The sequence below is a fragment of the Nonomuraea sp. NPDC051191 genome, from assembly GCF_044455665.1.
GTDB lineage: Bacteria > Actinomycetota > Actinomycetes > Streptosporangiales > Streptosporangiaceae > Nonomuraea.
This window is the reverse complement of the sequence record NZ_JBITEZ010000011.1, coordinates 57,151-165,816: the sequence shown is the minus strand read 5'-3', so window position 1 is coordinate 165,816 and position 108,666 is coordinate 57,151. Positions and strand designations below refer to the sequence as shown.

Sequence of the window (108,666 nt, the reverse complement as noted above, 5' to 3'; positions counted from 1 at the left end):
GCAACGATTCCAACTGGGACGCGGCCGGCGGGGGCTTCGTCAATGCCGCCAACAGGGCCGTGTCCGTCCTCAACGACGGCGCCACCGATTCCAGCGGACTCACCGTGGTCGCGTTCTACGACAAGATCAACTATGACTACGTGTACGGCTACCGCTGCCTCGACAGGGGCGACTGGGTCCCCGACCTGTCGGGGCTGGTCTACTACCGGGCGGACCACCTCACGCCCGCCCTGGTGAAGAACACGATCTCGTCCCACCTGTGGGTGACGCGCGGCCAGTGCGCCGACGCGTCCATGATGGGCTGAGAGCTCGACCCGCGGGAGCCGGGACGTGCCGGGGCCGTTCCGGCTCTCTTCTTGATCACGCATCTGCTGTTTCCGACATACTTCGTGGAATGGATTTCGGGGTGCTTGGCCCAGTGACGGTTCAGGGCCATCCGATGGCGTCGGGCAAGCAGATGATCTTATTGGCGTCGTTGCTGTGTCACGCCAACGAGCCGGTTACGGGCGACGCCCTGACGGACGCGGCGTGGCCGCTCGCGCCGCCGTCGCCGAGCACCTTCCGCTGGCACCTGCATCGCCTGCGTGGCGTCGTCGGAGAACGGCTGATCCGCAGGGGCGACAGCCACCTGCTGGCGGTGGAGGACGGCGAACTGGACGCCGCCCGTTTCGAGGAGCTGGTGCGGCGCGCGGCAGCCGAGCCGCCCGAGCGCGCGTTGTCGTTGCTGGACAGCGCCATGGCCCTGTGGCGGGGCGAGCCCTACGAGGGGCTGCTCGATCTGGCGGTCGTCCGGGCGGAGGCCGCCCGGCTGGCGGAAGCCCGGCTGCTGGCCGTCGAGGCACGCGCACGTGTGCTGATGGAGCTCGGGCGCCCGGCCGAATGCGTGAGCGACCTGGCCGCCGCCGTGTCCGCCCATCCGCTGCGCGAATCGCTCGTCGAGTTACGGCTGCGGGCCCTGGCCGCCACCGGACGCCGTGGAGAGGCCCTTCGCATGTTCGACCAGACGCGCCGGCGCCTGCGGGACGAACTCGGCGTCGACCCCTCCGGCCCGCTGCGCCGCCTGCATGAGGACCTGCTCCACCACGATCCCGCGCCCCGGCTCCTGCCACCGGACATCCACGCCTTCACCGGCCGTACGGCGGAGCTGGCCGTCCTGGACGGCCTCCTGGACCGCCCCTGCGGCGTCGCCGTGATCAGCGGGGTCGGCGGAGTGGGCAAATCCGGGCTCGCCCTGCATTGGGCGCATCGCTCCCGTGACCGGTTCCCCGACGGGCAGCTCTACGCCAATCTCGGCGAGGACACCCCCGTCGAGGTGCTGAGCCGGTTCCTGCACGCCCTCGGAGCCGCGGTCGTCCCCGTCGAGCAGCACGCTCAGATCGCGCTCTATCGTCAGATGCTCGCGCACCGGAGGGTGCTGGTCATCCTCGACAACGCGCCGGATTCCGCGCGGGCGAGACCGCTGCTGCCCGGCGCGCCCGGGTGCGTGACGGTGGTCACCGGGCGGAGCAGGTTCGAAAGCCTGGTGGCCGACGTGGGCGCCCTGCCGATGCGGCTTGAGGAGATGCCTCTCGCCGACGCGGCGCTGCTGCTGTCCCGGATCGCCCGCATCGAGGTGTCCAAGGCGGCGCCGCTGGCCGAGCTGTGCGCCCAGCTCCCGCTGGCTCTGCGGGTGGCCGGAGCCAGGCTGCTGACCAGGCCGGGCTGGGGCGTCGAGACCCTGGCCGCCCGGCTGGCCGGTGAGCGTCGATTGAACGAGTTGCGCGCCGGTGAGCTGGACGTGCGGGCCACGCTGGAGGCCGGGTACGACGATTTGCCACCCGCCGAACGCACCCTGTTCGAACGGCTGGGGCTGCTGCGGGTGCCCACCTTCACCGCCTGGATGGGCGCCGCCCTTCTCGACGTGCCCGTGGCCGTCGCCGGTGACCTCCTGGAACGGCTGGCAGAGCGCCAGCTCCTGCAGCCGGACGGGTTCGACGGCGCCGGCCAGGAGCGTTATTGGTGCCATGACCTGATCCGGCTGCTGGCTCGTGAGCGCGCCGGAACCGGATCCGCGCAGGACACGATCGTGCGGCGATTCCTGTCCTGTCTGCTCTGGCTGTCACGGGAGGCGTACCTGCGCGAATACCGGGGCAGGTTCCGCCTCATCGAGAGCGACAGCCCGCTGTGGCAACCCAGCGGTGAGGTGGTGCCGGCCGACCCGATGTCCTGGATGGCCGCCGAGCGCGCCACCTTGTCGGCCGGCGTCCGCCAGGCCGCCGACCTCGGCCAGGCGAATCTCAGCTGGGGCCTGGCGCTGGCCGCCGTGCGGTTGTACGAGATCCACGGCCACCTCCTCGACTGGGTGCAGAGCTCGCAGGTGGCGTTGCGGTCCTGCCTGGACAACGGCGACGACCGTGGCGCGGCGGTGATGACCATGTCGCTCGGGACGGTCGCGGTGTTCCAGAAGCACCACGCCCAAGGCGTCACCCTGCTGACCCAGGCGCTGCCGTCGCTGGACGACGACGCCTTCCGGGCGCTGACACTCAGCAACCTCGCCATCGCCGAGCTGGCCCTGGGGCGGACCGAGGACGCGATCACCCACCTCACGGCAGCCGCAGAGCTGGCCCGCGCGGCGGGCGACGAGGTCATCGAGGCCGTCGCCCTCGCGCGCCTGGCCTTCCACCACGACGATCCGCGCCCGCTCCTGGACCGGGCCGGTGACCTCGCCGCAGGTCATCGGCGGGTGTCGCTGATGGTCCTGCTCTGCGATCTCCGCGTGACGCTGCGAACCCGCTGCCACACGCACGCGGACGTGCTGTCGAACCGCCTTCTGGCCGAGGTCCGGCTCTACGGTGATCGGGTGCTGGAACGGGAGGCACTGTGCCTGCGCGCCGACAGCCTCACAGCGCTGGGCCGTGCCGGTGAGGCCGCCGACTGCCTGCGCCGCGCCCACGAACTGGCCCTCGCCCAGCACGTCCTCCCCGAGGCCCGGCGGATCGCAGGACTCCTGGGCCGCTGACGCGCCTGCCCCGCGAACGGGGCGGACTGTGGTGCTACGGCAGGGCCCACTGATCGGTCCGGTTCGGGCCAGGCGGCTTGGCAGGAGCAGGATGAGGCTGTCGGAACAGGTCGGCGTGGAGGTGGGCGGAGAACTTCTCGCCGTCGAGGGGGCCGCCGGTGCCGCAGCGTGACGGCCTCGGCGAGGCGATCGCTTACCTGCCGGACGGCGACTCTTGGTCAACCGGCGGGTACGCCCGGTGGCGACAGTCCGGGACGCCTGGGGGAGCACTCATGACCACGATCACCTTCGACCACACAGCCACCGGCTACACCCTGGCCCAGGCCCGCCGCCTGGCCCACGCCGCCGCCCTGGCCTACAAGGACGAGCCCGAGGTCCGGGCCACCGTCAACAGCTGGGGCTTCGACCGCGTCAGGAGCTTCCGTGTCCCGCACGCCGCGCCGTTCCCGTTGGAGGACACCCAGGCGTATGTCGCCGCCGGCGACCACATGATCATCGTCGCCTTCCGCGGCACCCAGCCCGAGGAACTGCGCGACTGGCTCTCGGACGCCGACACCCTGCTCACCCCGTACACCGCCGCCGACGGCAACATCCACGCCGGCTTCTACCGCGCCTTGGACGTCGTGCATCCCGCCCTGCTGCGGACCCTGGAGGAATGGCACACCCCCGGCCACTCCCTCTGGTTCACCGGGCACAGCCTCGGCGGCGCGCTGGCCATGCTCGCCGCCGCCCGTACCCACTTCGAGGACCCCACGCTGCTGGCCGACGGCGTCTACACCTACGGCCAGCCCCGCACCTGCTGCCCCAAGCTGGCCGCCGCCTACGACCAGGCCTTCCGCGGCCGCACCTTCCGCTTCGTGAACAACAACGACATCGTCGCCCAGCTCCCGCCCGCCCCGCTGTTCGGCCACGTCGCCGAAGAACGCTACTTCGACGCCCACGGCAAGCTGCACGACAAGATGGCCCCGGTGGCGGGCCTGCTCGACCGGCTCGGCGGCGCCACCGCCGACCTGCTGGCCCCGGGCACCGACGGCATCCGCGACCACTTCATCAACGCCTACCTGACCAGGTTCGACGCCGCGGACCGGGAGGCGGCCTCAGGCCGGAAGCGCAAGACTCCCCTGCTGTCGGATTGAGCCCGTCAGCAGGGGAGCGGTTCGTGACGTACGCCAGGCGCCACCGAGCCTGCGGGTCAGCCGTGCCGGTGGGCCGTGGTCGATGTGCCCGTAGCGAGGCCTTTGGCCAGCAGCCACAGGGCGAAGACGACGGTCTGCAGGCCCAGTGGCGCGTTCATGGCCAGGTAGAGCGGCGTGACCACGTCGGTCAGGCCGAGCAGCACCGAGAAGCTCGCCAACATGGCCAGGGCGATTCCCAGGAATCCCCACCCGGACAACCACCGAGGGACGGATCTCGACCGCCACAGAATGCGGAACAACAGGAGGTCTCCGAGGCCCAGCGAGATGATCAACGCGACGTGGTTGACCAGGTCGCGTGCCGTCCGAAGCAACTCGTCCAGGAGCTCAAGGCCGGCCGCGTCCGAGGCGGCGGCCCGGGTGAACGCATGGCCCAGCACGAGGAACAAGGGCAGGATGATCACGCCCAAGAAGTGGAACGTCGCTGCGATCAGCCTGAACCCCAGGAAGCCCAGACTGAGCGTTTCGTTCTCCGCTCTCAACGCCGGATAAAGGCAGAGCGCGAACCCGACATAGGCGGGGATCATGATGGCCTGGGCGACCGCGCCGACGACGACCTGGCTCTCGTGCTCGGAAATGAGAGCGAGATGGCGTGGCTCCTCGATGACGGGAACGATGCTCAGCGCTCCGGCGATCATGCCGACGATGACCAGTGTTCCCGCAATCGCGGTTGCCCGCCTGTTTGTGTGCACGATGTTCGTCCTGTGATGTCGCGGTGACGCCGGCCGGGGTCAGCCTGTGGGCAGGTCCATGCGGAGGAACTCGGTGATGCGGAACAGCTGCGGTGGGCGTGCCACCTCGTCGGGAAGGGCCCGGAACGCCTCCTCCTTCCCGACGAGGCGTGGGGCGGTGAGTTCCACCTCTCGCCCGTCGACCCGGAGTCGCGCGCCTCTGGCCGCCAGGACGTTCCGCACCCAGTCGGAGCGCGATCCGTACACCAGGACGAACAGGTAGCCGCCCTCGACGGGATGCGCATCGAGCGGCGTGCGGTACGTGGCGCCGGACGTGCGGCCGACGTGAATCAGGACGGGCCATTTCCCGCCGGCTATCGCGCGGGGGTTGAACACCCTTTTGTTCACCTGCCCCCACCACCTCGGCATCGGCATCGAAATCCCCTTTCCGGCGGACGCGAACCCAGACAGCCTTACGCCAGTAAGGCTCCTTACGGGTGTAAGGTTGACTTACGCTCGTAAGGCTGTCAACCCGCTCACACTCCGGAGCCGTCGTGCCGCCACCACCGCAACCGCTCAGCAGAGGCCTCGTGCTGGAAGCCGCGATCCGGGTCGCGGATCGCGGCGGCGTGGAGGCGATCACGATGCGCCGGGTGGCGCAGGAACTGGGCGTGGAGGCGATGTCGCTCTACCACCACGTGCCGAACAAGGACGCCATCCTCGACGGCGTGGTCAACACGGTGTTCGCGGCGATCGAGCTGCCCGGGGCCGAACGCGGCGATTGGCGCGATGCGATCCGTACGCGTGCCTTCTCCGCACGCGCGGTCCTGTCGCAGCACAGCTGGGCTCTCGGGCTCATGGACTCCCGTCGCGATCCGGGGCCGGCGACGCTGCGTCATCACGACGCCGTCCTGGGCGTCCTGCGGGAGGCGGGGTTCACGCTGGCGATGGCCGCGCACGCCGTCTCGCTCGTCGACAGCTACGTCTACGGGTTCGTCCTGCAGGAGGCGAGCCTGCCGGTGACGACGCCGGACGATGTCGAGGAAGTGGCCGGCGGCATCCTGCGGCGGCTGCCGGCGGAGGAGCTGCCGTACCTCGCCGAGATGATCCGCGACCACGCCCTGCGTCCGGGCTACGACTACACCGGCGAGTTCGGCTACGGCCTGGACCTGATCCTGGACGCCCTCGAAGCCCGGAGGGCCCCTCACCCGGGTGCACGCGACACGGCGTGCGCGGAAGGATCCACGATGTGAGATCCAGGGGCAGCGGTCGAGGGCCTCGGAGCACGGTGGGATCCGTCCTCCGCGGCCCTGCGGACCTTCGGTCAGTTGTTGGCGATGAAGTCGGCGACCAGCCGGTTGAACTCGTCGGCGTGCTCGATCATCGCCCAGTGCCCGCAGCGGTTGAGCAGCACCAGCCGGCTGTTCGGGATGTTGGCCAGCAGGTACAGCGAGGTCTCGAACGACACGACGCGGTCGTCGCGGCCGTGGATGAGCAGGGTCGGCACCTGGATCGAGGGCAGCAGGTCGGGCTTGACCCACTTCGGCAGCGGGGCGCCCTTCGGCAGGCCGTCCACGTAGTTGCGCAGGTGGTCGGGGCGGGCGAGGGCGGCGTCCGAGCGCGCCTGGCACAGTTCGGGGGTGGCGAACCGGGCCTTGTCGTAGACCATGATCTCGACGAGCCGGCGCATGTTCTCCGGGCTCGCGTCCCGGTAGGCCTCGATCAGCACCTTCAGGCCCTCGGACGGGCCGTCGCCGGCGCCGAAGAGCGTGGGGATCCGGCCGACCGGCGGGCCCATGGTGATCAGGTGCGAGATGCGATCGGGGTGCTCGGTGGCCAGCCGCAGCGAGGTCTGCCCGCCCATCGAGTTGCCGACGAACGCGGCCTTGTCGATGCCGAGGGCGTCCAGGAACTGGATCGCCGCCTCCACGTGGTCGAGCCGGTCCACGGTCGCCGGGTCCGACTCGCCCCAGCCGGGCATGTCGACGGCGTACACGTGGAAGTGCTCGGCCAGCGCCTCGATGTTGCCGGCGAAGTTGCTCCAGCCCGTCGCGCCCGGTCCGCTGCCGTGCAGCAGCACGACCGGATGGCCGGAGCCGGCCTCGTAGTAGCGCAGCTCCCAGTCGGCGGTGCGGACGGTGCGCGCGATGTCCTTGGCGTCGAGTGCCATCAGTGGTCCTCCCCGTTCGGTGTGGGCGCGTCGGCCAGCAGCCCGGCGACGACGCCCGGGGGACGGTGGCCCCAGCTGTGCAGCTTGTCGAGCGTCTTCACCTCCCACGTCTCGTCGTCGATGATCAGCCCGCCCCAGCCGTACTCGACACTGAAGCCCGAGGGGGTGAAGACGTAGAAGCTGAACATGTGGTCGTTCGGGTGCATCCCGAGGGTCATCTCGAACGGCTGCCCGGCGTCCATGCAGCGGTCGTAGGCCAGGCCGACGTCGCGGATGTCGGTCACCTCGACCATGAAGTGGTGGCTCTTCTTCGGCGAGGGCAGCTCGCCGAAGGCCACGGTGTGGTGGCGGCCGTTGCAGTGCAGGAAGATCAGGTCGGCGACCACGCCGGGGGCGAGCTCCTCGACGATGATGTCGCTGATCTTGAAGCCGAGCAGGTCGATGTAGAAGTGCAGGTAGGTCTCGCGGGTGACGCCGTGCGCCAGGAGGACCTGGTGGCCCGCGCCGCCGGCGCCCGTCACGAACCCGCCGAGCAGCTTCGCCGACTCGAACGGCGTGGCGGCGTCGGCCAGCCCGGTGACCAGCTCGACCCGGTTGCCCATGGGGTCGGCGGTGACGAGGACGCGCTCCACCTTGCGGGCCGCGGCCAGGGCGTCGTCGCCCTCGGTGACCTCGACGCCGGCCGCGCGCAGCTTCTCGACCAGCGCGTCGAGCGCGGCGGCGTCGGAGACCTCGTAGCCGGTGGCCACCAGGTCGTCGGCGGGGCCGCCGGTGACGATCCAGCGGTGGGCCTTCTCGTCGGTGCGCAGGGTGAACCCGCCGTCGATCTTCTCCCCGACCTGCATCCCCAGCAGCTCGACGGCGAAGTGCTCCCAGTCGGCCAGGTCGCCGACCTCGTAGACGACGTAACCGAGTTCCTTGACTCCGGACATGTCTTCCTCTCCTCAGGTGGACGATTCAGGCGGGTACGGCCAGGCCGCTGACGTCGGCCGCGGCGACGAACTTGTCGGGACGGACCGCCACGGCGCGGACGCCGTACCTGCGCAGCCACGGCAGCAGGACCTCGTCGAGGTCGACCAGCTCGTCCGGGCCCTGCGTGTAGGCGGTCTTCGGCCGTACGGCGAGGTAGCGCGCGCCGAGCGCGTCCCATCCGGCCTTCTCCTGCGCCGTCAGCAGCGTCGAGGGGTCGACGTCGTCGCCGAGCAGCACGAACCCGTCGCCGAGCAGGTCGTCCAGCCGCGCCATCCGGCCGGTGGTGTCACCGGCGACCGGCTGGGGGACCATGCGGCCGACGATGCTGGCGTCGCCCAGCGGCCCCCTGATCCATCCGCCCGCCAGCACCGGCGGCGCGGTGAGCGGCGGCTCGTACGGGGTGACCGTGTCCTGCGGGACCGCGTTCATCGCGGCCTGCTCCTCCTCCGACAGCTCCTGCTTGATGACCCGTCCGAGCTGGACCGCGAGCCCGGTGTAGAAGGCGGTGTTCGGACGCCGTTCGGCCTCGTAGGTGTCCAGCCAGCTGTCGGGCAGCTCGCCCTTGAGCACACGGGCGAGCTTCCAGCCCAGGTTGTGGGCGTCGCGCATGCCGGACTGCATGCCGGCGCCGGCCCACGGCGGCATCAGGTGGGCCGCGTCCCCGGCCAGGAACACCCGGCCCGTGCGCCAGGTGTCGCACATCCGGACGTGGTGCTTGTAGAAGGCGTGCCGGTGGATCTCGACGTCGTCCTCGGTGACGCCCAGGGCCTTCAGCAGCGGCCAGACCTCGGCGCTGGTCGGGTAGTTCGCGGGGGTCTCGTCCGGCTTGAGGGGGATCTCCCAGCGGTGGTTGCCGGCGGACAGTGCGATGTCGACGACCGGCCGCTCCTTGTCGGACCAGAAGGTCAGGAAGTCGCGGTCGGGCCACCAGCGCTTGACGCGGCAGTCGATGACGACCCAGGTGACGTCGTTGGTGTCGCCCACCAGGCGGCAGCCCAGCTCGCCGCGGGTCGTGCTGCCGCCGCCGTCGGCGGCGATCGCGTAGCGGGCGCGGGTGGTGCGCGTGCGGCCGGTCGCGGTGTCGGTCGAGGTGACGGTGACGCCGTCGGCGTCCTGGGCGACGCCGGTGACCTCGGTGCCGTAGTGGACGGTGATGCGGTCGCCGTGGTCCTGCGCGGCCGCGCGCAGCTCGGTCTCCATGGTCGGCTGGTAGATGTTGTAGAAGCGCGCCTTGCGGCCCAGGGTCGAGGGCGGATGCTCGATCCGCATGATCTCCCGGCCGTCGTAGGTGACCCAGCGCAGGGCCCGCTGGGGATCGATCTTCTTCTCGATCCGCTCGTCGATGCCGAGGTCCTGGAAGATCCGCATCGTCCAGTCGTTGACGGTCACGGCCCGTGCCCGGGGGTGGATGTCCGTGTCACGTTCCAGGGCGACGGCGGACACGCCGTACCTGGCCAGGGTGAGGGCGGCGATCACGCCGGTCGGGCCGTACCCGATGATCGCGACGTCCGCGTCGTAGCTGTCGGTCATGCGCTGACTCCGTTCTCGGCCGCACATGCTCGATGCGGCACTTTTGGACCAAACGTTCGGTCCAATTGTGAGGAGACTAACAACGACCTGCGGCAACGTGTCAAGAGGTGGCCCGAACGAGTTCTGATCCGGCCCTGACCGGCGGATGGACGAGCCTCCCTCCCGGGGTCCCTAGACTTCGGCAGGTGGAGAAGAGCACGCAGGTGGCGCAGGCCGGAAACAGCCGCGGCCGCCGGTCCCGGCAGGAGATCCTCGACGCGGCCGCCCGGGTGATGTCCGTACGCGGCTACGCCGGCACGTCGATCTCGACGCTCGTCAAGGAGACGGGCCTGCCCAAGAGCGCCTTCTACCACCACTTCGAGTCCAAGGCGGGGCTGCTGTCGGCCGTCATGGCCCAGGGGGCGCAGGGCTTCTTCGACGCCATGCGCGACGCCCACCGCGACCCGCCGCCCGGCGGCACCCCCCGCGAGCGGCTGGGCTGGTACCTGCGCAGGACCGGCGAGGTCTTCGTGCACCGGGAGGAGTTCCTGCGCCTGCTGCTCGTGCTGGTGATGAGCAACGAGGCCGCCGAGGCGCCGGAGGCGACGCAGACCGTGATCGAGGTCCGCGAAGAGGGCCGCGACCTCATGCGGCACATGATCCGATCGTCGTTCGCCGGGGAGGGGGAGGACGCCGCGAACGCGGTCGCGGACGCCCTCGCCCACTTCGGCATGGCCGGCTTCGACGGCGCGTTCGTCTCCCTCCAGTCCGGGGACGGCAAGCCGATCGCGGAGTTCATGGAGCAACTCGCCGACGCCATCGTGGCGATGGGCCAGGCACTGCTCGCCGGCCGCTGAGGTCTCCCTGTGCGGCCGGGCGCGAGCGTCAGGCGGACCGCTGGTCCCGCTCGCTGACGAGCGTGAGGGCGATGTCGACGATCATGTCCTCCTGCCCGCCGACCAGCCGGCGGCGACCGCACTCCATGAGGATGTCGCGGACGTCCACGCCGTACCGCGCGGCGGCCGACTCGGCGTGGCGGAGGAAGGACGAGTAGACGCCGGCGTACCCCAGCGTGAGGGTCTCCCGGTCGACCCGCACCGGACGGTCCTGCAACGGGCGGACGATGTCGTCGGCGGCGTCCTGGAGCTGGAACAGGTCGCACCGGTGCTCGAAGTCCGACAGGTCCGCGACCGCGATGAACGCCTCCAGCGGGCAGTTCCCCGCCCCGGCGCCGTGACCGGCCAGCGAGGCGTCCACGCGGCGCACGCCGTTCTCGACCGCGACGACGGAGTTGGCGACCGACAGCGAGAGGTTCTCGTGGGCGTGGATGCCGATCTCCGTCCCCGGGTCGAGGACGTCGCGGTACGCCCGCACCCGCGCGGCCACGTCGTTCATGGTGAGCCGGCCGCCGGAGTCGGTGACGTAGACACAGTGGGCGCCGTAGGACTCCATGAGCTTGGCCTGCCGGGCCAGCTCCTCCGGCGGGGCCATGTGGGAGAGCATCAGGAAGCCGGACACGTCCATGCCGATCTCGCGCGCCGCGGCGATGTGCTGGGCGGAGATGTCGGCCTCGGTGCAGTGCGTGGCCACCCGGACGGATCGCACGCCGAGCTCGTGGGCGCGCTTCAGCTCGTGGACGGTGCCCACCCCGGGCAGCAGCAGCGTGGTGAGGCGGGCGTTGACCAGCACCGACGCCGCCGCCTCGATCCACTCCCAGTCCGTGTGCGAGCCGGGACCGTAGTTGAGCGAGCCGCCGGCCAGGCCGTCGCCGTGCGCGACCTCGATCGCGTCGACGCCTGCCCGGTCGAGCGCCGTGATGATGCGCTTGACGTCCTCCAGGCCGATCCGGTGGCGAACGGCGTGCATGCCGTCGCGAAGCGTGACGTCCTGGACGAAGATCGGGGTGCCCATCAGAGGTCCGCCTTCCCTGCCGCGATGCGTTCCGCCACCCGCAGGGCGGCGGAGGTCATGATGTCGAGGTTGCCGGCGTAGGCCGGAAGGTAGTGCGCGGCCCCCTCGACTTCGAGGAAGACCGACACCTGGTGGGTGGGCCGCGCGGCCCCGGCGGCCAGGAGCGTCCCGACCGGCTGTTCGGCGGGGATCTCGGTGATCTGCACCTGCTGCTTGAGCCGGTAGCCGGGCACGTAGGCGGCCACGTCGGCGACCATCTTCTCCACCGACCGGCCGATCTCCTCGCGCGCGGCCGGGTCCGGCGCGGCGACGAGACACAGGACCGTGTCCCGCATGATCAGCGGCGGGTCGGCGGGGTTGAGGATGATGATCGCCTTGCCGCGGCGCGCCCCGCCGATCTGCTCGATGGCGGCCGAGGTGGTCTCGGTGAACTCGTCGATGTTGGCCCGGGTGCCCGGACCGGCCGACTTCGACGCGATGGACGCGACGATCTCGGCGTACTCGACGGGCGCCACCCGGTTGACGGCGGCGACGATCGGGATCGTGGCCTGACCGCCGCAGGTGACCATGTTCACGTTCGGCGCGTCGAGGTGCTCGTCGAGGTTGACGGCGGGGACGACGTAGGGGCCGATCGCCGCCGGGGTCAGGTCGATCAGCCGCTTCCCGAACGGGGTCAGCCGGGCGGCGTTCACCTCGTGCGCCTTGGCCGAGGTCGCGTCGAAGACGATCTCGATCTCCTCGAAGCCCGGCAGCGCGATCAGCCCGTCCACGCCCTCGTGGGTCGTCGGGACGCCGAGCCGGGCGGCGCGGGCCAGGCCGTCCGAGGCGGCTTCGATGCCGACCATGGCCCCCATCTCCAGATGGCGGGCCCCGCGCAGAACCTTGATCATCAGGTCGGTGCCGATGTTGCCCGAGCCGATGATCGCGACCTTCGTCCTGCTCATGATGCTGCTCCTTCGGTGAAGCCGGCCGTCACCGTGCCGAGGCCGGACAGGGTGGCGGTGACGGTGTCGCCGGCGGTGACCGGCCGCATGGGGCCGAGCGCGCCGGACAGGACGACCTGCCCGGCGCGCAGCGGCTCGCCGAGGTCGCGGGCGGTGCGCGCCAGCCACACGACCGCCTCGATCGGGTCGCCCAGACAGGCCGCGCCGGTGCCGGTGGAGACCTCCTGGCCGCCGATGCTCATGGACATCACGACGTCCACCGGTTCGAACTCCTCCAGGGTGCGGCGCTCGGTCCCGAGCACGTAGGCGCCCGCGGAGGCGTTGTCGGCGACCGTGTCGCCGAAGGAGATGTCCCATCCGGCGATCCGGCTGCCGCAGATCTCCAGCGCGGCGACGCCGTACTCGACGGCGTCCCGGACCTGCCGGGCGTCGAGGGGGCCGTCGGCCAGGTCGGAGCCGAGCACGAACGCGATCTCCGCCTCCGCCCTCGGCTGGAGGACCCGTCCGGCCGGGATCACGGCGCCGTCGGCGTAGGCCATGTCCTCGAACAGGACGCCGAAGTCCGGCTGGTCGACGCCGAGCTGCCGTTGCACCGCCTCGGACGTCAGGCCGATCTTGCGGCCGGTGATCCGGGCGCCGGCGGCGAGGCGGGCCGCGGTGAGCGCGGCCTGCACGGCGTACGCGGCGGCCAGGTCGTCACGGCCGATCAGATCCCGCACGGGAGCGCACGGCACGCCGGACGCGGCCGCCCGCGTGAGCCGCCCGGCCGCGGCGGCTATGTCGGACGGCCCGGCGGCTGCCGCTCCGATGGTTTCGTTCATACCCCCACTGTGCAGGCAGGACGGCACCGCAACCAGCACATCGTCTCGCTCAGCGATACGCTGTGCGGGTGACGGAAAGGGCGGATCTCGACACCGTGCTGGGCAAGGCGGTGACGATCCTGCGCGCCTTCCGGCCCGAGGACCGGGTCGTCGGGCTCGCCGAGCTGGTACGGCGTACCGGCCTGCACAAGGCGACCGTCCACCGGCTGGCCGGAGATCTGGTCGCCAACCGGCTGCTCGACCGCGCCGACGGCGGCTACCGGCTCAGTGGCGGCCTGTTCGAGCTCGGCATGCTCGCCTCGCTGGAGCGCAGCCTGCTCGAACTGGCGATGCCGTTCCTCCAGGATCTCTACGAACGCACCCACGAGACCGTCCACCTCGGGGTGCGGGAGGGCCACGACGTCGTCTACGTGGCCAAGATCGGCGGCCACCGCCAGGCCAGGGCCCCCTCGCGCACCGGCGGCCGCATGCCGCTCCACTGCACCGCGATCGGCAAGGCGCTGCTCGCCTACGCCGACCCCGGCCTGCGGCGCGACGTGCTGACCGGCCCGCTCGAACGACGTACCCCGCACACCGTCGTCGCGCCGAGCATCCTGCGCGCCCAGTTGCGGCGCGTCGCGGAGACCGGCGTCGCGTTCGAGGCGGAGGAGTCGGCCGTCGGGCTGCTGTGCGTCGCCGCGCCGGTGCTGGGCCGCGGCGACGAGCCGCTGGCCGCGATCAGCGTGGCCGGGCCGACCGGCAGGTTCCGGCCCGAGGGCCACGCCACCGCGGTACGCGCGGCGGCGGCCGCGCTCGCCAGCACCCTCAGCCGCCGCGACCTCCTCCGGTGACCCGGCGGACCCTGCGGTGACCCGGCGCCCCGAAAGCGCACGGGCTCAGAGGGCGTAGGTGATCGAGTCCGCCGCGGCCGTGAGCGCGGCGACGAGCGGCTTGATCTGCTTGGGGGAGTAGCGGACGCTGGGCATCGAGACCGACAGCGCCGCCCAGGTCGCGCCGTCGCGGCCCTTCACCGGGCATCCGACGGCGACCACCCCCCGCTCGGTGCGTTCGAGGTTGAGCGCGACCCCGCTGCGCCGCACGGACCGCAGGTCGCGCCGCAGCCGCACAAGATCCGGCAGCTCCTCGGCCGGATCGCCGCGATCGTCGGCGGCATAGAGGAGCTCCAGCTCCTCGTCCGACAGCGCCGCCAGCGTCACCAGGCCGCCGGTGGCCTGGTGGGCCGGGAAGACCATCCCCTCGCGGCTGCCCACCCGCAGCGCCTGCCCGCACTCGACCGAGGCGATGAAGCGCACGTTGCGGCCGGTGCGGATGCTGAGGTTCACCGTCTCGTCGATGCGGTCCACCAGCGCCCGCATCGCCCCCAGGGCCGCCGCGCGCAGCGCGCCGACGTCGGACCGGGCGCGCTCGGCCAGAGCCAGGACGGGGCCCACCCGGTAGCTGCGGTCTTCGTTCTGCACCGCGAAATCGCGGTACACCAGCGCGGTCAGCAGCCGGTGGGCCGTCGAGCGGGCCACGCCCAGGCGCTCGGCCGCGGCCGAGACCGTCACCACGCCGTCGAGCTGGAGGATCTGCGCCAGCTGGAGGGCATGGTCGACGCTGCTCGGCGCGTAGGCGGGCGGGGTCTTCATGGGCTTCGCCATGGGACCGATCCTCGCACACAATTCCGTCCTGCAGAATCCTCTTTTCCGGATCCGTCATCTCCACGGATAGTCGGGGCCATGCCCCATGTGAACGCAGGCAGGTCGCCGGTCAGGCTCGCCGCTGTGGACCGGCCGGACCAGCCCTCCCTCAGCCCCGACCTGGAGGACCTCTACCGAGGCTTCGAAGAGGCGCTGCTCGTCCCGTTGTGGACCGAGATCGGAGACCTGATGCCGCCGCACCCGCGCTCCAGCGCGCAGTCGCACCGGTGGGACTGGAACACGCTGCTGGGCCTCGCCGGCCGCGCCGGGGAACTGGTCCCGGTCGGCCGCGGCGGCGAGCGCCGGGCGATCGCGCTGGCCAACCCGAGCCTGGGCGGCAAGCCCTACGCGACGCCGACCCTGTGGGCCGCGATCCAGTACCTGATGCCGGGCGAGAACGCCCCCGAGCACCGGCACACGCAGAACGCCTTCCGCTTCGTCGTCGAGGGCGAAGGGGTGTGGACGGTGGTCGAGCGCGACCCGGTGCCGATGCGCAGGGGCGACTTCCTGCCCCAGCCCGGCCTGCACTGGCACGCCCACCGCAACGCGGCCGACACCCCGATGGCCTGGATCGACGGTCTCGACATCCCCTTCCAGTACGGCGTCGAGGCGCAGTTCTTCGACTTCGGCCGGGACACCCTCAGCGAGGAGGAGCACGCCACCCCCGACCGCTCCCGCTCGCAACGCCTGTGGGGACACCCCGGCCTGGCGCCGGTCTCGCAGCTGCGCCGGCACGAGGGCACGCCCCTGCTCTGCTACCGCTGGACCGACACCGACGCCGCGCTGGCCGACCAGCTCGCGCTGGAGCGGGAGGGACACCCCGGCACGATCGAACCCGGCCACGCCCTGGTCCGCTACACCGACCCGACGACCGCGGGCGACGTGCTCCCGACGATCCGGGCGCAGTTCCACCGGATCGTGCCGGGCGTGGAGACCGCGCCGTACCGGGAGACCGGCTCGTCGGTCTACCAGGTCTTCGACGGGTCCGGCCAGGTCACCGTCGGCGACGTGTCCTGGCAGGTCACCCGCGGGGACCTCTTCGTCGTGCCGTCCTGGCAACCGCTGTCGATCCGCTCGGAGGCGTCGGGCTCCGACTCCGACTCCGGCGCGCTCGACCTGTTCCAGTTCAGCGACGCCCCGATCTTCACCAAACTCAACCTGTTCCGCAGCCACACCGAGGAGGGCGGCCGATGAAGCTCGCCACCGTCCGTCTGGACGACCACCGCACCGCCGCCGTCCGCGTCGAGGGAGACCAGCTCGTCGAGGTGGGGCACCCCGACGTCGGCGCGGTGCTGGCCGCGCCCGGCGGTCTCCGGGCCGCCGCGACCGCCGACGGCCCCCGGCACGCGCTGGACGGAGCCGACCTCGCCCCGGTCGTGCCGCGGCCGAGCAAGGTCGTCTGCGTCGGGCTGAACTACCAGAACCACATCAAGGAGATGGGCCGCGACCTGCCCGAGTACCCGACGCTCTTCTCCAAGTTCGCCGACACCCTCATCGGCGCCACGGACGAGATCCGGCGTCCGGCCGAGACCGGGCAGTTCGACTGGGAGGCCGAGCTCGCCGTCGTCATCGGCCGGCAGACGCGCCGCGCGGACGAGGAGCAGGCGGTCGCCGCGATCGCCGGGTTCACCGTGCTCAACGACATCACCTGCCGGGACTGGCAGTTCCGGACCCGGGAATGGTTGCAGGGCAAGAACTGGGACTCCACCACCCCGCTCGGCCCGTTCCTCGTCACCGCGGACGAGACCGGCCCGCGTCCGGCGCTCGACATCCGATGCGAGGTCGACGGCCAGGTGATGCAGTCGGACAACACCGGCGACCTGCTCTTCGACCCGGTCGCCCTGGTCCGCTACGTCTCGACGATCGTCCGGCTCAACCCGGGCGACGTGATCGCGACCGGCACGCCGGGCGGCGTCGGCCACGCGCGCAAGCCCCCGGTCTTCCTGAAGGGCGGCGAGGTCGTCGTGACCGAGATCGAGTCGCTGGGCAGGCTGGAGAACCGCGTCGTGCGAGAGGGCGACTGATGCCGCGCGACCTGGCCGCCACGCTCGCCTGGGCCGACGCCGGGACCGCGCTGTGCGCCTCGGCGATCGCCGGCCTGTCGGAGGAGGAGTACGGCGCCGCGTCGGCTCTGCCGGGCTGGACGCGCAGGCACGTCGTGGCCCACCTGGCGGCGAACGCCGAGGCGATCGGCAACCTGGTCCGGTGGGCGCGCACCGGCGAGGAGAGCCCGATGTACGCCTCGCCGCAGGAGCGCGCCGCCGGGATCGAGCGAGGCGCCCTGCTCGGCGCCGGCGAGCTGACCCGGTGGTTCACCGAGTCCGCCGCGACCCTGGGCGCCGCGATGGCGGCACTGCCCGAGCAGGCGTGGCGGGCCGAGGTGGTGACCGCCCAGGGGCGGACCGTGCCGGCGAGCGAGACCCCGTGGATGCGCGCCCGGGAGGTCATGGTGCACACGGTGGACCTCGCGACCGGGCTCACCTTCGCCGACCTGCCCGGCGACTTCCTGCGGGAGCTGCGGGACGACATCCGCGCCAAGCGGGGCCACGACGCCGTGCCCGACGTCCGGGGATCGCTGGCCGACGTGACCGCCTACCTGGCCGGACGCCCGGCGAGCGGCGTGACCGCCGCCGACGGCGGCCCCCCACCGACCCTGCCTCCATGGCTGTGACGAAAGAGGACCCCATGGACAGCTTCCCCTCCACCCGCGCCGACGTGATCGTCGTCGGGGGCGGCATCGGCGGCCTGTCCGCCGCGCTCGCCCTGGTCCGCCAGGGGCTGCGGGTCAGGGTGTACGAGGCGGCCTCCGCGTTCGGCGAGGTCGGCGCGGGACTCCAGCTCGCCCCGAACTGCACCCGCATCCTGGATCGTTTCGGGCTGCTGGAGGAGGCGGCCGCCCTCGGCGTGCTGCCCGAGACCATGGTCATGAAGGACGCCGTGGACGCCGGCGAGCTGACCCGGCTCGACCTCCGCGACGTCGAACGCCGCTACGGCTACCCGTACCTGGTGATGCACCGCAGCGACCTGCACGGCATCCTGCTGCGCGCCTGCGAACGCGCGGGCGTCGAGCTGCTCACCGACGCCCGCTGCACGTGGTACGGCAACCTCGACGGCGGCGCCCGCCTGCGCTTCGCCGACGGCCGCGCGGACGAGGCGGACGTGGTGATCGCCGCCGACGGGCTGCACTCGGTCGCCCGCGAACTGCTGGTCCAGGACGAGCCGGTGAGCTCCGGGTACGTCGCCTACCGCTGCGCCGTGCCGTACGAGCAGGTGGCCGGCAACGACGTCCACGACAAGGACGTCGTGGTGTACATCGGCCCGCGCTGCCACTTCGTGCAGTACCCCCTGCGGGGCGCGCGGACGTTCAACCAGGTCGCGGTGTTCGAGTCGCCCAAGGCGCTGGCCGGCGAGGACGACTGGGGAACCCCCGACGAGCTGGACGCGGCGTTCGCGGGCACCTGCGACCAGGTCCAGAAGGGGTTGCCGCTGATGTGGCGCGACCGCTGGTGGCGGATGTTCGACCGCGACCCGATCATGTCCTGGGTCACCGGCCGCATCGCGCTGCTCGGCGACGCCGCGCACCCGCCCCTGCAGTACATGGCACAGGGCGCGATCATGGCGATCGAGGACGGCTGGGTGCTCGGCGAGCACGTCGCCGCCCAGCGCGCCGAGGGCGGCCCGGACGTGGACTGGGACCGGACGCTCGCCGCCTACCAGGCGGTACGGCCCGAGCACTGCCGCCGCGTGGTGACCACCGCGCGGGCGTGGGGCGCCTTGTGGCACCTCGACGGCCTTGCCAGGCTGCAGCGCAACGCCCTGCTGCGGGACCGCGACGTCCTCGACTACTCGTTCGTCGACTGGATCTTCGGTCCGACGGCGTTGACCCCCGAGGACGAGCCGCAGATGTTCCGCCCGATCCCGCTCGACACCGCCGTTCTGTGACCGCCGCCCGGTGACCGACCTCGTGCGGGAGGTCGATGACCCGGGCGGCTGTCTCAGCGCAGGTCGGGTCGCTTGCCCGGTCTCACCGTTTCGGCCGGAAGTAGTGCCTGACCATGTAGGCGGTGACCTGGGCGCCGATCCTGGCGCCCTGCACGTCCGCCGTACGGGTGTGGATGCCACCCCAGATGCGGGCCTCGACGACCTCGGCCAGGGCGTGGGAGAAGCCGCGGAAGTTCCTGGTGGTGCCCGAATCGGCGCTGTATCCGCTGAAGGGGATGTCGTCCCTGCCGAAGAAGGCGGTCAGCGCCGACATGCTGGCCGCCGTGAAGCAGGTGTGCCCGGAGGTGTAGTCGGGGTGCGGCGGGGTGACGAGCAGCGGCGTCCAGTCCGGGTCGGCCACGGTGGTGGGGTTGCCGTCGGTGTCGCCCAGGCGGATCGCGGTGATCGGCCGCCAGAAGGCCCACGCCGCCTTCTCGTTGTAACAGGCGGTCGTGGCGTCGGCCTCGGACAGGTCGACCATCGCGAACATCCGGGCCGCCTGAAGGGTGTTCAGCCGCCGCGTCGTGGCGAGCTGGCGTTTGATCTCCCATTCGGCCAGGCGCCGGTCGTGCCAGTAGATCGCGGCCTCCGTCTGGTCCTGCGTCCTGACCGTGCTGCCGGCCGCGCCGATCCGCTTGAGCTCGTTGAAGTCCCTGGCGTAGCGGGCGCTGGTGAGCGCGGGCGGGCCCGACGTGCGGAACATCGACGCGCTGGGGATGAGGAACGGCTTGAGCTCGCCGACCCAGGCCCCGTCCGAGGCGTTCGTGGGCGGCGTCGGCCGCCACCGGCCGGGCTCGGTGCCGGTGGGCCAGGTCTGGTCGCCGAACGCCCCGTCGTTCTCCCTGGCGGCGATCATCGCGGCCGCCGCCTGGTCGCCCACGGCGATGCCGCGTCGTCTCGCGCGGCCGTCGGCGATCGTGGCCAGGTATTCGTCGTACTGGGTCGTCAGTCGTGCCTGCTGGGCCGGGAAGAGCTTGTTCAGCACGCGGAAGGCGGCGGTGGCGACGGCGGCCTCCGCCGACTCCCCGCCGTCGGCCCGGGGAGCGATCAGGTACGGCTGGTAGGGGGTGCCGGCGATCGCGTTCACCGCGTCGTAGACGGCTCCGTGGACCATGGCGAAGCTGCGGGCCTGGACCTGCGGTTGCTGGCCGGCGACGTCCCAGATGGCGGTCTGGGCGTTGCGGTCCCAGACGATGACGGCGTTCGGCGGCGGTTGGGTGACCGACGCGTACGCGGTTGATGAGCCCGTTCCCGCCGGGATGCCGGCGGCGATGACGAGGACGGCCAGCCATCGTACGATGACCGGCCGTCGCCTACCACGTGATTGAGGCATTCGAGCAAATTACTATGCCCCTCGACGCCGGTTAAGTGACGCGATGAGCGAAAACTCGATAACGACACATCCGAAACGCCGGCGCAGCTCACTCGCGGGGCGCCAGGCCGTTCCTGAAGGCGTAGGTGACCGCCTGGGCCCGGTCGCGTACGCCGATCTTGGCGAACAAGTTGTTGATGTGGCTCTTCACGGTGGCCTCGGAGATGAACAGGCGGGCCGCGATCTCGGCGTTGGAGCAGCCTGCCGCGATCAGCTCCAGCACCCCGCCCTCCCGCTGGGTGAGCCCGTCGGGGAGGGGACGGGAGCCGCCCCCACACCGATCCGGCGGCAGCGATGGGGCCGGGGCCCGGCCCGCGCTGTACCCGCGGCGAGAACGGCGTCCGCCCCCCTGCCACCCCGCACACGGCCTGGGCCAGGGACTCGGCGTCGGTGTCCTTGGTGAGATAGCCCCGGGCGCCGGCGCTCAGGGCGGCGAACACCAGCTCGTCGTCGCAGTACGTCGACAACACCACGACCTCGGTGGCGGGCCGCGCGGCACGGATGCGGCGGGTCGCCTCGACGCCGTCGAGCAGCGGCATCCGTAGATCCATCAGCACCACGTCGGGCAGCAGTTCGGCCGCCATGCGCACCGCCTGCAGGCCGTCGCCGGCCGTGCCGACGACCTGGACCCGGGGCACGAGCTCAAGCAGCACCAGCCCCTCGCGCACCACCGTCTGGTCGTCGACCACCAGCACCCGAACGCTCATGACGGCACCCGCAGCAGCACGGTGAACCCGTCCTCCTGGGCGTGGGTGGTGAGCGTGCCGCCGATGAGCGCGGCCCGTTCGCGCATGCCTGCTCCCATGCGTCCGCCGGGGCCGTTGCCGGAGGCTGGCGACCATGACAGTCATCCGCGTCGAGCACGTCAGCAAGTCGTACGGGAAGGTCGCCGCCGTCGACGACCTGTCCTTCGAGACTCCCCCCGGCGCCGTCACCGCCTTCCTCGGGCCCAACAGGGCGGGCAAGACGACCACACTGCGCATGATCCTGGGCCTGGTCGCCCCCGACTCGGGCCGCGCGACCGTCGGCGGCCGGCCGTACCGCGACCTCGACCAGCCGCTCCGGCAGGTCGGCGCGGTGCTGGAGGCCACCGGCTTCCATCCCGGTCTCACCGCGCAGGCGCACCTGAGGGCCGTCGCCGTCGCGGCCGGGCTCGACGAGGCGCGGGTCGGGCAGGTGCTCGAACTCGTCGACCTCGCGCAGGCCGGGCCCAGAAGGCTGCGCGGGTTCTCACTGGGCATGCGGCAGCGGCTCGCCCTGGCCACCGCCCTGCTCGGCGAACCCGGGCTGCTCGTCCTGGACGAGCCGGCCAACGGGCTCGACCCGGCCGGCATCCGGTGGTTGCGCGGGTTCCTGCGGGCGTACGCCATGGACGGCAACAGCGTGCTGCTCTCCAGCCACGTGCTGGCCGAGGTCGAGCAGATCGCCGACCACGTGATGATCGTCGCGGCCGGCCGCCTGCGGTGGAGCGGTCCGCTCAGGACCGGGGCCGGCCTGGAGGAGCTCTACCTGGAGGTGACCGGATGACCCCCCTCGGCCCGCCGGTCGGCGGCAGGACGGCGCGGCTCGTCCGCGCGGAGCTGTCGAGGGCCCGCGCGAACCGTGCCACCTGGGTCCTCGCCGCGATCGCCCCCGCGTTCTGCGTGTCGTGGGCGGCCCTCGTCGCCATGTCGTCACCGGCCCCGCCGCCGGGGAACGTCTACGGCATGGCCCAGCAGGCCTACGTCTTCACCCTGATCCTGGGCGTGCTGGGCATGTCCGGCGAGTTCCGGCATCAGACCATCGGCTGGTCCTTCCTCGTCACACCACGCAGAGGGGCCGTGGTGACGGCGAAGCTGCTGGCCTACGGCCTGGTCGGCCTGGCGGTGGCCGTGGTGTCGGCGCTGACCACGCTCGCGGCGGGCGCGGCGCTGCTGGCCGTCAGGGGACTGCCGGTGACGGGCCCCGACGTGCTGCCGTCCCTCGCGGGCGGGGTGCTCGCCACGGCCGGGTACGCGGTGTTCGGGGTCGCGCTGGCCGTGCTGATCAGGAACCAGCTCGCCGCCGTCGTCCTGGCGGCCCTGATCTTCCTGTACGGCGACTACCTCCTGACCTGGCTGGCTCCCGGCGTCTATCCCTGGCTTCCGACGGGGGCGGCCAGGGCGCTCGGCGGCCTGCGACCGGACACCGCGGACCTGCTGCCCGCCTGGGGCGGGGGTTGTTGTTCGCCGGCTACGTGGCGGTCGTCGTGCTGGTCGCCGGGCTCGTCACGCTCCGGCGCGACGTCACCTGAGCCGGCGCGGCGGCGGCCTGGAAGGTGTGACGGTACGCCTGCGGCGAGACCCCGATCGCGGCGTGCAGATGTTGACGCAAAGACGCGGCGGTGGCGAATCCCACCTGGTGGGCGACCAGTTCGACGGGCAGGTCGCTGGACTCCAGGAGCTCCCGTGCCCGGCCGACCCGCTGCTGGGTCAGCCACCGCCCCGGACTGATCCCGGCCTCGTCCTGGAAGCGGCGGGCGAAGGTGCGCAGGCTCATCCGGGCGTGTGCGGCGAGGTCGGTCAGCGTCAGCGGTTCGGCCAGCCGTTCGAGCGCCCATTCCCGCGTCGCGGAGGTCCCCGCCGCGGACGGCTCGGGCACGGGCTGTTCGATGTACTGCGCCTGGCCGCCGTCCCGCCACGGCGGCACGACGCACCGGCGCGCGACGTGGTTGGCCAGCCGGCTGCCGTGGTCCTTGCGTATGAGGTGCAGGCAGACGTCCACACCCGACACGGCGCCGGCCGAGGTGAGGATGTCGCCGTCGTCGACGAAGAGCACCTCCGCGTCGAGGGTCACCCGGGGGAACAACGCGCTGAACCGGGCCGCCTGGTTCCAGTGCGTCGTGACCCGGCGGCCGTCGAGCAGCCCCGCCGCCGCGAGCGCGAACGCCCCGGTGCAGATGGACACGACCCGGGCGCCCGCCGGGATCTGCCGGAAGGCGTCCGCCACCTGAGGGGGCAGCCGCGCCGAGTCGGGAGCCGACGCGTACGGCGGGACGACCACCGTGTCCGCCGTGGCCAGGAGCTCCGGACCGTGCTGGGTGCTGATCGTGAAGTCCGCGCTCGTGCGCACGGCACGGCCCTCGACCGCGCAGGTGAGCACCTCGTAGAGGTCGGGCGCGGTGCCGAAGACCCGCTGCGGGATGCCGAGCTCGAACGGATAGACCCCGTCGAGCGCCAGGACGACCACACGATGCATGGCATGATCCTATCGACGAATGACATTTCTGCCACTCCCGGCGGACGGCCGGACCCAGCAGGCTGAGCGCATGAACGACATCACCACCATGCGTGCCGTCAGCCAGGACGTCGTCGGCGGCCCCGAGGTGCTCAAGGAGATCCGGCTGCCGCGTCCGGCGGCCCGGGCGGGCGAGATTCTGGTGCGGGTACGCGCCGCCGGCGTCAACCCGACCGACTGGAAACACCGCGCCATCCCCGGCCTCATGCTCGGCGAGCCGCCGTTCGTCCTCGGCTGGGACGTCTCCGGGGTGGTCGAGGCCACCGGCCTCGGGGTCACCCTCTTCAAGCCGGGTGACGAGGTGTTCGGCATGCTGCCGTACCCGCACGGAGCCGGTTCGCACGCCGAATACGTCACCGGCCCCGCGCGCGCCTTCGCGCCCAAGCCCGCGGCCGTCGACCACGTGCAGGCCGGCGCCTTGCCGCTGGCCGCCCTCACCGCCTGGCAGGCCCTCGTGGACACCGCGCGCGTCGAGGCCGGGTGGCGGGTGCTGATCCACGCGGCCGCCGGCGGCGTCGGCCACCTCGCCGTGCAGATCGCCAAGGCCCGCGGGGCGTACGTGATCGGCACCGCCGGCGCCCCCAACCACGACTTCCTGCGCGCCCTGGGCGCCGACGAGGTCCACGACTACCGCACCACGGACCTCGCCGAGGCCGTCCGCGACGCCGACGTCGTCCTGGACGCCCAGGGCAGCGATCACGCCATGGGCTCTCTGCGCAGCCTGCGCGCGGGCGGTCTCCTGGTCTCCCTGCGCCTCGACGACGGCACCCGGGCGCTCGCCCGGGAAGCGGCCCGCCTCGGCGTGCGGGCGGAGGTCATGCTGGTGCAGGACGACCACGCCGGGATGCTGGCCATCGCCCGGCTCGTGGCCGACGGCCGGTTGCGCGCGGAGATCGCCGGCACCTTCGAACTGGCGGACGCGGCGAAGGCCCACGCACTCGGCGAGACCGGCCACACCAGGGGGAAACTGGTCCTCACCGTGCAGTAGCCCCGCCCTCCGGCGGCGCCGGACTGCGCGGCGAGCTCGGCGCATGCCGCGTGCGACGACGCGACGTCAGGTATGAACGGTGAATCCCCCGAACCCGCCGAAGTCGCCGCCGCCCGGGTAAGTCGGGTAGCTGCCGCCCGAGGACGTCGAGGAGGAACGCTGCGGGGCCGACCTGGCCCGCTCCTCCTCCCATTCGGCGTGTCGCGCGCGGTCCCGTTCGAGTTCGGCGGGGTCGCTCAGGTCCTTGACGTCAAGCCTGAACCAGTCGTCGACCAGGGCGAAAAGCGACGGAGAAGGCGCAGGGGCCATCGGCAGCCCCCGTGGGGTCGTGCCGGAAGGCGGCAGCCGCGCGGTGATGGCCGCCAGCTCCCCGTCGGCGGCGTGGACCGAGTCCGGATGCCAGTCCACCCGGTGCAGGTCGCGGCGTTTCTCCTTCGCCGCTTCGATGACGTGCTGAAGGCTCACCGGTCGGCCGGTCGGGGCGGGACCCGCCTCGTCCGTTCGTGCGATGCGGAACTCGTCCGGTCCGGAGGGCGTCAGATACCACGCTTCCCGCTGCTGCCACCTAAACAGCCGGGAGAACTGCGCGCCCATCCGCAGATGCGTTCTCGACGTCTCCTCGATCTGGGCGCGCACCTCGTCGTGCACCGGCCGGTACCGGTCGGAGGCGCGTGCCAGACGGTCATGCCCGTCCATCAGCGTCGACCGCCATCGCTCGAAGCGTCTCCGCGTCCGCCGGGACGACAGTGCGATGCGATGGCCGTAGTCGCACCATGCGTGGCTGACCTGCCTGACCACCTCGTTGAGTTCGGTGAGGTATACGACGGCGGCCTCCTGCCACCGGTCGAGATCGCCCTGGTCCGCCGCCAGATGGGTGACGCCCGACCGCTCGACCAGCGACGGTCGATGGTGGGACGACTCCGGTGTGAGGAGGGTGGGCGCCGGTTCGGGGCCGTCCGATCCGGGACGCACCGGCACGCGCAGGAGCAGGTCCGCGTTCCACCCGAGTTCCACCTTCTCGGCGGAGGCGACGTACAGGTCGCACAAGGTCGACTGTCGCGTCTCGAAGATCGGCGGGAACCATTCCGGCGACGGGCGGCAGTGCCACACGAACGTGGACGGCACCTGCCACCGCGTGTCGAAGATGGAGATGTGCTCGGAAGCGTTCGAGGGGTCCCGTTCCGTCAGATGGACTTCCTGGCTCTCGTAAAGGGCGACGGGGGCGTGCGGGTCCACCGCTCTCTGCGACGTGGAGCACGCGAAGAGCGGCTCCTCGTACGGCGTGCGCTGCTGGAACGGCAACAACCACATGACCCGCGCGTCCTGCTCACCTTGCTCCCGCGCGATGGACAACTCGTGGATCCGGCGTCGCTCTTTCCGCATGTCCCGTATCCCTCCTGACCGCGTGCCGACGGAGAAGCCGCCAGATCGAATGATGCCGCGGCCGTTCAGGCCGTGTGTATACCCGCGTAGAAGGCGCGGGCGGCCAGGGTGATCCACTCGGGGCGTTCCCAGGTGGTCCAGCGGGCGCGGGCCTGTTCGCCGATCTTCGCGGCCGTCTCGTCGGCGGAGAGTCCGGCCGCGTGCAACCGTGAAGCCTCCGCGTACACGTAGTCGAGGTAGTCGCGGACGTCGCGGATCAGGGAGACGCCGGCCACCTCCCCATGGCCGGGCACGACGACCTCGGGGCCGCGGGCGATCAGATCGTCGAGCACGCCTATCCATCCGGGGCCGTCCACGTCCACGTCGTACGGCGGGAAGTACGGCGCGATCGGGAAGATGCGGGTCTCCATCAGGTCGCCGCCGAACAACACCCGGTCGTCGATGACGACGACCTGGTCGGAGCCCGTGTGCGCCGGCCCGACCGCCAGCAGCGTCGCCGTGCGCCCACCCAGGTCGATCTCGGCCTGACCTTCGTAGACCAGGTCGGGATCGACGAGTTCCACGCCTTCGAGCTCGGCCGCCGCGGCGGCGCTCAGCCCCTTGAACATCTCGACGTAGGCGGCGCCCTTGCGGTGCAGCTCCGCGCGCTGGGAGGCGTTGTAGACGATCGTCGCGGCACCCTTGAACGCCTGCGCCCCGAACCCGTGCTCGGGGTGGAAGTGCGTGACGGTCAGGTACAGGCGCCGGTCGCCCGCCAGGCGCCGGGCCTGCTCCAGGACGTGGGCGCCGTTGCGGCGGCCCATGCCGGTGTCGATGACCAGCGCGGAGTGCTCGCCCACGACGATGCCGACGTTCGGGACGAGCTCGACGCGGTTGTCGGGGATGACGTACACGCCGTCGGACACCTCGACGGGCTCGCCGCGCACGATCGGCGGCGGGCTGGTCCGGACGTCGGGAAGGTCGCTCAGGTCGGGGGACGCGTTCGGCGTCACATCGGCGGGGCACATGATCCGGCTCCAATCTGAACAGTGTTGAGATGCTGGCGAGCGTAGCAGAGATCTGATCAGTGTTAAGATCGGGCGATGGCGAAAGGGCGATACCACCACGGCGACCTGCGCAGCGCGCTGCTGGACGCCGCCGAGGCTCTCGTACGCGAGCGCGGCGTCGACGGCTGGTCCCTGCGCGAGGCCTCGGCCCGCGTCGGCGTCAGCCCCAGCGCCGCCTACCACCACTTCGCCTCGCGCGACACGCTGGTGCGCGCCCTGTCCGAGCGCACGCTCGCCTGGCTCGGGGAGCGCCTGCGGCACGACTGCGAACGAGCGCCCGGCCAGGCCGACGACCCGCAGCGGCGGCTGATCGCCCTGGGGCGCGGCTATGTGAGCTGGTCGCTCGACGACCCGGCCGTCGCCCGGCTCGTGCTGCGCGGCGCCGCCACCGCCCCCGACTCCGCCATCTCCCCCCACCCGCACGACGTCCTCACCGCGGAGCTCGACCGGCTCGCCGACGCCGGCGGCCTGCCGGGGGCCGCCCGCGAGGGGGCGGAGTTCGTGGTGTGGGCCGCGCTGCACGGGCTGGCCGTGCTGCTGGCCGACGGCCTGATCCACTTCGACGACCCGCACGCGGTCGAGCTCCAGACCGGGCGCGTGGTCCGTGCCACGCTCAACGGCCTGGCCCAGGAGGCGTCGCACCCGGCGGACCGCCCCGCGGCCCGCTCGGCTCACACCGAGCGCCTGGCCCGCCGTCCTCGCGGCTGACCCCCCCTCAAAGGGGTACGCCTTTCGGGCCGGGGATCCGTTCAGGCCAGGCGGGCCGGGTCGGCTTCGATCGCGGCCGCCTTCCCGTCCAGGTGCCAGCCCTTCCCGTACGCCGCGGCGAAGGCGTCCTCGCCCAGCGCGGCCCGCCCTCGCCGGGTGAGCTCGCGAATCTGCCGATCGGTGCGGTCGTGCGCGCCGCGCAGCCGGGACGCGGCGCCGAGCAGGACGGCCGACTCGTGGTGCCGTCCGCGCGCCTCGGCGTACGCGGCGGCGTTCACCGCCACCAGCGACAGGATCGGCAGGTCCCGGGTCTCCGACGCCGCCGCGTACGCCTTCTCCAGCGCCTTCTCCGCGCCGGCCAGGTCGCCCGTCTCCAGGCAGAGCGAGGCCCGTGCGCTGCCGACCAGCGTCCGGCTAGGGTTGCTCCGCATGACGCACCACGAGGTCGAGATCAGCGCGGAGCTGGTGCGGGAGCTGCTGCGTGACCAGCATCCCGACCTGGCCGGTTCCCCGGTGCGGCTCGGCGCGAGGGCTGGGACAACCAGCTCTGGCGGCTCGGCGACGACCTCGCCGTCCGGTTGCCCTGGGCGACGCGGGACGCGGACGCGCTGCTGCGCAAGGAGCATGCCTGGCTGCCCGGCCTCGCCCCGCGGCTCCCGCTGCCGGTTCCCGTCCCCCAGCGCCTCGGGGAGCCGTCGCCGCGGTTTCCGCGTCCCTGGATCGTCACCACCTGGGTGCCGGGCGAGCCCGCCGACCGCGCCCCCGTCACGCGCGCCGCGGCGGCCGCCGACGCCCTGGCCGCCTTCCTGACGGCGCTGCACCGGCCCGCACCCGGCGACGCGCCCGCCGGCCGCTTCGGCCGCGGGGCGCCGCCGGCCGGCCGCTCCGCCGAGTTCGCCGAGCAGCTCGCCGAGGCCACCGAGATGGGGCTCGTCCCCGACCCGGACGCCGTCCGCGCCGTCTGGGACGACGCCGTCGCCGCGCCCGGCTGGGCAGGCCCGGCGCTCTGGCTCCACGGCGACCTGCATCCGGCCAACGTCCTCACCGCGGACGGCACCATCTGCGGCGTGATCGACTTCGGCGACCTGTCCGCCGGCGATCCGGCCTGCGACCTCGGGCAAGGCCACGTGGGGCCCACCCGCTCACGCGGCACTACGACGCCTGATCGATGGCCTCTGACGGACACCTACTGTCGAAGGTCGGTCGTCGCGGGACCGGATGGGACGGCGGTGGTTCGAGGCCAGGTCCAGGCGGAGCGCAGCATGAAGGCCAGGAGCAGCACCTCGATCCCGATGGAGAGGCCGTAGAAGGGGGCCCAGTCCCAGGACTCCCCTACCGCGTTGAACACCGAATAGGGGATGTAGAGCGATGCGACGACGAGGTTCGTGGCGCGGTTCACCCGGGCGGGCAGCGTCATGGAGAGCATCACCATCAGGGCCGGGATCGCCACGGACGCGAGCATCATGGTCAACAACGTCGGGCTGGTGTCGAACTCGAAGATGACGCCGGCACGGAGGTTGTCGATGACGCCGGGCTTGTGGAGGTGGAAGTAGTCGACGTAGATGTAGAGGAACATGAAGCTGGTCCATGCGGCGGCGAGCTTGGCGTGCACGGGGACCGGCCGGTTGTCGAGCAGGGTCGGGGTTTTCGTTCGGGTGGTCATCGGTTCTTCTTCCGAGAGGAGCGGTCCCTCCGCCGGACTGGCGGCGGGGATGTACCGAGGCCGCGCCCACCTGGACGAGCACATCGCCTCGACCGGGCAGTGGTAGCCCGGACCTCGGACGACTCGATCGCTGAGGGCAGGCCGTAACGGTGCTGGTCGGCGGCCCGCATCGTCGTCGCCCCGGCCGGACTCGCCTCCGGCGCCAGGCGTGCTCCGGCGCTCGATCGCCGATCGATTCCCACAGAAGCCCCCTCACGTCCGAGCGACGACCCTGGCTGGTTCGTACACCGTACGTCGTACGCTGTACCACAAGTAGTACGCTGTACCATGACCGTGCGATGGACGATTGTCAAGCCGTTCGAGCGAGCGAGAGGAGACCCGTGTCTGCCAGGGAACAACGCCCGGTGGCGTCAGACGCGGCGCTGAGCAGGCAACGGGTGGTGGTCGAGGCGGTCCGGCTCGCCGACCGCGAGGGGGTCGACGGGCTGAGCATGCGCCGGCTGGCCGGCGCGCTCGGCGCGGGCGCGATGTCGCTCTACTACTACGTGGCGAACAAGGAAGAGTTGCTGGACGCCATGATCGACGTCGTGTTCGAGGAGATCGAGCTCCCGCCCGAAGAGACCGACTGGCAGTCCGCGATGCGATGTCGGGCGGTATCCACCCGACAGGTTCTCGCCCGCCACCCATGGGCGATCGGCCTGATGGAGTCGCGGACATCGCCGGGGCCCGCGAACCTCCGCCACCGCGAAGCGGTCACCGCCTGCCTGCGGAAGGCCGGCTTCCCGGTCTTGATGGCGACGCACGCCAACTGGTTGCTCGACAGCTATGTCTACGGTTTCGCCCTGCAGGAAGCCAGCCTGCCGTTCGACACCGCCGATGAGTTCGCGGACATGGCCGAGGACGTCTACCTGCCCCAGCTTCCTCCTGACGAGTTCCCCTACCTCAACGAGTCCGCCGCGGTGCTCGCCGCTGCCGGCTACGACCCGGCGGAGGAGTTCACCTTCGGCCTCGACCTCGTCCTGGCCGCCCTCGAGTCCCTGAGAGTGCCTACGTGAGCCATTTGTAACTGTGCGCTGCGGGAGATCGTCGACGCGATCCGCCACCAGGGACGAACCGTGGTCGTACTGGACACCCAAAGCGTCCACGTCGTGGCTGGCGCCCCCGCCACCACGACCGGCCGGGACGTCGCCAAGAAGGTGCCGGGACGCAAGCGAGGCCTGGCCGTAAGCGTGACCAAGCGCCGGTCGACCACCTCCGGGCAACGACGAAAAGGGCGTCAGCTCACGTAACGTGACAACCTCGGGCTACGACGTCTGCCACGCGTCCCGTGGTCGGTGCTACGCCGAGGCGGCCCGCAGCGTCGTGGCGACGGCCGTCGCGTGGTCGCGGTCGGCCAGGGGCTGACCGCCGTAGACCAAGGGGAAGTGGGTGCCGTACGCGGCCCCCCTGGCGTCGGGGGAGAGGGTATGGCGTACCGACATCGCCGCCTGCCAGCGCGGCCGGATCGCCTCCCGCTCCGCTTCGCCCGGACGGTGATGCCACCGGCAGCTCGGGCAGGCCGGCATGCCGGTCTTGTTGTCGAAGGAGAAGATGTTGCGCCGCTCGGCCGTCGAGGCGTGCGGTAACGCGGATGGGCCGGTCATCCACTCGCCGGTGGCCTCGTCGATCGGGTGGCCGGTCAGCTCCGACTCGTAACCGCGGATGAACTCGGCGAGCGGGGAGTCGCGCCCGATCGGCCCCGTTTCGCCCCGCTCGGCCGCAGCCAGCGCGGCGGCGAGCACCGGCTGGTCGGCCACGCCGGCCAACTCGCACTGGCGGCGGGCCTCGGCGACCGCGGCCCGCCGCTGGAGGTCGGGAGAGGCAAGGTCGATGGCCTCGGCGAGCTTCCGGTTGCAGGCCCGCAGAGCGTGCCGGGCGAGGGGGTCGCCTCGCGGAGGGTCGTTGGGTGGTGGGTCGGTGATGACGCCGCCCAGGAGTGACCCGTCCAGTAACGCGGGGGTGAACAACACTCCGGTGATACGACTTGCCAGGGCGAGGGCCGCGGGAACGGAGCCGGACAGGTATTGGAACTCGTCAGCCGGTTCGGGTTCCAGGCCCAGCTCGCGCAGGTCCTCGTTCAGCGCGTCGGGGTGGCTGCCCCAGCGCTCCTGGGGTGTCTGCGGGCGGAAGGCGGTCCGAATCCGTCCGTCCGCGGCGTGCTGGAAGTCGTGCGATGCCGCGTAGTCGTGGCGCATGACGGAGACGGCCTCACCTCCGTCGCGGGTCAGCTCGCGCAGTGTCGCCGGACGGGTTCCCGCCCAGCCGTCGTACTCGAAGGCGATGATCCAGTCGCCGGCCCGGGTCACCAGCACCATGTCGCAGCAGCCCTCGTTCACCGCCGTGCGCTCGCCGACCTCGTCATCGTCCACGACATGGATGTTGGCGTCGGCGACGCCGAACCGCCGGAGCGTCTCGCGCTCGTCCGGGCCGTGGACGAAGGTGACGGTGTAGATCTCATACCAGTCGTTCTCCCACGCGTAGTCCGCGGGCATGATCCTGCGCATCGCTCTCCTCCTCCGCGATCACGGTGAGTGTGGCAGGCGGCCCCGACAATCGTGTGGGGAGCGGTGCTTCAGGGCAGCACTGCGGGCAGGCCGCGTGAGTTGACCTTCGCGACGATCAGTGCCGGAGCGCCGGACGACGTCTTCACCGCGGCGAGGGCCTGGTCGAGCTCTGCCGCGGTGTCCACGGAGTACGTGGCCTGAACGCCGAGGGACTTGGCGAACGTGACGAAGTCCCATGGGTTGAGCAGGACGTAGGGCTTCGGCGTCACGTTCGGGTCGGTGAAGAAGTCCGAGTCGATGAGGTACTGCTCCAGGCCGTAGATGCCGTTGTCGATGATCACCACGACGGGGTTGCGGTCGTAGCGTACGAACGTGGACAGTGCCTGGGCGGTCATGTGGAAGCCCCCGTCACCGCAGATGATCAGGGGACGCCTGCTCGACCCGAAGGACGCGCCGACGGCGGCGGCCACGGAATGGCCGATGGAGGCCCACACGGCGCTGGTCAGGAACCCGTCGCGGCCCTTGACCGGCAGGCTCGCCGCCGAGGCGCCGCCGAGGAAGGTGTCGGGCATCGCCAGCCATGAGGCGTCCAGGGCGGCACCGACGCGGTCGAACACCTGGGCGTAGGTCAGCGGGCCGGTGGCGACGGGCGGGGACGGGTCGACGGCCGCGGGGACGGGGACCGGCGCCTCCTTCGCCGCCTCCGCCACGAGGGCGGTCACCAGGGCGGTGATGTCGGCGTTCTGCTTGCTCCCGTTCTTGATCTTCACCTTGCCGTCGTAGGCGGTGATGATGTGGCCGGTGTTGTCCCGGATGAACGTGGCGTAGCTGCTGGGGAAGACGCAGCCGAGCATCACGATCAGGTCCGCGTTCCGGACCTCGGGGGGCTGGCAGTTCGGCGGGGCGAAGACTCCGACCCAGCCGGCGTCCTGCTCGGACAGCACCGACTTGGCCAGCACCTGGGCCGACCAGCGGACACCGAGCTTGGTGATCAGGGCGGCGACCTTGTCGGCCAGTCCGTAACGCTGGACCTCGGTGCCCAGCAGGAGCACGGGTTTCGTGGCGGCGCGAACGAGCCCCACGATCGTGGCGGCGAGCTGCTGCTCGGTGCCCGCCGCCGGATTGGTGACGGGCAACGCCCCGGAAGGGGGCGAACAGGCCGCCGTCCAGATGGTCCGATCGATCTCGATGTAGACCGGCCGCTTCTTCCTGACCGCCGTCGAGATCGCGGTGTCGACCAGGGCGGGCACGTCGGCGGCCTGCCCGGCGCGGGCGGCGCTCGCGGTGACCAGCCGGTAGGCGTTGAGGTCTCCGTCGGGCTGGCCGGTCGAGTGCGAGAACAGGACATCCAAGTTCTTCAGGTTGGCCAGGTTCGCGGCGCTCGGGCCGCCGTTCACGACGACGACCGGGCTGCGCTCGACGAACGCGCCGGCGATGGCGTTGATCATGCTGAGCATGCCGACGCCGTTGGCCACCGCGGCGGCGCCGAGGCCCTTCGTACGCGCGTAACCGTCGGCCGCGTAGCCCGCTTCGAGGTCGGTGGCGGTCACGACCGGCGTGATGTGGTGGGCGCCCACCGCGTCGAACAGCGGGGCGCCGTAGGCGGCGGGCACACCGAACAGGGTGTCGACCTGTTGCTGGCTCAGCCGCTCAAGGATGTAGTCGGCAACGGTGAAGGGCACGATGACGCTCCTGGGCATGCCCGCCGTACGGCAGATCGGTCGGAAGGGACAGGCGCGGATCGTCCGGCCGCTTGGGACGCCTACCCGCGCAGCCGGCCGGGCGAACGTGGCTTGACCTTACTCAGGACGGGTGTTTTCACAGGTCAAGGCGTCCATGTGCGGCACGGCCGGACGTCGTCGCCGCCTGGGGAAACAGTCGTCCAGAGGCCGGTCAAGCGTTGGGATCGGGGGAAGAGCCGCACTGCCGCGCGGGTATGCGTACCGATGGCCAAGCGTCTGATCACCGGAGCCGGACATGCTGCTGGACGAGCGTGGAGTGAGCACCCCTTCCCATCTGCCCACTCCGGACTTCACCTTCGACCCCCATCAACCGGGTGCGTGCGTCGCGGGTCTGAGGCCGTACCGCAAGAAGTCCTATCGGCTCGACAAAGAGGTGCTGGGCGACAAGTTCGTCATTCACAACTACGGCCACGGCGGTGGAGGCATCACGCTGAGCTGGGGCTGCGCCGCCAAGGTGCGGGACATGGTCCTCAAACGCCAGGCCGAGACCGGGATCGTCGAAAGGGAGATCGCGGTGATCGGCGCAGGCGTCATGGGAATGACCGCCGCGACGCTGCTGCTCGACCTCGGACTGAACGTCACGATCTATTCCGACCGCACGCCGGTCGAGACCACGTCGTACAAGGCCGGCGGCCAATGGGCGGCGTCGATCCTGGAGTATTCCAAGGACTTCGCCAAGGTGCAGGAGTTCCAGTCCATCCTCAGGACCGCCTACACCATGTTCAAGGCCGGCATCGGCAAGGGCTTCGGCGTCTCCGAGGTCGACAACTACAGCGTCGGCCCCACCTCGGGCATCGACGTGGTGCACGACCTCGTGCCGGGACTGCTGCCGCCGCGCGAATATCTCCCGCGCCTGCCGTTCGAAGGGCACAACACCTCCGGATACAGGTACCGGACGTTGCTCGTCGAACCGCCGATCTTCATTCCCCGGCTGGAACGTGACCTGAGGGCGCGCGGCGTCACGTTCGTGAGCCGGAGATTCATCAACAGCACGGACGTGCTCACGTCCCTGACGCAGAAGGTCGTCGTCAACTGCACCGGGCTCGGCGCGAAGGACTTGTGGAACGACAACGACATGATCTCGTACAGAGGACAGCTCGCGATGTTGCGGCCGCAGATGAACCTGGAATACCTGTACGGGCAGAACGGGTACCTGTTCCCGCGCCATGACCACGTCGTCATCGGGGGCACCGTCGAGGAAACCGACCAGGAAGTGTTCGACCCCGAGAGATGCAGAGGACTGGTCGAGTACATGGCCGGCGTGTTCGGCCAGACGCCCGCGGTGCCGATGCCGGACTTCCACGTTCACCATCCGCGCAACGAGCGCCTGGTCGATCCGAGACTGTCGATCGCCGATTGACGCCGGGGCCCGAACGCGGCGGCCTTCGGGAATGTCAACAACCACAGGAAGTGACGAGGCTTCAATGACTCAGACGATTCAGGGGTTCAGCGTCCAGGCCAAATGTCTTGACCAGGACGGCAAGCCCTGGCATTTGCCCAAGGGGGATGACACGGCCGAGAAGGGGGAAAGAGTGACCCTGCACATCACTGCCCGCCTCCTCAACTCGTCGCAGCCGTCCACGGACCTGGCGATGATCGAGTGCGAGATACTTTCCGGATTCACGCCCGTCACGGACTCGCTCGACGCCCTCGTCGCAGGGGGCCTCGTCACCTTGTACGACATAGATGAAACAGATCAGGTGAACCAGCGACTGGACCTCTACCTCAAGGAGGTCGGTAGCACCCCCACCGAGATCGCCTTCCAGATCGAATGCAAACACGCGGTCCACGACCTGGAACCGTCGACGATCGAACTCTCCGACTCCTACGACCCCGACAGCAGCGTCTCCACCATGTATCCCAGGGTCAAGGAATGACGAGCCGGTCGTCGATGGCGGCGATGGGGACGGTGGCTTCGTAGCGGGCCGCGCCGGCACGGTGCTGGAGCTGGGGGCCTTGCGGGTGTTGGGAGCGCGGATGAAGGCCGATGATGACGGACCGCTTCACCAGGAAGCACCAGTCGGTTGGGCCGCGCGCCGCCAGGCGGCGTTGCGGAGCAGGCGTAGCCCGTTGAGGCCGACGATGACGGTGGAGCCCTCGTGACCGGCCACGCCCAGCGGCAGCGGCAGGTCGCCGAACAGGTCCCAGGTGACCAGCACGGCGATGAAGGTGAAGGCGATGACGAGGTTGGCCACGACCAGGCGGCGGGCGCGCCGGGCCAGGGCGATCACGGCGGGCACGGTGGCCAGCTCGTCGCGGGTGATGACCGCGTCCGCGGTGTCGAGCGCCAGGTCCGATCCGGTGCGGCCCATGGCGATGCCCGCGTGCGCTCCGGCCAGCGCGGGCGCGTCGTTGACGCCGTCGCCGACCAGGGCCACCCGCGCGCCTCGCGCCTGCAGCCCCTGGACGGCCGTCACCTTGTCGGCCGGTAGCAGGTCGGCGCGCACGTCGGTGATGCCCGCCTGGGCGGCGAGGCGGCGGGCGGCGCGCGGGTTGTCGCCGGTCAGCAGCACCGGCGCGGCCCTGGTCAGTGCCGTCAGGTGGGCGACGGTCTCACCTGCGCCGGGCCGCATCCGGTCGGCCAGGGCCAGGAAGCCGGCCACCTCGCCGTCCACCCGGACCACGACCACGGTGTGCCCGCCTTCCTGAAGGTCGGCGACGAGCCGCGCGGCCGAGGCGTCGTTCACGTCCCCGTCGTTGCCCGGCAGGTGAGCCGGACGGGCCACCTCCACCAGCAGGCCGTCGACGCGGGCCCGCACGCCGCGCCCCGGCTCGGAGTCGAACTCCTGGGCGTGGGCCGGCGCCAGGCCGTCCGCGCGGGCGGCCTGGACGACGGCGCGGCCGAGCGGGTGTTCGGAGCCCTGCTCGGCGGCGGCGGCCAGCGCGAGCAGACGCCGCTCGCCCAGCCCGGCCCCCGGCAGGACGTGCACGCCGGCCAGGTGCGGACGGCCCTCGGTCAGGGTGCCGGTCTTGTCGAAGGCGACCTGGGTCACCGTGCCCAGCTGTTCCATCACCACGGCTGACTTGACCAGCACGCCGTGCCGGCTCGCGTTGGCCATGGCGGCCAGCAGCGGCGGCATGGTGGCCAGCACCACCGCGCACGGCGAGGCGACGATCATGAACGTCATCGCCCGCAGCAGGGCGTCCTGCAGCGCTACTCCCCAGGCCAGCGGGAGGACGAAGAGCGCCGCCGTGGCCGCGACCATGACGACGGAGTAGCGCTGCTCGATCTTCTCGATGAACAGCTGGGTGCGTGCCTTGGTGGCGCCGGCCTGCTCCACCATGGCCACGATCCGGGCGATCACGGTCTCGGCCGCCGGGCGCGTCACGCGCACCCGCAGCACGCCGGTGCCGTTGACCGTGCCGGCGAACACCTCGTCGCCCATGCTCTTGTCGGCCGGCACGCTCTCGCCGGTGATGCCGGCCTGATCAACTGCACTGGCTCCGGCGGTGACGTGGCCGTCTGCGCCGATCCGCTCGCCGGGCCGTACCAGGATCACCTCGCCGACCGCCAGGTCGGCGGTGGCGACCCGCTCCTCGTCATCTGCCTCGGACAGGCGGGTGGCCTGCTCGGGGGCCAGGCCCAGCAGGCCGCGCACGGCGTCCTGGGTGCGCTTGGTGGCCAGCGCCTCCAGCGCCCCGGAGGTGGCGAAGATGACGATCAGCAGCGCGCCGTCGAAGACCTGCCCGATGGCGGCCGCGCCGATCGCGGCGACCACCATGAGCAGGTCGACGTCCAGGGTCTTGTCGCGCAGCGCCTTGAGCCCTGACAGGCCCGGCTCCCAGCCTCCTGCGGCGTAGCAGGTGAGGTACAGGCCCCACCACAGCCACGAGGGCGCGCCGGACAGCTGGCAGATGCCGCCGGCGGCGAACAGCAGGGTGGCGGCCGTGGCCCAGCGCACCTCGGGCAACGACCACGTTCCGGCTTGCCAGGCCGACCTGGCCTGCGCCTGGGCGGCGTCACCGGCCTCAGGTACGGGGGAGGTTCTCACGTCGGTTGACACCATGGCAGCATATATGCGCAGTCACGCAGATGCGCAACTAGTGGGATCTCGGGATATGCTGACGGCCATGCACACGTCGCTGCCCGACTTCGACATGCCGAACGAGGAACAGGTGCACCTGGCCGCCGAGTCCTTCCGGCTGCTGTCCGACCCCACCCGGATCAAGATCTTGTGGGCATTGCTGCAGGGCGAGTCCAACGTCGCCTGCCTGGCCGAGCTCGCCGACGCCGCGCCCACCGCGGTCAGCCAGCACCTGGCCAAGCTCCGCCTGGCCGGCCTGGTCAAGGGGCGTCGTGAGGGTACCTTCGTCTACTACAGCGCCGCCGACGAGCACGTACGCCGGCTGCTGACCCAGGGCCTGTTCCACGCCGACCACATCGACCGCGGCGAGGACCCCTCCATCAGCGGACCGCGGCGGGCATGACGGTCTCGGCGTACGGCGCGGCCCACACGGTCAGGTGGGAGATCGACTGACCGCCTGGCGACGTCCGGGGACGCGGCCGGCCGCGTGTGCGGATCCTCGGCCGGTCCCGCCCGCCAGGCGGCGCCGGACCCTCTTCGATCCTCAGGAGAACGACATGCGCCTGCGACTCGGCCGCGGTCCCCGGAGGGTCCGCCGCGTCAGGCGGTCACCGGAATGCACAACGCGTAGACGTGCAGCGTCCCCGCATTGAGGTTGTTGCGCGCCGCTGCCGACCAGCCGTTCCCGCTCGGGACGCTGCTGATGAGCACGGCTCCCGGCGGGTAGGGGTCCAAAGACGCACCCCCGCCGCTGACCGCGGTGTCGGCCGGACACTCGACGGAGACGGTCGGATCCCTGACCGTCAGTGTCGAGATCTCCCGGGTCACGACGACGGGCGCCTCGACCGCTCAGGGCGGACCGGGCGGACCGGGCGGGCCGGGGCGTCCCGGTGGGCAGGCGTGCGGGCAGGGGCCCTTGCCTCCGCCGTCACCGTCACCGTCACCGTCGCCGCCGGTCGCCGCCTGAGCCGTCGACGCGGCTCCCATCAGCGGCGCCGCCGCCAGCACCGGTACGGCGGCACGCCGTAGAAGGGCTGTGCGTTTCATCGTGTCCTCCGTGAGCTGTTCGGCTTCTGGCGCTCGCTGCACAGCAAGTGCCAAGAAGAAGTGATGCGGTCGAGGGCGGCCTCGCGGATGGTGCGGCAGGCGGCGTGTCACGACGCGCCAGAGACCGCTCCGCGAAAGTGGCCACCTTGTCTGATCGATACCGTATGACTCAATCCGGACGATTATCACGGAGAGTGACGGAACGTGGACGTACATGGCGAGCGTGTGACGAGCCGATGGAGTCAGTCGAACCGGTCCCGCGGCTTCTGACGCGGGATCGCTGACGGCCGGCGTCCCGGAAAAATCTTCGAAGAGATCGGTGGGGCGGTGTCGGATCGGGGCGGTGGTGTTCGTAGCAGGGGTGAGGCCGCCCGCGAGGGGCGGCGCCACGGCGGAGGAATCGCGGTCATGAAGCTGACGACCATGACTCAGGTCACCATCGACGGAGTGATGCAGGGCAACGGCGGCGCGTCGGAGGAGGACCGCAGGAACGGGTTCGACCGCGGCGGATGGGCCGCAGGTGCACGGCAGCGGCACCCTGGTCCGGTGGCTGCTGGCGAACGATCTGGTCGACGAGTTGACTCTGATCGTCGTCCCGGTGATCCTCGGCCAGGGCGCTCGCCTGTTCCCCGGACGCCGGCCCGGATCTCGCGCTCGACCTGGTCGAGTCGCGGGTCGACGGCAACGGCGTGACGATCCAGGTGTTCCGGCCGGCCGGGCGCCCGCAGTACCCGACCCCGTGAAGTCCCCGATCGGCACGCGACAGGAGAGGATCCTCAGATGCAGTACCTGATGTCCGTGATTCACGACAAGAGCACCTTGGCCACCCCGGAGGAGGACGCGGCGATCGACGTCTTCAACGACCGGCTCCGGACCGAGGGCCACTGGGTCTTCGCCGGCGGCCTGGCCTCACCCGACACGGCCACCGTCATCGACAACCGCGGTGGGGAGGCGATGGTCACCGATGGGCCCTTTCTGGAGTCCAAGGAGTACCTCGCCGGCTTCTGGATCATCGAGGCGGCCGACCTCGACGTGGCGCTCAAGCTGGCCGCCGCCGGGTCGAAGGCCTGCAACCGGAAGGTCGAGGTGCGACCGTTCCTGTGAACGGCATCGACGTCCGCGAGGCGATCGTCCGGGCCCACCACGAGGAGTGGGCCCGGGTGGTCGCCTCCCTGGCCAGGCGCTTCGGTGACCTCGACGTCGCCGAGGAGGCGGCAGCCGAGGCGTTCGCGACCGCCGTCCAGCGCTGGCCGGACGACGGCGTACCGCCCAATCCGGGCGCCTGGCTGACCACCACCGCCACCCACAAGGCCATCGACCGCGTCCGGCGCGAGAACAAGCGCGACGACAAGCAGAAGGAGGCTCGAATGGTGTACGACGACGCTCCGCCCGAGCCTACGGGCGCGATCGACGACGACCGGCTCCGGCTGATCTTCACCTGCTGTCACCCGGCGCTGGCGATGGAGACGCGGGTGGCGCTCACGCTGCGCATGGTCGCGGGCCTGACCATGCCCGAGATCGCCCGCGCCTTCCTGGTGGCCGAGAGCGCCATGGGGCAGCGGATCACCCGAGCGAAGGCCAAGATCAAGGCCGCGCGCATCCCGTATCGGGTGCCGTCCGCCGAGGACCTCCCGGCGCGGGTCTCGGGCGTGCTGGCCGTGCTGTTCCTCGTCTTCAACGAGGGCTACCTGGCCACCGGCGCCGGCAGCGATCCCGTCCGGCACGAGCTGACCGCCGAGGCGATCCGGCTCACGCGCCTGATCCGTGCCCTCCTGCCCGGCGACGGCGAGGTGGCCGGGCTGCTGGCGCTGATGCTGCTCACCGAGGCCCGCCGTCCCGCCCGGGTCTCGTCCGGCGGCGAACTGGTCGCTCTCGACGAGCAGGACCGTGGCGTCTGGGACGCCGCGCTGATCGCCGAAGGGCACCGGCTGGTACGCGAACGCCTCGCCGCTGCCGCCGCCGGGGTGGCTCCGGGGCGCTACCAGATCCTCGCGGCGATCAACGCCGTGCACACCTCCGCCCGCGACATGCGCGACACCGACTGGTCGCAGGTCCTGGCCCTCTACGACCAGCTCGTCCGCCTCGACCCCTCGCCGGTCATCGCGCTCAACCGGGCCGTCGCGGTCGCCGAACTCGACGGCCCGGACGTGGCGCTGGCGGCCGTCGACCGTCTCGGGGAGAGGTTGGCCGGTTACCACGCCTACCACGCCACCCGCGCCGACCTGCTGCGGCGCCTGGGCCGCGACCGTGACGCGCGCGCGGCCTACGACAAGGCGATCGAACTGGCGGGCAACACCGCCGAGACCGCGTCCCTGACCCGCCGCCGCGACCGACTGCGGTAAAGCGGGACGCAGTGGCGTTGCCACGGCCGAAAGTGCGGGGCTGCGGCAGGTGGTCAGGCGACCGGGGTCCAGACGAACCGGCCGTCGGGGCGGGGTTCGGCGCGTCCGAAGGTCACGTCCGCGAAGTGGCCGCCGTAGCCGATCGTGTCCGGACGGCTCAGTTCCTCGACCAGGCGGCGGCGGTGCCCGGCGGACTCGGCGGGGTCGTGGTCGATCCCGCAGGACCATTCGGGGTGGGTGACCTGGACCGGCGCGTGCAGGGCGTCGCCGAACACGATGAGCCGCCGGTCGCCGCCCGTGATGGTGTAGGTGGTGTGCCCGATCGTGTGTCCGGGCGCGAACGAGGCGTGGACGCCGGGGAAGATGTTCTCGCCGTCCTCGATCGTGCGGACGCGGGGTTCCAAGACGGCGAGCCGCGGCTCGCCGGCGAGGTCGCGCCCCTCCCACTCGGGCGCGGCGACGAGATGCGCGGCGTGGGCGAAGGGCGGTGCGTCCTCGCCGGGGGCGGTGCTCCAGGCCCAGCCGAGGTGGTCGGAGTGCAGGTGGGTGATGGCGACGGCCTCGATCTGCTCCGGCGTACGGCCCAGTCGCCGCAGGTTGTCCAGCAGTTGGCCGCCGTACAGCTTGCCGAGCAGCGGGTTGGCCGGGTCGTCCGGATGGGATTCGGGGCCGAACCCGGTGTCGATGAGCAGCGCCCGGTCGCCTCGCTCGACCAGCAGGCCGCCGATCCCGGCGACCAGGTTGCCGTCGTCGTCGAGGTGGTCGCGATGGGCGGCCCAGTCGGCGTCGGTGGCGGCGGGCAGCCAGCCGCGAGGCTTGAGCCGTACCAGTCCGTCGGGGACATGGGTGATCGTCAGGTCACCCAGTTGGACGGAGCGGACGCGGGGCGCGCGGCTCAGGCGCGTGCGGTCGAAAGCGGTCGTCGTGGCCATGATGCCTGCCTCGTGCTCGAAGGAGGCGCCGCCGGGACGGTGGCGCCTGCCGAACGTTACAGCTAGAACCATTCGAATTGCAATCATTCGAGTTGCAGTAGACTGAGGACGTGACCGACGAGCACGAGACCCAGGTTCAGGCCGACCGCGAGCTCTGTGGCCTGATCAACGGCCTGGCCAAACAGATCGAGGCGCACGTCCGGACCCGCGCGGCCACCCTCGGCCTGACCGCCTCGCAAGGCGTCGCGATGCGCGAGCTGACCGGCCCCATGACCTTGCGCGAGCTCGCCGAACGGATGAGCTGCGAGCCCTCCAACGCCACCTTCGTCGCCGACCGTCTTGAGGAACAGGGCTACCTCGAACGCCATCCCCACCCGGGCAACCGTCGCGCCAAGCATCTCGTCCTGACGCCGGCGGGCACCGAACTGCGCGAGCGCCTGCTGGAGCTGCTGTCCAGTGACTCCCCGCTGGCTCCGCTCTCCTCCGAGGAGCAGGGCGCCCTGCAGCGCCTCCTCGTCCGCGCCGTCGTCCGCTGACCCGCGTCAAGGGGACGGGCTCGGCGCGTTGCCATGCTCCACGCATGTTCCGCGAGGCCCGGCTCGACGATTTCGAGCACATCGTCCGCCTCTACCGGCAACCGCAGCCGGATGACCCGGCTCTCAAGGACGGGTCCGACGCCGTGGTCTTCCGCCAGATCCTGGAATCTCCCGCGGACTGGGCAAGCAGCTCATGGCCGGCACCCTGCGGGCCGCATCGGACGCGGGCTGCTACAAGGCGATGCTGATGACCGGCTCCCGCAGCCCTGCGACCCACGCCTTCTACCGCGCCTGCGGCTTCTCCGGCGACGCCAAGCAGGCGTACGTGGCCCGCCCCTCCTGACGTCGAGCGCCCCGAACGCCCACCGGACGTCGGGTATCCCGGCCATCCCCGCTCGCCTCCTTCTGGCACCACTCCTCGCCGATGCCTCCCCACACCGGCCACGCACCCGTCTGGGGGTGCCGAGCAGGCCATGCGACGCTGCTGCCGTACCGCGGGCGGATCTCCACGCTCTCCGCCGTGGTCTGCATGGGACCGGTCGACTGGTACCTGCGCGCCGCCCCGAGTGATGTGCGGGTCGAAGGCCCAGCCCTCGGTCCTCGGCACCTCAAGGGGAGCGCCCGGGTAGGGGCGTAGACGGTGGAGGTCCATTCGCCGGCGTTGCCCGCCATGTCCAGGACGCCGAACGGACCGGCCCCCTCGGGGAACGAGCCGACCGGCGTGGTCGTGCCGATGCCCAGGTCCACGAGATTGGCCAGCCCGGTACGGTACTCCTCACCCCAGGGGAACTCACGGTCGTCGTCGCCCCGGGCGGCGCTCCCATTCGTCCTCGGTCGGCAGGCGCACCTCGACGCCGCCGAGCCGCTCCTCCAGCCACCGGCAACAGTCCGTCGCCTCCTGCCAGGTGACACCGATGACCGGCAGGCCGGCGCCTGCGGCACCGGCCTGCCGGTGGCCCGCGCGAAGAGCGTCCATTGCTCGACGGTCACAAGGATGGGGCGACCCGCAAGCCCGGGACGTGGATCTCGGCGCGCGGGGCCTCCTTCCGGTACCACTCCACCGGCACCCCGGTGTCGGCGTAGCGGCGCGCGACCTCCTCCACATCTTCGGCGGGCGTGCCCCGCCGCAACGTTCAGGCCGGGATCTCGACCCAGTCCACCGGTTCCACGCCCATGACGCCGCCACAACTGTCCATCGAAGAGACACCATGATCGCGCCTATGGCTCGGGCACCGCGCACACCGGCTGCGGGCTGGAGCACGGCCGCTTCCTCCCCGACGTCACCCTGACACGTCGCATGAGGGGCCGTGCTCGTCACGCCACCGCTTGGTGGCGACGCCCGCCATGACCACCGATACGACGTCTTCGGCAAGTTCTGGCGTGATGGGCAGGTGCTCGAAGAGCACGCGGTAGCACGTGGTCGACGCCAGCATATCCAGCAGAAGATCGATGTCCGCGTCGGGTCGGACGTCACCCCGGTCGATGCCGCGACGCAGCGCTTCGGCAGTGGTGGCGCGGCGCGGATGGAAGAAGGTGTCCATGAACTCCTTCTCCAGCCGGGGGTCGTCGGCGAGGTCCGCGACGAGCCCCGGCAGTGCTCTTCGGCCCACGGTGCTGGTGAAGGCCTCGCTGAGGGTGCCGATACCGGCGATGAGGTCGCAGTGGGTGCAGCCGGTGTCGGGGGTCGGCGTGGTGCCGATGGTCTGGGCCAGAGCCGACACGACCAGGTGCTGGCGGGAGCGCCAGCGGCGACGCAGCGCGGGTTTGCTCGTACCGGCGCGGGCGGCCACCGCCTCCAGCGTGAGGTTGCCGTAACCGACCTCGTTGAGGATCTCCATCACCGCTTCGGGCACGGCCTCGTCGATCCGGGTGTCCCGCGGCCTGCCGGAGGCTTGGCGGGCCCCGGCTTTCGCGGAGGACCTCGACGGCCTGGGCGCCTACGGGTGGGGCCTGTCGGCACTGATGCTCGCCAACATCATCGGCACCGTGCTCGCCGGGCGCGCCGCCGACCGCCGGGGCCCCTGGCGTTCGATGACCCTGGGCATGCTCGTCTTCGCAGTGGGCTGCGTGGTGGCCGGCGCCGCACCCTCCTGGCTGCTGTTCCTGGTGGGCCGCTTCGGACAGGGCCTGGGCGTAGGAGCGGTCATGTCCATGGCCTACACCATGATCGGACTCACCTACCCCGAGCGCCTGCGGGCCCGGATGTACGCCCTGCTGTCCTCGGCCTGGACGATCCCTTCCCTCGTCGGCCCCGCCGTCACAGGCATCCTGGCCGACCACCTCACGTGGCGGTCGGTGTTCCTGCTCATGCTGCCGATCGCCGGGGTGGCCGCGCTGCTCACTTTGCCCGGCCTGCGCCGCCTGCACCGCGCAGAAGCAGCCGCCACCGCCCCGGCCCCGGCCGCTCCGTGGTGGAAGCGTCCGCTGGCCGGCGCGATCCTGCTCACCGTGGGCACCGGCGTACTGCTCCAGGCACTGCTGCTGAAGAACCCCGTCCTGATGATCGTGCTGGCCGTGGCCGTGGCCGGTGTCGCCGTCGCCGTGCCCGCGCTGCGCCGGGTCACCCCGGAAGGCACCCTCAGCGCCCCGGGCCGGCCTCGGCGCGGGGGTCGTCGTCCGTGGCCTGCTGTGCGGTGTCTATTTCGGCAGCGAAGCCTTCCTGCCCCTCGGGCTGCAGCAACTGCGGGGCATGGGCGCCACACCGGCCGGTCTGGGACTGTCCGCCGGAGCCATCACGTGGGTTGTCGGCGCAGGACTGCAGGCCCAGCGGGACAACGGGAAGAACGGCACGCGCACGGCCTCCACCGTGCTTGGCTTCGCCGTCCTGCTGGCGGGCGTCGCCCTGATCGCGCTCACGATCCTGACCAGTGCACTCCCCTCCTGGATCGCCCTGGTCGGATGGGCCGTCGGCGGCCTCGGCAGGGGCATCGGCTTCAACGCCTCCACCACCGCCACACTGGAGCAGGCCCCGCCGGAGCGGCAGGGCGAGGACAGCGGCGCACTGCAGCTCGCCCAGACCCTGGCGACCGGCGTGATCGCCGGGCTCGGCGGCGCGGCCATCGCCTTCGCCCAGAACCACGGCGGCTCCACTCGCACCGCACTGCTGGGCGTCTTCGTCCTCACCGGCCTGCTCGCCGTCGCGGGCATGCTGATCGCCCGCAGGCTGCGCCCCGAGGCGGCACAGCTGGGCTGACCCCGTGGAAAGGACGTCAATTTGTACGGGTAGGGCCGATCCCGGTGAACAGGGCGTCGAGGATCCGGTCGACGTATTCATGAGTCAGCGGTTCCTGGGTGACCAGAAGCTGGAAGTACAGCGGGCCGGACAGGATCGCCATGGCCAGGTCGAGGTCGAAGGAGGGCGACAGTTGACCCTGGTCGCGGGCCGTCTTCAAACGAGCGACGGTCTTGTCCGCCTGTGGGGCGATGAAGCGCTCGTTGAGTGCGGTGGCGATCTGGGGATCGTGCTGGGCCTCGCCGATCAGGGCCTTGAACAGGGGGCCGACGGGTGGTTCGGCCAGCAGGTCAACGGCCGAGTGGATCTGGGCGCGCAAGTCGGCCACGAGGTCGCCGGTGTCGGGGTAGTCCAGGGCGGGCCCGTTCACCGACAACAGCGAGTCGAACAGCAGGGCTGCCTTGGACGGCCATCGGCGGTAGAGGGTCTGCTTGCTGGCGCCCGCCCGGATGGCGACCGCCTCCATGCTCAGTTTGGCGTAGCCGATCTCCTGGCCGAGCTCCAGCGTGGCCCGCATGATGGCCTCGGTCCGGTCGGCACCGCGACGGTGGGGCGTGTCGGTCATGCCGACACCCTATCGGTACGGAACGTTCCGTACGGGCAGAGGCGGCATGGGCGCGGACTCCAGAACGGACAAGGGGCCGATGCGAGATCTTCCCTTGGGGCCTGTGGTCGTCGCGATGCTGGACGACCGCGTGGGGGTCAAGAATCGCAGAGGCCGGCCAAGCGGCGGACATCGGCACGGATCGACCGGCGCAGCAACCGCCTCAGCACCGGCTCCAGCAGCCTCTCGGAGGTCGCGCGTGGGGTGACGCGCACGTGGAAGGTGAAGCGGCACCGGTCCTCACCGAGCGGCTCGACGAGCCTGCCGCCCTCGGCGTCGATCCCCGAAGTAGTGCGCCAGGCGAACGAGCGCCCCGGCTCCACCCGGATGACCTCGCCGCCGTTGCGGTAGGTCCGGCCCGCGAACCGCATCACCTCGGCGGTGGTCATGCCCACCCGGACGATGCCTTCGGGGTGCGGCGCCATCGTCTCGACGCCCTTGCGCCAGCGTGGGTCCTGGCCGTAGTCGGCGACGACCGCCACACGCGCGCGGCCGGGCAGGCGATCTCCCCGCCCTCCTGAAGCTCGATCATTCGGCGATGATAGGGGTTGGTCGAGATGCCGGTCGGCACGGTCGACGTTCGTGGTCACCGCACTGGCGGCCGGTCGGGCACGACTCTGCACCCGCGACGCCCCGGGTCCGAGACCGGAGAACGGGCCGTGAAGGTCATCGTGACGACGGCTGCCGAGCACGGCGTGGCGCCGCGGCCGGACGCGTTCGCCGCCGTACGCGGTGCGGATGACGGTGGCGCTGGATGACGGTGGCGCTGAAGGAGGTCGGGCATGTCTCGGGGCTGCCTGAGCTGGCCACTGCCGCCGACGCCTTATCGGTACGGAACGTTCCGTACTTGACAGCGGACGTCCGCCTTGGACATCATCCTATCCGTACGGAACGTTCCGTACCGATAGGAAGGGTTGGGTCGTCTGGCCCGATGTCCTCACTGTCGACACCTCATGAGAAGACGATCGCGTGACGCCTGTCCCCCTGACTCGACCGTGCTGCGTCCCATGCGCACTCCCTCACCGAGGGCATTCATCATGAACGGCGCCGGCCTGCCCGGCGTCCGCATCGGCCACGGAGCGATCGTCGCCTCCGGCGCCATGGTCGTGGGCGACGTTCCCGACTACGGCATCGTCGGCGGCAACCCAGCCAGGCTCATCCGCCGTCGCGGCGGCGACGCCTACGGCGTCACGCACCTCCGTCCGTCGTTCCTTCACCTTTCCACGATCAGAATCGAGCTGTCCTCGTGCCCGCTTCGTCCCGCCGTGCCCCGTTCGCCGACTGGCTGCGCGGCCACGCCGTCCCGCTCACCCACCTCGACCCCGAGGCGCCGCTCGACGACCTGGAGCCGCTGCGCGACCTCGTCGGCGACGCGCGCGTCGTCGCGGTCGGTGAGAATTCCCACTTCATCACCGAGTTCTCGCTCATGCGCCGGCGCATCCTGCGATTCCTGGCCGAACGCTGCGGCTTCACCGTCCTGGCCTTCGAGTACGGCTTCAGCGAGGGCGTCACCCTGGACGCCTGGGCCCAGGGCGAAGGCACGGACGACGAGCTGGCGACCCAGCTCGCCACGGCGATCCCCGTGGGGGTCGACGAGCCGCTGCGCTGGATGCGCCGGCACAACGCCTCAGCCGCCGAGCCGGTGCGCTTCGCCGGGATCGACATCCCAGCGGCCGGCGGGTCCCTGCTTCCCGCCCTGGCCCCGGTCGCCGACTACCTGCACCAGGTCGATCCCGAGACCTTCCCGATGATCCAGGAGGCGCTACGGATCGCCGGGTCGTTCGCCGGCTCCTCCGCGGCCTCGGCCGCGCCGGCCTGGGCCCGCCTGGCCGCCGCCGAGCAGGACGCTCTCAGCGCGATCCTGATGCGACTGCTCATGCGCTTTCGCGCCGTGGAGTTGTTGTACCTCTCCCGTTCCGACCGGCCCAGTTACGACCTCGCCCTGCGCCGTCTGGAGGCCGCGTGCAGCGCCGACTACGGCTTCCGTGCCATGGCCGGCCTGTACGCCGGCACCGGCCTGACCGCCGACACCTCGGCCAGGGACGTCTACATGGCCGGGTCGGTCCAGTGGCACCTGGAACGCTCCGGCCCCGAGGCCCGCATCGTCCTGGCTGCCCACAACGCCCACATCCAGAAGACGCCGGTCTCCTTCAACGGCCGGCTCACCGGGCTGCCCATGGGGCAGCACCTGCACAACCGGCTGGGCGATGACTACGTCGCCCTCGCCCTGACCAGCCCCGCCGGACACACCGCCGACATGCGCCCCGACGAGAACGCGCGCTTCGGCTTCGCCATCGACAACACCGCGCTGCAGCCGCCCGAGCCGGGCAGCATCGAGGCCGCCTTCGCCGAGGCCGGGCTCGGGCTCAGCATCGTCGACCTCCGCCAGGCGCAGGCGGCGCTCGGCCCTGACCGCATCCGGATCCAGAGCGCCTACGTGCACACGCCCGTCCTGGAGGCGTTCGACGGCATCCTCAACACCCCGATCTCCACCGTCGCCGACCTCTGAGACCGACATGCGGCACATCACGCTCCCATGTGGCCAGGCCGCGCCCAATGCACCGCTCAGGCGGCGCGGGCACGACATTCGCGTATTGCGCACAACGACAGATCCCAAGGAAAGTGACTGATGAAGAACGCCGACGTGATCATTGTGGGCGCCGGACCGACCGGCCTCATGCTGGCGATCGAACTGAGCTTGGCCGGGGTGCGGCCGCTGGTGCTGGAGCGGCACCCGAACCGCCGCGACACCCCCAAGGCCGGAGGTATCGGCGGCCAGATCCTGGAGCTGCTGCGCTACCGGGGCCTGCTGGAACGCTTCCAGGCCGCCTGCCCCGGCCCTGTCCCGGCACCCCGATTCCCGTTCGGCGGGGTGCATCTGGACTTCACCCGGCTGGCGGATCCGCCGCTGCACGCGCTGCCGCTGCCGCAGCAGCACCTGGAGCGGCTGCTCGACGAACGCGCCGGCGAGCTCGGTGTGGACGTACGCCGCGGGCACGAGGTGACCGGGGTGAACCAGGACGACGCCGGGGTGAGGGTGGACGCGCGGGGCCCGGACGGACCGTACCAGGTGAGCACCCGCTACCTGGTGGGCTGCGACGGCGCGCGCAGCCGCGTCCGCGACTGGGCCGGCATCGGCTTCCCCGGCACCGTCTACCCCGAGGTCAACCGGCTGGCCCAGGTCACCCTGCCCGGCACGGTCACCGTGCTCGGCAACGGCGATCTCGACGTCCCACGCTTCGGTACGATCCGCGCCGGTTTCACCCGCACCGACCACGGCCTCTTCGGCCTCGGCTCCTCACCCGGCGCCACGAGCGTCTCCCTCTACACCATCGAGGACGAGAGCACCGAGTACGACGACGACGTCCCGATGACCTTGACCGAACTGCAGGACAGCATCCGCCGCGTGCTCGGAGCGGACCTGCCCCTGGCCGGATCGACGCGGCTGTCGCGCTTCACCTTCAAGGCCCGCCAGGCCGAGCGCTACCGGGCTGGGCGCATCCTGCTGGCGGGGGATGCGGCGCACCTGTTCCCGGCCACCGGCGTGGCGCTCAACGCGGGCATGCTGGACGCGGTCAACCTGGCCTGGAAGCTGGCCGCCGACCTGCACGGCTGGGCACCGCCCGGCCTGCTGGACACCTACCACGACGAACGCCACCACGCCGGGACCCGCACCATGCTGCACACCCGCGCCCAGGTGGCGCTGCGCCGCGGGCACGACCCGGCCGCAGAAGCACTCCGTGAGATCTTCCAGGAGCTCCTCACCGACGAGCAACCGCTGCGCCGCATGGGAGCCCTGGTCGCCGGAACCGACCTCCGCCACTCCACGCCCGGCACCGGCCACCACCCGCTGACCGGCACCTTCGCCCCCGACCTCACCCTGCACACCGACCAGGGCGTCACCTGCGTCGCCGACCTCCTGCACCCCGCCCGGCCCATCCTCCTCGACCTCGCCGACCGCTCCGATCTTCGCGAGGCCGCCCGCGCCTGGGGGCAGCGCGTCGACGTCCACACCGCCAAGACCGGCCGGCGACCGGCCGACGCCCTGCTGATCCGCCCGGACGCCCACATCGCCTGGGCCGCGCCCATCGACGAACCCGCCGAAACAGCCACGCCTGCGCTACAAGAAGCACTCTCCCACTGGTTTGGCACGCGCTGACCCCGGCCGCGACCACAGGCCCCGGGAGGGCGGCAATCGGCGTGCCGGCCATGGGAATCGAACTCCGCCGGCCCGCGTCTTGACGACACAGCCGGTGGTCCGGCCGCACCCCTGGCAGGACTCCTGGGCGGCGTCCCAGAAGAGGGTGGTGGACGGCGAGGAGAACCGCGTATCGGTCACCCAGGCGCAGTCCTTGGGGCAGGCGCCTGGACCCCGTCAGGCAGCGAGACGTCGCGCGACTGGCCGGTCTCCAGGTTGGCGAGACGGTTCTGGTCCGCGTCCGGCAGCTCGCCGGCGCGGGCCGCGGCCCACGGCCAGGCGGTCAGGTGGAGCCCGTCGGCGCCGCGCAGCCGCTCCGGGGCGCCGCCGCTCAGCGGCATGCGGTGGACGCCGCCTTCCCCACCGACCACACGACGAACCCGTCGGCGACGGCGATCCCGGCAGGTCCCCGCGCCTGGATGAACTCGTCGAACCCAAGGATCTGCGGGCACGCCCATCTGTTGCACGAGACGCGAGGTTAAGGAAGTCACCGTCCCTTCAGGACGGCTCCTAAGTGTTTCCCAAGTCTCCTGGCACATCTTGACGGCAGAACACCGGTCACGTGCCCGGCACGCGGCCGCCATTCCCCGGGGACTCGCGACGGCGAGGCCGGTCATGCCCGGCGCGCGGTGCGGGGACGACTGATCGGCCGCGAGCGGGGGCTGGCCGAAAGGACATCCTCCAGCAGGCGCAGTCGATCACCCCTGCGCCCGAGCCCGGCCCTGTGCGGCTGTCCCTCGTCCGTCCCGAGGCCGGTCCGGGGCACTCCAGTTCCCGCAGCTCAGGGCCGGGATCGAGGCCGAGCTGATCGGCGATGACCTTCCTGGCCCGGCGTAACGTGGCCAGCGCGTCGGCCTGCCGCCCGGACCGGTGGAGAGCCAGGGCGCGCAACCACCACAGCCGCTCCCGCAGCGGGTGCTCCACCGTCTCGGCCTCCAGCTCGTGGATCACCGGCTGCGGGCGGCCGACGTCCAGCAGCGCCTGGGCGCGGGACTCGATCGCGTTCATGCGCAGCTCACCCAGGCGGTTGACCTCCGCGACGGCCCACAGCTCGTCGGCGAACTCGCCGTAGGGGACGCCGCGCCACAGCCGCAACGCCTCCTCCAGCAGCGGCAGCGCCTCCGCGGGCGGACGCAGCTCGGCCTCCACGACCAGCCGGCCGAAGCGCAGCGCATCGACGTCCGTGGTGGCGAGCAGATAGCCGGGCCTGCGTGCCATCAGCAGCCGGGGCGCCGAGCGCGGCGCGCGTGACGGCTCCAGCACCCGGCGCAGGTTCGACACGTAGACGTGGACGGAGCCCACCGCGGTCGCCGGCGGCCTGCCCCGGTACAGGTCCTCGATCAGCGTGTCGGTGGAGACGACCGTCCCGGCCGCGGCCACCAGCCGGGCGAGGAGGGCACGCTGCCGCGGCCCCCCGGGAGTGACGGGACCGCGGGCGCCGAGAACCTCGAACGGACCGAGAACCCGGAACCGGACCCCCTCCGCACAGCCGCCCGTCTCACCGGTCTTCGAGCCCTCTGCGCCGTTCCCCATAGGCGGTCTCCTCGTGAAGATCGGTTCGCGACATCCGCTCCATCGTGGCCGGTGCTTCGCGCGGTCTCGTCACTCGTGAGAGTGATGAGCAATCAGCCGGAAGCGGGACGCGTCGACAGGCGAGCCCCGAGTCTCCGGGTGGTCACCGGGAGGTGTCCGTCGAGTCGCCTGCCTCGGCCCGTACCGTCGAGATCAGCCGCCGCGCGGCGAGTAGCCGGTCGACCACGCTCTCGGGCAGGGCCGTACCAGAGGCAGCTACGTGAAGGACGGCCACCGATCGGCGGCCCACTCGGTCCAGCCCGGCCAATCAGGGGGCGGGCTGCCGATCTCCTGCCCGTCGAGTTCCGCAGCGTCCGGCTCCTCGAACATCGTCCTCCAGCGCAACAGGTCTGTCTCGCTCATCAGGAAGGTCTGGTCCGGATCGGTCGACTGGCGATGAGCGATCCGAGCGCGTTGGGTCTCATGGTCGACCGGCACGTACACCAGGTCGCAGGACGCGCCGACAGACTTCGCCAACCAGCGGATGGCGGACCTCTCGTCACGAGACCAGCATCCGAAATCCAGGACCACGTTGGTTCCGAGCCTCAACGCCTCCAGCGCGAGCCAGAGCAGCCGTCCTTCCAGGACATCGCGCTTCCCGTCCGCCTCCGGCTCACCGAACAACGGAATCATCCACTCGTCAGGCGTCAACCGAAGCGCATTGCGCTCCTTGGCCAGCTGCCGAGCTCTTGTGGTCTTGCCGGCCCCTGGCAGGCCGACTGTCAGCAACAAGACGGTCACACCCGGATCGTTCATGGAAATGCACGTGCAAGACAACTGCTTTCCCTGCGAGCTGTTCAGATCTTGCTGTCGGTGAGCCTGGTCCTGAGGTATCGGTGGCGACCAGCCTGTTCAGCAATTGGCCGCATGCACGTGCCGTCAACGTCGGCCACCTATGGCGAGTTGCCCTGCAGGTCCAGGTTGAATTCGTGTCTCCTCAGCTGGTGGAGGCGCAGGGATCGCTGCGGGAGGAAGCCGAGCATGCGGATGAGTGTCGAGAGGATCACCCAGTGGACCAGTTCGATGGGCATGAGCCCGATGAAGGCCCACAGGGGTGATGTCGCGAGTAGCCATGTCGTGCACTGCCGTGCCAGGTAGCGCGAACCGAGCAGGTCGTCGCGTGCCCACCAGCGGTAGGTGTAGGGAAGGCGCTTGTGGAACAGGCGATACAGCGCCCAGTGCCCAGTGGCGGGCGTTCACGCAGGCGCAGGGCGATACCGCCACGTACGACGTCGAGCGAGTCGCCGCGGATGTGATCTACGTTGTAAAGGCGTCGAGCGGAATGGCGTCACCGGACCGCTGAGCACACCTCGTGCAGCGGGTCCAAGGATCGCGACATGACCCGCCAGTGCTGGTACCGGCGGCGTCCGAGGTCACCGCGGGCGGTCATTCGTACGGGGAGGGCCGGATGTGGCGCTTCTCGGAACCTTCGTGTCCGCCTCACGCGTTGATCAACAACACAGGAGGTGGGCGTGGACGTGATCCTCGCATGGTTGGCGGTGCTCCTCGGGGCGGTCACCGTCGGCACGGTCCTCGCCGCCGAGGTGGCGCACGTCCGCGCCCGCCTGAGGCTCGGCGGGCTGCGCGACGTCGACCTCGGCCACTACGAGCTCGCCTATCTCGCGGGCGGTCCCGTACGGGTGGCGGACACCGCGATCGGGCTGCTGGCCAGGGAAGGGGAGGTCCGCGTCTCCCGAGGCGGGAAGCTCCACCGCGTCTCCACGGCCGTGACGGCGGGATACCCCGTGGAGGAGCGGCTGGTCGCGATCCTCGCCGAGCGCAGGAGCCCGCCGGTCGTCCAGGTCAAGCGTCGTCTGGCGGAGAGTGCGGAGGTCGCCGGGATCAGGGGGCGGCTCGCCGACCTGGGCCTGCTCGTCGACTCCCGGAGCGTGCCCGGCTTCCGCGTGTGCCGTGATGTCCTGAAGCTGATCCCCACGGTCGCGGTCGTCGCCGCCGGGGCCGACGTGGTCTACATGATCGTCGCGCAGTCGCCGCCGCTGAGCGTGGCTGCCCTGTTCGGGTTCGGCGGCAGCTGGTTGGTGGCCAGGAAGATCCAGTCCCTGTACGTCAGGAATCGGCCGGTCCGGCTCGGCCGCGCGGGCCGCCACCAGTTGGAGAAGGCACGCCGGGCACACCCGTACGAGGCCGGGACCGACGCGGTGGCCGTGCCGCTCGCACTGTACGGACTGAGCCACCTCGGCGACCCGCACCTGTCAGCCGAGCTCGGCAAGCGTTCGATCCCGGACGGTCACCTCTACCCGGCCGACCACAACACCTCGACCGCCGGTTGCGGCTCCGTCGGCTGGACCCCGGACGACAGCGGAAGCGGCACCTGGGACGGAGGGGGCGGCGGCTGGGACGGCGGAGGTGGCGGCGCGGGTGACGGTGGAGGCGGCGGCGGGTCCTGAAACGGCGCACGCCGGGCCGCCGCGGCTGCCCGGGATCGTGATCGGCAAGCGAAGATGAGGCGATGGCCGGCAGGTGGCATGACGGCAGGGCTAAGGCTGCGGTGTGCGCTGCTGCGATCTCACTCGGGCGGTGAAGGCCTCGATGGCGTCGACGAGCGCCTCGAAGCGGACCGAATGGTACAGGTCGAAGGCGTGGTTGCCGCCGCGCAGCTCGGCGTAGACGACGGGGGAGGCCGACGTACGACGGAGCTGGTCGGCGAAGTGCCTGGCCTCGCCCACGGGCACCAGCGGGTCCAGATCGCCGTGGGCCACGAGGAACGGCGGTGCGTCGGCGGTGATGTGGGCCGGCGGCGAGGACTCGGGCCCCTGCCCGAAGTAGGCGCCGTACCAGCCGTTCAGATAGACGGCGCCGGTCACGGAGGTGTCGGCGTGCTCGAAGCCCGGCTGGAAGGCGGGGTCGTTGGGGGTGAGCGCGGCCAGCGCCGCCATGTGCCCGCCCGCCGAACTGCCCGCGACGAACAGCGTGGACGGGTCGGCGCCGTACTCGTGGGCGTGCTCGCGTACCCAGGCGATGATCTTCTTGAGGTCGATCAGGTGGTCCGGGTGCTGGGCCTGGGGCCGTAGCCGGTAGTTGGCGCTGACGCACACCCACCCCTGGGAGGCGAACCGGTAGAGCAACGGCAGCGACTGGCTGTTCTTGTGGCCCCCGGAGTAGCCGCCTCCGTGCAGGTGGATGAGCACGGGCGCGCCGGACGGGCGCGAGCGGTGGTGGTAGAGGTCGAGCAGGTTGCGCCGGCCCGCGTCGCCGTATGAGAGATCGGCCACCCGGCGGACGTCCGCGCGGCGCTTGTAGATGGGCAGGAGCAGGATGCGGGCCCACGGCGGACGGCGGCGCAGTCCGGCGGCGAGGTCGGCGTCGATGGCGGCGCGCCAGCCCGCGCCCAGCCCTTCCGTCATGGCGCGCTCGATCCTGGCCCGTTCCCCCAGGCCGCGGTAGGCGATGACCGTGAGCCCGATCGTGGTCACGGCGGCCAGGGCGACGACGGCCCAGCCGCCCGCCGTGTGGATGTCACCCTCGGCGAACGCCAGCGCCGTCGGGGCCAGCAGCAGCCAGAAGAAGGCCGCGAACGGCAGTTCGTTGGCGGCCAGCCCGAAGAAGTAGCTCACCCGGCCGAGCGGGCTCCACCCCGGCAGCGGCCGCAGTGCGAACAGTGTCCCGATCGCGACGAGCGCCACAGGGATCAGATATCCGACGGGCACCGAACCTCCAAAGCCGCACTTCCTTCGAACGCGCCAAGCTTTCCCCACCTGCCCGCCTCGCATCTACGACGAATCCGATAACGTCCTTTAACCCTGAAATGAAGAATGCGGAGGCCCGCCCGTGGAGATGCGAGAGATCGAGATCTTCCTGACGCTGGCCGAGGAGCTGCACTTCAGCCGTACGGCCGAGCGGCTGGGGATCAGCCCCGCCCGCGTCAGCCAATCGATCAAGAAGCAGGAGCGGCGCATCGGCGCGCCCCTGTTCGACCGCACCACCCGAGCGGTCCGCCTGTCCCCGCTCGGTGAGCAGCTGTACCAGGCGCTCAAGAGTGGCCACCGGCAGATCGTGCAAGGGATCGCGACCGCTCAGGCCACCGCCGACGGCACCGCGGGCACACTGACCCTCGGCACACTCGGCCCGCTCTCCACGCAGATCAAGAACGTTCTCGACCTGTTCCTCGACCGGCACCCGAACGCCCGGCTCCAGCACCGCGAGATCCAGCCTGCCTCCCCTCTGGACCTGCTGAAGTCGGGCGAGGTGGACGTGGCGCACGTGTGGTTGCCGATCCGCGAGCCCGATCTGACCGTCAGACCGACCTCGTACGCCTCCGAGGTGGTGTTGATGGTCTCCGCCGACCACCCCTACATGGGACGGGACTCCATCTGCCTGGAGGACCTCGGCGACTGCATCGTGGTCGAGGGCCAGTCGATCCCTTCCTGCATGGAGGAGATCTTCAACCCGTACCACACCCCTTCCGGCCGCCCCGTCCGCCGTGGACACAAGGTCACCACCTGGCAGGAGACCCTCAGCGCCGTCGCCTCGGGCCAGGCCACCGCCGGGGTCACCGCCGAGGCCGCGACCTTCTACCCCTGGCCCAGCCTCGCCTTCGTGCCGATCCGTGACGCCCCGCCGTGCCGGTGGGCCTTCGCCTGGCGTACGGCGAGCGAGACGCCACTCATCCGCGCCTTCGCCCGCGCAGCAGATGACGCCCGGCAACCGACGGAGTAGCACCCCCGGATCCGACGTTTCTGCGGGTTGTCGAGTATCCGGCATGGGCCGGTATCGCGGTTCGAGCCAGCTGTGGCCCACAGGGACCCGAGGGCCGGAGCCTGCAACGAGGTGCGGGCTCAGGACAGGGGCACCTGCAGGGCGCGCCAGGTGGCCACCTTGACGGTCAGTGCGTCAGCCTGGGCGGGCAGGGCGTACAGCGACCAGAACTCCTTCGTCTCGCCGGGCTCGAAGTTCATCGCCGACAACGCCACCCCGGAGGTGTTCGTGCACGCGCAGTACGTGCCCGGTTCCTCCCCCTTGGCCACGATCACGCGGGCCGGGCGGTACAGGCGGCGCGCGGCGGGGTCGGTCACCTGGATGTTCGTCGCCGCGTGGTACTTGAAGGCGTTCCAGTCGTCGGCCCAGTTGAGGTCGTGGTACCACGCCTTGCCGTCACCCCGGTTGGTGATCGAGTAGCGGAGCAGGCCCAGGTCTCCGGGCATCCGGCGGAAGGCCGTCACCTGCAGGTCGAACGGCACCCCCTTCGCGCGCACGGTCGCCTTCGTCCCTTCGCCCTCAGGCAGCGGGGACGTGGTGGTGCCGGCGGCCGGCGCTTCAGCCGGTGCGGGCTTGGCGAACGTGATCGTCACCCGGCGGTTGCGGCGCCGTCCCTCGTCGGAGCTGTTGCTGTACAGCGGGCGGCGGGAGCCGTATCCGTGGGCCCTGAACGTCACCTGGTCGCGCGTGATCAGCGGCATGAGGGCCTGGCGCACCGCCTCCGCGCGGCGGCGGGACAGCGGTTCGTTGATGGCGTTGGTGCCGGAGGAGTCGGCGTGGCCGTCGACCTCGATCGTCGTGTCCGCGGACGTGTCGATGAGCTTGGCCGTCTTGGCCAGCACCGTGCGGGCGCGCGGCGTGAGCGTCGCCTTGTTCAGCGCGAACAGCACGTCGGAGGAGAGGCTGACCTTGAGGTCGGCGCCGTCGTCGGTCGTCTCCTCGGTACGGTCGAGCGACTGCGACGGCGTCTCGATGAGGTGGCTGACGGTCTCGACCTGGGAGGCGTCGGCGTCGGGCAGTTGCCGGCCGGGTGGCGGCACGGGCGGGTCGTCGCTGATCGGGACGTCGACCATCGGCGGGCCGATCGGTGTGACGATCGTCGTGGTCGCGGGGTTGCCGGATGGCGCGGGCAGCACGGCGTAGACCGTCAGCGACTCGCCGGGGTCGATGATCGCTTTGAGGTCGTCGCGGTCGGTGTCGCTGCACAGGCATTCGCCGTCGGCGGGTTTGTACGGCATGAGCCATCGGTGGGCCGGGGCGTCGAGCACTGCGATGCCGGAGGGCCAGCGCCACTTGAGCGGCCGCATCGGGTCGGCGAGCGGCGCCTGCCAGTGCAGCGGCTTGTCGGTGCTGGTGGACAGGCGCAGCTGCACGACCAGGTGCTTGCCGCCGACGCGGTTGAGCCCGACGAGTTCGGCCTTGTAGTTCGACTCGACGGTGCCCTGGACGGTGGCCAGCGCGGGCCGGGTGTCCCCGTCGCCGGACGTCGCGTCCCCGCTCGCGGAGGGCGAAGGAGCGCTGGTCGAAGGCGCGGGAGGCGGCGCGGTGGTCTCGCTCACCGGGGGCGCGGGGGGTAGCTGACCACATCCGGCGGCCGTTAAGGCGACGGCGGTCAGGGCCATGATCCGGATACGCATGGCGGGCATTGTGCCATGACCGAATCAAAGGTGGTCAGTCAAGGAGATCGTGGACGGGCGGAGGACGCCGAAGGAGCCGGTGCGCACTGACGGGATTGAGCGGCGGAGCATGGGGGAAATCTCCGTCCTGCGGGCCGTCGACTGGAGTGGAGGCCCCTGCGACGTAAGCAACCGCTGGTCATGAGCAGGGGAACTTCAGGGATGGAGTTGATGCATGGTGGAACGACGCATGTCGGTTGCGACGCACTGGGGTAGTTTCATCGCGGTGGTCGACTCCGGGCGGTTGGTACGTATTGAGCCGAGGGGCGACGACCCCGTGCCGTCACCCATCGGCCCCGGAATGGTGACGGCCGCCGACGACGGCGCTCGCGTGCTGCGCCCCGCGGTGCGCAAGGGCTGGCTCGACGGCGAGCCGCGCATCCACGACGCGGCCAGAGGCACGGACGCCTTCGTGGAGGTGAGCTGGGACGACGCGATCACGCTGGTGAGCGACGAACTCCGTCGAGTGCGTTCACAACACGGGGACAGCGCGGTGTTCGGCGGGTCCTACGGCTGGGCGAGCGCGGGCGTGTTCCACAACGCGCAGAGCCAGCTCCAGCGGTTCCTGGCGCTGGGCGGGGGGTTCACCGACTCCCGCAACACCTACAGCACCGCGGCGTTGGAGGTGATCCTTCCCCATGTGATCGGCGGGCATCCGTGGAGCTACCAGTCGCGGATGCCGATGTGGGACGAGATAGCCGACAACTGTGAGCTCGTGGTGGCGTTCGGCGGGCTGGCCCTCAAGAACAGCCAGATCAACCCCGGCGGGCTGGCCAGGCACCAGACGCTGAACCTGCAGCGACGGTGCCGTGCGGCCGGGGTGCGGTTCGTGAACGTCAGCCCCATCCGCAGCGACGTCGCCGGCTTCCTCGACGCCGAGTGGCTGCCCGTCGTCCCCAACACCGACACCGCCGCGATGCTCGGCATCGCCCACACGATGCTGGTCAACGGGTGGCACGATGAGGACTTCCTGCGCCGATGCTGCGTCGGGTTCGACCGCTTCGCCTCCTACGTGGCCGGTGATCTCGATGGCGTCCCCAAGGATGCCGCCTGGGCAGCGAGGATCACGGGCATCAGTCCCGAGACGATCGTCGACCTCGCTCGCCGCCTGACCGAGCGACGTTCCCTCATCATGGTCAACTACGCGGTGCAGCGGGCGGACCACGGCGAACAGCCGATGTGGATGTCTGTCGTGCTGGCCGCCATGACCGGGTCGATGGGTCGGCCTGGCTGTGGCTGGGGAGCGGGTTACGCGACGATGGACGCGACAGGTGTCGCCAGAGGCCGCCCCTCCGTGGCGAAGTTACCTGGAGTTTCCAATCCTGTCCCGGACTTCATCCCTGTCGCGAGGATCGCCGACACGCTGCTGCATCCGGGGAGGACCATCGGCTACGACGGCCGGCGTCTCACGTTGCCGGAGCTTCGCCTGATCTACTGGTGCGGGGGGAACCCGTTCCATCACCACCAGGATCTCCATCGGCTGGCCCGGGCCTGGCAGACCCCTGACACGGTGGTGGTTCACGAAGCCTGGTGGAACACCACGGCCAAGTTCGCGGACATCGTCCTGCCTGTCGCCACCAGTTTGGAGCGCGACGACTTCGCCGCCGGATTCTCCGACCCCCACCTCGTCGCGATGCCGAAGGTCCGCGAGCCGGCGGGGGAGTCACGCACCGACCATCACATCTTCGCCGCCTTGGCCTCCCGGCTCGGATACGAGCAGGAGTTCACGCAGTCGCGCTCCGAGATCGAATGGGTCCGGCATCTGTACGAGCAGACGAGGGCCGAACTCGGCGACGATGCCGCCTTGCCGGGCTTCGACGACTTCTGGCGCAGCTCCACCGCCGAGCTGCCGGCGTTGACCGGACCGTTTCCCGGCAGCTTCGAGGCGCTCCGCGCGGATCCGCAGCGTTTCCCCCTGCCGACGCCGTCGGGCCGGATCGAGATCTTCTCCGAGGAGATCGACTCATTCGGCTACGACGACTGTGCCGGGCATCCGATGTGGTTCGAACCGGTGGAGTGGCTCGGTGCCGATCTGTCGGGCCGATTCCCGCTGCATCTGATCTCGAATCAGCCCGCCTCGCGCCTGCACAGCCAGTACGACAACGGTGGCCACAGCCTCAGTTCAAAGATCCATGGCCGTGAGCCCGTGACGATCAATCCGTCGGATGCCGCGGCGCGCGGCATCGAGACCGGCATGATCGTACGCGTCCACAACGACCGAGGTAGCTGTCTGGCGGGCGCGATACTGTCGGACGACGTCATGCCAGGCGTCGTGCAACTGTCCACCGGAGCGTGGTGGGATCCGGTGCAGCCGGGCCTGAGCGGCACATTGGACCGCCACGGCAACCCCAATGTGCTCACGGCGGATCGGCCGTGCTCAAGCCTGTCCCAAGGACCGAGCGCTCTCAGCGCGCTGGTCGACGTCGAGCTCTACGACGGCCCTCATCCCGATGTGCTCGCCTTCACCCCACCACACTTCGATGGGTAGACATCTTCCCCTTGCGTTCACGTAACCGAGGGAATACTTTGCGTAATCGTGACTGCACTTCAAAACCTCAAGTACGGCCAGTGGTTCAGGGGCGCCGACGTCGACGGCGACGGGTTCATCACCCAGCGGGACGTCCGACTGATGAGCGAGCGTTACATCGCCGCCCGCGGCGCCGCGTCGGACTCCGAGACCGCCCGCCTGCTCACCGAGAGGATGGACGGCTTCTGGGCGAACGTGATCGCTCCGATGGACCACGACGGTGACGGGAAGGTCGATCTGGGGGAGATGACCGAAGGGTTCAGCCGGGTCCTGACCGACCCCGCCCTGTACCCGGCACAGATCGAGCCGGTGACCGACTGCTTCTTCGACCTCGCCGACCTCAATGGAGACGGCAAGATCGACCAGGCGGAGTTCCAGGAGATGTTCGACTCGGTCGGCGGCGTTCCCGGTGACGACTGCGCCGCGGTCTTCGCCGCTCTGGACCAGGACGGCTCGGGTGTGCTGGACCGCGCCGAGTTCCATCAGGCGGTCACGGAGTTCTTCTACGGCGACGACCCGGACGCTCCCGCCAACCACCTGTTCGGCAGGGTCACCGGCTGACGGCCCAGGACGCGGCCCGGAACGGCAGGTGCGCGCGGAATCGTGAAGTGGGCCCGACCATGTCGGTGGGGCCTGCCAAGATCGCGACATGACGATCGATGAGCTGACGCCGTTCCGGTGGCTGCAGCCGCCGTACGGCGATGAGGGCGACCTGCTCGGCGAGATCTGCTGCGTGACCTTGCTGCGCGGGCTCGACCCGGCCGAGGTGCTACGCCGGTTCGGCGCCCGCACCAGCACGGAGATGAGCTTCGCCGAGCTGGATGACGCAGTCTCCGACTTCACGATGGTGACCGGCGGCGGCGAGGGAGGTGGTTACGTCGGAGTGGTCGCGAGCGGCGACGGGTGCGCGGTGGTGGAGCCGTACGGCTGGTCGGGCACGGACGACCGTACGCTGTCGCGGCTGTCGGCCGGCACCGAGGTGGTGTCCGTTCTGCGACACGACTACGCCTGCGACGACTTCCGCTACGCCGCTGACGGCATCGTCATCACCGCCTTCGACCCGATCACTCCCGAGCATCGCTCCGGTTCCGACCCGAACCGGCTCGCCGACCTCATGCGCGAGTTCGGCCTGCCCCTGGAAGAGTGCTCGGACGAGGAGTGGGAGCAGCGGTACGACGACCTGTCCGAACACGGCCTCGGGCGCATGTTCGCGATGGCGGCCCGTCTCACCGGTGTGACGTTCACCGCCGACCTGCTGAACGGACCGCTCCTGGTGGGCGCGATCGCCGACCTGCCGCAGGAAGACCTGGAGCGCGAGACACCCTGATACGGCATCCCCTTCGGCAGACTGGTCTCTCGCCTGTTCAACTGTCGCGAGTCGGCGTCCCGTGGGGCGTGTCGGCCCCCGATCGCGATCACTCGCGATCGGGGGCCGAGGCCCGGAATCCCTCCAGTCCGAAGGTCAGCAGCCGCTCTCCCTGGGGTGGGGAGGTCTGCTCGCCCGCCCATGCCGCCGCGTTGACCAGCGCGTACAGGTCCGGGGCGGTGACATCCGGCCGTACTTCACCGGCCGTCCGCGCCCGGGCCAGCAACGCCTCTCCGGCGGCGAGCACCGCTGTGCACGCCGCGTGCAGTTCGGAGGTTTCATCCTCGACGGCCTGCATGAGCGTGGCGCCGAGCCCTCGGTAGATCGTCGTGTGCACCATTGCCGCCCGGGCCCAGGTGGCCAGGCCGTCGAAGGGGGAGCGCGCGGTGAGCAGTTCGGCGCCGGTCGCGGCCAGGGCCTGCATCCGATCACCCATCAGCGCCTCCAGCAGGGCCCGGCGGGTGGGGAAGTGGCCGTAGAGCGTGCCGTTGGCCACCCCGGCCCGGCGCGCGATCGCCTCCAGGGAGAAGTCCGCGCCGTGCTCGGCGAACGCGGCCGCCGCCTCGGTCAGCAGCCGCTCGTAGTTGCGGTGTGCGTCGGCCCGCATGCGACGGCGGGGTGGCGGTGTGTCGGCGTTCATGAGTAACCCTCGCTTGCAAAGTTGAGACTGTCTCGATATTTTCTCGGGACAGTCTCAACTTTACCCTTTCCGGAGGTCCCTCACATGACCACACCCGTGGAGCATCCGCTCTCCACCACCGCCGCGAGCAGGGCCGGCAAGCCTGTCCTGGTCACCGGCGCCACAGGCCGACAGGGCGGAGCCACCGCCGCACGCCTGCTGGCCGACGGCTGGCCGGTCCGCGTTCTGGTCCGGGATCCCGGCGCCACGGCCGCCCGCGAACTGGCCGCAACGGGCGCCGAACTGTTGATGGGTGACCTGGACGATCCCGGCAGTCTCAAGGCGGCCATGGCCGACGCCTACGGCGTCTTCGCCGTCACCCCCGACGACCCGGACAGCGAACGCGAGATCCGGCGCGGCCGTCACCTGGCGGATAGTGCGGCTGCGGCCGGCGTCGCCCACCTGGTCTTCGCCTCCGTCGGCGGTGCCGAGCGAGGCACCGGCATCTCCTACTGGGAGAGCAAGTGGGCCATCGAGCAGCACATCGCCGCTCTCGGACTGCCGGCCACCATCCTGCGACCGGTGCGCTTCATGGAGAACCACACCATCCCCGGGCTTGCGCTGGGCGGCATCTCCGCCGACGGAGTCCTGCGCCACCTGTTCGCCCCCGATGTGCCCGTGCAACTCGTCGCCGTGAGCGACATCGGCGCCTTTGCCGCCCTCGCCTTCGCCGACCCCACTGCCTATCTCGGCCAGGCCCTGGAGCTGGCGGGCGACGAAGTGACCCCCGAGGCCACCGTGCGCCTGATCAGCCGGCATCTCGGGCGCCAGATCACCTACCAGCAGGTCGACGGCGAGGAGCTGAACCTGAGCAAGGACGCCACTCGGGCCTTTACCGCCCAACGCGGACTATGGCGCGCCGACATCCCCGCCCTACGCCACCGCCACCCGGACCTGCTGGACTTCCCGAGCTGGCTGGACCAAGGCGGCGCCGAAGCCATCGCCACACTCCTCGAAGGCTGACCCGTCCGATCCGCCAGGAACCGGTGCGGCGGCTCGCTGCGCCCGGAACTCGTGAACATCCCCCCGCACCTGAGCGGGCGGTGCGCCGTCCTGGGCGTGTTGCGTGGGGGAGGGGCCCCGGGAATATCCTGAGGCCCCTCCGGGGTCGCCGGTCAGGGGTAGATGCCCGGAGGCCAGCGGAAGATGGACGGGACGACCCATTCGGCGTACACGCCGGGGATGCCGAAGGACAGGCTGAGCTCGCCGAGGGTGTAGACGAGCACGCCGCCGTCCGTGACCATGGCGGTCTTGGGGGTGCTCTGCGCTGTCTGGGCCGCCGAGTAGACGTCCTTCTGGCCGACGTTCGCGACGCGCAGCGAGGAGGGCACGCCCGCGCCGTCGAACCACTGGAAGGCGAGCCATTTCCCGTTCGGGCTGAGGGCGAGGGAGTTGCCGGAGAGCTGCTTCGTGGAGTCGTGCGGGACCACGATGTTGGCCGTCGTGACGTGCGCGGCGGTGATCGGCACGACCGCCAGGCCCTCCTGGCCGCTGGGGATGGGCGTGTACTCCACGGCCAGGGTGCTGCCGTCGCGGGAGATGACGGGGTCGAGCACGACGCCGTCGGCGGGGAACAGCTGCGTCGGCGTTCCCCCTCCGACGGACAGCCACGAGCGGTACCAGTGCTCGGAGTCCCAGGTGTCGAAGACGACCTTGTTCCCGTCGCCCGACATGCTGCCGAAGTGGGACACGCACACCTCGGCGTCGGCGCCGGTGGTGCAGCCCGCGTCGAGTTGCACCGGCGCCGAGCCCTGGACCTGCCGCCACAGGTTGTACTCGAAGGCGTGGCCCGGGATGGACTTGTAGTACAGGACGGTCCGGCCGTCGTCGCTGACGTCCACGAGCCGCGCGCCGTCGTCAGCGGCCCAGGTGGTTCCCGCGCTGATGTTGTGCACCAGCACCTTGCCCTCGGCGTAGGCGAAGGCGATGACGTTGCCGTCGTTGCTGACGCGGTAGTTGCCGGCCCACGAGCCCGCGATCGGCGTACGACCGTCGAGGCCGCGTGAGACGACGTCGATCTGGCCGGTTCTGGTGTCCTTGCGTAAGTGGTAGAGGGAGTAGTCGGCCGGTTTGCGCACCTCGGCGGGGGCGAGGTTGCTGCGGGCCTGGGTGACGAAGAAGACGTAGCGCAGGTCGCCGGAGGCGGTGCCGCCGAGCCTGCCGGCGTCACCGGTGGTGTCGGGCAGCCCCCGGAACAGCACGCCGGGCCGGTCGGGGGAGGTGTAGCTGGCCACGGCCAGGTCGTAGCCGCCGCGCGAGGGCGGCCCGAAGACCAGGTCGACCGGCGTCACCGTCATGGGCTGGGCGAACGGGCCGATCCCGGCCGAGCTGTTGCGCGCGGCCACGGTGACGACGTACGGGGTGCCCGGGACGAGGTCCTGGATGAGCTGGTGGGTGGCGTCGCCGGGGGCGTAGACCGTCCTGGTGAACAGGGCGTTGAGGAAGGGGGTCGCCTTGTCGGTCGGGGTGGCGGTGATGACGTAGTCGGTGATCGGACTGCCGCCGGGGTTGGCGGGCGGCTGCCAGCTCACCGAGATGTCCTTGACCCCGGGGTGGGTCCAGCCGTTCAGCGTGGGGGTGCTGGGCGTGCCGTACCGGGTTCCGACGATGACGGCCGCCCTGCCCCGGCGCGGCGGGTCGGAGCCTTGGGGCGGCGCGTAGGCGTCCACGACGGCCTCGCCCTCCTGGGCGGAGACGTAGGTGCCGGAGGAGTCGACGCTGCCCGGCCCTTCGGGCACACTCCACTGCACCGTCGAGCCCGGGGCGGGGGACAGGGAGAAGGAGACGTTCTGGTTGGGGGCGGCGCGCGCCATCGACGGGTTGACGGTGAACCCCCGGAACGGCCCGCCCATCGCGATGGTCCACCAGAACAGCGGGAGGAGCGTGTCGTTGCTGTAGCGCACGAGATCCTTGTTGAGCGGCGTGACGCTGTAGGCGATGCCGAGCGCGGCTCCGCCGCGGATCTCCCAGCAGGGGTCCTGCGTCGTGTCGGCCTTGAGCTGCACGTACGGGGTGATGACCACGGCGGGCCCGGTCAGCCGGAAGAACAGGAACTGCACGTCGAAGGGGAAGGCGATGGTGGCTTCGAGGTCTTCGTAGACGCCGACGTCCTTCGCCCAGCTCAGCCCGGTGCCGGTGTTGACGGGGTCGCACGAGGCGGCCGAGCGGGAGGACTTGCAGGTGACGCCGAAGACCTTCTCGTAGTGGACGGAGTACGTGAGCCCGACCGAGATCGTGCTCTTGATCGTGATGGCGGCCTCGAAGCGCAGGCAGACGGGCACGATGACGTACCCGATCTTGATGATCTTGCAGGGGCCGTTGGCATGGCCGAGGACGAACCTCTTGTCCAGGACGTCCTTGCTGATGCCCTGCTTGACCCGCAGCTCGGAGGCGATCTTCAGGGTTTGGGTGAACTTGACGTCACCGGTGGAGCCGGACAGTTTGTAGCGCGGGTACAGCTCCACCCATCCCTCCACCTTCGAGACGTTGTGGCCGCCCGCGTCGTAGCTGAAGCCCAGCTCCAGGACCAGCCGGTCCTTGCGCCAGCCCACCGACGGGCCGCCCGCCGCCCTCGCCTTCACGCCCGCCATCGACGGGACGAAGGAGGCGCCGCCGTCGATGCCGCCCTCCATCGCGAAGTCGGCCGCGTCGTACGCCTCGGCCAGCGACGCGTCCTTCGTCATGACCACGAACAGCCCGTCGCGCCAGTACGTCCGCAGCACCCGGCCGAGCAGCCCGTTGGGCGCCGACGCCGACGGCGGCAGCGTCACCAGGGTGCCCGGCTGCAGGGCCGTGACCTGGGCGGGCGGGTTCTCGAAGGTGAGCGTGCCGTCGGCGTGCAGGCCGGTCATCGCGGCGATCGCCGCCGCCGACAACGCGACCGGCTGCGAGCGCACCGTGAGCTTCGGCGTGACCGGCTCGGTCGCCGGGCTTGCGGGCCCGGTGCCCGCCGCGCTGGTCGCCACCACGGTGAAGGTGTACGGGGTCGTCGTGGCGAGCCCGCTGATCACGGCCGTGGTGGCCGTCACCGTGGCGGTCGCGCCGCCCGGCGCGGCGGTGACCTTGTAGCCGGTGATCGCGGCGCTGCCGGGGTCGGCCGGCGCGTCCCACTCGACCGTCACCGCCCCGTCCGCCGTGACGCCCGCCCGCACGCCGGCCGGGGCCGCCGGCGGCACGGTCGCGGCGGGCGTGACCGGGTCGGCCTTGCCCGGCTCGCCCGCGCCCGCCTTGTTGCGGGCCACGACGGACACCGTGTACGCCGTGCCGTTGGTCAGGTCGCTCAGCGTGGCCGTGGTCGCGTCGGCCCCGGCCTCGACGGTCGCGCCGCCCGGATCGGCCGTCACCGTGTAGCCGGTGATCGGGGATCCGCCGTCGGGAGGCGCGGCCCAGCTCACGACGATCTGCCCGGCGCGCGGGACGGCGGTGAGGTTCGGCGGCGCGAACGGCGGCTCGGCCGGCGCGGGCGTCACCGCGGTCGAGGGCCACGACGGCCGGCCGGTGCCGGCGGCGTTCACGGCCGAGACGGTGAAGGTGTACGCCGTGCCGTTGGTGAGCCCGGTGACGATCGTCTCGTTCGCGTCGCCCGGGACTTCGGTGACGGCGCCTCCGGGTTCGGTCTTGACCAGGTATTTCGTGACGGTCTCGGCGCCGCTGTCCGGCGGCGTCCAGGTGACCAGTGCCGCGCCGTCGCGCGGCCGGGCCGCGGAGACGAACGGCCGCCCCGGTTCCTTCGGGACGTGCGGCGTCACGGGCGCCGACGAGGCCGAGTCGGGGCCCGCGCCCGCCGCGCCGGTCGCCGTGACGCGGAAGGCGTACTCGGTGTCGTTGTCCAGGCCCGTCACCGTGGCCTTGAGCTGGCCGCCCGCGACCGTCGCGGTCGCCCCGCCGGGCAGGGCGGTCACCGTGTACGACGTCACCGCCGCGCCGCCCGCCGGTTGTTTCCAGGCGACGGCGGCCGAGCCGTCACCGGGCGTGGCGGTGACCGTGACCGGCGCCTGGGGCCTGGTCAGGAAGTAGCCGAACACGTCCACCGACAGGGTGATCGCCGCCGTGCCGGTGTTCTTCACCACGAACTTGCCGTCCTGGCCGAGCCGGACGGGCACGGCGTCGGCCCACTCGTCGTTGGCCTGGAAGGCCACCGAACCGCCGCCGGGCACCGAGCTCTGACCGGAGGGGTGGATCCGCAGCAGCCCGGCCACCGTGCTTTTGGCGGTGACCTGGGCGGCGACGCCGCTCACCCCGGCGGCCGGGATGCCGGCGGCGCCGACCGGGGTCACGGTGTAGGTCGCCCCGGCGGCCACGCTGACCGAATTGGCCAGGCGCGCGGGGGTCAGCGGCAGCATCGCCGCGCCCGTGCCCGCGGCGAAGTAGCCGGTCACGTCGGCGTACACCGTGAGGGCCGCCGCGCCCTGGTTGCTGATCGTGATCTTGCCGTCCGCGCCGGGGGCGACGATGACGAGGTTGGACATGAACGCCGACGGCCGGTAGTCCATGTTCGACCCGGTCGGCGCCGTGGTGCCCGACGGGTAGACGATCGTCTTGCCGCTGCCGGTGCTCTTGATCACCAGGTTGAAGGCCACGTACGCGGCCCCGGCCGGGATCCCGCCCAGGCCCGTCACCGGGAAGGACGCGGTGGCGTTGGCCGCGACGCTCTGGTTGGCGATGACGCGGGCGGTGTCGACCGGGACGTATCCGGCTCCGGCCGTGCCCGCCTGGGCCAGGAAGTAGCCGTGCACGTCGGCGTAGACGTTGACGGCTCCCGCGCCGGTGTTCCTGAGCTTGAGCTTGCCGTCCGGGCTGGTCTTGACGATGAGGAGCTCGTCCTCCCAGACGCCCGAACGGTAGCGCGCGCCGGTGGCGTTCGGGTCGGCGGCCAGGTCGGCGGGGAAGACGTGCACCGCGCCGAGGGCCGTCGCGCCCTTGGCCGCCACGTTGAGCGCGACCGCGGACACGCCGCTCGCAGGCACGCCGCCGACCCCGGCGACCGTCACGGTGAGGGTGGCGCCGGCGGCGATGGCCACGTTGCTCGCCACGCGCACCCGCGTCCCGAAATACCTGCCCGGACCAGGCGGATCAGCCGCCGCGGCCGCTCCCGCCACTGATCCGCCGGCCGCCGCCTGGGCGGCGAGCCCCGTGAGACCCGTGAGCGGCGCGACGGTCAGGAGCACCGCCAGGACGATTCGTACCAGCCACCGGCCCATCACACGTGTCCCTCCGAGAGGCGTGAACGCGATCACCAGAGCCGGATGCTAGACGGGCGGGGGAGCCGCGGTCGTCAACCCCAGGTACGAACTGTCGTCCACTTCCCGCGGTAGCCTCCGCCGGCCCATGAACCGGCGACAGCACCCCGGAGGTTGACCCGCCCCATTAAAAATCTACATTGTAAAGGCGGTGGGCGGTTGATTTTTCACCTTCCCCCAACAACAAACGGGCTACGCCCGTACCCCTCGACAATCGGCGGTGCAAGGGGCTGCGATGTGCGCTCATTTCTGGCCGGGGCCGTTCACCACCTTGGTCTCCAAGAGGGCTGTCAGGGTGAGCGGCGTGCCGGCCTTGACCTCGTAGTTGGGGCCGTCGGTGTAGTCCGTCGTCCGGTCCTGCACGGTTACTCCGTAGGTGCCGAGAAAGCGGAAGTCGACGGGATCCAGGATGAGGTCGTAGCGGGTCCATCCGCCGGTGTAGCTGAACGCGACCCCGTGCCTGCCGTCGGCGTCGACGGCGTCCTGGTTGACGGTCACTCCGGGGATGGTGGTGAGCCCGCGGAACAGCGCCGCGCGTACTTCCGGTGGTAGTGCCTGGGTGCCCATGATCTGGTAGATGGCCTGGAAGAGCCGTTCGTCCATTGATGGTGGTGAGTCGGGTCCCGTCCATGTCATGTGCATGTCCGCTAGTTTCTGGCGGATTTTCGTGAGTAGCCCTTCGGGGGTGACTGGTTGGCGGGCCAGTTCGTCGGCGCTCAGTCCTGGGTGGTTGCCTTGTACCAGCAGCTTGCCGTTGGGGAACAGGGACGCGGTCTGCAGGCCGTCCACGCTGTTCCATTCTTCGCGTACTTCGCGTCTGGACAGGTCGACGCCGTAGCCGCCGTTCGCGGATTGCGGGGCCTGGAGTTCTTTGATGTACAGCCATTGGCCGGGGTTGGGTGTTTGTCCGCGGTCGTCGTAGGCGGCTTGAGCGGCTCGTTCGCCCAGTTCGCGTACGCTCGCCACTGGTGTCACGCGGGGGTGGTCGTTGGTCACCATCACGCCGGCGCCGATTGCGACGGCCAGTGTGCCTGCGAGGACCAGTCGTCGGCCGAGTCGTGGGGTGCGTCGGGGTTCATGGTGAGGTTCGGGTGCACGGGTCGCGGCCAGTAGGCGGGCTCGGGCGGTGCGTTCTGTCTGTGCCGTCATCGGCGGGGTGTTTCGTCGGAAGTCTTTGATCGTGCTCATTGCTGCTCCTCGTCTCCCAGTGCGGTGCGTGCCTTTTTTCTGGCTCGGTGCAGTCGTGACCGCACGGTTCCTGGTGGGATGTCGAGTGCGCGGGCCACTTCCTCGTAGGTGAGGCCCTCCCATGCCACCAGGAGCAGCACGTCGCGGTCGCCGCGTGACAGCGATGCCAGGGCTCCCGCGAGTTCGCGTTCTTTGTCCCGTGCGGCGACTCGGCGTACGACGGCGTCGGCGATGGGTTCGGGCAGGGGATCGACGCCGGTGCGTGCGAGTGCGCGCAGCATTCGCTCTTCTTGTCGCCGGTGTCTGGCGACGAGGGTGGTGGCGATGCCGTACAGCCAGGGGCGTGCCAGGGGGTGCGAGGTGTCGTACGAGTCGCGTCGCCGGAAGGCGGCCAGGAAGGTCTCGGCCACGATGTCGTCGGCGGCTTGGGTGCCGATGCGCCGTGCGGCGTACAGGTGGATCTGGCGGGCGTATCGGTCGAACAGTGTGGCGAACTGTTCGGGTTCGCCGACGGATCGTCTGATCAGTTCGGCGTCGTCGAGCTCGGCCGTCTCAATGGTCAACGGCCCTCCTTAGGGTCGGTCGGTCACCCTGCTGTCTCCCGGAGTTCGTGGCAGGGTTCTCGCCTTGGGGGGAAGAGTGATGGACATCACAGCGTCCTGGGCGGTGCGATGATGGGAAAGTTTTCTGCGGGTCGTGTTGATCTGGGGGCTGCTCGTTCGACCAGTGGGTGTGAGGGCCGAGAGGCGGTCCCGCCGGACGAGGAGTGTGCCATGGCGAAGTATCTGCTGATCATGCGGGGGACCGATGAGTCGAACGCGGCCATGATGGCCGACATCGACGAGATGATGGTCACGACCCGCCAGTTCATCGAGGAGATGGCCAAGGCCGGTGTTCTCCTGGGGGCGGAGGGGCTGGACGATCCGGCTCAGGGGGTCGTGGTCGACTTCGGTGGTGAGGCGCCGGTGGTCACGGATGGGCCGTACGGCGAGACCAAGGAGCTGTTCGGGGGGTTCTTCCTGCTCGATGTGGCTTCGAAGCAGGAGGCGGTGGAGTGGGCCAGGCGGGTGCCGGCGGCTCGGGGGGCCAAGGTCGAGGTTCGGCGGGTGCCTGGGAGTGACGAGGTCCCGCAGGTCGGCGCTTGATCGACGGGGACGGGGTCACGCGTCGGGGCGGGTTGCCGGGTGCGGCTGGGGTCGAGGCTGTCTGGCGGATCGAGTCGGCGCGGATCGTTGCCGCGCTGGCTCGGTTCACCGGTGATTTCGGGTTGGCCGAGGATGCGGCTCAGGAGGCGGTGGCCGAGGCGTTGGTGTCGTGGCCGCTCGCTTTTCCGGCGAGTCCGGCGGGCTGGTTGATGGCCACGGCCCGGCGGCGGGCGATCGACGCGATCCGCCGTCGGGCCGCGTTGCAGGACCGGTTGGTGTTGTTGGCGGCCGGGTCGGTCGATTGGGTGGTCGATGAGGAGGTCGATCCTGAGGGGATCGATGATGATGTGCTGGCGTTGATGTTCATCAGTTGCCATCCGGTGCTTTCTCGAGAGGCTCGGGTGGCGCTGACCTTGCGTGTGGTGGGCGGTTTGTCCAGTGAGGAGATCGCTCGTGCGTTCCTGGTGCCTGTGCCGACTGTGCAGGCTCGTATCACGCGGGGTAAGAAGACGATCGCGGCGGCGGGGGTGCCGTTCGAGTTGCCGTCGGCCGTTGAGCGTCGGGAGCGGCTGGGTGGTGTGCTCAGTGTCCTGTACGTGATTTTCACTGAGGGGTCGACGGCCACGTCGGGTGATCGGTTGTTGCGGCCTGATCTGGCTTACGAGGCGATCCGGTTGGCCCGGACGCTGGCGGTGTTGCAGCCGGACGAGCCTGAGGTGCATGGTCTGCTGGCGTTGTTCGAGTTGACGGCGGCGCGTTTTCCTGCCCGGTCCGGCCCTGATGGGTGGCCGGTTCTGCTTGAGGATCAGGATCGGCGGTTGTGGGATTTTTCGGCGGTTCGCCGTGGGTTGGCGGCGCTGGCGAAGGCGTCGCCTCGCGGTTTGGGTCCGTATGGTCTGCAGGCTGCGATCGCCGCGGTGCATGCGTCGGCGGCGTCTGTCGGGGCGACCGATTGGGAGAGGATCGTGGTGCTTTATGAGGCACTCGGCCGGGTCGCGCCTTCTGCGGTGGTGGAGCTGAACCGGGCCGTGGCCGTGGCGATGGCCTCGGGGCCGGCTGAAGCCTTGGCCATCGTGGACGAGTTGGTCGCCGCCGACCGGCTCCCGGGTTCGCATCTGGTCCCGACCGTCCGCGGTGAGTTGCTGGCTCGGCTCGGGCGGCGGGTGGAGGCGCGTGCTGAGCTGGAGTTGGCGGCGGGGTTGTGCGCCAATCAGCGCGAACGCGCGGTGTTGCTGCGCAAGGCGTCCTTGCTGGCCTGACTTCTGGAAGGTGAGAGCCTGCACGCGCTGCGCCGCGACGTGCACCACGCCCGGCAGGGCACGATCATTCGCGTTCCCCGGGCGGGGAGGTGGGCGCCCCTCTCGCGCATCTCCGGCCGGGACGTCAGGTGCGCTGCAGGGAGGACAGGCCCCACAGTTCTGCGATGCGCCCGTCGTGCACCCTGAAGATTTCCAGCATGGTCGGTGACTCCTGGCCGGGTATGCCGTGCACGCTGGTGCGGACGGCGGCGGTGTCACCTTCGACGATCATGTCCTCGACGACGACCTGGGCTTCGGGGAACGCCTCATGGAGGCGTTGCCATGCCAGGGTGACGCTCTCCGGCCCGGTGGTGCCCAGGGGGTGGCTGTGGAAGTCCGGGGTGAAGATCTCTGCCGCGGCGGCATGGTCGTTGGCGTTGAATGCGGCGTACATGCGTTGGGCGGCGGCCCGTACATCGTCTGTCATTGGCTCTCCTGATCGATCATGTTCGCTCGGATGCGGTGGAGGACGTCCAGCATGATTTCCTGCTGTTCTGGGGTGATGCCGTCGAGCAACCGTTCCTGATACACCTGGTGCGATCGCTCCAGGTCAGCTGCGACCCGCTCGCCCGCGGCGGTCAGCGCGGTCAGGGTGTAGCGGTTGTCGGCCGGGGCCAAGCGGCGGGTGACCAGCCCTTCGGTCTCGAATTCCTTGACCAGCCGAGTAACGCTCGCGCCGTCGATGGCCAGTGTGTGGCGCAGGTCGCTGTGGCTGGTTTCGCCGTCACGTCGTAGCCGAACGAGTAGTTGCACTCGGTGGGGGCTCATGCCGATGTGTCGGGCGAACGCCTGCCGCAGCTCGGTGCATGCGCCTCCGAGCTCCCGGAAGAACGTGTCTTCGGATGTCTCTTCAAACACGTTCTCTTTATATCCTCAACTCTTGATTCGATCAACAGATGGTCCTGGCCTCTCGTGTCGGGGCGGACCGACTCGGGTCGGCGTCATGATCTCCACGAACGCCTCATCCGGGCTGACGGCACTGGTCGTGGATGTCGGCTGGTGGTGACGTGTTCAGCGGCGAGGCGTCGCAGCCTTCCTGCACGGGGCCGGAGAGTCGTTCGCCGAGCGCATGGAGGCCGTGGCCGGGCCGAGCACCTGCTGAAGGTGATCGGCGACGGGCGGCAGCGGGGCGAGGTACGGCAGGGCCGACGCGAACGGGTCGCCCTGCCGGTCTTCGCCGCCCTGCACGGCTACGCCGGCCTGACCATGAGCGGCTTCATCCCGGCCGACCCCGCCCAGCACGGACTGGACGACACGATCGCGTCCGTCCTGCACGGTTGCGAGCCTCCGCCCGAGTGACGCGGGCGGTCATACGCAGGCGTTGACGTCTCTTCTGACGCTGTCCCCGTCCAGCATGCAGCCGGAGACGTTGTCCGAGGTGATGTCATCGATCTTGAGAGGTGCGCCGGCGAGTTGCCACAATTCCGGGCCGGCGGGATTCTGTGCCGCGATCTGGATACTCCCACCGCCTTTGCCGCCGATGGTGAAGGCCACTTCGGTGCAGGGTCCGACAGGCAACTCGTAGGTGAGTGTCTTCTGGTTCTCGTCGGCGGGGTTCCATCGAGCGTAGATCGTCGCGGGCGCCGTGTTGGAGTTCCGGACGATGTAGTTCCACCCGTCGGGCTGTTGCTGCTTGGGGGTGGTCCATAACGCGATGTTGGACGGAGGTGAGACGGGTGCGGCGTCCTCGCCGCGGTCGAGCTGCCAGGGCTCTGGTGACGCGGGCGGACGGGCGGGGTGCCGTTCGCGAGAGTGGTGAGCGCCGCGGGGGCTTTCGTCCCATGATCCATTGTGTCGCGCGAGTGTTCTTGATCGCGCGATCGCCTGCCGGGCGGTTCACCGTGGGTGGCCGTTCAGGCGTCGGACCAGAGGGCGGTGAGCAGCGTGTTCAGTCGTTCCGGCGCTTCGACGTGCGGGTAGTGGGCGCTGCCCGGCACCTGTTCGTGCCGGGCGCCGATCCGCTCGGCCGTGACCCGTGCGCAGGCCATGAGGGGGACGCCGCCGCGCTCCCGGTACGGTCCGGGGGCGTCCTCCCAGGTGCCCGAGACGACCAGTTTGGGGAAGGTCGCCGCCCGCAGCGCCGGCAGCGGGAGGCCCGCCTCCCAGCAGACGCGTTCGCGCAGCGCCGTGGCGGCCGCGCGCAACCGCCGATCGCCTGTCCCCGGTTCCGGCATGCCGGCCGATTCGGCGGCGGCGTGCAGCCATTCCTCGGGCGTCAGGTCGGGAAGGGCGGCGTAGGCGGCGCGGTTGGCGCGCAGCGCCTCGGCCACGGCGGGGTGGTCGGCGGCGGCCTGGTAGGAGCCCGGCTCGATGAGGGTGAGCGAGCGCACCGCCTCCGGCCTGCGCGCCGCCGCGATCATGGCTCCGACGGCGCCGTAGGAGTGGCCGACCAGGTGTGCGCCGGCGCCGAGGAGTTCGGCGACGTCGTCGGCGTCGGCCAGGTAGTCGCCGGGGAACCTGTGCCCGGCGTCCGGGCTGCCGCCGCAGCCCCGGCGGTCCATCAGGAGCAGGCGGAAGCGGCCGGCCAGCGGGCGTTGCGCCGCGAACCCGTACACCGGGTCGTCGCCCCAGCTGGTGGAGCCGTGCACGAAGACCACCGGCGGCACGGACTCGGGGCCGAGCGTGGTCACGTGCACGTCGCCCGGCAGCGGGCCGTTCGCGCGGAACAGCGGGGTGGGGACGGACATCCGACTCCTCCTTGAACAGCGTTTAATACTCTTGAACGTTGTATAAGAGATCGGAAGGCGACGTCAAGGCGGGTAGGGTGATCACGTGCCGTCGTCAGAGTCCTCCGGCGGGTCCGTGTGGCTGCGTCCCGAGCGGCCGCCGCGCGACCGCCAGCTCACCCGCGAGCGGATCGTCGACGTGGCGGTCGCCGTCCTCGACGCCGAGGGTCATCGCGGCCTGTCGATGCGCCGCGTCGCCACCGAGCTGGGGGTGACCGCCGGGTCGTTGTACTGGTACGTCCACACCAAGGACGACCTGCTGGAGCTGGCCCTCGACCGCGTGCTGGCCGAGGTGCGCGCCGGCGCGGGCACGTCCGGCTGGCGTGACGGCCTGGCGGCGCTGGCCCGCAGCAACCGGGCCATGCTGCTGCGCCACCGGTGGGCCCTGTCCGAGCTGACCCTCAGGCCCAACCTCGGCCCCAACGCGCTCACCCTGGCCGAGGCCGGGCTGCGCCTGCTGGAGCGCGCCGGGTTCGCCGGCCCCGACCTCGACGCCGCCATGGCCGCCGTCAACGACCACGTGGTCGGCGCGGTCATCGCGGAGGTCGCCTGGCGTGACACGCTGGCCCGTATGGGCGGGACCGGGTCCGGCTGGGCGGAGCAGGCGGCCGAGTACCTGCGCCAGGTCGCCGAACGCCACCCGACGCTGGCCGGCCGGATGGCCGCCACGGGGGAGATCGACGTCGAACGCGAGAGCGAGCGGCGCTTCGCCTTCGGCCTCGACTGCCTCCTGGACGGGCTCGCCAACCGGTGCGCGGCCTCGTCCCCGTCATAGCGCGTGCCACTCGGGGGCAACTGGAGGAGCGGTCGGACGACGGGGCGCAGATGTCGCACCTGCTGGTGATCGACGTCGGGGCAGATTCCGCTGAATGGGGAAATCGCCCGTTCTCCCCGGACCACTTCGAGGACTTTCCTCAAGTGAGGCGAGTCAGGGCAGGAGGGTGCCCACTCGCTTGAGCGTGCGGATCACCGGCGCGGTCTCCAGCTCGCGCACGCCGTGGAGCGGCGCCACCCGCTCGGTGAGGTAGCGGTAGAGGTCCTGCGTGTCACGGCAGGTCACCCCGGCCATGAGGTTGGTGGGGCCGGTGGTGGCCGCCACCACGTCGGCCTCGGGGTGGGCGGCCATGGCTCGGCCGACCGAGGCCAGGGCCGACGGCTCGACCTTCATCCACAGCCAGGCCTCGGCGTGGTAGCCCAGGGCCTGGGAGGGGATTTCGACGTCGAACCGGAGCGCGTCGCCGGATCGCAGTTCGCCGAGGCGACGCCGCACGGTCGTGGGCGACCATCCGGTGGCCGCCGCCAGTTCGCCGTACCGGGCCCGCCCGTCCTGGGCCAGCACGCGCACCAGGGCGTGGTCCTGCGCGCTCAGCGACACCTCCTTCTCGTACGGCAGCGCGGGCCGGATGCGCTCGACCTGCTCGTCGGTGAGCACCGCGACCCGGCTGCGCCATCCGGCGAACAGGTGCAGGGTCGCGTGCGCGGACATGGTCACGATGCGCGGGGTACGCGGCAGCTTCTTCAGCAGCAGGGCGTCGCCGTCCTGGTCGGCCGACTGGACGCCGCAGGCGATCTCGGTGCCGCCGGACAGCAGGCGCACCCAGACGGTGTCGTCGCGCCGGGCGATGGCCTCGGCCACCTGGCCCGCCGCCTCGGGCGTGCACACCAGGCGCACCGACCAGGAGGTGCGGCCGAAGCGCGGGCCGTTGAGAAGGCCGACCACCCGCAGGACGCCGTGCGCGCGCAGCTTCCGGTAGCGGCGGGCGACGGTGTGCTCGGAGACGTCGAGTGCGCCGGCGAGCGTGCGGAAGGAGGCGCGGCCGTCGATCTGGAGCGCGTGCACGAGAGCGTGGTCCATCGCGTCCAGCGCGCTGGTTATCGCCATGTTCACAGTATGGCCTGCTGGTTATCGCCAGAGGGTGGCACTTGGGGGGCGTGGCCGCCGAGGTGACGGGATGGTGGGGTGCATGAGCACTTACCTGGTTTTCGGCGCGACCGGCAACGTGGGCAGGAGGGTGGCCGAGCGGCTGGCCTGGAGCGGCGCCGCCGTACGAGCCACGAGCCGCACCCCTGAGGCGGCGAAGCTGCCCCGAGACGTCGAGGTGATCACTCCGGATCTGGACGCGCCCGGCGCCCTCGACGACGTCGAGGCCGCGTTCCTCATGTGGCCCTTCCACTCGGCCGAACGCGCCCGTCCCCTCGTCGACGCGCTCAGGCGCCGCGTCCGCCGTGTCGTCTTCATGACCGGTGGCGGCACCCTGCCCGCAGTCGCGCCCGAGGAGCAGCCAACCCGGTCGCCTGCTGGCACGCCACCGTCGAGCGGCTGATCGAGCGGTCCGGCATGGGGTGGACGGTGCTGAGCCCCAGCACCTTCATGGCCAACACCCTGTGGTGGAGCGCGCAGATCAGGGCGGGCGACGTCGTCCGCGGGGCCTTCGGCTCGCTGGCGATGACGCCGATCCACGAGGACGACATCGCGGCGGTGGCCGTACACGCGCTGACCGGACCCGGGCACGAAGGACGCCGCCACACCCTCACCGGGCCTGAGGTGCTGACCCGGGCCGAGCAGGTGCGGCTGATCGGCGAGGCCATCGGCCGCCCGCTGCGCTGGCAGGAGCTGACGCCGGAGCAGGAGCGCGCCCGGCTGCTGGCCGATCCCGGCTTCCCCGACGGCTTCGTCGGCGAGCTGCTCGACGGCTGCACCAAGATGGCCGCCGCGCCGCCTCCGGAGGTCACCTCCACGGTGCCCGACATCACGGGGACGCCCGCCACACCGCTGTCGGTGTGGGCCGCCGAGCACGCCGCCGACTTCGGCGGTGACCGGCGATGAAGGTGATCGTGGCCGGGGCCGGCCTCGGCGGGCTGGCCCTGGCCTGCGGGCTGCGCAGGGCCGGGATCGACGTGGCCGTCTACGAGCGCGACCGGTCGCCGCTCGTCCGTCGCCAGGGCTACCGCCTGCACCTCAGTGACGTGGGCATCGACGCGCTGACCAGCGTGATGGTCCCGGAACGGTGGGCGGCCTTCCTTGCCACCGCCCATACGCCCTCGCCCCGCTTCGTCCGCTTCGATCCGACGCTTGAGGAGTTGGACGTCGTCAAACACGGCGGACGCCACCTGTCGATCGACCGTCGGACGCTGCGCGACGCCCTGCTGGCGGACGTGGCGGAGACGGTCACGTACGGCAAGCGGCTGACCGGCTTCCGGGTCGCGGCCGACCAGGTGACGGCGTGCTTCGACGACGGCGCCGCCGTCGCGGGCGACGTCCTGGTCGGCGCGGACGGCATCAACTCCGCGGTTCGCCGCCGGTACCTGCCGCATGCCCGCGTCGTCGGCACCGGGCTCGTCCAGCTCTACGGCAAGATCCCGGCCGGGCGGGCCGAGGGCATGGACAACGTGTTCACCGCGATCAGCGGTCCGGGCCATCGCACGGTGGGCGTCGCGCCCACCCGCGACTACGCCACCTGCTCCTTCGGCGCCCGCGCCGAAGACCTCCCGTCCGGCCTGCACCTGATGACGCAGGAGCAGCTCAGGTCCCTGGTCATGGACATGACGGACGGCTGGCACCCGCTCGTCCGGCGGATGATCGCCCAGTGGCACGAGGTCTTCCCCCTGGAGTTGCGCACCAGCGTCCCGATCCCACCGTGGCGGACCAGCCGCGTCACGCTGCTCGGCGACGCCGTCCATGCCATGAGCCCGGCGGCCGGGGCCGGGGCCAACCTCGCCCTGCGCGACGCGGCGGCGCTCAGCGCGGCACTCGCCCACGGCGGCCCGCTCATGCCGGCGTTGCGCTCCTACGAGCGGGACATGATCGCCTCCGGGTTCGCCGCGGTCCGCGTCTCCGCCGCCAACGGCGCCCGCTTTCTCGGCCAGGACCCCCTGCCCTCCAGTTGACGCGTGCGGCTCTCCGGTGACGACGTCTGACGGGAGGTGATCGTGGCGCCTCTTCAGAGGCCCTGCCACCACGGCCGCGTGCCCTCCACGGCGACGAACTCGTGGAAGTCCATGTTGGCGATCTCCAGGTTGCACGCCATCGACCCGACCACGCGGCAGGGAAGGACGGCGATCCGCCCCGGGCAGTCGTACAGGTCGACGACGGTCAGCGGCCGGCCGGGCTCGGCGAAGGTCCGGGCGTCGGCGAGGACGGCCAGCCTGGGGTTCTCCTCGCCCGGCGGGACCAGCGCCGGGACCTGACCGGGCAGGAGTCCCTCGAAGGCCCGGTCGTCGACGACCGACGCCGTCAGCGGGTAGTGGTCCACGTCGATGTCGTCCGGGTCCAGGTCCGCGCCGACCCAGCCGTCCTCGTCGGCCCCGCCCAGTTCGTCGAGCAGGGCGCGCCAGCCTTCCTCGTCGTCGAAACAGGTGCGGACCAGCAGCTGCCCGGACGGCAGTGCGGGCAAAGGCCGGTGCGGTGGCGCGGTCGGCGTGGGGAAGGCCGGCCGGCCGCCGTCTCCCTGGTATGTGCCGTACACGTCCATGTCGCGCACCAGGTGGTCGAAGGCGAGTGTGCCGTCCAGCAGGGCTGCCAGGATCTCGCCGAGCCGGGCCGGCGGAACCCGGACGCCGCGCCCGGGTGTCGCCGCCAGATCCACCAGCAACAGCCCGCCCCCGTACGCGGCCGGAAGGTCCGCCAGGACGGCGACCGGGCCGCCGCCGGGGTGGACAAGTGCCGGGACGTCTCCGCCGCGCAGGCAGTGCCACCTGCCGTCCTCGACCGGCCGCAGCCGCACCCCGTCGCCGAGGACGAGCACGTCGCCTTCCCGGCGACCGCCGATCTCGTCGAGCGGCCCGCCCCGCCCTTGCGTGCCGCCCTCGGCGTGTGTGCAGAGCAACAACACCTGACCGGGCTCCGGCTGGGGAAGTTCGGGAGAGGACACGGTTCTCCTTCGAAAAGTTGTCGGGGACGAGCGCCTCGTCGGTGTCACAGGCCGCTGAGGGCCTCAGAGGTCGTGCCGGCGATGGCGTAGGAGCGTTCGAGGACGACCGATCCGGTGCCGGCGTCGATGCCGTAGACCTTCACCCGCACCCGTTTGAACCCGGCCTTCCTGACCATCCGCAGCGTGGAGTCGCCGGTCCAGTCGAGCCTGACGTCCGTGTCGGCCTCCGTGACCCTGTCCTCCGCCGGGACCCGCTCCACCTTCTGACCCGACGCCGGCACCGGGAACGTGGCGGTGACCAGCCCGGTCGCCAGGTCGTACAGGGCGATGCGGGGTTTGCGGCCGGCGATGTAGACGGCCACCGTGCGCCCGTCGGCGTGCAGCGCGGCGGTGGCGGCGTTGACCCCGACGAGCCGAGGTGGCACCACACTGGCGGTCCGCCTGCCCTTCAGGTCGTGGACGCTGAGCCTGCCGGCCCTGCCGTCGTCCTTCCGGACGAGGATCTGATCGCCGTCGCCGCTGAAGCTCAAGGCGTCGTCATGCACCGACATCCCCGGCACCTTGGCCAGCAGGGCGGCGGTGGCGGCGTCGTACACCCGGGCGGGATGGTCGGTGTAGCCGGACCAGCAGCAGTCCACCGCCACCAGGGAGCCGTCGTACGACATCGTCACCCGGGTGAGTTCGAGTTCCGACTTCGACGGCCACGCCCTGGCCTTGGACACGCGCGTCCGGCCGTCGAGGTCGCGGACGACGAGCCGGGCGTCCTTGGCCCTGATGTAGGCCAGGCGGCGGCCGTCACCGCTGACGGCGACCGCGTCCTCCCACCGGCCCGCCTCCTTGAGCGGGTGGCGCCTGCCGTCGGTCGTCCGGTACCACCAGGGACCACACCAGGCGGCGTCAAGCCGGCCCTTGTCGCAGTCGGAGGCGGCGGCGTACCGGATGGGGGCGGACGCCGCGCCCGCCGGAACGGCCGCGCGGGCGGTACCCGGGACGGCCACGAGTGCCGAAAGGGCGGCGAGCGCCCCACAAAGGATCTTCACGCGGGGTTGGACCACTCATCGCCGCGCAAGGTTGATTGCGATCCGATAACACACCCTGTCCGGTGCGTCTTCGGCATCGAGTCGCCGCGGCGTGCGCCATCGGCGGGCGAGCCCGATCGAGGCCCGCCCGGGGTGGTCGAGGCGGTCGGGCACGCCGATACTGCTCGTGGACGTTTGCTCTGGACGGCAGGTGGAGTATGTGGCGTTTTCACTTCACGGGTGAGGATCTGGCCCGGTTACGGTTCGAGGCGTCGCCCGGCCCCGTCATGGAGTCCTGGTTCGCGCTCAACGTCATGGCCAGGCGGCGGCCCGGGGCGCTGTTCGAGCCGTGGCGGCGGAGCGTGGTGGTCCGCGAGTCCCTACGCCTGCTGGGCGGGCTGGCCCAAGGCGTTCATCCGCTCGACGTGTACACCCTCGCGGGGGCGGGGGCGCACGTGGAGGAGGGACTGGACAGCCTCCTCGGCGTGGGCGCCGCCCCGGTACGCGCGGAGCTCGACAGCTGGGGGCAGTACGGCGACCTGCCGTCCTGGTCCCGGCTCCTGCCTGACGACGCCGAGACGCGCGGGCACTTCGCGGCGGCCGTACGGGAGACGCACACCGCCCTGCTCGGCCCGTACCGTGATCCGCTGCGCGCGCACCTGGAGGCGGAGGTCACCGCCCGCGCGGGCGTCATGGCGCGGGGAGGCGCCGAGCGGCTGCTGTCGACGCTCCACCCCGACCTGCTCTGGCGGGACATGACCCTGGACGTGACCACCCGGTTCACCTCACGCACGCTCGACGTGCACCTGAACGGGCGGGGGCTGGTGCTGATCCCCTCGGTGTTCTGCCGGCTGCCCCTGTTCAGCTACGACAGCTTCCGCCCCGACGACGCGCCGGTGCTGTTCTATCCCGCCCTGCGGGATCCCGCCCACGCCTTGGCGCTGTGGGGACGGCGGGCCGCGGGCGCCCCGCAGCGGGCCGGCACGCTGGGCGCGCTGCTGGGCGTGACGCGCGCGGCCGTCCTGGAGGAGGTCGGCCAGGGCTGCACGACCACGCACCTGGCCAGGAAGCTGGCCATCTCGGCCGCGACCGCCAGCCATCATGTGGCGATCCTGCGGGACAGCGGTCTGGTCATCTCCCGCCGGCAAGGCGGGTCGGTGCTGCACCTGCCGACGCCGCTCGGCCTGGCCCTGCTGAACGGCACCCTCTCCGGGCCGAACTGAGCGAAGCCGAACCGAGCGGCATCGCCGCCACCGCGGGCTTTCGACCACGGTCGAAACCCTTACCGGCCGCACGGGCGGCGGCCCGACCATCGTCGTAGCAGACATTCCCGACCGAAGGGACACGCTCGATGAACGTCGCAGGAACCGCTCTCAAGACGGCCCTACTCTCGGCGGCCATGGTGGTGATGGCCGCCACGGCCACCACCGGCACCGCTCTGGCCACGGCGGCGGCCCCGCCGGCCTCGTGCCCGGCCATGCGCAACCCGGTCAACGCCACGAACACCGTGACCCGCAAGCAGAAGACCATGCCGAACAGCCAGACCCTGGAGCTGCGATCGGGCACCATCAGCGGCCTCGAGTACGTGTGGGGGCGCATCGTGAACTCCAAGGACGGCGACGTCGTCTGGGTCGACTACTCGATCGACGGCGGAGCCAACTGGCGGCAGTGCGACCTGCGGACGCTCAGCGGCGGCGTGAACTACGGCTACGGGCTGCTGACCAGCTCCAGCTCCAGCGTCTGCATGCGGGCCGGCGCTCGCCCCAAGGCAGGCGCCGTCTCCTACCTGACCGCCTGGTGGTGCTAGGAAGCCGGGTCCGGCCTGGCCACCACGCCCGGCTCCCGGGGAGCTCCCGGCGCCGCCCGGCGTCAGTGGTCGATCAGTGTGGTGGCCAGGCGGCGCAGGCGTTCGCGCAGGTCGGGGGCGTGCGGACCGCGCGTCAGGAGGAGCTGGTGCACCGCGCCGACCAGGGCCAGGGCCAGTGAGGCGGTGTCGGCGTCGGAGGTGAGGCGGCCGAGTCGTCGTTCGGCGTCCAGGTAGGCGGTGAACAGGCGTTCGGCCGCGTCCAGTTCCAGGGTGCCGTCGTCGAGCGCCTCGCCCAGCCGGGTCACCAGCGACGGCCTGGCCAGCACCAGGCCCGCGAGCGCCATGAGGTTGCCGGTGAGCAGCGTCTCGATCGCCGCCATCAGGTTGTCCACGACGGTCGCGGTGCCCGCTCGTGCGGGCAGGTCGCCCATGTTGTCCGTCGCCGCCCGCGCCCGGTCGACGAAGAGCGCGGCCAGGAAGGCGTCGAGGTCGCCGAAGTGGTTGTGGAGCAGGCCGGTGGCCACGCCGGCCTCGCGGGTGATCGCCCTGCCCGTGAGCCCTGAGGGCCCCTCGCGCAGCAGGACCTGTTCGGCGGCGTCGAAGAGCTGCTGCCGTACCTGGGGGATGGTCACGCCGCGTGGGGACATGATTCCGAACCTTACCGCCTTGCCAGGATGAACACTCGCTCATACTGTATGAGCGAGTGTTCATTCTGAGGAGGAGCATGACGAAGGAAGAGTTCGCAGGAGCGCGCGGCGGCAGGACCGCGAGACGGGTGATCGTCGTCGGTGCGGGCATCGCGGGGCTCGCCGCGGCGTTGCGGCTGCGTCAGGCGGGCTGGCGACCCCTGGTCGTCGAACGCGCCCCGGCACGCAGGAAGGGCGGCTACGCGGTCGTCTTCTCCGGCGTCGGCGCCGCCGCCGCCGGACGCATGGGCGTCCTGCCCGCGCTCCAGGCGCGCCACGTCGGCGGGTTCGACCTCGCCTATCTCAGGGCCGACGGGCGGCCCCGCTTCACCGTCCCGCGCCCGACCGTAGGACGGCTGCTCGGGGACGGCGGCCTGGCGCTGCTGCGCGGGGACATCGAGGCCGTCCTGTACGAGGCGGTGCGCGACCAGGCCGAGATCCGGTTCGGCGCCACGGTCACGGGCGTGAGGCAGGACGCCGGGGGAGTGGACGTCACGTTCGGCGACGGTTCGTCGGAGCGGGCGGACCTGCTCGTCGGGGCCGACGGGCTGCATTCGTCCGTACGTGACCTGGTCTTCGGCCCCGAGGAGCACTTCCGCCGCGACCTGAACCACGTGGTGGCCGCCTTCACCCTGGACAGGCTGCCCGACGGCATGCCGGAACGGGCCTTCAGCACGATCACCGCCGTCGGCCGCACGTTCACCGTCGCCGACCTCGGACCCGGCCGGCACGCCGCCTTCTTCACCTACGGCACCGCCGACCCCGGCGCCGAACTGGCCAAGGGGCCGCGCCGGGCGCTCCGGCAGGCGTACCCGGGCTTCGGGTGGACCGTCCCCGACCTGCTCGCGGACCTGCGCGAGGAGGACGTCTACTTCGACAGCGTCAGCCAGATCGTCATGGACCGGTGGAGCCGCGGCCGCGTCGTCCTGCTCGGCGACGCCGCCTGGTGCCTGTCGCTGTTCGCCGGCTACGGCTCCTCGCTCGCCGTGGGCGGCGCCGACCTGCTCGGCGCCGAACTCGAACGCCGCCCGGACGACGTCCCCGCGGCCCTGCGCGCGTGGCAGACCGGCCTGCGGCAGGAGGTGACCGAACGGCAGCGCAAGGGCCGGGCCAACACGGGTGTGCATGCACCCCGGAACCGCCTAGAACTCCTCCTGCGCGACCTGCCCCTGCGTCTGGCCACCTTCCCCCCGGTGACCGGTCTGCTCAGCCGCCACCTCAGCTTCCACGACACCTGACGCGAGCCGGGACCGTCAGCCCGGTAGGCGCCAGTTGCACAGGCCCTCGATACACAGCTCGGTGGTCGTCTTGCGGGCGTCCGGGGCCTTGATCGACACCTTCTCGCCCCACCCGTGGTAGCGGGTGTCGACGGAGAGTGTCCTGCCCGCCAGTTCGTCGAGGACGTCGGGGAAGGTGAACGTGCTCCGCACCCTGTGCCGAGCAGCTCGGTGTGCCAGAGGTGAAGCTGGTGGGAGTCCTTCCACCAGGTCTTGCCCTTCTTCAGCCGCTTTCCTGCTGAGCAGGACGAGGTCGCCCATCCGGCAGGGCTTCTCGACGGCGTGGAACGTGTGGCCTCGTTCGCCGTCCCGGCCCGGGCGGTGTCCGCTCAGTCGAAGGACGGTCTGACGCTCCGGTCGCGGCTTCGCTTGAGCTCGAAGAAGCCTTCGGTTCCGGCGACCAGGACCAGGCCGTCCCAGAGCCGGCCGGCTGCCTCGCCGCGGGGCGCCTGCCTGAGCACCGGGCCGAACAGGGCCGTGCCGCTGATGCGGAGAACGGGGGTCCCGACGTCGAGCCCCACCTCGTTGAAGGCCTCGTCGTGGGAGTCCCTGATGAGCTGGTCGAACTCCTCGCCGGTGGCGGCCTTGACCAGCTCGTCGGGCAGGCCGACCTCCGTGAGGGCCTCGGTGATGACCGTGGGGTCGTCGCGACGTCTTTGGTTGTGGAAGCGGGTGCCGATGGCGGTGTACAACGGGCCGAGGACTCCGCGGCCGGCGTGCTCGGCGGCGGCCGCGCAGACCCGTACCGGCCCCCAGGCCTTCTCCATCTGGTTCCGGTAATCGTCGCTCAGCCCCTCGCCCTTGCGCTGGACGAGGTTCAGGTGGGCCAGCGACATGAGCCGCCAGTCGGCGTGCACCGGCCGGACCCGCTCGACCTCCAGCAGCCAGCGTGAGGTGACCCACGCCCAGGGGCACAGCGGGTCGAACCAGAACGGGACCTCGACGAGCTCCGACTCTTCCGTGATCGTCATGATGCGTTCCTTCCTCTGGTCGCCGGGATCGACACCAGCAGAGGGTAAAGGGAATCGCACGAACCGGCGAGAGGCAGCACAACTCACAGAAAAACGCCACTCCCCATTTCCGACACCTTTACCGGCGAAGCACACTCCGGTTCGGTGTTCGCCCGCAGCGCGACCGATCGGGCGCCGTCCTCGGCTATCCCGCGAAATCGATCTTGTCAAGAGTTGATCATTTTGGGGCAGTACCATACTTTTCGTTCATCCGACCCTGACGGGAGCGACGGATGAATCTGAATGCGGCAGTTGCGACCGGAGCCGCTGCTCAGGTCGTACTTATCGTGGTTTTCCTGATAGCGACACTGTCAAAGACCATAACCCACCGCGAACTCGGCCGGACCATCGCACAACTCGGTCCGGCGGCTCTGGGACGGCAGGCCGCGACCGCGGTGATCGCCGCCGAGATGCTAACCGTGATCGGCTTGGCGGTGGCGCCGTCCGCTTTGTGGCCCCGGGCGCTCATCGTGCTGCTGGCGCTGGCGTTCGCCGGAGCCGGGATCCGCGCGCTGAGCCGCGGCGAGAAGATCAAATGCGGTTGTTTCGGGAACGGCGGCGCGGTGCTCGGCTGGCGCCAGGTGCTGTACCTGCCGCTGTGGTCGGCGCTTGCCATGCTGGCCGAGGTGAACCCGCCGACCTGGACCGCGCAGGAGGGACTGCTCGGCCTGGCCGTGGCGCTGCTGGCCATGGTCGCCTGGAAACTGAGGGCCGAACTACGCCTGTTGCGCCCGCTGCGGGAGGACCGGATGGTGCTTCCCGACCCTACCGAACCCGAAGCGGAGGTGCACGCCGCATGACGACGGTGCTGCTCATCGTGATCTGCCTGCTGGCCGTGGTGCTGTTCGTCCAGATCGGCGCGCAGGTGGAACTCTTCCAACAGGTCAAGCAGATCCGGGCCTACCTCGACATGGAGGACAAGCCCACCCCGGTGGAGCTGGGAACCCTGGAGGGTGCCCCGCCGAGCCGCTTCGGCCTGCCGGCGGCCCTCGACGAGGCCGAGCGGGCCATGGTGCTGTTCCTGTCCAACAAGTGCGAGACCTGCCACAACCTGGCATCAGCGCTGCGTGGGGGAGCGGTGCCGCCTTCGATGTGGGTCGTGGTCGTCCCGGTGTCCGGCGACGGCAACGAGTTCATCGCCGAGTTCGGGCTGTACGGCGAGCGCGTCATCCTCGACGAGGACGAGAGCATCGTCGGCAGCATCGGGCTCGACATCACACCCGCCGCACTCCACGTCACCGAAGGGAAGCTGACACGGGCCCACACGGTGCCGACGGTCAGGCAGATGTACGCCGCCGCCCCTGTCCCCTACAAGCACAACCTGGCCGGCAAGCCCTCCGTACGGCACTGATCCGATTTCACCCCACGGCCAGAGAGGCCAACATGGATCACCTCCACAAAATGTCGGACGGACCCGATGGAAACCGGCGCGGATTCCTCGGCTGGATGGGCAGGGTCGGTGTCGCGGCGATCGGCGCGGTCGCGGGCGCCACCGTGATGACCAAGCCGGCGGCTGCGGCGAACTGGCGCTGCTGCAACCTCGCCCTCCCCAACACGTTCTGCAAGACCAACAGCAGCGGGCAGTACGTCTGCCCGTCCGGTTACAGCATGAAGGTGTGGCAGTGCTGCAGCGGCTCGGCGCCGTACCAGCGCAAGTACGCCTGTGGTGAGTGCACCAAGGGCGCGGACTGCGGTTCGGGTCCGTTCATCTGCTCGGCCGGCTGGACCGTCAACGCCAACGGCTGCTGACAGCGACCGGGTGGCCGGCCGGGCGTCATGGCCTCGGCCGGCCACTCCGGATGGAGGATGTCGTGTCCTTTGACACCTGGCTGACCTTCGCGCTGGTCCTGCTCATCGCGAGCGCGGGCTTCGCGCAGTTGTTCAGCTTTTGAGGCCTTTCCTTCGTCGGATATCTCCGCCCCCTGGTTCAGGGGAGAGTTCCCGGGGAGAAGCCCATGTACCGGCCGATCCTCATGCTCATGCTCGGTTTCAGCATCTCCGCGCTGCTCGCGTACGGGCTCGTGCACCTGCTCGGTTCCGGCCTGTTCGGCTCAGTGCCGGGGACGGGCGCCAAGCTCGCCGCGGCCACGGTGATGCTCGCCTGCCTGGTCATCGACTCCGGGCTGTTCGGGCTGCGCACGCCCATGTGGCGGCGCCAGACTCCGCAGCAGCATTTCTACCGGTTCGGCCCGGCCAGGGGAGCGCTCCTGTGGGGGCTGGACACCGGTCTGGTCCTGACCACGTTCAGGGTCACCTCGCTCACCTGGGCGGCGCTCGGCGTCACCCTGCTCGGGCTGGTGCCGTGGTGGGCGGGACTGGCCTACGCGATCGGCTTCACCTGGCCGGGTTTCGCGCTGGTCGCGATCGTGCCACCGTCGAAGGACCTGGTGGAGATCCCTGAGCCGATGTGGCTGATCGACTGGCTGATGGAGAAGGAGAAGCCGGTCAGGCGGCTGGCGCTGGGCCTTCTCACGGTCACGTTCGTCGGCGTCGTCGCCTCGTCGTTCCTGGGCTGACGCGCCGCCCGCCGCACGTGCGGGCGGCGCGTCACGGGTCAGCAGGCGCCGTTGAAGAAGGAGATCTCACGCCGGACGACGGGCTGGCCCGGCACCCGGAACTCCAGCGCGACGCACCTGGGCTCCTTCACGTAGAAACCGCCCACGAACATCGTGTCGTGGTCGGAGCAGGCGGTGAAGGACACCGAGTGGTCGGCCTCGGCCGGGGTCCGGGCGTTCCTGGACGGCTCGGAGTAGAGCAGGCCCGCGCTGTCGTGGAACTTCGCCGGGATGGACACCGTGATCGTCTTGCCCTTCCTGACCAGCGCGCCGACCTTGAACCTGTGGTCGCTCCCGTACTGCTCGGCCCGGGCCTCGCCCCACGCGAGCAGCCCGGGGATGAGCAGCGGCCCCACCACGAGGTCGTCCGGCGCGGCGGCGCGGCTCGTCGTCTTCTCTCCCTCGAACTCCCCGTTGCGGTTCGCGCAGTTCAGCACCCGCGGGTTCTCCAGGCTTCCTGGCCGGCCGGCGGTCTGCGCCGCCGTTCGCGCGTCGGCCTCCCCGGCGGCACAAGCGGTCAAGGACGGCAGCAGCGCCACCACCGCCGCCCAGATCGATCCCCTGCGTACACCTTTGAAGATCATTATCCAGTTGTACACCGCGTCGCCGGAGGTGGCCAGACGTCAGCGGATCACGACGGCGTGGTGCCCGCGGGGGACCAGCTCACCGATCACCGGGGCCCCCGGGACCTCCCCGGCGACCAGCAGTCCGCCGGAGGTCTGCGCGTCGGCGAGCAGCAGGAGCGTCTCCTCGGCCACCGTCCCGGTGTCGGTGTGCGGGGCCACCCAGTCCAGGTTGCGGCGCGAGCCGCCCGGCACGTAGCCGTCGCGCACGGCCTGCCGGGCGCCCTCGATGAGCGGGACGGCCGCCGCGTCGATCACCGCGGTGACGCCGGAGGCCCGGGCGAGCTTGTACAGGTGGCCCAGCAGGCCGAAGCCGGTGACGTCGGTGACGCAGCGGATGCCGGCCTCCAGCGCGGCCTGGGCGGCGTCGGCGTTGAGCCGGGTCATGACCTCGATCGCCTGCGGGAACACCTCGCCCGTGGCCTTGTGCCGGTTGTTCAGCGTGCCGGAGCCGATGGGCTTGGTCAGCGAGAGCGGCAGCCCGGGGCGGCCCGCGTCGTTGCGCATCAGGTGGGCGGGGTCGGCCAGCCCGGTGACCGCCATGCCGTACATGGGCTCCGGCCCGTTCACGCTGTGCCCGCCCGCCACGTGGCACCCGGCCTGCCGCGCGACGTCCGCGCCGCCCCGCAGCACCTCCCGGGCGATCTCGTACGGCAGGCCGTCCCGGGGCCAGCACAGCACGTTGAGGGCGACGAGCGGCCGGCCGCCCATGGCGTAGACGTCCGAGAGCGCGTTGGCGGCGGCGATCCGGCCCCAGTCGTAGGGGTCGTCGACGACGGGCGTGAAGAAGTCCGCGGTGCTCACGATCGCGGTGCCGCCCTCGATCCGGACGACCGCCGCGTCGTCACCGGTCTCGGTGCCGACCAGCAGTTCGCCCAGCGGATCGGCGGGCTGCTCCTTTCCGAAACCGGCGAGCACGCTCTCCAGTTCGCCCGCCGGGATCTTGCAGGCACAGCCGCCACCCTGCGCGTAGTGCGTCAATCGCTGCATGATCGTAATGTACAGATATGTCGATCATGGTGTAAGTCCGGATGTCATGACCGATCCGCGGCGCCTCATCCCACGCACCGACACCGTACTCGCCGACCCGAGGTTCTCCCAGGCGCTGCTCCGGCTCGGGCACGACCGGGTCAAGGCCGTCGTCAACGAGGCCCAGCGCCTGGCCAGAGAGGGCACGATCGCCCCCGGCGAGGTCGCGGAGGCGGCACTGGCGTCCCTGCCCGCGGACGGCCCGCGCCGGGTCCTCAACGCCACCGGCGTGATCCTGCACACCAACCTGGGCCGCGCCCGCCTGTCGCGGGCCGCGGTGGAGGCGGTGGCCACCGCCGCGGGCAACACCGACATCGAACTCGACCTGGCCACCGGCCGCCGCGGCCGCCGGGGACGCGCAGCGATGGCGGCCCTGGCCGCCGCGGTGCCGGCCGCCCAGGCCGTCCACGTCGTCAACAACAACGCGGCGGCGCTCGTCCTGGCCGCCACTGCGCTGGCCGCGGGCAGGGAGATCATCATCAGCCGGGGCGAACTGGTCGAGATCGGCGACGGCTTCCGCCTCCCGGAGCTGCTCACCTCCACCGGAGCGCGGTTGCGCGAGGTCGGTACGACCAACCGCACGACAGCGGACGACTACGCCGCCGCGATCGGCCCGGACACCGGCTTCGTGCTGAAGGTCCATCCCTCCAACTACCGGATCGAGGGCTTCACCCGGACCCCCGGCGTCGGCGAGCTGGCCGCGCTGTGCGCTCGCCAGGACGTGCCCCTGGTGGCCGACGCGGGCTCGGGCCTGCTGCGTCCCGAGCCGCTGCTGCCGGACGAGCCCGACGCGGCGACCTGGCTCGCGCGCGGCGCCGACCTGGTGACCGCGAGCGGCGACAAGCTCCTGGGCGGGCCCCAGTGCGGGCTGCTGCTGGGCCGGGCCGACCTGGTGGAGCGGCTGCGCCGGCACCCCCTGGCCCGGGCGCTGCGGGTGGACAAGCTCACCCTCGCGGCGCTGGAGGCGACGCTCGGCACCACCGGAACGCCGACGTCCGCCGCCCTGCACGCCGACCCCGCCGGGCTGCGCCTTCGTGCCGAGACGCTCGCCGAACGGCTCACGCAGGCGGGGGTGGCGGCGCAGGCCGTCGCGAGCGCCGCCACGGTCGGCGGCGGGGGCGCGCCCGGGGTCACGCTGCCCAGCGCGGCCGTCGCGGTCGACGTCACGCTCGCCGAGCCGCTGCGCCTGGCGGAGCCGCCCGTGCTCGCCCGGGTGGAGCGCGGCCGCTGCCTCCTGGACCTGCGGGCCGTGGCCGCCGAGGACGACGAGGATCTGTACAACGCCGTGGTCACCGCCTGCAAGTGAACGGCTCCACCCAAGAAGGATCTTCAATTGGAGCGCCGGAGAGGGCTAAGATCACCAACGGAGGCGTCCGGGTGCCTGGTGGCCCTCTCGGTCTTCAAAACCGATGGCGCCGAGCAACTCGGCGCGGCGGGTTCGATTCCCGTCCGCCTCCGCCAGACCTCACCCCTGGAGCCCTTTGAGCATCGACGCGTTACTGGCCCGGGCACGTACCGGGCTGCGCCGCCTGCCGCCCGCCGAAGCCCTCGCCGCGGCAGGCGGTGAAGACACCTTCATCGTCGACACCCGCCCGGAGTTCCAGCGCCGCAGCGGCGGCGAGGTGCCCGGCGCCATCGTCATCGAACGCAACCACCTGGAGTGGCGGCTCGACCCCCGCTGCGAGGCGCGGATCCCCGAGGCCACCTCGGCGCACATCCGCTGGATCATCCTGTGCGACGAGGGATACTCCTCCAGCCTCGCCGCCTCCTCCCTCAGGCAGCTCGGCCTGGCGAACGCCACCGACGTGATCGGCGGCTTCCAGGCGTGGACCGCGGCCGGGCTGCGGGTGAGCCGCCCCGCCGCCCTCACCCGGCCGCGCGGCCCGGGCGAACCCGGCACGGACACGAGGCTGACGGCCGCCGAGCGCGCATGTGGGTGATCGCCACCGCCGGGCACGTCGATCACGGCAAGTCGGCCCTGGTCCGCGCGCTCACCGGGATGGAACCCGACCGCTGGGCCGAGGAACGACGCCGGGGCATGACCATCGACCTCGGCTTCGCCTGGACCACCCTCGGCTCCGGACGGCAGCTGGCCTTCGTCGACGTCCCCGGGCACGAGCGGTTCGTCACCAACATGCTCGCCGGCGTCGGCCCGTGCCCCGCGGTCATGTTCGTGGTGGCGGCCGACGAGGGATGGCGGGCCCAGTCCGCCGAGCACCTGGCCGCCCTGCACGCCCTGGACGTACGGCACGGCCTGCTGGTGGTCACCCGCACCGACCTCGCCGACCCCGGACCGGCACTGGAGGAGGCCCGCCTCCACCTGGAAGGGACGAGCCTGTCGGGAATCGACGCCGTCCCCGTCAGCGCCCGGACCGGGCAGGGCCTGCCCGAGCTGACGGCCGCGCTCGACCGGCTCGCGGCAGGGCTCCCCGAACCACGCCGGGACGGCCCGGTGCGGTTGTGGATCGACCGGACGTTCACCGTCACCGGCGCCGGAACCGTCGTCACCGGCACGCTCACGCACGGCACGCTGCGGGTGGGCGACGAACTGCTCGCCGGGTCCGACCGGCTCCAGGTCCGCGGCCTTCAGACGCTCAACCAGCGGCGGGACGCGGTGTCGGCGACCGCACGCGTCGCCGTCAACGTCAGGGGCGCCGATCGCGACACGCTGCCCCGGGGCACCCCGCTGCTCACCCCGGACGCCTGGATCACCACCCGGTCCGCCGACGTGCGACTGGAGCCCGGCGCGGACGTCGGCCGGGAACTCGTCTTCCACCTGGGCTCGGCCGCCGTTCCGGTGCGGGTGCGCCCGCTGGGCGCGGACACGGCCCGCCTCACCCTCGCCCGGCCCATGCCGCTCAGGGCCGGTGACCACGGCCTGCTCCGAGATCCCGGCCGCCGGACGATCGTGGCCGGGGTGCGCGTCCTGGACGTGCGGCCGGCACCGCTGCGGCGACGGGGAGCCGCGGCGGTCAGGGGGGCCGCGCTCGCCGGGGTGACCGTGCCCACCGCCGCGGACCTGCTGCGCTGGCACGGACTGCTGAGCCGGGCCGAGCTGACCGCGATGGGCGCCGCCCCCGACATGCCGCCGGTGGCGGGCGACTGGTTCACCGACCCCGGCCACTGGTCCGAGCTGCGCCGCAGCCTGACGGAGCAGGTGTCGCGGCGCGACCAGGGGATCACCGTGGAGGCCGCCGCCCGGCTGCTCGGCCTGCCCGACCGGCGGCTGGCCCGGGCGCTCGTCGTCGAGCCCCTGACGACCAGAGCAGGGGTGATCGTCAGCGGCGACCGGGCGCCGATGCCGCCGCAGGTCGAGAAGGCCGTCGACCGGCTGCGCACCGACCTCGACGGCCGTCCCTTCGACGCCCCCACCGCCGAGCGCCTGGCCGAGCTCAAGCTGACCGGCGCCGCCCTCACCGCGGCCGTGCGGGCGGCGGCGTTGCTGCCCATCGGGAGGAACGTCGTCCTCCTGCCGGACGCGCCGGAGCTGGCGGTCGCCGTGCTCAGCACGCTGCCCGCGCCCTTCACCGTCAGCCAGGCCCGCACGGCCCTGGGCACGAGCCGCCGCGTCGCCGTACCGCTCCTGGAGTACCTCGACGCCCAGGGCCACACGCGGCGGGTCGACAACGAGTCCCGAATCTGCGTTCCGTCCGCCGCCGGGCGTGCATGATCACGTCAAGCGGTCGCGTGGCCCACGCCCGGGTGAGGGCGTCGCCGGGGCGGGGTGCCCCCGTACTCGGGGTGGTGCTCGAAATGCCACCACTCGTTGTCGAACATGCGGAACAGGTCGTAGCGGGCGCCGTGCTCCTCCAGCCAGCGGGCGCCCTCGTGGGGACGCACGTCCAGGGCGATGCCCTTGACGTGGTTCGATTCCGACGGCGGCAGGACGAGCATGCGCGCCAGGTCCGGAGAGCCGGTGCGGCGCACCTCCTCGTCGAACATCCGCAGCTGGACGAGCGGGTCGCGGTATCCCGACGTGAGCCCGAGAAGCTGGCCGTGCCGCCAGAGCGCCTCGGTGCGCGCAGCGGTGAACGCCGCCAGGGCGCCGTCGGTGAGCCCGGTGAGGTCCTCGGCGGGGAACCGCATCCGTAACGCCCACCGGCAGGCCAGCTCGCGGGCCCGGCCGGGACGGCGGACGAGCGCCGCGGGCAGCAGGAGCACGGCGAGCACCAGCGTCACCACGGCGAACAGCCGATCGCGGGGACGAGCCGGAACAGTGCGTGGTTCGTTCATGACGAACTACGATTGGCGCCGAATATGTGTGGGTCGTCTGCCGAATGTCACCGTTCATCGACGGCGACCACCCCTGTCCGGCCGTGACACAACGATGACATGGCACAGACGAAGCGAGGACATGGCTGTCCCAGAGTGGACGGAGTTGACCGCGAGCAAGGTTACGGAGCGTGCTGTGGTACTCGGCGGCGTGTCGCGAGTGTTGCTGATCGAGGACGACCCGGCCGTGCGGGAGGGCCTTGAGCTGGCCCTGACCCGGCACGGGCATCGGGTGGGCGCCGTGGAGTCCGGCGAGGAGGGGCTGGACCGGCTGCGGGCCGACCTTCCCGACGTCGTCGTGCTCGACCTCATGCTGCCCGGCATGAACGGGTTCGAGGTCTGCCGCCGCATCCGGGCCATCGGCGAGGTCCCGATCATCATGCTGACCGCGCTCGGCGACGACATCGACGTGGTGGCCGGACTGGAGGCGGGCGCCGACGACTACGTCGTCAAACCGGTGCAGCCCAGAGTGCTGGAGGCGCGCATCCGCGCCGTGCTCCGGCGGATCGGCCGCGACCAGGCGGAGCTGGAACGGCACGGTGACCTGACCGTCGACCGGGCCGGGCTGGTGGTCACCAAGCGCGGCACGCCGGTCAAGCTCACCCCGGCCGAGCTGCGCCTGCTGCTGGAGCTCTCCGGCACGCCGGGCCGGGTGCACAGCCGCCAGCAACTGCTGGACTCGGTGTGGGAGCACGGGTACTTCGGCGACTCCCGGCTGGTCGACGCGTGCGTGCAACGGCTGCGCGCCAAGATCGAGGACGACTCGGCGTCCCCCGTCTACGTGCAGACGGTGCGGGGGTTCGGTTACCGGTTCGGGCCGGTGTGAGCCGCCCGGTGACGTCCGGGCCGAGCCTGGGGCTGCGCGCCCGGCTGTTGTTCGCGTTCGCGCTGCTGTGCGCGGTCACCGCGGCGGCGGTGGCCGGCGGGCTCTACGTCCAGGCCCGCAACGACATCCTGGAACGGACCCAGGACGCCGCGCTGAAGGCGACGAAAGAACGCCTGGAGACGCTCTTCCCCTTGCGGACCCCCGCTCCGGACCGGATCGAGCTCGGCGCCATCGCCGCCACCATGGTCGAGGGCAACAGCTACGCGCTGGCCGTCTACCGCGAGGAGTACGTGGAGGCCGGCCCGCCGCCGGGCCCGCCGCCGACCGCGCCGGGCGGCGGGCGGCCGGACCGGAACGGGCCGCTCCTGAGCTCCGAGACCGTCTCGGCGGACCTGCGGCGGACAGTGGCGGCGGGCGAGATCGCCTGGCAACGGGTGGTGCGGGAGGGCACTCCCTTCCTGATCATCGGCGCGCCGCTGGTGACCGTCGAGCAGGACCGGTCGCGGGTGTCCGGCATCGAGGTCTACACCGCGCGCAGCCTGTATCCCGAACAGCGCAGCATCGACTGGCTCGCCACGCGCGCCTGGCTGATCGGCGGGGCGGCCATGGCGTTCGCGGTCGTCGTGGCGCTGCTGGCGACCCGCAGCGTGCTGCGCCCGGTGCGCGAGCTCGGCCGGGCGGCCCGCCTGCTGGGCGAGGGGGAGCTGCGGACCCGGATCGCGGTCCGCGGCTCCGACGAGCTGGCCGACGTGGCGCGTACCTTCAACGACACCGCCGCGGAGCTGGAACGGCACGTCACGCAGCTGCGCGAGATGGAGGCCGACGCCCGCCGGTTCGTGGCGGACGTGTCCCACGAGCTGCGCACCCCGCTGGCCGCGCTCGCCGCCGTCGCCGAGGTCCTCGACGACGAGGCGGTCCGGCTGCCCGAGCCTGCCGGCAAGGCCGCCAGGCTGGTCACCCAGGAGACGCTCAACCTCACCACGCTGGTGAACGACCTCATCGAGATCAGCAGGTTCGACTCCGGCGTCGCCGCCCTGTCGCTGAACGAGGTCGACGTGACCGAGCTGGTGCCCGCGACCCTGCGCGTGCGGGGCTGGTCGGACGCGGTGCGCACCGAGCTTCCCGCCTCGGCGACGGCAAGGCTGGACCCGCGCCGCGTGGACGTCATCCTCGCCAACCTGGTCGGCAACGCCCTGCGGCACGGCGAGCCCCCGGTGTCGGTGCGGCTCACCGCCGACCCCCACTGGATCACTTTCGAGGTCCGCGACCACGGGCCGGGGCTGGACGCATCAGTGCTGCCGCACGCGTTCGACCGGTTCTACAAGGCCAGCGCGGCCAGGGCCAGATCGGAGGGCAGCGGCTTGGGCCTGGCCATCGCGCTGGAGAACGCGCGCCTGCACCGAGGCGACCTCACCGTCGCCAACGCCCCGGACGGCGGCGCCCTGTTCACGCTGCGCCTGCCACGCTGGGCCGCCGATCCGGACGGAGCCTCCGCGTGAGGGCCGGGCCCGCCCGCCGCCTGCTCGCCGCGGGCCTGGTGACGCTCGCCGCCGTGGCCGGCTGCGGCGTTCGTCCCAGCGACGTCATCTCCGCCGGCGAGCCGCCGAAGGGAACCGTCGCGCCGACCACGACGATCGTCCTCTACCTGGTGAAGGACGGCCGGCTCAGCGCGGTGACGCGGCCGAGCGCCCGTCCGGTGTTCCGGACCGAGAGGCTCGCGCTGCTGGCGGCCGGGCCCACCCTGGAGGAACGGGCGCTCGGGCTCACCACCGAGGTCCCGCCGGAAGCCGGCCCGTTCTCGGTGACGGTCAGGGCGGGCGGCCGCATGGTGCTGACGGCGTCCGTTCCGGGCGGTGACCTGTCCACCCTGGCCGTCCGGCAGGTGGTGTGCACGGCCGCCGCGTTGCCGGAGAGCCCCGCCCGGATCGCCGTCGCCGGGGCACGGGCGAGCGCCGACCCCCGCGACTGCCCGCGGTGACCGATGGCGGAGGTGCGGGTCGCTCTGGCCGAACCTGACGAAGGTCGGGAAGGGCGAGGAGAACGCCTCGAAGTTGCGGGAGCCGTTGGGCGTCGGGATGTTCAGGGTGGTCTCCCGCCCGTTGTCGGCCCGGGTGTAGAAGAACGTGCCTGTGGCGGCATGGGCCGGGACGGGGATCGATGCCGCACGTTCTGCTCGCCCGTGCGCGTGAGGAGTGAAGACGGAGGGGTATGCGCAGGTGGGGGCCGGTGTGATGGCGAACGGGGGATCCATGCTGGGGCTGCCTGAGGGGATTCGGGGGTGCCTGTTCGACATGGACGGTGTGCTGACGCGCACCGCCACCGTGCACGCCAGGGCGTGGAAGTCGATGTTCGACGACTTCCTGCGAGCCTGGAGCGACAGGACCGGGACCGCGTTCGTGCCCTTCGACGCGGGCGCCGACTACGACCGTTACGTGGACGGTAAGAAACGGGTGGACGGCGCCCGCAGCTTCCTGGACGCCCGAGGCATCGCCCTGCCCGAGGGGACGCCGGACGACCCACCCGGCACGATGACCGTGTACGGCCTGAGCAACCGCAAGAACGACCTGGTGCAGGCCATCATCGACCGGGACGGCGTGGACGTGTTCCCCGGCTCCGTCCGCTACCTGGCCGCGGTCCGGGACGCCGGGCTGCGCCGCGCGGTGGTGTCCTCCAGCGCCAACACCGAGCAGGTCCTGGCCGCCGCCGGGCTCGCCGCGCAGTTCGAGGCCCGGATCGACGGCGTCGTGGCCAGGGAGCGGCGGCTCGCGGGCAAGCCGGCTCCGGACATGTACCTGGCGGGCGCCGAGGCCGTGGGGCTGACGGCGTCCGAGGCGGCGGTGTTCGAGGACGCCCTGGCCGGAGTCGCCGCAGGCCGGGCGGGAGGGTTCGGCTTCGTCGTCGGCGTCGACCGGGCCGGGCAGGCGGACGCGTTGCGCGCCCACGGCGCCGACGTCGTGGTCACCGACCTGGCCGACCTGCTGGAGCGGGGCACGCCGTCCCGGGAGGCCGGATGATCCGGCATCCGGCGTTCGCCGTCGAGCCGTGGACGATCCGGGAGCAGCATCTCGACCTGCGGGTGCTGGCGCAGACCGAGTCGGTGTTCGCGCTGTCCAACGGCCACATCGGGCTGCGCGGCAACCTGGACGAGGGCGAGCCGCACGGGGCGCCGGGCACGTACCTCAACGGGTTCTACGAGGTGCGGCCGCTGCCGTACGCGGAGGCGGGCTACGGATACCCCGAATCGGGACAGACGGTAGTGAACGTCACCAACGGCAAGGTGATCCGGTTGCTGGTCGGCGACGAGCCGTTCGACCTGCGGTACGGGACGCTGCACAGCCACGAGCGGGTCCTCGATCTGCGCGCCGGCACCCTGACGCGCACGGTGCACTGGAGCTCCCCGACCGGGAACCCGGTCCGGATCAGGTCCACCCGGCTGGTGTCCTTCACCCACCGCGCGGTCGCCGCGATCCTGTACGAGGTCGAGGCCGTCGACCGGCCGTTGCGGGTCGTCGTCCAGTCGGAGCTCGTCGCCAACGAGACCCAGACGTACGCGGGCGGCGACCCGCGCGCCGCCGCCCCGTTGCACGCGCCGCTGGTGGTGGAGGAGAACGTCCCCTGCAGCGACGGAACGGCCATCATGGTTCACCGCACCCGGGCCAGCGGCCTGCGCGTGGCCGCCGGGATGTGCCACGAGATCGACGGGCCGGACGGCACCCGGAGCGAGGCGCAGCTCAGCGACGACGTCAGCCGGATGACCGTGGCCACCCGCCTGTCGCCCGGCCGGACGCTGCGGCTGGTCAAGTTCTTCTCCTACGGATGGTCGGCGCAGCGCTCCCGGGCCGCGCTGCACGACCAGGTGGCCGCGGCGCTGGCCTCCGCCCGTCTGGACGGATGGGACGGCCTGCACGCCGACCAGCGCCGCTACCTCGACGGCTTCTGGGAAGGCGCCGACGTCGAGGTGGAGGGCGACGCCGAGGTGCAGCAGGCGGTGCGTTTCGGGCTGTTCCATCTGCTGCAGTCGGCCGCCCGCCTGGAGGAGCGCGCCATCCCGGCCAAGGGCCTGACAGGCTCCGGCTACGACGGGCACGCCTTCTGGGACACCGAGATCTTCGTGCTGCCGGTGCTCACCTACACCCATCCGGCAGCCGTCGCGGACGCGCTGTCGTGGCGGCGCACCACGATCCCGCCGGCCCGCGAGCGCGCCAGACAGCTCGGCCTGCACGGCTCCGCCTTCCCCTGGCGGACCATCCACGGCGAGGAGTGCTCCGGCTACTGGCCCGCCGGAGCCGCGGCCTTCCACGTCAACGCCGACATCGCGCACGCGGCGGCCCAGTACGTGGACGCGAGCCAGGACATGTCGTTCGAACAGCAGACCGGCCTGCCGCTGCTGGTCGAGACGGCCCGGCTGTGGTGCGCCCTCGGCCACCACGACGCGGCCGGGCGCTACCGCATCGACGGTGTGACCGGCCCCGACGAGTACACCGCCGTGGTCGACGACAACGTGTACACGAACCTGATGGCCCAGCAGAACCTCCGCGCGGCGGCCGAGGCCGCGTCCCGCCATCCGGGCCCGGCGGAGCGGCTCCAGGTCACCGCCGAGGAGATCCGCCGCTGGCGGGACGCGGCGGAGGCGATGTCCGTGCCCTACGACGAGCGGCTGGGGGTCCATCCGCAGTGCGAGGGCTTCACCCGGCACGCGCCCTGGGACTTCGCGGCCACCGGGCCCGACCAGTACCCGTTGCTGCTGCACTTCCCGTACTTCGATCTCTACCGCAAGCAGGTGGTCAAGCAGGCCGACCTGGTGCTCGCCATGCATCTGCGCGGAGACGCCTTCACGCCGGAGCAGAAGTCCCGCAACTTCGCCTACTACGAGCCTCTGACCGTGCGGGACTCGTCCCTGTCGGCCTGCACCCAGGCGGTGATCGCCGCCGAGGTGGGCCATCTGGAGCTGGCCTATCGCTATCTCGGCGAGGCGGCGCTGATGGACCTGGCGGATCTGGAGAAGAACACCATGGACGGCGTCCACATGGCCTCGCTGGCCGGAGCGTGGATCGCGCTCGTCTCGGGCTTCGGCGGGATGCGCGCGGGTCAGGGACGGATCTGCTTCGCCCCGTCGCTCCCGCCCGGCATCACCCGGCTCGCCTTCCGGCTGCGCTACCGCGGCAGCCTGCTCAGCGTCGGCGTCGTCCCGGAGGCGACGGTCTACCGGCTGCTGCGGGGGCCGTCGATCACGGTGACCCACCACGGCGAGGACATCCTCCTGGACCGGACGGAGGTCACCCGGCCCAACCCGTCGCGGCCGGCGCCGGAGCAGCAGATCCACCAGCCGCCCGGCCGCGAACCGGGCCCGCGCACGGGGCGGGTCTCTCCGTGACCGAAGCCGCCGCCGGAGGCTTTCAGTCGTTGCAGGGGCTCGACGACCAGGTGATGTAGCCGCTGAGCCTGCCCCAGGTCGAGACCGAACGATCGCAGAACTCCGTCCTGACGCCCACCAGGTTGGTGCGCGCGGAGTCGGAGAAGTACTGGGTGTTGCACAGGTAGCCGACCGGGCAGGCAGGGACGGCCTGCGCGGCGGCCGGGATGACGGCGAGCGTGGCGGCGGCCAGGACCGCGACGGCCAGTACGCGACGGATCATGGATCGTCCTTCCTGATTCGCATGGAAACGGGGGGGAATCAGCTACGGAATTTCGGGCCAGTCCTGGCGTACGGTGCGCACGCCCCATTCCTAGAAGGAGTAACGGTCCCTCGGCTTCATGAGCGGCTCAGCCGGTGATCGAAATGATCCGTCCCAAAGGGAGAAAACGCAAGGGGAGCGCATATCGGACCTTCCGCCGCGGCCGGGACCTGATCAGCACCCTTGGGGCCGCGCGGATGTTCCGGAGAGTGTTGTCCCGGTGACGTTCGGTCGGGATGCTGATGTGCATCAGCAGTGGAGGTCGGGGCCGCTGGGTGGTGTCGCCGGTCGCGCTCGCGATGGTGCCGGTCGGGATCGGGCCGGTGGGGAACCTGGCGACCGGCACCGTCGAGGTGCAGGTCTGGTGGTGGGCGCCGGCCACCTGGGTGTTGACCGGTGTGCTGGTCGTGGTCGCCGTCGCGGCGCAGGTCGTGCGGTCGCGCGCCGTGCCGCCGAGCCGGGAGGCGGCGATGCGCGGCGCCGTCGCGGAGTTGCGGCGGCGGGTGCGGGAGCAGTGGGAGCACGAGGCGGTGTTGCGGGGCGTCCGTCAGCCGGTGCCGTTGCGGGTGCGGTGGTCCTCGACCGGCCGGCCGGTCGCGGAGGCGCGCCCGGTGGTGCTGGACGAACCGCAGAGCACGTGGCAGGACCTGCCGCTGGAAGGCGACGTCACGCAGATCGTGGAGAAGTTCCGCGGGCTGCCCCATCGGCAGTTGGTGGTGCTCGGAGAGGCGGGCGCGGGCAAGAGCGTCCTGGCGATGCTGCTCACGCTCGGACTGATCGAGCAGTCGGCGGCGGACGATCCGGTCCCGGTGCTGCTGCCGGCCACGTCCTGGGATCCGCGGGAGGAGTCGGTACGCGAGTTCCAGCGAGCGGTGGACGCCGGCCGCCGGGTCGTCTCCCGGGCCGCGGTCGTGGAGATCATGCTGGTCGACGTGGAACAGGTGATCGCGTTCCTGTCCCACCCCGAGCCGTTCCGGCATCGCTGGGAACCGGTCTTCACCCACCTGCGTGACGCCCCCGACGGGCCGCTCGCGCGGGTGCTGTCCACGGCCTTGACGGTGTCGCTGGCCCGTACCGCCTACACCTCCGCGGAAACCGACCCCACGGCCCTGACTCGCCTCGGCGGCCGGGACGCCGTCACCGCGGCGCTCATGGACACGTTCGTGACGAGTGTCCACGACCCCGACCGGCCGGTCGGGATCATGACCGGCGAGCCGGAGGCGGGAGCGGCCGGTGCGCTGGTCGTCGGGCTGCTCACCCTGGTCGTGCCGTTCCTGCCGTCGCGGACCGGGCCGCGGAGCACCACGCCACGTGCCACGCTGAACGCCAACCACCGCGCCACCGCCGTCGCCGCCGCCCAGCACGGCGGCACCGCCGCACTGGTCTTCGCCGCCTCCGCCGCGGCGCTGGCCCCGGCGGCGATTCCCTGGACCGCCGTCACCGCCGCAGCCGTCTACGGGTGGTTCGCGGCCTGCGGTGCGGGACTGTCGACCTGGATCGACTACAAGATCACCCATGTTCGTCTCGCCGCCAAGGGGCGGCTCCCCTGGAGGTTGTGGGCGTTCCTGGAAGACCAGCACCAGCGCCAAACCCTGCGTCAGTCGGGGACCGCCTGGCAGTTCCGCCACGCCCTGCCGCACGCCGTCCCGGCGGAGCGATCGGTCGAGACGCATGCCGTCCTGCCGTTGCTCAGCCGGCTTCTGACGATGGCAGGGCGGGAGGAGGAGGCCCTCACCATGCTCGTCGCCCACGCCCACCTGGGCGACCCCGTCGCCGTCCGGCTGCTGGCCGAGCGGGCGGAAGCCTGATCGAAGGGGCCGTACGCGGACACCCGCAGCTTCTGCGATGATGTTGCTCTATACATCCAAATATTTAGATCTATGGAGCGATAGATGTCGAAGGTGCTGATCGTCGGGGCCGGGGCGTTGGGGCAGGTGTTCGGGGCGTGGCTGGCCGCGGCCGGGGCCCGGGTCAGCTATCTCGTGAGGCCGGGCCGGGAGGGCTGGGAAGGGGCTTCGCTGTACCGGCTCAGGTGGGGGCGGGCCCCGGTGGGCGAGCGGATCGTGCCGTACGAGGTGAGCAGCGAACCGCCCCGCGAACGGTGGGACATGGTGTGGCTCTGCGTGGACTCGCCCGCGTTGCGCGGCGAGTGGACGAGTGCGCTGCGCGAGGTGACCGGCACGGCCACGGTGGTCACCATCGGCCAGGATCCGGGCGATCTGCACACCCTCGCCCGAGTCTGGCCGCAGGAGCAGATCGTCCAGGTGACCCCGATGCTGCTCGCCTACCAGGCGCCGCTGGAGCGGGAGGTCCCGGGGCCGGGGGTCGCGTACTGGGTGCCGCCGGGTTCGGCGACGGGCGTCACCGGAGCGCGTGCCCCGCAGGTCGTCGCCGCGCTCCGGGCCGGCGGCGTACGGGCCAGGCGGGTGACGCGGGCCGGCGCGGGGGAGCTCACCGCCGCCCGGATGATCCCCTACATCGCCGAGCTGGAGTCCTCCGGCTGGCGGTTGCCCGTGTCGAGCACCGGGTTGCGGCGCGCCGCCGCGGCCGTCCGGGAGGCCGCCGGCGTCGTCTCCGCCCAGCACGGACTGCGCGCTTCCCTCTCCGTCCCGTCCTGGGCGGTGGGGCTGGCGTTGCGCGTGCTGCCCTGGCTGCTCCCCTTCGACCTGCGACGCTACCTGGAGACGCATTTCACGAAGGTGAGCGCGCAGACGCGGCTGATGCTGGACGGCTGGATCGCCGAAGGCGCCGCCAGGTCGCTGCCGGTCGGCCGGCTGTCCGCCCTGCGTGACTCGCTGCCCGCATGAGCGGCTCCATCGACGCCCGGGACGTCCTCGCGCTGTTCGCGCGGACCCGGACGCTGTTCACCGCCCTGGGGGACGAGCGCAGGCAGGAGATCGTCGTCTTCCTGCTGGAGTCGGCGGCCCCGCGCAGCGTCGGCGACATCGCCGCGCACCTGGAGCTGTCCCAGCCCGCCACCTCCCACCATCTCAAGATCCTGCGCGACGCGGATCTGCTGACGGTGCGGCGCAAGGGCACCCTGCGCCTGTACGACCTCAACGCCACGGCCTACCCGGACCTCCTGACCCCGATGCGCGACCTCATCACGACGATCATCTCCTGCGCGTCCGACCTGGGGGACCACCCGAACAGCCAGTAGAACGCCGGCCGCCGCACGGGTCCGCCGCGCTCGGAGCGTCCTCGCCGGGGCAGGAGCCCGGTTCGGCGCCCCGAGACGCCTGCTCCCAGTTGACGAAGATCGCGGACGTCAATACCCTTTTACTAATCTAATAGGAAAAGGGTATTGCGGTGATCAAGTTTCGCCTCGACCCGAGCTCTGGTGTGGCGACCTATCTCCAACTGGTGCATCAGGTCAAACACGCCCTGCGGCTCGGTGTGCTCAAGCCGGATGATCGGCTGCCGACGATCAAGGAGGTCGTCGGCGACCTCGCGATCAACCCGAACACCGTGGCCAAGGCCTACCGCGAACTCGAACACGAGGGCCTCGTCGTCGGCCGGCCCGGGCTGGGCACGTTCGTCCGGCGGTCCCTGGGCAGCGGATCCACGGCCGATCACACCCGGCTCTTCCGCGACCTCGCCCGGTGGGTGCACGACTGCCGCGAAGCCGGGCTCGACCAAGGAGACATGGAGGCGCTGTTCGCCTCGGCGCTCGCCGACTCCGCCCAGGAGGGGATCGCATGACAGCGGATCGGACAGTGAGGATGTTCGGCGGCGGCTCCGGTGAGTTCACCGCCCTCGCGCAGGGCCCGACCGCTCTGGAGGCCATGGGGCTCGCCAAGCGGTATCGGGGCACATGGGCGTTACGCGACTGCACGCTGTCCGTCCCCGCCGGCCGGGTCATCGCGCTCGTCGGGCCGAACGGCGCGGGCAAGTCCACGTTCCTGCATCTGGTCGCCGGGCTGATCACCCCCACCCGGGGCAGCGTGCGCGTCTTCGGCGAACCGGTCGGGCAGCGGGCGGCGGCCCTGGCGCGGGTGGCGTTCCTGGCCCAGGACAAGCCCCTCTACGGCGGCTTCACCGTCGCCGAAATGCTCCGCTTCGGACACCATCTCAATCCGGGATGGGACGACGCCCTGGCCCGGCAACGGCTGGCGGAACTGGACCTCCCGCTGAACCGCAAGGTGGGCAAGCTCTCCGGCGGCCAGCAGGCGCAGGTCGCGCTGACCATCGCCGTGGCCAAACGGCCGGATCTGCTGGTCATGGACGAGCCGCTCGCCAACCTCGACCCCGTGGCCCGGCACGACGTGATGCGCTCCCTGATGACGGCGGTCGCCGAGACCCGGATGACGGTCGTGCTGTCCTCTCACGTGGTCTCCGACCTCACCGACGCCTGCGACTGGCTGGTGGTGCTCAACCGCGGCCAGGTCCAGGTCAGCGGCGAGGTCGACGAACTGCTCGCCACCCACCGGATGTTGTCCGGCCCGGCCGAGCTCGCCGACGGGATGGCGGCCCGGATGCCGGTGATCAGCGACAGCCGCAGCGAACGGCAGGCCGACCTGCTGGCCCGCACCGGCCCGGAATCGCCGTTGCTCGACCCGCGATGGAGATCGTCCGGTGTGAGCCTGGAGGAGCTGGTGCTGGCCTACCTGCGCCGCCCCGACGCCACCTCGCTACCCCGTCCGGCTTTGACCGTTTCCTGACCTGAGGAGAACTGGAAGTGTTGTGGCTCACCTGGCGGCAGCACCGCACACAGCTGCTCGTCACCGTGGCGGCGCTGGCCGTCCTCGGCGCGGTTCTGCTCATCAATGGTCTGGGCGCGGCCGGCTTCGCCGCCCAGCACGCCCCGGCAGCCGACTGCGTGGCCGACACGCCCGAGTGCAGCGCCTACCTCGTGGAGATGAACGAGCGCATCCGGCCGGTGGGCGAACTCCTCAGCTGGCTTCCGCTGCTGGCCCCGGCCATGATCGGCGCCTTCTGGGGTGCTCCGCTGCTGGCCCGGGAGTTCGAGCAGGGCACGCACCAGCTGGCCTGGACGCAGTCGGTGACACGGCGGCGCTGGCTGGCGGCCAAGATCGTCGGGCTCGGTGCGGCGGTCACGCTCGGCGGGCTGGTGCTGGCCTGCGCCGTGAGTCCGTGGCTGGCGGCCTTCGATGTCGCCCCCTTCAACGTCGACCGCTTCGACCCGCGCTGGTTCCGCCTGGTCGGCATCGTGCCGGCGGCCTGGTGGTTGTCCGCGTTCCTGCTCGGCATGGCCGCCGGCGCGCTGTTCCGGCGGACCCTGCCGGCGATGGCGGTGACCCTGGCGGTGTGCGCGCTGGCCTTCTTCGGGCTCCTCAGGGCGCCGTCCTCGTACGCGGCGCCGGTTCGAGCCGTGCAGGCCGAGGTCATCGACGAACTCACGCCGGAGGGCTCCCTGTCCGTGCACGACTACTGGATCGACCGGAGCGGCAGGCAGTACACCTCTCAGGACAGGACGCTCGCGCTCGCCGGCCTCTGTGGGACGGACGAGACGACGAAGAAGTACGCCAAATGCTCATTCCGTCACGGCTTTCGGCAGGTGGCCGAGTTTCACCCGGCGGGCCGGTTTTGGCGGTTCCAGTTGACCGAGGCGGGAATCCTGCTCATCCCCGCTCTCGCGTTGGGCGGCGTCGCCGTCCGGCGCACCCTTCGGCCCCGCATCTGAACCCGGACGAGGCCAGGGCCGGCGCCCATGGCGAGCCCTGCCCTTGCCAGGGCGCGGACGCAGGCCGATCCTGGAGCCGGGCGACGCGACCGGCGGGGGACGAACCATGTCTCGACACACAGCATCCATGGCCGTCACCTGCGTCCTGATCGGCGGCCTGATCTCGGGCTGCGACCAGGGCGACTGCGCCGCGAAGGCGATCGCCGGCGTCTACGAGTCCTATTCGCCCATCGTCCTCGCCGTCCTGCCCGAGGTGGTGCCCAAGGCGATCCCGGGGATCGCGGTCAGTCTCGGCCTGTTCGCGGCGGACGCCCTGGCGCGCTACCTCATCGACCACGCGGTCCCGAAGGACAGGACGTGGCTGCTGATCGAGCAGACCCTCCACGGGCAGCAGCGGACGAGCGTGTTCGAGCTCGGCACCGATCACGAGCTCAAGGTCGGCGTGAACGGCGCGCAGCTCAGGCACGTGGACCTCTACGTCAAGGAGCGGCAGATCAAGGTGGTCGTCCCGCGTGGCACCGCGGCGGAGGTCACCGTCACCGACGCCGGGAACGGCGACGAGGTCGCGGTGCGCGGCACCGTCGCCGGCGACCTGGACGGCTCCCTCGACCTCGACACCGGCCGCACCTCGCCGGACGACTCGCCCGAGGCCCGCGCGGCGGACATCCAGATCGAGACGTTCGGGTTCGACGTGGGTCCGAAACTGGTCAACGGGGCGACGGCCGCACGGTTCGCCGGGACCGGCCGGCCGACGCTGCACGCCTGCATGTCCATGCCCGCGACGGCCTGGACGAGCGAGTTCCAGGACTGGCAGCCGGGAACCCCGGACCGCTCCTGGTGCGTCAGGACCAACGCCGGGCACTACGGCCTCGCCGTCCCGAAGCAGACCGAAGCCTTCTGGATCGGCCCCGCCGAGGACGCCGGTGCCGTCTCCTACCTGCTCTGGGCCCAACCGGGCCTGCCCGCGGCCTCCGCCACCGCCGTGCCCGGAGCGCGGATGGACGGGTGCTGACCCGCACGCCGACGGCCGCCTATTTCTCCACCCCGGTGCTCATGATGCCGCGCACGAACGTGCGCTGGAAACAGATGAAGAGGATCACTGGGACGGCGATCGTCATCATGGCGCCGGCCTGGATGTAGGCGGGTTTCGTCGAGTACAGGCCGTTGAAGGCGGCCAGGCCCACCTGCAGCGGCTGGAGCTCGGGCCGGCCGGAGAGGTAGATGAGCGGGGTGAAGTAGTCGTTCCAGGTGTAGACGAAGTTGAACAGGGTGACGGCGGCGATCGCCGGCCACGCCTGCGGCACGATCACCGAACGCAACGTGCGCAGCGGTCCGGCGCCGTCGATCGAGGCCGCTTCGTCCATCTCGCGGGGGATGGTCAGGAAGTACTGCCGTAGCAGGAAGACGCTGTAGGCGTTGGCGAAGAAGGCCGGCACGAGCAGCGGCAGCCAGGTGCCCACCCATCCGATGTGGGCGAAGATCGCATAGGTCGGGATCAGTGTCACCGCGGTGGGCAGGAAGATCGTGGCGATGAGCAGGGTGAACAGCGGTCCGCGGCCGGGGAAGCGGAAGCGGGCGAAGCCGTAGGCGACCAGCGTGCACGACAGAACGGTCCCGATCGTGCTGATCACCGCGAGGGCGATGGTGTTGAGCAGCAGCCGGGGGAAGTCGATGAGTTTCCAGACCGCGGCGTAGTTCGACCAATGCGGCGCCAGGGTCCAGCTGGGTTCGAGGGTACGCCAGGAACCCCGCCAGGTGACGGTCCCCTTCTCCGG

General features: G+C 71.3%; 111 protein-coding genes, 1 tRNA gene and 5 pseudogenes (2 of these 117 cut by a window edge). 64 read left to right on the top strand and 53 right to left on the bottom strand.

From position 1 onward, the window contains the following. From ACIA8R_RS30775 to ACIA8R_RS30765, 3 genes are all read left to right on the top strand, one after another. Positions 1-305: the 3' portion of a hypothetical protein gene (locus ACIA8R_RS30775; RefSeq protein WP_397041587.1), read on the top strand. The gene continues 196 nt to the left of window position 1, outside the view; 305 of the gene's 501 nt are visible here — the last part of the coding sequence; its start codon lies beyond the left edge, outside the window; it ends in the stop codon at positions 303-305. Between the two features lie 101 nt (positions 306-406). Beyond that, the gene (locus tag ACIA8R_RS30770; RefSeq protein WP_397041586.1) at positions 407-2,998 is read left to right on the top strand and encodes a BTAD domain-containing putative transcriptional regulator; all 2,592 of its coding nucleotides are present in this window, start codon (positions 407-409) and stop codon (positions 2,996-2,998) included. A 272-nt stretch (positions 2,999-3,270) separates the two neighbouring features. Continuing rightward, positions 3,271-4,134, top strand: coding sequence for a lipase family protein (locus ACIA8R_RS30765; RefSeq protein WP_364093098.1), 864 nt, complete (start codon positions 3,271-3,273; stop codon positions 4,132-4,134). A 56-nt stretch (positions 4,135-4,190) separates the two neighbouring features. Here the strand turns inward: ACIA8R_RS30765 and ACIA8R_RS30760 are convergent, their stop codons facing one another. Continuing rightward, complete coding sequence (locus ACIA8R_RS30760) at positions 4,191-4,883, bottom strand: DUF4386 domain-containing protein (RefSeq protein WP_397041585.1); 693 nt, start codon at positions 4,881-4,883, stop codon at positions 4,191-4,193. Positions 4,884-4,922: 39 nt separating this feature from the next. Then, a complete protein-coding gene (locus ACIA8R_RS30755) occupies positions 4,923-5,270 on the bottom strand; it encodes a nitroreductase family deazaflavin-dependent oxidoreductase (RefSeq protein ID WP_397041584.1) in 348 nt (115 codons plus the stop codon). Positions 5,271-5,452: 182 nt separating this feature from the next. Here ACIA8R_RS30755 and ACIA8R_RS30750 point away from each other — a divergent pair, with 182 nt between their 5' ends. After that, positions 5,453-6,115: a TetR/AcrR family transcriptional regulator gene (locus tag ACIA8R_RS30750; protein ID WP_397041583.1), complete on the top strand. Its 663-nt coding sequence runs from the start codon at positions 5,453-5,455 to the stop codon at positions 6,113-6,115. Positions 6,116-6,186: 71 nt separating this feature from the next. Here ACIA8R_RS30750 and ACIA8R_RS30745 read toward each other — a convergent pair whose 3' ends face one another. From ACIA8R_RS30745 to ACIA8R_RS30735, 3 genes are read right to left on the bottom strand one after another with little or no spacing between them, the layout of a single operon-like run. Further along, complete coding sequence (locus ACIA8R_RS30745) at positions 6,187-7,032, bottom strand: alpha/beta hydrolase (protein WP_357701930.1); 846 nt, start codon at positions 7,030-7,032, stop codon at positions 6,187-6,189. After that, complete coding sequence (locus ACIA8R_RS30740; RefSeq protein ID WP_364093110.1) at positions 7,032-7,964, bottom strand: VOC family protein; 933 nt, start codon at positions 7,962-7,964, stop codon at positions 7,032-7,034. The genes ACIA8R_RS30745 and ACIA8R_RS30740 overlap by 1 nt, the downstream gene beginning before the upstream one ends. Positions 7,965-7,989: 25 nt before the next feature. Beyond that, positions 7,990-9,534 carry a bifunctional 3-(3-hydroxy-phenyl)propionate/3-hydroxycinnamic acid hydroxylase gene (locus tag ACIA8R_RS30735; protein WP_397041582.1) on the bottom strand — a complete coding sequence of 515 codons (1,545 nt, stop codon included), beginning with the start codon at positions 9,532-9,534 and terminating at the stop codon, positions 7,990-7,992. A gap of 185 nt (positions 9,535-9,719) precedes the next feature. On the opposite strand from ACIA8R_RS30735, the gene ACIA8R_RS30730 reads away from it, so the two are divergent. Further along, a complete protein-coding gene (locus ACIA8R_RS30730) occupies positions 9,720-10,370 on the top strand; it encodes a TetR/AcrR family transcriptional regulator (protein ID WP_364093119.1) in 651 nt (216 codons plus the stop codon). A 28-nt stretch (positions 10,371-10,398) separates the two neighbouring features. On the opposite strand, the gene dmpG is transcribed toward ACIA8R_RS30730, so the two are convergent. Genes dmpG through ACIA8R_RS30715 form a run of 3 tightly spaced genes read right to left on the bottom strand, consistent with a single transcriptional unit; the run spans position 10,399 to position 13,189 of the window. Further along, positions 10,399-11,424, bottom strand: a complete 1,026-nt coding sequence (dmpG, locus tag ACIA8R_RS30725; RefSeq protein ID WP_397041581.1) for a 4-hydroxy-2-oxovalerate aldolase — start codon at positions 11,422-11,424, stop codon at positions 10,399-10,401. After that, positions 11,424-12,368, bottom strand: a complete 945-nt coding sequence (locus tag ACIA8R_RS30720) for an acetaldehyde dehydrogenase (acetylating) (protein ID WP_397041580.1) — start codon at positions 12,366-12,368, stop codon at positions 11,424-11,426. Before ACIA8R_RS30720 ends, dmpG begins: the two co-directional genes overlap by 1 nt. Beyond that, entirely contained in the window at positions 12,365-13,189 is an 825-nt protein-coding gene (locus ACIA8R_RS30715) for a 2-keto-4-pentenoate hydratase (RefSeq protein ID WP_397041579.1), read from the bottom strand. The genes ACIA8R_RS30720 and ACIA8R_RS30715 overlap by 4 nt, the downstream gene beginning before the upstream one ends. Before the next feature lie 68 nt (positions 13,190-13,257). On the opposite strand from ACIA8R_RS30715, the gene ACIA8R_RS30710 reads away from it, so the two are divergent. Then, complete coding sequence (locus ACIA8R_RS30710; RefSeq protein WP_364093130.1) at positions 13,258-14,019, top strand: IclR family transcriptional regulator; 762 nt, start codon at positions 13,258-13,260, stop codon at positions 14,017-14,019. A gap of 45 nt (positions 14,020-14,064) precedes the next feature. On the opposite strand, the gene ACIA8R_RS30705 is transcribed toward ACIA8R_RS30710, so the two are convergent. After that, a complete protein-coding gene (locus ACIA8R_RS30705; RefSeq protein WP_397041578.1) occupies positions 14,065-14,829 on the bottom strand; it encodes an IclR family transcriptional regulator in 765 nt (254 codons plus the stop codon). Positions 14,830-14,907: 78 nt separating this feature from the next. Between ACIA8R_RS30705 and ACIA8R_RS30700 the strand changes: the two genes are divergently transcribed. From ACIA8R_RS30700 to ACIA8R_RS30685, 4 genes are read left to right on the top strand one after another with little or no spacing between them, the layout of a single operon-like run. Beyond that, positions 14,908-16,062 carry a cupin domain-containing protein gene (locus tag ACIA8R_RS30700; protein ID WP_397041577.1) on the top strand — a complete coding sequence of 385 codons (1,155 nt, stop codon included), beginning with the start codon at positions 14,908-14,910 and terminating at the stop codon, positions 16,060-16,062. Next, entirely contained in the window at positions 16,059-16,892 is an 834-nt protein-coding gene (locus ACIA8R_RS30695; RefSeq protein ID WP_397041576.1) for a fumarylacetoacetate hydrolase family protein, read from the top strand. The genes ACIA8R_RS30700 and ACIA8R_RS30695 overlap by 4 nt, the downstream gene beginning before the upstream one ends. Continuing rightward, positions 16,892-17,539, top strand: a complete 648-nt coding sequence (locus tag ACIA8R_RS30690; RefSeq protein ID WP_397041575.1) for a maleylpyruvate isomerase family mycothiol-dependent enzyme — start codon at positions 16,892-16,894, stop codon at positions 17,537-17,539. The genes ACIA8R_RS30695 and ACIA8R_RS30690 overlap by 1 nt, the downstream gene beginning before the upstream one ends. Beyond that, a complete protein-coding gene (locus tag ACIA8R_RS30685) occupies positions 17,530-18,810 on the top strand; it encodes an FAD-dependent monooxygenase (RefSeq protein WP_397041574.1) in 1,281 nt (426 codons plus the stop codon). Before ACIA8R_RS30690 ends, ACIA8R_RS30685 begins: the two co-directional genes overlap by 10 nt. Positions 18,811-18,892: 82 nt before the next feature. On the opposite strand, the gene ACIA8R_RS30680 is transcribed toward ACIA8R_RS30685, so the two are convergent. The 3 genes and pseudogenes from ACIA8R_RS30680 to ACIA8R_RS30670 all read right to left on the bottom strand — a co-directional run. Further along, on the bottom strand, positions 18,893-20,182 hold the full coding sequence (locus ACIA8R_RS30680; RefSeq protein WP_397041573.1) for a vanadium-dependent haloperoxidase: 1,290 nt from the start codon (positions 20,180-20,182) through the stop codon (positions 18,893-18,895). An 88-nt stretch (positions 20,183-20,270) separates the two neighbouring features. Further along, positions 20,271-20,444 carry a LuxR C-terminal-related transcriptional regulator gene (locus ACIA8R_RS30675; protein ID WP_364093148.1) on the bottom strand — a complete coding sequence of 58 codons (174 nt, stop codon included), beginning with the start codon at positions 20,442-20,444 and terminating at the stop codon, positions 20,271-20,273. Positions 20,445-20,643: 199 nt separating this feature from the next. After that, positions 20,644-20,928, bottom strand: a pseudogene (locus tag ACIA8R_RS30670) (response regulator transcription factor); the annotation flags it as partial. A 133-nt stretch (positions 20,929-21,061) separates the two neighbouring features. On the opposite strand from ACIA8R_RS30670, the gene ACIA8R_RS30665 reads away from it, so the two are divergent. Continuing rightward, complete coding sequence (locus ACIA8R_RS30665) at positions 21,062-21,748, top strand: ABC transporter ATP-binding protein (protein ID WP_397041572.1); 687 nt, start codon at positions 21,062-21,064, stop codon at positions 21,746-21,748. 316 nt (positions 21,749-22,064) lie between these two features. Here ACIA8R_RS30665 and ACIA8R_RS30660 read toward each other — a convergent pair whose 3' ends face one another. Both ACIA8R_RS30660 and ACIA8R_RS30655 read right to left on the bottom strand, forming a co-directional pair. Next, positions 22,065-22,205 carry a hypothetical protein gene (locus ACIA8R_RS30660; RefSeq protein WP_397041571.1) on the bottom strand — a complete coding sequence of 47 codons (141 nt, stop codon included), beginning with the start codon at positions 22,203-22,205 and terminating at the stop codon, positions 22,065-22,067. A 227-nt stretch (positions 22,206-22,432) separates the two neighbouring features. Continuing rightward, positions 22,433-23,437 carry a GlxA family transcriptional regulator gene (locus ACIA8R_RS30655; RefSeq protein ID WP_397041570.1) on the bottom strand — a complete coding sequence of 335 codons (1,005 nt, stop codon included), beginning with the start codon at positions 23,435-23,437 and terminating at the stop codon, positions 22,433-22,435. 88 nt (positions 23,438-23,525) lie between these two features. On the opposite strand from ACIA8R_RS30655, the gene ACIA8R_RS30650 reads away from it, so the two are divergent. Further along, positions 23,526-24,464: an NADP-dependent oxidoreductase gene (locus ACIA8R_RS30650; RefSeq protein WP_397041732.1), complete on the top strand. Its 939-nt coding sequence runs from the start codon at positions 23,526-23,528 to the stop codon at positions 24,462-24,464. A 66-nt stretch (positions 24,465-24,530) separates the two neighbouring features. Here ACIA8R_RS30650 and ACIA8R_RS30645 read toward each other — a convergent pair whose 3' ends face one another. Then, positions 24,531-25,847: a hypothetical protein gene (locus ACIA8R_RS30645; protein WP_397041569.1), complete on the bottom strand. Its 1,317-nt coding sequence runs from the start codon at positions 25,845-25,847 to the stop codon at positions 24,531-24,533. A gap of 65 nt (positions 25,848-25,912) precedes the next feature. Then, positions 25,913-26,854 carry an MBL fold metallo-hydrolase gene (locus ACIA8R_RS30640; RefSeq protein WP_397041568.1) on the bottom strand — a complete coding sequence of 314 codons (942 nt, stop codon included), beginning with the start codon at positions 26,852-26,854 and terminating at the stop codon, positions 25,913-25,915. A 75-nt stretch (positions 26,855-26,929) separates the two neighbouring features. Between ACIA8R_RS30640 and ACIA8R_RS30635 the strand changes: the two genes are divergently transcribed. After that, positions 26,930-27,601, top strand: a complete 672-nt coding sequence (locus tag ACIA8R_RS30635) for a TetR/AcrR family transcriptional regulator (RefSeq protein WP_364093177.1) — start codon at positions 26,930-26,932, stop codon at positions 27,599-27,601. Between the two features lie 41 nt (positions 27,602-27,642). Here ACIA8R_RS30635 and ACIA8R_RS30630 read toward each other — a convergent pair whose 3' ends face one another. After that, entirely contained in the window at positions 27,643-28,032 is a 390-nt protein-coding gene (locus ACIA8R_RS30630; protein ID WP_397041567.1) for a hypothetical protein, read from the bottom strand. A 147-nt stretch (positions 28,033-28,179) separates the two neighbouring features. Between ACIA8R_RS30630 and ACIA8R_RS30625 the strand changes: the two are divergent. Then, positions 28,180-28,662 (top strand): annotated as a pseudogene (locus ACIA8R_RS30625) (phosphotransferase); the annotation flags it as partial. A gap of 125 nt (positions 28,663-28,787) precedes the next feature. On the opposite strand, the gene ACIA8R_RS30620 reads toward ACIA8R_RS30625, so the two are convergent. Next, positions 28,788-29,264: a DUF6326 family protein gene (locus tag ACIA8R_RS30620; RefSeq protein ID WP_397041566.1), complete on the bottom strand. Its 477-nt coding sequence runs from the start codon at positions 29,262-29,264 to the stop codon at positions 28,788-28,790. Positions 29,265-29,668: 404 nt separating this feature from the next. On the opposite strand from ACIA8R_RS30620, the gene ACIA8R_RS30615 reads away from it, so the two are divergent. Continuing rightward, positions 29,669-30,319, top strand: coding sequence for a TetR/AcrR family transcriptional regulator C-terminal domain-containing protein (locus ACIA8R_RS30615; RefSeq protein ID WP_364093187.1), 651 nt, complete (start codon positions 29,669-29,671; stop codon positions 30,317-30,319). Between the two features lie 282 nt (positions 30,320-30,601). On the opposite strand, the gene ACIA8R_RS30610 is transcribed toward ACIA8R_RS30615, so the two are convergent. After that, positions 30,602-31,807, bottom strand: coding sequence for a DUF6461 domain-containing protein (locus tag ACIA8R_RS30610; protein WP_397041565.1), 1,206 nt, complete (start codon positions 31,805-31,807; stop codon positions 30,602-30,604). Between the two features lie 68 nt (positions 31,808-31,875). Further along, entirely contained in the window at positions 31,876-33,489 is a 1,614-nt protein-coding gene (locus ACIA8R_RS30605) for a thiamine pyrophosphate-dependent enzyme (RefSeq protein ID WP_364093193.1), read from the bottom strand. Positions 33,490-33,784: 295 nt separating this feature from the next. Here ACIA8R_RS30605 and ACIA8R_RS30600 point away from each other — a divergent pair, with 295 nt between their 5' ends. Further along, a complete protein-coding gene (locus ACIA8R_RS30600; RefSeq protein ID WP_364093196.1) occupies positions 33,785-34,909 on the top strand; it encodes an FAD-dependent oxidoreductase in 1,125 nt (374 codons plus the stop codon). 64 nt (positions 34,910-34,973) lie between these two features. Continuing rightward, positions 34,974-35,426, top strand: coding sequence for a hypothetical protein (locus ACIA8R_RS30595; RefSeq protein ID WP_397041564.1), 453 nt, complete (start codon positions 34,974-34,976; stop codon positions 35,424-35,426). On the opposite strand, the gene ACIA8R_RS30590 is transcribed toward ACIA8R_RS30595, so the two are convergent. Then, complete coding sequence (locus ACIA8R_RS30590) at positions 35,416-35,556, bottom strand: hypothetical protein (protein WP_364093203.1); 141 nt, start codon at positions 35,554-35,556, stop codon at positions 35,416-35,418. The two genes, ACIA8R_RS30595 and ACIA8R_RS30590, sit on opposite strands and share 11 nt — an antisense overlap. Next, on the bottom strand, positions 35,553-37,541 hold the full coding sequence (locus tag ACIA8R_RS30585) for a heavy metal translocating P-type ATPase (RefSeq protein ID WP_397041563.1): 1,989 nt from the start codon (positions 37,539-37,541) through the stop codon (positions 35,553-35,555). Before ACIA8R_RS30585 ends, ACIA8R_RS30590 begins: the two co-directional genes overlap by 4 nt. Before the next feature lie 79 nt (positions 37,542-37,620). Between ACIA8R_RS30585 and ACIA8R_RS30580 the strand changes: the two genes are divergently transcribed. After that, positions 37,621-37,977 carry a metalloregulator ArsR/SmtB family transcription factor gene (locus ACIA8R_RS30580; RefSeq protein WP_364093209.1) on the top strand — a complete coding sequence of 119 codons (357 nt, stop codon included), beginning with the start codon at positions 37,621-37,623 and terminating at the stop codon, positions 37,975-37,977. A 197-nt stretch (positions 37,978-38,174) separates the two neighbouring features. On the opposite strand, the gene ACIA8R_RS30575 is transcribed toward ACIA8R_RS30580, so the two are convergent. After that, the gene (locus ACIA8R_RS30575; RefSeq protein WP_364093213.1) at positions 38,175-38,402 is read right to left on the bottom strand and encodes a hypothetical protein; all 228 of its coding nucleotides are present in this window, start codon (positions 38,400-38,402) and stop codon (positions 38,175-38,177) included. Between the two features lie 739 nt (positions 38,403-39,141). Between ACIA8R_RS30575 and ACIA8R_RS30570 the strand changes: the two genes are divergently transcribed. From ACIA8R_RS30570 to ACIA8R_RS30560, 3 genes are read left to right on the top strand one after another with little or no spacing between them, the layout of a single operon-like run. Then, positions 39,142-39,414, top strand: coding sequence for a dihydrofolate reductase family protein (locus ACIA8R_RS30570; RefSeq protein ID WP_397041562.1), 273 nt, complete (start codon positions 39,142-39,144; stop codon positions 39,412-39,414). Continuing rightward, positions 39,402-39,725 carry a YciI family protein gene (locus ACIA8R_RS30565; protein WP_357702005.1) on the top strand — a complete coding sequence of 108 codons (324 nt, stop codon included), beginning with the start codon at positions 39,402-39,404 and terminating at the stop codon, positions 39,723-39,725. The genes ACIA8R_RS30570 and ACIA8R_RS30565 overlap by 13 nt, the downstream gene beginning before the upstream one ends. Next, entirely contained in the window at positions 39,722-40,963 is a 1,242-nt protein-coding gene (locus ACIA8R_RS30560) for an RNA polymerase sigma factor (RefSeq protein WP_397041561.1), read from the top strand. The genes ACIA8R_RS30565 and ACIA8R_RS30560 overlap by 4 nt, the downstream gene beginning before the upstream one ends. 53 nt (positions 40,964-41,016) lie before the next feature. On the opposite strand, the gene ACIA8R_RS30555 is transcribed toward ACIA8R_RS30560, so the two are convergent. Continuing rightward, positions 41,017-41,967, bottom strand: coding sequence for an MBL fold metallo-hydrolase (locus ACIA8R_RS30555; protein ID WP_397041560.1), 951 nt, complete (start codon positions 41,965-41,967; stop codon positions 41,017-41,019). A gap of 38 nt (positions 41,968-42,005) precedes the next feature. On the opposite strand from ACIA8R_RS30555, the gene ACIA8R_RS30550 reads away from it, so the two are divergent. Next, positions 42,006-42,431 (top strand): MarR family transcriptional regulator, encoded by a 426-nt coding sequence (locus ACIA8R_RS30550; protein WP_357702011.1) that lies wholly within the window; start codon positions 42,006-42,008, stop codon positions 42,429-42,431. A 166-nt stretch (positions 42,432-42,597) separates the two neighbouring features. Then, on the top strand, positions 42,598-42,774 hold the full coding sequence (locus ACIA8R_RS30545) for a GNAT family N-acetyltransferase (RefSeq protein WP_397041731.1): 177 nt from the start codon (positions 42,598-42,600) through the stop codon (positions 42,772-42,774). On the opposite strand, the pseudogene ACIA8R_RS30540 reads toward ACIA8R_RS30545, so the two are convergent. Further along, positions 42,714-43,407: pseudogene (locus ACIA8R_RS30540) on the bottom strand (formylglycine-generating enzyme family protein). The gene ACIA8R_RS30545 and the pseudogene ACIA8R_RS30540 overlap by 61 nt on opposite strands. Before the next feature lie 304 nt (positions 43,408-43,711). Continuing rightward, positions 43,712-44,284, bottom strand: coding sequence for a TetR/AcrR family transcriptional regulator (locus ACIA8R_RS30535; protein ID WP_397041559.1), 573 nt, complete (start codon positions 44,282-44,284; stop codon positions 43,712-43,714). Positions 44,285-44,393: 109 nt separating this feature from the next. Here ACIA8R_RS30535 and ACIA8R_RS30530 point away from each other — a divergent pair. After that, positions 44,394-44,903: pseudogene (locus tag ACIA8R_RS30530) on the top strand (MFS transporter); the annotation flags it as partial. A gap of 217 nt (positions 44,904-45,120) precedes the next feature. Continuing rightward, a complete protein-coding gene (locus ACIA8R_RS30525) occupies positions 45,121-45,624 on the top strand; it encodes a PucC family protein (protein ID WP_397041734.1) in 504 nt (167 codons plus the stop codon). A gap of 16 nt (positions 45,625-45,640) precedes the next feature. Here ACIA8R_RS30525 and ACIA8R_RS30520 read toward each other — a convergent pair whose 3' ends face one another. Then, a complete protein-coding gene (locus tag ACIA8R_RS30520; RefSeq protein WP_397041558.1) occupies positions 45,641-46,228 on the bottom strand; it encodes a TetR/AcrR family transcriptional regulator in 588 nt (195 codons plus the stop codon). 137 nt (positions 46,229-46,365) lie between these two features. Continuing rightward, positions 46,366-46,749: an SRPBCC family protein gene (locus ACIA8R_RS30515; protein WP_397041557.1), complete on the bottom strand. Its 384-nt coding sequence runs from the start codon at positions 46,747-46,749 to the stop codon at positions 46,366-46,368. A gap of 570 nt (positions 46,750-47,319) precedes the next feature. On the opposite strand from ACIA8R_RS30515, the pseudogene ACIA8R_RS30510 reads away from it, so the two are divergent. The 3 genes and pseudogenes from ACIA8R_RS30510 to ACIA8R_RS30500 all read left to right on the top strand — a co-directional run. Next, a pseudogene (locus ACIA8R_RS30510) lies at positions 47,320-47,445 on the top strand (antibiotic acetyltransferase); the annotation flags it as partial. A gap of 68 nt (positions 47,446-47,513) precedes the next feature. Beyond that, positions 47,514-48,776 carry an erythromycin esterase family protein gene (locus tag ACIA8R_RS30505; RefSeq protein WP_397041556.1) on the top strand — a complete coding sequence of 421 codons (1,263 nt, stop codon included), beginning with the start codon at positions 47,514-47,516 and terminating at the stop codon, positions 48,774-48,776. A gap of 120 nt (positions 48,777-48,896) precedes the next feature. After that, complete coding sequence (locus tag ACIA8R_RS30500) at positions 48,897-50,426, top strand: FAD-dependent monooxygenase (protein WP_364093253.1); 1,530 nt, start codon at positions 48,897-48,899, stop codon at positions 50,424-50,426. A 176-nt stretch (positions 50,427-50,602) separates the two neighbouring features. On the opposite strand, the gene ACIA8R_RS30495 is transcribed toward ACIA8R_RS30500, so the two are convergent. The 4 genes from ACIA8R_RS30495 to ACIA8R_RS30480 all read right to left on the bottom strand — a co-directional run bounded on the left by ACIA8R_RS30495 (position 50,603) and on the right by ACIA8R_RS30480 (position 53,068). After that, the gene (locus tag ACIA8R_RS30495) at positions 50,603-50,836 is read right to left on the bottom strand and encodes a hypothetical protein (protein ID WP_397041555.1); all 234 of its coding nucleotides are present in this window, start codon (positions 50,834-50,836) and stop codon (positions 50,603-50,605) included. A 187-nt stretch (positions 50,837-51,023) separates the two neighbouring features. Then, complete coding sequence (locus ACIA8R_RS30490; protein ID WP_397041554.1) at positions 51,024-51,998, bottom strand: BTAD domain-containing putative transcriptional regulator; 975 nt, start codon at positions 51,996-51,998, stop codon at positions 51,024-51,026. Between the two features lie 255 nt (positions 51,999-52,253). Then, positions 52,254-52,778: an AAA family ATPase gene (locus ACIA8R_RS30485; RefSeq protein ID WP_397041553.1), complete on the bottom strand. Its 525-nt coding sequence runs from the start codon at positions 52,776-52,778 to the stop codon at positions 52,254-52,256. Positions 52,779-52,930: 152 nt separating this feature from the next. Beyond that, positions 52,931-53,068 (bottom strand): hypothetical protein, encoded by a 138-nt coding sequence (locus ACIA8R_RS30480; protein ID WP_364093265.1) that lies wholly within the window; start codon positions 53,066-53,068, stop codon positions 52,931-52,933. Between the two features lie 441 nt (positions 53,069-53,509). On the opposite strand from ACIA8R_RS30480, the gene ACIA8R_RS30475 reads away from it, so the two are divergent. After that, entirely contained in the window at positions 53,510-54,445 is a 936-nt protein-coding gene (locus ACIA8R_RS30475; RefSeq protein WP_364093268.1) for a TIGR04222 domain-containing membrane protein, read from the top strand. Between the two features lie 90 nt (positions 54,446-54,535). On the opposite strand, the gene ACIA8R_RS30470 is transcribed toward ACIA8R_RS30475, so the two are convergent. After that, positions 54,536-55,705 (bottom strand): alpha/beta hydrolase, encoded by a 1,170-nt coding sequence (locus ACIA8R_RS30470; protein ID WP_397041552.1) that lies wholly within the window; start codon positions 55,703-55,705, stop codon positions 54,536-54,538. A gap of 127 nt (positions 55,706-55,832) precedes the next feature. Between ACIA8R_RS30470 and ACIA8R_RS30465 the strand changes: the two genes are divergently transcribed. Next, positions 55,833-56,714: a LysR family transcriptional regulator gene (locus tag ACIA8R_RS30465; RefSeq protein WP_397041730.1), complete on the top strand. Its 882-nt coding sequence runs from the start codon at positions 55,833-55,835 to the stop codon at positions 56,712-56,714. A 119-nt stretch (positions 56,715-56,833) separates the two neighbouring features. Here ACIA8R_RS30465 and ACIA8R_RS30460 read toward each other — a convergent pair whose 3' ends face one another. Then, positions 56,834-58,390 (bottom strand): OmpA family protein, encoded by a 1,557-nt coding sequence (locus ACIA8R_RS30460; protein ID WP_397041551.1) that lies wholly within the window; start codon positions 58,388-58,390, stop codon positions 56,834-56,836. Between the two features lie 214 nt (positions 58,391-58,604). Here ACIA8R_RS30460 and ACIA8R_RS30455 point away from each other — a divergent pair, with 214 nt between their 5' ends. From ACIA8R_RS30455 to ACIA8R_RS30445, 3 genes are all read left to right on the top strand, one after another. Then, a complete protein-coding gene (locus ACIA8R_RS30455; protein ID WP_364093277.1) occupies positions 58,605-60,917 on the top strand; it encodes a molybdopterin-dependent oxidoreductase in 2,313 nt (770 codons plus the stop codon). A gap of 48 nt (positions 60,918-60,965) precedes the next feature. Then, a complete protein-coding gene (locus tag ACIA8R_RS30450; RefSeq protein ID WP_397041550.1) occupies positions 60,966-61,517 on the top strand; it encodes an EF-hand domain-containing protein in 552 nt (183 codons plus the stop codon). 88 nt (positions 61,518-61,605) lie between these two features. Continuing rightward, positions 61,606-62,283, top strand: coding sequence for a DUF6461 domain-containing protein (locus ACIA8R_RS30445; RefSeq protein WP_397041549.1), 678 nt, complete (start codon positions 61,606-61,608; stop codon positions 62,281-62,283). An 88-nt stretch (positions 62,284-62,371) separates the two neighbouring features. Here ACIA8R_RS30445 and ACIA8R_RS30440 read toward each other — a convergent pair whose 3' ends face one another. Beyond that, positions 62,372-62,962, bottom strand: coding sequence for a TetR/AcrR family transcriptional regulator (locus ACIA8R_RS30440; RefSeq protein WP_397041548.1), 591 nt, complete (start codon positions 62,960-62,962; stop codon positions 62,372-62,374). A gap of 84 nt (positions 62,963-63,046) precedes the next feature. Here ACIA8R_RS30440 and ACIA8R_RS30435 point away from each other — a divergent pair, with 84 nt between their 5' ends. Next, a complete protein-coding gene (locus tag ACIA8R_RS30435) occupies positions 63,047-63,964 on the top strand; it encodes an NmrA/HSCARG family protein (protein WP_397041547.1) in 918 nt (305 codons plus the stop codon). A 152-nt stretch (positions 63,965-64,116) separates the two neighbouring features. Here ACIA8R_RS30435 and ACIA8R_RS30430 read toward each other — a convergent pair whose 3' ends face one another. The 3 genes from ACIA8R_RS30430 to ACIA8R_RS30420 form a co-directional block, all read right to left on the bottom strand. Then, positions 64,117-69,201: a fibronectin type III domain-containing protein gene (locus ACIA8R_RS30430; RefSeq protein WP_397041546.1), complete on the bottom strand. Its 5,085-nt coding sequence runs from the start codon at positions 69,199-69,201 to the stop codon at positions 64,117-64,119. A gap of 282 nt (positions 69,202-69,483) precedes the next feature. After that, a complete protein-coding gene (locus tag ACIA8R_RS30425; RefSeq protein WP_397041545.1) occupies positions 69,484-70,428 on the bottom strand; it encodes a CU044_5270 family protein in 945 nt (314 codons plus the stop codon). Next, positions 70,425-70,991 (bottom strand): RNA polymerase sigma factor, encoded by a 567-nt coding sequence (locus ACIA8R_RS30420; protein WP_397041544.1) that lies wholly within the window; start codon positions 70,989-70,991, stop codon positions 70,425-70,427. Before ACIA8R_RS30420 ends, ACIA8R_RS30425 begins: the two co-directional genes overlap by 4 nt. 210 nt (positions 70,992-71,201) lie before the next feature. Here ACIA8R_RS30420 and ACIA8R_RS30415 point away from each other — a divergent pair, with 210 nt between their 5' ends. Together ACIA8R_RS30415 and ACIA8R_RS30410 are read left to right on the top strand one after the other, a co-directional pair. Continuing rightward, positions 71,202-71,573, top strand: coding sequence for a YciI family protein (locus ACIA8R_RS30415; RefSeq protein WP_364103187.1), 372 nt, complete (start codon positions 71,202-71,204; stop codon positions 71,571-71,573). Continuing rightward, complete coding sequence (locus ACIA8R_RS30410) at positions 71,570-72,832, top strand: RNA polymerase sigma factor (protein ID WP_397041543.1); 1,263 nt, start codon at positions 71,570-71,572, stop codon at positions 72,830-72,832. The genes ACIA8R_RS30415 and ACIA8R_RS30410 overlap by 4 nt, the downstream gene beginning before the upstream one ends. Before the next feature lie 124 nt (positions 72,833-72,956). Here the strand turns inward: ACIA8R_RS30410 and ACIA8R_RS30405 are convergent, their stop codons facing one another. Both ACIA8R_RS30405 and ACIA8R_RS30400 read right to left on the bottom strand, forming a co-directional pair. Next, positions 72,957-73,298, bottom strand: coding sequence for a nuclear transport factor 2 family protein (locus ACIA8R_RS30405; protein ID WP_357703995.1), 342 nt, complete (start codon positions 73,296-73,298; stop codon positions 72,957-72,959). Continuing rightward, positions 73,295-73,729 carry a MarR family winged helix-turn-helix transcriptional regulator gene (locus ACIA8R_RS30400; RefSeq protein WP_397041542.1) on the bottom strand — a complete coding sequence of 145 codons (435 nt, stop codon included), beginning with the start codon at positions 73,727-73,729 and terminating at the stop codon, positions 73,295-73,297. Before ACIA8R_RS30400 ends, ACIA8R_RS30405 begins: the two co-directional genes overlap by 4 nt. A gap of 246 nt (positions 73,730-73,975) precedes the next feature. Between ACIA8R_RS30400 and ACIA8R_RS30395 the strand changes: the two genes are divergently transcribed. Next, positions 73,976-74,170: a hypothetical protein gene (locus ACIA8R_RS30395; protein ID WP_397041541.1), complete on the top strand. Its 195-nt coding sequence runs from the start codon at positions 73,976-73,978 to the stop codon at positions 74,168-74,170. A 9-nt stretch (positions 74,171-74,179) separates the two neighbouring features. Here ACIA8R_RS30395 and ACIA8R_RS30390 read toward each other — a convergent pair whose 3' ends face one another. After that, the gene (locus ACIA8R_RS30390; protein WP_364103174.1) at positions 74,180-74,365 is read right to left on the bottom strand and encodes a hypothetical protein; all 186 of its coding nucleotides are present in this window, start codon (positions 74,363-74,365) and stop codon (positions 74,180-74,182) included. 359 nt (positions 74,366-74,724) lie between these two features. Next, a complete protein-coding gene (locus ACIA8R_RS30385) occupies positions 74,725-75,558 on the bottom strand; it encodes an alpha/beta hydrolase (RefSeq protein ID WP_364103171.1) in 834 nt (277 codons plus the stop codon). Positions 75,559-75,643: 85 nt separating this feature from the next. Here ACIA8R_RS30385 and ACIA8R_RS30380 point away from each other — a divergent pair, with 85 nt between their 5' ends. Beyond that, positions 75,644-76,372 (top strand): TetR/AcrR family transcriptional regulator C-terminal domain-containing protein, encoded by a 729-nt coding sequence (locus ACIA8R_RS30380; RefSeq protein WP_397041540.1) that lies wholly within the window; start codon positions 75,644-75,646, stop codon positions 76,370-76,372. 153 nt (positions 76,373-76,525) lie between these two features. Here ACIA8R_RS30380 and ACIA8R_RS30375 read toward each other — a convergent pair whose 3' ends face one another. Beyond that, positions 76,526-77,479 carry an Lrp/AsnC family transcriptional regulator gene (locus ACIA8R_RS30375; protein WP_397041539.1) on the bottom strand — a complete coding sequence of 318 codons (954 nt, stop codon included), beginning with the start codon at positions 77,477-77,479 and terminating at the stop codon, positions 76,526-76,528. Positions 77,480-77,561: 82 nt separating this feature from the next. Between ACIA8R_RS30375 and ACIA8R_RS30370 the strand changes: the two genes are divergently transcribed. From ACIA8R_RS30370 to ACIA8R_RS30360, 3 genes are read left to right on the top strand one after another with little or no spacing between them, the layout of a single operon-like run. Next, positions 77,562-77,921, top strand: coding sequence for an SDR family oxidoreductase (locus ACIA8R_RS30370; RefSeq protein ID WP_397041538.1), 360 nt, complete (start codon positions 77,562-77,564; stop codon positions 77,919-77,921). Positions 77,922-77,947: 26 nt separating this feature from the next. After that, on the top strand, positions 77,948-78,424 hold the full coding sequence (locus ACIA8R_RS30365) for a hypothetical protein (RefSeq protein ID WP_397041537.1): 477 nt from the start codon (positions 77,948-77,950) through the stop codon (positions 78,422-78,424). After that, the gene (locus ACIA8R_RS30360; RefSeq protein WP_397041536.1) at positions 78,421-79,485 is read left to right on the top strand and encodes an FAD-dependent oxidoreductase; all 1,065 of its coding nucleotides are present in this window, start codon (positions 78,421-78,423) and stop codon (positions 79,483-79,485) included. The genes ACIA8R_RS30365 and ACIA8R_RS30360 overlap by 4 nt, the downstream gene beginning before the upstream one ends. 53 nt (positions 79,486-79,538) lie before the next feature. Here ACIA8R_RS30360 and ACIA8R_RS30355 read toward each other — a convergent pair whose 3' ends face one another. Next, a complete protein-coding gene (locus tag ACIA8R_RS30355) occupies positions 79,539-80,468 on the bottom strand; it encodes a DUF6924 domain-containing protein (protein ID WP_397041535.1) in 930 nt (309 codons plus the stop codon). A 44-nt stretch (positions 80,469-80,512) separates the two neighbouring features. After that, positions 80,513-81,508 carry a WD40 repeat domain-containing protein gene (locus tag ACIA8R_RS30350; RefSeq protein ID WP_397041534.1) on the bottom strand — a complete coding sequence of 332 codons (996 nt, stop codon included), beginning with the start codon at positions 81,506-81,508 and terminating at the stop codon, positions 80,513-80,515. 197 nt (positions 81,509-81,705) lie between these two features. Between ACIA8R_RS30350 and ACIA8R_RS30345 the strand changes: the two genes are divergently transcribed. Next, the gene (locus ACIA8R_RS30345; protein ID WP_397041533.1) at positions 81,706-82,710 is read left to right on the top strand and encodes an ArsR/SmtB family transcription factor; all 1,005 of its coding nucleotides are present in this window, start codon (positions 81,706-81,708) and stop codon (positions 82,708-82,710) included. Between the two features lie 128 nt (positions 82,711-82,838). Then, positions 82,839-83,294, top strand: a complete 456-nt coding sequence (locus tag ACIA8R_RS30340; RefSeq protein WP_397041532.1) for a hypothetical protein — start codon at positions 82,839-82,841, stop codon at positions 83,292-83,294. A 62-nt stretch (positions 83,295-83,356) separates the two neighbouring features. Here the strand turns inward: ACIA8R_RS30340 and ACIA8R_RS30335 are convergent, their stop codons facing one another. Next, entirely contained in the window at positions 83,357-83,941 is a 585-nt protein-coding gene (locus ACIA8R_RS30335; protein ID WP_397041531.1) for a TetR/AcrR family transcriptional regulator, read from the bottom strand. Positions 83,942-84,018: 77 nt separating this feature from the next. On the opposite strand from ACIA8R_RS30335, the gene ACIA8R_RS30330 reads away from it, so the two are divergent. Next, positions 84,019-85,218: an FAD-dependent oxidoreductase gene (locus ACIA8R_RS30330; protein WP_397041530.1), complete on the top strand. Its 1,200-nt coding sequence runs from the start codon at positions 84,019-84,021 to the stop codon at positions 85,216-85,218. A gap of 15 nt (positions 85,219-85,233) precedes the next feature. Here ACIA8R_RS30330 and ACIA8R_RS30325 read toward each other — a convergent pair whose 3' ends face one another. Together ACIA8R_RS30325 and ACIA8R_RS30320 are read right to left on the bottom strand one after the other, a co-directional pair. After that, positions 85,234-85,410: a hypothetical protein gene (locus ACIA8R_RS30325; RefSeq protein WP_397041529.1), complete on the bottom strand. Its 177-nt coding sequence runs from the start codon at positions 85,408-85,410 to the stop codon at positions 85,234-85,236. A gap of 176 nt (positions 85,411-85,586) precedes the next feature. Next, a complete protein-coding gene (locus ACIA8R_RS30320) occupies positions 85,587-86,228 on the bottom strand; it encodes a DsbA family protein (protein ID WP_397041528.1) in 642 nt (213 codons plus the stop codon). A gap of 272 nt (positions 86,229-86,500) precedes the next feature. Between ACIA8R_RS30320 and ACIA8R_RS30315 the strand changes: the two genes are divergently transcribed. The 4 genes from ACIA8R_RS30315 (at position 86,501) to ACIA8R_RS30300 (ending at position 88,783) form a co-directional block, all read left to right on the top strand. Next, the gene (locus ACIA8R_RS30315) at positions 86,501-87,067 is read left to right on the top strand and encodes a MauE/DoxX family redox-associated membrane protein (protein ID WP_397041527.1); all 567 of its coding nucleotides are present in this window, start codon (positions 86,501-86,503) and stop codon (positions 87,065-87,067) included. Beyond that, positions 87,064-87,618, top strand: a complete 555-nt coding sequence (locus tag ACIA8R_RS30310; protein WP_357703961.1) for a hypothetical protein — start codon at positions 87,064-87,066, stop codon at positions 87,616-87,618. Before ACIA8R_RS30315 ends, ACIA8R_RS30310 begins: the two co-directional genes overlap by 4 nt. A 95-nt stretch (positions 87,619-87,713) precedes the next feature. Then, positions 87,714-88,016, top strand: a complete 303-nt coding sequence (locus ACIA8R_RS30305; RefSeq protein ID WP_357703959.1) for a hypothetical protein — start codon at positions 87,714-87,716, stop codon at positions 88,014-88,016. Between the two features lie 206 nt (positions 88,017-88,222). Continuing rightward, positions 88,223-88,783, top strand: coding sequence for a hypothetical protein (locus tag ACIA8R_RS30300; RefSeq protein ID WP_357703957.1), 561 nt, complete (start codon positions 88,223-88,225; stop codon positions 88,781-88,783). A gap of 38 nt (positions 88,784-88,821) precedes the next feature. Here ACIA8R_RS30300 and ACIA8R_RS30295 read toward each other — a convergent pair whose 3' ends face one another. Both ACIA8R_RS30295 and selD read right to left on the bottom strand, forming a co-directional pair. Then, on the bottom strand, positions 88,822-89,406 hold the full coding sequence (locus ACIA8R_RS30295; RefSeq protein ID WP_357703955.1) for a hypothetical protein: 585 nt from the start codon (positions 89,404-89,406) through the stop codon (positions 88,822-88,824). 39 nt (positions 89,407-89,445) lie between these two features. Beyond that, positions 89,446-90,435 carry a selenide, water dikinase SelD gene (gene selD, locus ACIA8R_RS30290; protein ID WP_364103131.1) on the bottom strand — a complete coding sequence of 330 codons (990 nt, stop codon included), beginning with the start codon at positions 90,433-90,435 and terminating at the stop codon, positions 89,446-89,448. Positions 90,436-90,481: 46 nt separating this feature from the next. Between selD and selA the strand changes: the two genes are divergently transcribed. The 4 genes from selA (at position 90,482) to selB (ending at position 94,144) form a co-directional block, all read left to right on the top strand. Further along, complete coding sequence (selA, locus tag ACIA8R_RS30285; protein ID WP_364103128.1) at positions 90,482-91,780, top strand: L-seryl-tRNA(Sec) selenium transferase; 1,299 nt, start codon at positions 90,482-90,484, stop codon at positions 91,778-91,780. A gap of 59 nt (positions 91,781-91,839) precedes the next feature. Further along, positions 91,840-91,935: transfer RNA gene (locus ACIA8R_RS30280), tRNA-Sec, on the top strand. Positions 91,936-91,955: 20 nt separating this feature from the next. Further along, on the top strand, positions 91,956-92,414 hold the full coding sequence (locus tag ACIA8R_RS30275; protein WP_397041526.1) for a rhodanese-like domain-containing protein: 459 nt from the start codon (positions 91,956-91,958) through the stop codon (positions 92,412-92,414). Continuing rightward, positions 92,405-94,144 carry a selenocysteine-specific translation elongation factor gene (gene selB / locus ACIA8R_RS30270; RefSeq protein ID WP_397041525.1) on the top strand — a complete coding sequence of 580 codons (1,740 nt, stop codon included), beginning with the start codon at positions 92,405-92,407 and terminating at the stop codon, positions 94,142-94,144. Before ACIA8R_RS30275 ends, selB begins: the two co-directional genes overlap by 10 nt. 5 nt (positions 94,145-94,149) lie before the next feature. Here the strand turns inward: selB and vanY-N are convergent, their stop codons facing one another. Next, positions 94,150-94,707 carry a D,D-peptidase/D,D-carboxypeptidase VanY-N gene (gene vanY-N, locus ACIA8R_RS30265; RefSeq protein WP_357703945.1) on the bottom strand — a complete coding sequence of 186 codons (558 nt, stop codon included), beginning with the start codon at positions 94,705-94,707 and terminating at the stop codon, positions 94,150-94,152. 190 nt (positions 94,708-94,897) lie between these two features. Between vanY-N and ACIA8R_RS30260 the strand changes: the two genes are divergently transcribed. The 5 genes from ACIA8R_RS30260 to ACIA8R_RS30240 all read left to right on the top strand — a co-directional run bounded on the left by ACIA8R_RS30260 (position 94,898) and on the right by ACIA8R_RS30240 (position 100,946). Then, positions 94,898-95,572 carry a response regulator gene (locus ACIA8R_RS30260; protein ID WP_397041524.1) on the top strand — a complete coding sequence of 225 codons (675 nt, stop codon included), beginning with the start codon at positions 94,898-94,900 and terminating at the stop codon, positions 95,570-95,572. Positions 95,573-95,580: 8 nt separating this feature from the next. Further along, positions 95,581-97,071 carry an ATP-binding protein gene (locus ACIA8R_RS30255; RefSeq protein ID WP_397041523.1) on the top strand — a complete coding sequence of 497 codons (1,491 nt, stop codon included), beginning with the start codon at positions 95,581-95,583 and terminating at the stop codon, positions 97,069-97,071. Then, the gene (locus ACIA8R_RS30250; RefSeq protein WP_364103116.1) at positions 97,068-97,550 is read left to right on the top strand and encodes a hypothetical protein; all 483 of its coding nucleotides are present in this window, start codon (positions 97,068-97,070) and stop codon (positions 97,548-97,550) included. The genes ACIA8R_RS30255 and ACIA8R_RS30250 overlap by 4 nt, the downstream gene beginning before the upstream one ends. A 253-nt stretch (positions 97,551-97,803) precedes the next feature. Further along, positions 97,804-98,586 carry a beta-phosphoglucomutase family hydrolase gene (locus tag ACIA8R_RS30245; protein ID WP_364103113.1) on the top strand — a complete coding sequence of 261 codons (783 nt, stop codon included), beginning with the start codon at positions 97,804-97,806 and terminating at the stop codon, positions 98,584-98,586. Next, entirely contained in the window at positions 98,583-100,946 is a 2,364-nt protein-coding gene (locus tag ACIA8R_RS30240) for a glycoside hydrolase family 65 protein (RefSeq protein ID WP_397041522.1), read from the top strand. The genes ACIA8R_RS30245 and ACIA8R_RS30240 overlap by 4 nt, the downstream gene beginning before the upstream one ends. A 22-nt stretch (positions 100,947-100,968) precedes the next feature. Here ACIA8R_RS30240 and ACIA8R_RS30235 read toward each other — a convergent pair whose 3' ends face one another. After that, complete coding sequence (locus tag ACIA8R_RS30235; protein ID WP_397041521.1) at positions 100,969-101,208, bottom strand: DUF6289 family protein; 240 nt, start codon at positions 101,206-101,208, stop codon at positions 100,969-100,971. A 275-nt stretch (positions 101,209-101,483) separates the two neighbouring features. On the opposite strand from ACIA8R_RS30235, the gene ACIA8R_RS30230 reads away from it, so the two are divergent. The 7 genes from ACIA8R_RS30230 (at position 101,484) to ACIA8R_RS30200 (ending at position 107,903) form a co-directional block, all read left to right on the top strand. Continuing rightward, positions 101,484-103,055 (top strand): hypothetical protein, encoded by a 1,572-nt coding sequence (locus ACIA8R_RS30230; protein ID WP_397041520.1) that lies wholly within the window; start codon positions 101,484-101,486, stop codon positions 103,053-103,055. A gap of 84 nt (positions 103,056-103,139) precedes the next feature. Beyond that, positions 103,140-104,054 (top strand): ketopantoate reductase family protein, encoded by a 915-nt coding sequence (locus tag ACIA8R_RS30225; protein WP_397041519.1) that lies wholly within the window; start codon positions 103,140-103,142, stop codon positions 104,052-104,054. Then, positions 104,051-104,407: an ArsR/SmtB family transcription factor gene (locus tag ACIA8R_RS30220; protein WP_397041518.1), complete on the top strand. Its 357-nt coding sequence runs from the start codon at positions 104,051-104,053 to the stop codon at positions 104,405-104,407. Before ACIA8R_RS30225 ends, ACIA8R_RS30220 begins: the two co-directional genes overlap by 4 nt. 149 nt (positions 104,408-104,556) lie before the next feature. After that, positions 104,557-104,949 carry a GntR family transcriptional regulator gene (locus ACIA8R_RS30215; protein WP_364102142.1) on the top strand — a complete coding sequence of 131 codons (393 nt, stop codon included), beginning with the start codon at positions 104,557-104,559 and terminating at the stop codon, positions 104,947-104,949. Further along, positions 104,946-105,908, top strand: a complete 963-nt coding sequence (locus ACIA8R_RS30210; RefSeq protein ID WP_397041517.1) for an ABC transporter ATP-binding protein — start codon at positions 104,946-104,948, stop codon at positions 105,906-105,908. The genes ACIA8R_RS30215 and ACIA8R_RS30210 overlap by 4 nt, the downstream gene beginning before the upstream one ends. A 17-nt stretch (positions 105,909-105,925) precedes the next feature. After that, entirely contained in the window at positions 105,926-106,891 is a 966-nt protein-coding gene (locus ACIA8R_RS30205; protein ID WP_397041516.1) for an ABC transporter permease, read from the top strand. 127 nt (positions 106,892-107,018) lie between these two features. Further along, complete coding sequence (locus ACIA8R_RS30200; protein WP_397041515.1) at positions 107,019-107,903, top strand: hypothetical protein; 885 nt, start codon at positions 107,019-107,021, stop codon at positions 107,901-107,903. 19 nt (positions 107,904-107,922) lie between these two features. Here ACIA8R_RS30200 and ACIA8R_RS30195 read toward each other — a convergent pair whose 3' ends face one another. Then, positions 107,923-108,666, bottom strand: partial view of a carbohydrate ABC transporter permease gene (locus ACIA8R_RS30195; protein ID WP_397041514.1) — the 3' portion only. Its footprint extends 288 nt past the window's final position; the window shows 744 of its 1,032 coding nt (coding positions 289-1,032); its start codon lies off the right edge, out of view — the gene reads right to left on this strand; it ends in the stop codon at positions 107,923-107,925.

Excerpts from the sequence above, each read along its gene's own strand:
- ACIA8R_RS30700 (WP_397041577.1), top strand. The coding sequence starts at position 14,908 with ATGCCCCATGTGAACGCAGGCAGGTCGCCGGTCAGGCTCGCCGCTGTG.
- selD (WP_364103131.1), bottom strand. The coding sequence starts at position 90,435 with ATGCAGCGATTGACGCACTACGCGCAGGGTGGCGGCTGTGCCTGCAAG.
- ACIA8R_RS30225 (WP_397041519.1), top strand. The coding sequence starts at position 103,140 with ATGTCGAAGGTGCTGATCGTCGGGGCCGGGGCGTTGGGGCAGGTGTTC.
- ACIA8R_RS30645 (WP_397041569.1), bottom strand. The coding sequence starts at position 25,847 with ATGCGGAAAGAGCGACGCCGGATCCACGAGTTGTCCATCGCGCGGGAG.
- ACIA8R_RS30745 (WP_357701930.1), bottom strand. The coding sequence starts at position 7,032 with ATGGCACTCGACGCCAAGGACATCGCGCGCACCGTCCGCACCGCCGAC.
- ACIA8R_RS30200 (WP_397041515.1), top strand. The coding sequence starts at position 107,019 with ATGGCCGTCACCTGCGTCCTGATCGGCGGCCTGATCTCGGGCTGCGAC.
- ACIA8R_RS30425 (WP_397041545.1), bottom strand. The coding sequence starts at position 70,428 with ATGAGCACGATCAAAGACTTCCGACGAAACACCCCGCCGATGACGGCA.
- ACIA8R_RS30460 (WP_397041551.1), bottom strand. The coding sequence starts at position 58,390 with ATGCGTATCCGGATCATGGCCCTGACCGCCGTCGCCTTAACGGCCGCC.
- ACIA8R_RS30620 (WP_397041566.1), bottom strand. The coding sequence starts at position 29,264 with ATGACCACCCGAACGAAAACCCCGACCCTGCTCGACAACCGGCCGGTC.
- ACIA8R_RS30595 (WP_397041564.1), top strand. The coding sequence starts at position 34,974 with ATGACTCAGACGATTCAGGGGTTCAGCGTCCAGGCCAAATGTCTTGAC.
- ACIA8R_RS30650 (WP_397041732.1), top strand. The coding sequence starts at position 23,526 with ATGCGTGCCGTCAGCCAGGACGTCGTCGGCGGCCCCGAGGTGCTCAAG.
- ACIA8R_RS30680 (WP_397041573.1), bottom strand. The coding sequence starts at position 20,182 with ATGCCTCAATCACGTGGTAGGCGACGGCCGGTCATCGTACGATGGCTG.
- ACIA8R_RS30580 (WP_364093209.1), top strand. The coding sequence starts at position 37,621 with ATGCACACGTCGCTGCCCGACTTCGACATGCCGAACGAGGAACAGGTG.
- ACIA8R_RS30240 (WP_397041522.1), top strand. The coding sequence starts at position 98,583 with ATGATCCGGCATCCGGCGTTCGCCGTCGAGCCGTGGACGATCCGGGAG.
- ACIA8R_RS30480 (WP_364093265.1), bottom strand. The coding sequence starts at position 53,068 with ATGCCCATCGAACTGGTCCACTGGGTGATCCTCTCGACACTCATCCGC.
- ACIA8R_RS30435 (WP_397041547.1), top strand. The coding sequence starts at position 63,047 with ATGACCACACCCGTGGAGCATCCGCTCTCCACCACCGCCGCGAGCAGG.
- ACIA8R_RS30455 (WP_364093277.1), top strand. The coding sequence starts at position 58,605 with ATGGTGGAACGACGCATGTCGGTTGCGACGCACTGGGGTAGTTTCATC.
- ACIA8R_RS30305 (WP_357703959.1), top strand. The coding sequence starts at position 87,714 with ATGGGCAGGGTCGGTGTCGCGGCGATCGGCGCGGTCGCGGGCGCCACC.
- ACIA8R_RS30740 (WP_364093110.1), bottom strand. The coding sequence starts at position 7,964 with ATGTCCGGAGTCAAGGAACTCGGTTACGTCGTCTACGAGGTCGGCGAC.
- ACIA8R_RS30525 (WP_397041734.1), top strand. The coding sequence starts at position 45,121 with ATGGGCGCCACACCGGCCGGTCTGGGACTGTCCGCCGGAGCCATCACG.
- ACIA8R_RS30695 (WP_397041576.1), top strand. The coding sequence starts at position 16,059 with ATGAAGCTCGCCACCGTCCGTCTGGACGACCACCGCACCGCCGCCGTC.
- ACIA8R_RS30430 (WP_397041546.1), bottom strand. The coding sequence starts at position 69,201 with ATGGGCCGGTGGCTGGTACGAATCGTCCTGGCGGTGCTCCTGACCGTC.
- ACIA8R_RS30210 (WP_397041517.1), top strand. The coding sequence starts at position 104,946 with ATGACAGCGGATCGGACAGTGAGGATGTTCGGCGGCGGCTCCGGTGAG.
- ACIA8R_RS30610 (WP_397041565.1), bottom strand. The coding sequence starts at position 31,807 with ATGCGCAGGATCATGCCCGCGGACTACGCGTGGGAGAACGACTGGTAT.
- ACIA8R_RS30665 (WP_397041572.1), top strand. The coding sequence starts at position 21,062 with ATGACAGTCATCCGCGTCGAGCACGTCAGCAAGTCGTACGGGAAGGTC.
- ACIA8R_RS30705 (WP_397041578.1), bottom strand. The coding sequence starts at position 14,829 with ATGGCGAAGCCCATGAAGACCCCGCCCGCCTACGCGCCGAGCAGCGTC.
- ACIA8R_RS30465 (WP_397041730.1), top strand. The coding sequence starts at position 55,833 with ATGCGAGAGATCGAGATCTTCCTGACGCTGGCCGAGGAGCTGCACTTC.
- ACIA8R_RS30315 (WP_397041527.1), top strand. The coding sequence starts at position 86,501 with ATGAATCTGAATGCGGCAGTTGCGACCGGAGCCGCTGCTCAGGTCGTA.
- ACIA8R_RS30340 (WP_397041532.1), top strand. The coding sequence starts at position 82,839 with ATGAACGTCGCAGGAACCGCTCTCAAGACGGCCCTACTCTCGGCGGCC.
- ACIA8R_RS30345 (WP_397041533.1), top strand. The coding sequence starts at position 81,706 with ATGTGGCGTTTTCACTTCACGGGTGAGGATCTGGCCCGGTTACGGTTC.
- ACIA8R_RS30230 (WP_397041520.1), top strand. The coding sequence starts at position 101,484 with ATGCTGATGTGCATCAGCAGTGGAGGTCGGGGCCGCTGGGTGGTGTCG.
- ACIA8R_RS30220 (WP_397041518.1), top strand. The coding sequence starts at position 104,051 with ATGAGCGGCTCCATCGACGCCCGGGACGTCCTCGCGCTGTTCGCGCGG.
- ACIA8R_RS30640 (WP_397041568.1), bottom strand. The coding sequence starts at position 26,854 with ATGTGCCCCGCCGATGTGACGCCGAACGCGTCCCCCGACCTGAGCGAC.
- ACIA8R_RS30360 (WP_397041536.1), top strand. The coding sequence starts at position 78,421 with ATGAAGGTGATCGTGGCCGGGGCCGGCCTCGGCGGGCTGGCCCTGGCC.
- ACIA8R_RS30655 (WP_397041570.1), bottom strand. The coding sequence starts at position 23,437 with ATGCATCGTGTGGTCGTCCTGGCGCTCGACGGGGTCTATCCGTTCGAG.
- ACIA8R_RS30300 (WP_357703957.1), top strand. The coding sequence starts at position 88,223 with ATGTACCGGCCGATCCTCATGCTCATGCTCGGTTTCAGCATCTCCGCG.
- ACIA8R_RS30295 (WP_357703955.1), bottom strand. The coding sequence starts at position 89,406 with ATGATCTTCAAAGGTGTACGCAGGGGATCGATCTGGGCGGCGGTGGTG.
- ACIA8R_RS30375 (WP_397041539.1), bottom strand. The coding sequence starts at position 77,479 with ATGGCGATAACCAGCGCGCTGGACGCGATGGACCACGCTCTCGTGCAC.
- vanY-N (WP_357703945.1), bottom strand. The coding sequence starts at position 94,707 with ATGAACGAACCACGCACTGTTCCGGCTCGTCCCCGCGATCGGCTGTTC.
- ACIA8R_RS30720 (WP_397041580.1), bottom strand. The coding sequence starts at position 12,368 with ATGAGCAGGACGAAGGTCGCGATCATCGGCTCGGGCAACATCGGCACC.
- ACIA8R_RS30445 (WP_397041549.1), top strand. The coding sequence starts at position 61,606 with ATGACGATCGATGAGCTGACGCCGTTCCGGTGGCTGCAGCCGCCGTAC.
- ACIA8R_RS30235 (WP_397041521.1), bottom strand. The coding sequence starts at position 101,208 with ATGATCCGTCGCGTACTGGCCGTCGCGGTCCTGGCCGCCGCCACGCTC.
- ACIA8R_RS30405 (WP_357703995.1), bottom strand. The coding sequence starts at position 73,298 with ATGACAGACGATGTACGGGCCGCCGCCCAACGCATGTACGCCGCATTC.
- selA (WP_364103128.1), top strand. The coding sequence starts at position 90,482 with ATGACCGATCCGCGGCGCCTCATCCCACGCACCGACACCGTACTCGCC.
- ACIA8R_RS30500 (WP_364093253.1), top strand. The coding sequence starts at position 48,897 with ATGAAGAACGCCGACGTGATCATTGTGGGCGCCGGACCGACCGGCCTC.
- ACIA8R_RS30310 (WP_357703961.1), top strand. The coding sequence starts at position 87,064 with ATGACGACGGTGCTGCTCATCGTGATCTGCCTGCTGGCCGTGGTGCTG.
- dmpG (WP_397041581.1), bottom strand. The coding sequence starts at position 11,424 with ATGGGCACCCCGATCTTCGTCCAGGACGTCACGCTTCGCGACGGCATG.
- ACIA8R_RS30490 (WP_397041554.1), bottom strand. The coding sequence starts at position 51,998 with ATGGGGAACGGCGCAGAGGGCTCGAAGACCGGTGAGACGGGCGGCTGT.
- ACIA8R_RS30735 (WP_397041582.1), bottom strand. The coding sequence starts at position 9,534 with ATGACCGACAGCTACGACGCGGACGTCGCGATCATCGGGTACGGCCCG.
- ACIA8R_RS30715 (WP_397041579.1), bottom strand. The coding sequence starts at position 13,189 with ATGAACGAAACCATCGGAGCGGCAGCCGCCGGGCCGTCCGACATAGCC.
- ACIA8R_RS30330 (WP_397041530.1), top strand. The coding sequence starts at position 84,019 with ATGACGAAGGAAGAGTTCGCAGGAGCGCGCGGCGGCAGGACCGCGAGA.
- ACIA8R_RS30440 (WP_397041548.1), bottom strand. The coding sequence starts at position 62,962 with ATGAACGCCGACACACCGCCACCCCGCCGTCGCATGCGGGCCGACGCA.
- selB (WP_397041525.1), top strand. The coding sequence starts at position 92,405 with ATGTGGGTGATCGCCACCGCCGGGCACGTCGATCACGGCAAGTCGGCC.
- ACIA8R_RS30335 (WP_397041531.1), bottom strand. The coding sequence starts at position 83,941 with ATGTCCCCACGCGGCGTGACCATCCCCCAGGTACGGCAGCAGCTCTTC.
- ACIA8R_RS30320 (WP_397041528.1), bottom strand. The coding sequence starts at position 86,228 with ATGACGATCACGGAAGAGTCGGAGCTCGTCGAGGTCCCGTTCTGGTTC.
- ACIA8R_RS30415 (WP_364103187.1), top strand. The coding sequence starts at position 71,202 with ATGGCGAAGTATCTGCTGATCATGCGGGGGACCGATGAGTCGAACGCG.
- ACIA8R_RS30630 (WP_397041567.1), bottom strand. The coding sequence starts at position 28,032 with ATGCGGAGCAACCCTAGCCGGACGCTGGTCGGCAGCGCACGGGCCTCG.
- ACIA8R_RS30635 (WP_364093177.1), top strand. The coding sequence starts at position 26,930 with ATGGCGAAAGGGCGATACCACCACGGCGACCTGCGCAGCGCGCTGCTG.
- ACIA8R_RS30600 (WP_364093196.1), top strand. The coding sequence starts at position 33,785 with ATGCTGCTGGACGAGCGTGGAGTGAGCACCCCTTCCCATCTGCCCACT.
- ACIA8R_RS30690 (WP_397041575.1), top strand. The coding sequence starts at position 16,892 with ATGCCGCGCGACCTGGCCGCCACGCTCGCCTGGGCCGACGCCGGGACC.
- ACIA8R_RS30555 (WP_397041560.1), bottom strand. The coding sequence starts at position 41,967 with ATGGTTCTAGCTGTAACGTTCGGCAGGCGCCACCGTCCCGGCGGCGCC.
- ACIA8R_RS30245 (WP_364103113.1), top strand. The coding sequence starts at position 97,804 with ATGGCGAACGGGGGATCCATGCTGGGGCTGCCTGAGGGGATTCGGGGG.
- ACIA8R_RS30520 (WP_397041558.1), bottom strand. The coding sequence starts at position 46,228 with ATGACCGACACGCCCCACCGTCGCGGTGCCGACCGGACCGAGGCCATC.
- ACIA8R_RS30765 (WP_364093098.1), top strand. The coding sequence starts at position 3,271 with ATGACCACGATCACCTTCGACCACACAGCCACCGGCTACACCCTGGCC.
- ACIA8R_RS30385 (WP_364103171.1), bottom strand. The coding sequence starts at position 75,558 with ATGTCCGTCCCCACCCCGCTGTTCCGCGCGAACGGCCCGCTGCCGGGC.
- ACIA8R_RS30565 (WP_357702005.1), top strand. The coding sequence starts at position 39,402 with ATGCAGTACCTGATGTCCGTGATTCACGACAAGAGCACCTTGGCCACC.
- ACIA8R_RS30370 (WP_397041538.1), top strand. The coding sequence starts at position 77,562 with ATGAGCACTTACCTGGTTTTCGGCGCGACCGGCAACGTGGGCAGGAGG.
- ACIA8R_RS30685 (WP_397041574.1), top strand. The coding sequence starts at position 17,530 with ATGGCTGTGACGAAAGAGGACCCCATGGACAGCTTCCCCTCCACCCGC.